This is a genomic window from Deinococcus depolymerans, from assembly GCF_039522025.1.
Classification (GTDB): Bacteria; Deinococcota; Deinococci; order Deinococcales; family Deinococcaceae; genus Deinococcus; species Deinococcus depolymerans.
In genome coordinates, this window is sequence record NZ_BAAADB010000003.1 from 56,618 (window position 1) to 166,727 (window position 110,110).

Annotated in this window: 105 protein-coding genes, 1 tRNA gene and 1 riboswitch (2 of these 107 cut by a window edge); of the genes, 62 read left to right on the forward strand and 44 right to left on the reverse strand. The window is 71.2% G+C overall.

The window, feature by feature from the left end:
• Positions 1-101, forward strand: partial view of a hypothetical protein gene (locus ABDZ66_RS00680; protein ID WP_343754969.1) — the 3' portion only. It extends 1,198 nt beyond the left edge of the window; only the last 101 of its 1,299 coding nucleotides appear in the window; the start codon falls outside the window, past its left edge; it ends in the stop codon at positions 99-101.
• Positions 102-162: 61 nt separating this feature from the next.
• Here the strand turns inward: ABDZ66_RS00680 and ABDZ66_RS00685 are convergent, their stop codons facing one another.
• Positions 163-1,335 carry an MFS transporter gene (locus ABDZ66_RS00685; protein ID WP_343754971.1) on the reverse strand — a complete coding sequence of 391 codons (1,173 nt, stop codon included), beginning with the start codon at positions 1,333-1,335 and terminating at the stop codon, positions 163-165.
• Positions 1,336-1,376: 41 nt separating this feature from the next.
• Positions 1,377-1,802: a cobalamin B12-binding domain-containing protein gene (locus ABDZ66_RS00690; RefSeq protein WP_343754973.1), complete on the reverse strand. Its 426-nt coding sequence runs from the start codon at positions 1,800-1,802 to the stop codon at positions 1,377-1,379.
• A gap of 201 nt (positions 1,803-2,003) precedes the next feature.
• Here ABDZ66_RS00690 and ABDZ66_RS00695 point away from each other — a divergent pair, with 201 nt between their 5' ends.
• On the forward strand, positions 2,004-3,227 hold the full coding sequence (locus tag ABDZ66_RS00695; protein WP_343754975.1) for an META domain-containing protein: 1,224 nt from the start codon (positions 2,004-2,006) through the stop codon (positions 3,225-3,227).
• A gap of 26 nt (positions 3,228-3,253) precedes the next feature.
• On the opposite strand, the gene gltX is transcribed toward ABDZ66_RS00695, so the two are convergent.
• A complete protein-coding gene (gene gltX / locus ABDZ66_RS00700) occupies positions 3,254-4,675 on the reverse strand; it encodes a glutamate--tRNA ligase (RefSeq protein ID WP_343754977.1) in 1,422 nt (473 codons plus the stop codon).
• A gap of 108 nt (positions 4,676-4,783) precedes the next feature.
• On the opposite strand from gltX, the gene ABDZ66_RS00705 reads away from it, so the two are divergent.
• Both ABDZ66_RS00705 and ABDZ66_RS00710 read left to right on the forward strand, forming a co-directional pair.
• Complete coding sequence (locus ABDZ66_RS00705; RefSeq protein WP_343754979.1) at positions 4,784-5,377, forward strand: flavin reductase family protein; 594 nt, start codon at positions 4,784-4,786, stop codon at positions 5,375-5,377.
• Positions 5,378-5,431: 54 nt separating this feature from the next.
• The gene (locus ABDZ66_RS00710) at positions 5,432-6,082 is read left to right on the forward strand and encodes a hypothetical protein (RefSeq protein WP_343754981.1); all 651 of its coding nucleotides are present in this window, start codon (positions 5,432-5,434) and stop codon (positions 6,080-6,082) included.
• Positions 6,083-6,099: 17 nt separating this feature from the next.
• Here the strand turns inward: ABDZ66_RS00710 and mutL are convergent, their stop codons facing one another.
• Together mutL and mutS are read right to left on the reverse strand one after the other, a co-directional pair.
• Complete coding sequence (gene mutL, locus ABDZ66_RS00715) at positions 6,100-7,752, reverse strand: DNA mismatch repair endonuclease MutL (RefSeq protein WP_343755812.1); 1,653 nt, start codon at positions 7,750-7,752, stop codon at positions 6,100-6,102.
• Positions 7,753-7,797: 45 nt separating this feature from the next.
• Entirely contained in the window at positions 7,798-10,341 is a 2,544-nt protein-coding gene (gene mutS, locus ABDZ66_RS00720) for a DNA mismatch repair protein MutS (protein WP_343754983.1), read from the reverse strand.
• Positions 10,342-10,768: 427 nt separating this feature from the next.
• On the opposite strand from mutS, the gene ABDZ66_RS00725 reads away from it, so the two are divergent.
• Both ABDZ66_RS00725 and ABDZ66_RS00730 read left to right on the forward strand, forming a co-directional pair.
• Complete coding sequence (locus ABDZ66_RS00725) at positions 10,769-11,101, forward strand: 4a-hydroxytetrahydrobiopterin dehydratase (protein ID WP_343754985.1); 333 nt, start codon at positions 10,769-10,771, stop codon at positions 11,099-11,101.
• Entirely contained in the window at positions 11,098-11,586 is a 489-nt protein-coding gene (locus ABDZ66_RS00730; protein WP_343754987.1) for an acyl-CoA thioesterase, read from the forward strand. Before ABDZ66_RS00725 ends, ABDZ66_RS00730 begins: the two co-directional genes overlap by 4 nt.
• Before the next feature lie 196 nt (positions 11,587-11,782).
• Here the strand turns inward: ABDZ66_RS00730 and ABDZ66_RS00735 are convergent, their stop codons facing one another.
• Positions 11,783-12,442 (reverse strand): cyclase family protein, encoded by a 660-nt coding sequence (locus ABDZ66_RS00735; protein WP_343754989.1) that lies wholly within the window; start codon positions 12,440-12,442, stop codon positions 11,783-11,785.
• A 75-nt stretch (positions 12,443-12,517) separates the two neighbouring features.
• Between ABDZ66_RS00735 and ABDZ66_RS00740 the strand changes: the two genes are divergently transcribed.
• The 4 genes from ABDZ66_RS00740 to ABDZ66_RS00755 all read left to right on the forward strand — a co-directional run bounded on the left by ABDZ66_RS00740 (position 12,518) and on the right by ABDZ66_RS00755 (position 21,110).
• Positions 12,518-14,920: a tetratricopeptide repeat protein gene (locus ABDZ66_RS00740; RefSeq protein WP_343754991.1), complete on the forward strand. Its 2,403-nt coding sequence runs from the start codon at positions 12,518-12,520 to the stop codon at positions 14,918-14,920.
• 59 nt (positions 14,921-14,979) lie between these two features.
• Complete coding sequence (locus tag ABDZ66_RS00745; RefSeq protein WP_343754993.1) at positions 14,980-16,647, forward strand: S8 family serine peptidase; 1,668 nt, start codon at positions 14,980-14,982, stop codon at positions 16,645-16,647.
• 85 nt (positions 16,648-16,732) lie between these two features.
• Positions 16,733-19,102: an AfsR/SARP family transcriptional regulator gene (locus tag ABDZ66_RS00750; RefSeq protein ID WP_343754995.1), complete on the forward strand. Its 2,370-nt coding sequence runs from the start codon at positions 16,733-16,735 to the stop codon at positions 19,100-19,102.
• Positions 19,103-19,454: 352 nt separating this feature from the next.
• Positions 19,455-21,110 carry a S8 family serine peptidase gene (locus ABDZ66_RS00755; protein WP_343754997.1) on the forward strand — a complete coding sequence of 552 codons (1,656 nt, stop codon included), beginning with the start codon at positions 19,455-19,457 and terminating at the stop codon, positions 21,108-21,110.
• A gap of 57 nt (positions 21,111-21,167) precedes the next feature.
• On the opposite strand, the gene ABDZ66_RS00760 is transcribed toward ABDZ66_RS00755, so the two are convergent.
• Positions 21,168-23,186, reverse strand: a complete 2,019-nt coding sequence (locus tag ABDZ66_RS00760) for a DNA gyrase subunit B (protein ID WP_343754999.1) — start codon at positions 23,184-23,186, stop codon at positions 21,168-21,170.
• Positions 23,187-23,462: 276 nt separating this feature from the next.
• Here ABDZ66_RS00760 and ABDZ66_RS00765 point away from each other — a divergent pair, with 276 nt between their 5' ends.
• From ABDZ66_RS00765 to ABDZ66_RS00775, 3 genes are all read left to right on the forward strand, one after another.
• On the forward strand, positions 23,463-25,598 hold the full coding sequence (locus tag ABDZ66_RS00765) for a vWA domain-containing protein (RefSeq protein WP_343755001.1): 2,136 nt from the start codon (positions 23,463-23,465) through the stop codon (positions 25,596-25,598).
• 223 nt (positions 25,599-25,821) lie between these two features.
• Complete coding sequence (locus tag ABDZ66_RS00770; protein WP_343755003.1) at positions 25,822-26,304, forward strand: hypothetical protein; 483 nt, start codon at positions 25,822-25,824, stop codon at positions 26,302-26,304.
• Between the two features lie 89 nt (positions 26,305-26,393).
• Positions 26,394-27,719, forward strand: coding sequence for a LysM peptidoglycan-binding domain-containing protein (locus tag ABDZ66_RS00775; protein WP_343755005.1), 1,326 nt, complete (start codon positions 26,394-26,396; stop codon positions 27,717-27,719).
• A 36-nt stretch (positions 27,720-27,755) separates the two neighbouring features.
• Here the strand turns inward: ABDZ66_RS00775 and ABDZ66_RS00780 are convergent, their stop codons facing one another.
• Complete coding sequence (locus ABDZ66_RS00780) at positions 27,756-28,136, reverse strand: hypothetical protein (RefSeq protein ID WP_343755007.1); 381 nt, start codon at positions 28,134-28,136, stop codon at positions 27,756-27,758.
• A gap of 194 nt (positions 28,137-28,330) precedes the next feature.
• On the opposite strand from ABDZ66_RS00780, the gene ABDZ66_RS00785 reads away from it, so the two are divergent.
• The 10 genes from ABDZ66_RS00785 (at position 28,331) to ABDZ66_RS00830 (ending at position 36,655) form a co-directional block, all read left to right on the forward strand.
• A complete protein-coding gene (locus tag ABDZ66_RS00785; protein WP_343755009.1) occupies positions 28,331-28,618 on the forward strand; it encodes a ribosome-binding factor A in 288 nt (95 codons plus the stop codon).
• The gene (locus ABDZ66_RS00790) at positions 28,615-29,028 is read left to right on the forward strand and encodes an acyl-CoA thioesterase (protein WP_343755011.1); all 414 of its coding nucleotides are present in this window, start codon (positions 28,615-28,617) and stop codon (positions 29,026-29,028) included. Before ABDZ66_RS00785 ends, ABDZ66_RS00790 begins: the two co-directional genes overlap by 4 nt.
• Positions 29,029-29,060: 32 nt before the next feature.
• On the forward strand, positions 29,061-29,537 hold the full coding sequence (locus tag ABDZ66_RS00795; protein ID WP_343755013.1) for an NUDIX domain-containing protein: 477 nt from the start codon (positions 29,061-29,063) through the stop codon (positions 29,535-29,537).
• 12 nt (positions 29,538-29,549) lie between these two features.
• Positions 29,550-30,989, forward strand: a complete 1,440-nt coding sequence (locus tag ABDZ66_RS00800; protein WP_343755015.1) for a M1 family metallopeptidase — start codon at positions 29,550-29,552, stop codon at positions 30,987-30,989.
• A gap of 165 nt (positions 30,990-31,154) precedes the next feature.
• A complete protein-coding gene (locus ABDZ66_RS00805) occupies positions 31,155-31,904 on the forward strand; it encodes a BON domain-containing protein (RefSeq protein WP_343755017.1) in 750 nt (249 codons plus the stop codon).
• A 205-nt stretch (positions 31,905-32,109) separates the two neighbouring features.
• Entirely contained in the window at positions 32,110-33,849 is a 1,740-nt protein-coding gene (locus ABDZ66_RS00810) for a sensor histidine kinase (RefSeq protein WP_343755019.1), read from the forward strand.
• Entirely contained in the window at positions 33,846-34,874 is a 1,029-nt protein-coding gene (locus ABDZ66_RS00815) for a DUF4097 family beta strand repeat-containing protein (protein ID WP_343755021.1), read from the forward strand. The genes ABDZ66_RS00810 and ABDZ66_RS00815 overlap by 4 nt, the downstream gene beginning before the upstream one ends.
• Positions 34,871-35,536, forward strand: coding sequence for a response regulator (locus tag ABDZ66_RS00820; RefSeq protein ID WP_343755023.1), 666 nt, complete (start codon positions 34,871-34,873; stop codon positions 35,534-35,536). Before ABDZ66_RS00815 ends, ABDZ66_RS00820 begins: the two co-directional genes overlap by 4 nt.
• Positions 35,537-35,583: 47 nt before the next feature.
• Entirely contained in the window at positions 35,584-36,141 is a 558-nt protein-coding gene (locus tag ABDZ66_RS00825; protein WP_343755025.1) for a helix-turn-helix domain-containing protein, read from the forward strand.
• A gap of 4 nt (positions 36,142-36,145) precedes the next feature.
• Positions 36,146-36,655: a GNAT family N-acetyltransferase gene (locus ABDZ66_RS00830; RefSeq protein WP_343755027.1), complete on the forward strand. Its 510-nt coding sequence runs from the start codon at positions 36,146-36,148 to the stop codon at positions 36,653-36,655.
• Positions 36,656-36,708: 53 nt separating this feature from the next.
• Here the strand turns inward: ABDZ66_RS00830 and ABDZ66_RS00835 are convergent, their stop codons facing one another.
• Both ABDZ66_RS00835 and ABDZ66_RS00840 read right to left on the reverse strand, forming a co-directional pair.
• On the reverse strand, positions 36,709-37,455 hold the full coding sequence (locus tag ABDZ66_RS00835) for a chlorite dismutase family protein (protein ID WP_343755814.1): 747 nt from the start codon (positions 37,453-37,455) through the stop codon (positions 36,709-36,711).
• Positions 37,456-37,544: 89 nt separating this feature from the next.
• Positions 37,545-38,597: an aldo/keto reductase gene (locus ABDZ66_RS00840; protein WP_343755029.1), complete on the reverse strand. Its 1,053-nt coding sequence runs from the start codon at positions 38,595-38,597 to the stop codon at positions 37,545-37,547.
• 84 nt (positions 38,598-38,681) lie between these two features.
• On the opposite strand from ABDZ66_RS00840, the gene ABDZ66_RS00845 reads away from it, so the two are divergent.
• Complete coding sequence (locus tag ABDZ66_RS00845) at positions 38,682-39,038, forward strand: VOC family protein (RefSeq protein ID WP_343755031.1); 357 nt, start codon at positions 38,682-38,684, stop codon at positions 39,036-39,038.
• 101 nt (positions 39,039-39,139) lie between these two features.
• Entirely contained in the window at positions 39,140-39,706 is a 567-nt protein-coding gene (locus tag ABDZ66_RS00850) for an RBBP9/YdeN family alpha/beta hydrolase (protein WP_343755033.1), read from the forward strand.
• A 362-nt stretch (positions 39,707-40,068) separates the two neighbouring features.
• On the opposite strand, the gene trxA is transcribed toward ABDZ66_RS00850, so the two are convergent.
• The gene (gene trxA / locus ABDZ66_RS00855; protein ID WP_343755036.1) at positions 40,069-40,419 is read right to left on the reverse strand and encodes a thioredoxin; all 351 of its coding nucleotides are present in this window, start codon (positions 40,417-40,419) and stop codon (positions 40,069-40,071) included.
• 129 nt (positions 40,420-40,548) lie between these two features.
• On the opposite strand from trxA, the gene ABDZ66_RS00860 reads away from it, so the two are divergent.
• The 4 genes from ABDZ66_RS00860 (at position 40,549) to ABDZ66_RS00875 (ending at position 43,906) form a co-directional block, all read left to right on the forward strand.
• Positions 40,549-40,932 (forward strand): DUF309 domain-containing protein, encoded by a 384-nt coding sequence (locus ABDZ66_RS00860; RefSeq protein ID WP_425544381.1) that lies wholly within the window; start codon positions 40,549-40,551, stop codon positions 40,930-40,932.
• A gap of 131 nt (positions 40,933-41,063) precedes the next feature.
• Positions 41,064-41,654, forward strand: coding sequence for a LabA-like NYN domain-containing protein (locus tag ABDZ66_RS00865; RefSeq protein WP_343755038.1), 591 nt, complete (start codon positions 41,064-41,066; stop codon positions 41,652-41,654).
• Positions 41,644-42,666, forward strand: a complete 1,023-nt coding sequence (plsX, locus tag ABDZ66_RS00870; protein WP_343755040.1) for a phosphate acyltransferase PlsX — start codon at positions 41,644-41,646, stop codon at positions 42,664-42,666. The genes ABDZ66_RS00865 and plsX overlap by 11 nt, the downstream gene beginning before the upstream one ends.
• A 46-nt stretch (positions 42,667-42,712) precedes the next feature.
• A complete protein-coding gene (locus ABDZ66_RS00875; RefSeq protein WP_343755043.1) occupies positions 42,713-43,906 on the forward strand; it encodes a mechanosensitive ion channel family protein in 1,194 nt (397 codons plus the stop codon).
• 126 nt (positions 43,907-44,032) lie between these two features.
• Here ABDZ66_RS00875 and ftsH read toward each other — a convergent pair whose 3' ends face one another.
• Entirely contained in the window at positions 44,033-45,883 is a 1,851-nt protein-coding gene (ftsH, locus tag ABDZ66_RS00880; protein ID WP_425544388.1) for an ATP-dependent zinc metalloprotease FtsH, read from the reverse strand.
• A 435-nt stretch (positions 45,884-46,318) separates the two neighbouring features.
• On the opposite strand from ftsH, the gene ABDZ66_RS00885 reads away from it, so the two are divergent.
• A complete protein-coding gene (locus tag ABDZ66_RS00885; RefSeq protein WP_343755045.1) occupies positions 46,319-46,810 on the forward strand; it encodes a DUF4384 domain-containing protein in 492 nt (163 codons plus the stop codon).
• Between the two features lie 56 nt (positions 46,811-46,866).
• On the opposite strand, the gene ABDZ66_RS00890 is transcribed toward ABDZ66_RS00885, so the two are convergent.
• Positions 46,867-47,787: a hypothetical protein gene (locus ABDZ66_RS00890; protein WP_343755047.1), complete on the reverse strand. Its 921-nt coding sequence runs from the start codon at positions 47,785-47,787 to the stop codon at positions 46,867-46,869.
• Positions 47,788-47,872: 85 nt separating this feature from the next.
• On the opposite strand from ABDZ66_RS00890, the gene ABDZ66_RS00895 reads away from it, so the two are divergent.
• Genes ABDZ66_RS00895 through ABDZ66_RS00905 form a run of 3 tightly spaced genes read left to right on the forward strand, consistent with a single transcriptional unit; the run spans position 47,873 to position 49,230 of the window.
• A complete protein-coding gene (locus tag ABDZ66_RS00895; protein WP_343755049.1) occupies positions 47,873-48,235 on the forward strand; it encodes a nucleotide pyrophosphohydrolase in 363 nt (120 codons plus the stop codon).
• Positions 48,232-48,765: a YfiT family bacillithiol transferase gene (locus tag ABDZ66_RS00900; RefSeq protein WP_343755050.1), complete on the forward strand. Its 534-nt coding sequence runs from the start codon at positions 48,232-48,234 to the stop codon at positions 48,763-48,765. The genes ABDZ66_RS00895 and ABDZ66_RS00900 overlap by 4 nt, the downstream gene beginning before the upstream one ends.
• Positions 48,766-49,230 carry a Nudix hydrolase gene (locus ABDZ66_RS00905; protein ID WP_343755051.1) on the forward strand — a complete coding sequence of 155 codons (465 nt, stop codon included), beginning with the start codon at positions 48,766-48,768 and terminating at the stop codon, positions 49,228-49,230.
• A gap of 79 nt (positions 49,231-49,309) precedes the next feature.
• Here the strand turns inward: ABDZ66_RS00905 and era are convergent, their stop codons facing one another.
• Both era and ABDZ66_RS00915 read right to left on the reverse strand, forming a co-directional pair.
• Positions 49,310-50,230, reverse strand: coding sequence for a GTPase Era (gene era / locus ABDZ66_RS00910; protein WP_343755053.1), 921 nt, complete (start codon positions 50,228-50,230; stop codon positions 49,310-49,312).
• Between the two features lie 105 nt (positions 50,231-50,335).
• A complete protein-coding gene (locus tag ABDZ66_RS00915) occupies positions 50,336-51,163 on the reverse strand; it encodes an SDR family NAD(P)-dependent oxidoreductase (RefSeq protein ID WP_343755055.1) in 828 nt (275 codons plus the stop codon).
• A 127-nt stretch (positions 51,164-51,290) separates the two neighbouring features.
• On the opposite strand from ABDZ66_RS00915, the gene ABDZ66_RS00920 reads away from it, so the two are divergent.
• A complete protein-coding gene (locus tag ABDZ66_RS00920; protein ID WP_343755058.1) occupies positions 51,291-51,893 on the forward strand; it encodes a YIP1 family protein in 603 nt (200 codons plus the stop codon).
• Positions 51,894-51,965: 72 nt separating this feature from the next.
• On the opposite strand, the gene ABDZ66_RS00925 is transcribed toward ABDZ66_RS00920, so the two are convergent.
• The 3 genes from ABDZ66_RS00925 to ABDZ66_RS00935 all read right to left on the reverse strand — a co-directional run bounded on the left by ABDZ66_RS00925 (position 51,966) and on the right by ABDZ66_RS00935 (position 55,697).
• Positions 51,966-52,790, reverse strand: a complete 825-nt coding sequence (locus ABDZ66_RS00925; RefSeq protein ID WP_343755060.1) for a transglutaminase family protein — start codon at positions 52,788-52,790, stop codon at positions 51,966-51,968.
• A gap of 334 nt (positions 52,791-53,124) precedes the next feature.
• Positions 53,125-54,090 carry an alpha-E domain-containing protein gene (locus ABDZ66_RS00930; protein ID WP_343755062.1) on the reverse strand — a complete coding sequence of 322 codons (966 nt, stop codon included), beginning with the start codon at positions 54,088-54,090 and terminating at the stop codon, positions 53,125-53,127.
• Positions 54,090-55,697 (reverse strand): circularly permuted type 2 ATP-grasp protein, encoded by a 1,608-nt coding sequence (locus ABDZ66_RS00935; protein WP_343755064.1) that lies wholly within the window; start codon positions 55,695-55,697, stop codon positions 54,090-54,092. Before ABDZ66_RS00935 ends, ABDZ66_RS00930 begins: the two co-directional genes overlap by 1 nt.
• A 168-nt stretch (positions 55,698-55,865) precedes the next feature.
• Here ABDZ66_RS00935 and ABDZ66_RS00940 point away from each other — a divergent pair, with 168 nt between their 5' ends.
• Both ABDZ66_RS00940 and ABDZ66_RS00945 read left to right on the forward strand, forming a co-directional pair.
• Positions 55,866-56,186, forward strand: coding sequence for a hypothetical protein (locus ABDZ66_RS00940; RefSeq protein ID WP_343755066.1), 321 nt, complete (start codon positions 55,866-55,868; stop codon positions 56,184-56,186).
• Between the two features lie 244 nt (positions 56,187-56,430).
• On the forward strand, positions 56,431-57,534 hold the full coding sequence (locus ABDZ66_RS00945; RefSeq protein ID WP_343755068.1) for a 3-deoxy-7-phosphoheptulonate synthase: 1,104 nt from the start codon (positions 56,431-56,433) through the stop codon (positions 57,532-57,534).
• On the opposite strand, the gene ABDZ66_RS00950 is transcribed toward ABDZ66_RS00945, so the two are convergent.
• The 3 genes from ABDZ66_RS00950 to ABDZ66_RS00960 form a co-directional block, all read right to left on the reverse strand.
• Positions 57,524-58,564, reverse strand: a complete 1,041-nt coding sequence (locus tag ABDZ66_RS00950; RefSeq protein WP_343755070.1) for a permease prefix domain 1-containing protein — start codon at positions 58,562-58,564, stop codon at positions 57,524-57,526. The genes ABDZ66_RS00945 and ABDZ66_RS00950 overlap by 11 nt on opposite strands.
• The gene (locus ABDZ66_RS00955) at positions 58,561-58,896 is read right to left on the reverse strand and encodes a PadR family transcriptional regulator (RefSeq protein ID WP_343755072.1); all 336 of its coding nucleotides are present in this window, start codon (positions 58,894-58,896) and stop codon (positions 58,561-58,563) included. Before ABDZ66_RS00955 ends, ABDZ66_RS00950 begins: the two co-directional genes overlap by 4 nt.
• A gap of 282 nt (positions 58,897-59,178) precedes the next feature.
• Complete coding sequence (locus ABDZ66_RS00960; protein WP_343755074.1) at positions 59,179-61,164, reverse strand: carbohydrate binding domain-containing protein; 1,986 nt, start codon at positions 61,162-61,164, stop codon at positions 59,179-59,181.
• A 389-nt stretch (positions 61,165-61,553) separates the two neighbouring features.
• On the opposite strand from ABDZ66_RS00960, the gene ABDZ66_RS00965 reads away from it, so the two are divergent.
• The 3 genes from ABDZ66_RS00965 to ABDZ66_RS00975 all read left to right on the forward strand — a co-directional run bounded on the left by ABDZ66_RS00965 (position 61,554) and on the right by ABDZ66_RS00975 (position 63,387).
• Positions 61,554-61,733, forward strand: a complete 180-nt coding sequence (locus tag ABDZ66_RS00965) for a DUF2256 domain-containing protein (protein WP_078300327.1) — start codon at positions 61,554-61,556, stop codon at positions 61,731-61,733.
• Positions 61,730-62,626: a UV DNA damage repair endonuclease UvsE gene (gene uvsE / locus ABDZ66_RS00970; RefSeq protein ID WP_343755079.1), complete on the forward strand. Its 897-nt coding sequence runs from the start codon at positions 61,730-61,732 to the stop codon at positions 62,624-62,626. The genes ABDZ66_RS00965 and uvsE overlap by 4 nt, the downstream gene beginning before the upstream one ends.
• Before the next feature lie 218 nt (positions 62,627-62,844).
• On the forward strand, positions 62,845-63,387 hold the full coding sequence (locus ABDZ66_RS00975) for a 3'-5' exonuclease (RefSeq protein WP_343755081.1): 543 nt from the start codon (positions 62,845-62,847) through the stop codon (positions 63,385-63,387).
• A 216-nt stretch (positions 63,388-63,603) separates the two neighbouring features.
• On the opposite strand, the gene ABDZ66_RS00980 is transcribed toward ABDZ66_RS00975, so the two are convergent.
• The gene (locus tag ABDZ66_RS00980; protein WP_343755821.1) at positions 63,604-65,478 is read right to left on the reverse strand and encodes a phosphodiester glycosidase family protein; all 1,875 of its coding nucleotides are present in this window, start codon (positions 65,476-65,478) and stop codon (positions 63,604-63,606) included.
• Between the two features lie 222 nt (positions 65,479-65,700).
• Between ABDZ66_RS00980 and mglB the strand changes: the two genes are divergently transcribed.
• Together mglB and mglA are read left to right on the forward strand one after the other, a co-directional pair.
• Positions 65,701-66,186, forward strand: a complete 486-nt coding sequence (gene mglB, locus ABDZ66_RS00985; RefSeq protein ID WP_343755083.1) for a GTPase-activating protein MglB — start codon at positions 65,701-65,703, stop codon at positions 66,184-66,186.
• Between the two features lie 76 nt (positions 66,187-66,262).
• Positions 66,263-66,853 (forward strand): GTPase MglA, encoded by a 591-nt coding sequence (gene mglA / locus ABDZ66_RS00990; protein ID WP_343755085.1) that lies wholly within the window; start codon positions 66,263-66,265, stop codon positions 66,851-66,853.
• Positions 66,854-67,076: 223 nt separating this feature from the next.
• Here mglA and ABDZ66_RS00995 read toward each other — a convergent pair whose 3' ends face one another.
• Complete coding sequence (locus tag ABDZ66_RS00995) at positions 67,077-68,183, reverse strand: FtsW/RodA/SpoVE family cell cycle protein (RefSeq protein ID WP_343755087.1); 1,107 nt, start codon at positions 68,181-68,183, stop codon at positions 67,077-67,079.
• Entirely contained in the window at positions 68,180-69,478 is a 1,299-nt protein-coding gene (murD, locus tag ABDZ66_RS01000; RefSeq protein ID WP_343755089.1) for a UDP-N-acetylmuramoyl-L-alanine--D-glutamate ligase, read from the reverse strand. The genes ABDZ66_RS00995 and murD overlap by 4 nt, the downstream gene beginning before the upstream one ends.
• Before the next feature lie 93 nt (positions 69,479-69,571).
• Here murD and ABDZ66_RS01005 point away from each other — a divergent pair, with 93 nt between their 5' ends.
• Positions 69,572-70,783 (forward strand): hypothetical protein, encoded by a 1,212-nt coding sequence (locus ABDZ66_RS01005; RefSeq protein WP_343755091.1) that lies wholly within the window; start codon positions 69,572-69,574, stop codon positions 70,781-70,783.
• A 155-nt stretch (positions 70,784-70,938) separates the two neighbouring features.
• On the opposite strand, the gene trmFO is transcribed toward ABDZ66_RS01005, so the two are convergent.
• Positions 70,939-72,351 (reverse strand): methylenetetrahydrofolate--tRNA-(uracil(54)-C(5))-methyltransferase (FADH(2)-oxidizing) TrmFO, encoded by a 1,413-nt coding sequence (gene trmFO / locus ABDZ66_RS01010; RefSeq protein ID WP_343755093.1) that lies wholly within the window; start codon positions 72,349-72,351, stop codon positions 70,939-70,941.
• Between the two features lie 102 nt (positions 72,352-72,453).
• Between trmFO and ABDZ66_RS01015 the strand changes: the two genes are divergently transcribed.
• Positions 72,454-72,603 (forward strand): hypothetical protein, encoded by a 150-nt coding sequence (locus ABDZ66_RS01015; RefSeq protein ID WP_343755095.1) that lies wholly within the window; start codon positions 72,454-72,456, stop codon positions 72,601-72,603.
• A gap of 367 nt (positions 72,604-72,970) precedes the next feature.
• On the opposite strand, the gene ABDZ66_RS01020 is transcribed toward ABDZ66_RS01015, so the two are convergent.
• Complete coding sequence (locus tag ABDZ66_RS01020) at positions 72,971-73,777, reverse strand: YdcF family protein (protein ID WP_343755097.1); 807 nt, start codon at positions 73,775-73,777, stop codon at positions 72,971-72,973.
• Between the two features lie 73 nt (positions 73,778-73,850).
• Between ABDZ66_RS01020 and ABDZ66_RS01025 the strand changes: the two genes are divergently transcribed.
• Positions 73,851-74,459 carry a DUF305 domain-containing protein gene (locus ABDZ66_RS01025; RefSeq protein WP_343755099.1) on the forward strand — a complete coding sequence of 203 codons (609 nt, stop codon included), beginning with the start codon at positions 73,851-73,853 and terminating at the stop codon, positions 74,457-74,459.
• A 166-nt stretch (positions 74,460-74,625) separates the two neighbouring features.
• On the opposite strand, the gene ABDZ66_RS01030 is transcribed toward ABDZ66_RS01025, so the two are convergent.
• Both ABDZ66_RS01030 and ABDZ66_RS01035 read right to left on the reverse strand, forming a co-directional pair.
• Positions 74,626-74,931, reverse strand: a complete 306-nt coding sequence (locus ABDZ66_RS01030) for a hypothetical protein (protein ID WP_343755101.1) — start codon at positions 74,929-74,931, stop codon at positions 74,626-74,628.
• Positions 74,932-75,102: 171 nt separating this feature from the next.
• Positions 75,103-75,963, reverse strand: a complete 861-nt coding sequence (locus ABDZ66_RS01035; protein ID WP_343755103.1) for a GNAT family N-acetyltransferase — start codon at positions 75,961-75,963, stop codon at positions 75,103-75,105.
• Between the two features lie 340 nt (positions 75,964-76,303).
• Between ABDZ66_RS01035 and ABDZ66_RS01040 the strand changes: the two genes are divergently transcribed.
• Entirely contained in the window at positions 76,304-76,957 is a 654-nt protein-coding gene (locus ABDZ66_RS01040) for a DUF4258 domain-containing protein (RefSeq protein WP_425544382.1), read from the forward strand.
• A gap of 22 nt (positions 76,958-76,979) precedes the next feature.
• Here ABDZ66_RS01040 and purH read toward each other — a convergent pair whose 3' ends face one another.
• Entirely contained in the window at positions 76,980-78,569 is a 1,590-nt protein-coding gene (gene purH / locus ABDZ66_RS01045; protein ID WP_343755105.1) for a bifunctional phosphoribosylaminoimidazolecarboxamide formyltransferase/IMP cyclohydrolase, read from the reverse strand.
• Between the two features lie 51 nt (positions 78,570-78,620).
• Positions 78,621-78,706: riboswitch (ZMP/ZTP riboswitch) on the reverse strand.
• Between the two features lie 184 nt (positions 78,707-78,890).
• Between purH and ABDZ66_RS01050 the strand changes: the two genes are divergently transcribed.
• Positions 78,891-80,177 (forward strand): hypothetical protein, encoded by a 1,287-nt coding sequence (locus ABDZ66_RS01050; RefSeq protein WP_343755108.1) that lies wholly within the window; start codon positions 78,891-78,893, stop codon positions 80,175-80,177.
• Between the two features lie 30 nt (positions 80,178-80,207).
• Here the strand turns inward: ABDZ66_RS01050 and ABDZ66_RS01055 are convergent, their stop codons facing one another.
• The 4 genes from ABDZ66_RS01055 to ABDZ66_RS01070 form a co-directional block, all read right to left on the reverse strand.
• On the reverse strand, positions 80,208-80,753 hold the full coding sequence (locus ABDZ66_RS01055) for a hypothetical protein (RefSeq protein ID WP_343755110.1): 546 nt from the start codon (positions 80,751-80,753) through the stop codon (positions 80,208-80,210).
• 42 nt (positions 80,754-80,795) lie between these two features.
• On the reverse strand, positions 80,796-81,023 hold the full coding sequence (locus ABDZ66_RS01060) for a hypothetical protein (protein WP_343755112.1): 228 nt from the start codon (positions 81,021-81,023) through the stop codon (positions 80,796-80,798).
• A 199-nt stretch (positions 81,024-81,222) separates the two neighbouring features.
• On the reverse strand, positions 81,223-81,792 hold the full coding sequence (locus tag ABDZ66_RS01065) for a GrpB family protein (protein ID WP_343755114.1): 570 nt from the start codon (positions 81,790-81,792) through the stop codon (positions 81,223-81,225).
• Positions 81,793-81,810: 18 nt separating this feature from the next.
• Positions 81,811-82,167: a winged helix-turn-helix transcriptional regulator gene (locus ABDZ66_RS01070; protein WP_343755116.1), complete on the reverse strand. Its 357-nt coding sequence runs from the start codon at positions 82,165-82,167 to the stop codon at positions 81,811-81,813.
• Between the two features lie 87 nt (positions 82,168-82,254).
• Here ABDZ66_RS01070 and ABDZ66_RS01075 point away from each other — a divergent pair, with 87 nt between their 5' ends.
• The gene (locus ABDZ66_RS01075; protein ID WP_343755118.1) at positions 82,255-82,875 is read left to right on the forward strand and encodes a nitroreductase family protein; all 621 of its coding nucleotides are present in this window, start codon (positions 82,255-82,257) and stop codon (positions 82,873-82,875) included.
• 74 nt (positions 82,876-82,949) lie between these two features.
• Here the strand turns inward: ABDZ66_RS01075 and ABDZ66_RS01080 are convergent, their stop codons facing one another.
• The 7 genes from ABDZ66_RS01080 to ABDZ66_RS01110 form a co-directional block, all read right to left on the reverse strand.
• Complete coding sequence (locus ABDZ66_RS01080) at positions 82,950-84,572, reverse strand: ABC-F family ATP-binding cassette domain-containing protein (RefSeq protein ID WP_343755120.1); 1,623 nt, start codon at positions 84,570-84,572, stop codon at positions 82,950-82,952.
• Between the two features lie 398 nt (positions 84,573-84,970).
• Positions 84,971-85,783 carry an SDR family NAD(P)-dependent oxidoreductase gene (locus ABDZ66_RS01085; RefSeq protein WP_343755122.1) on the reverse strand — a complete coding sequence of 271 codons (813 nt, stop codon included), beginning with the start codon at positions 85,781-85,783 and terminating at the stop codon, positions 84,971-84,973.
• Between the two features lie 90 nt (positions 85,784-85,873).
• On the reverse strand, positions 85,874-86,683 hold the full coding sequence (mntB, locus tag ABDZ66_RS01090; protein ID WP_343755124.1) for a manganese ABC transporter permease MntB: 810 nt from the start codon (positions 86,681-86,683) through the stop codon (positions 85,874-85,876).
• Between the two features lie 76 nt (positions 86,684-86,759).
• On the reverse strand, positions 86,760-87,482 hold the full coding sequence (gene mntA, locus ABDZ66_RS01095; protein WP_343755126.1) for a manganese ABC transporter ATP-binding protein MntA: 723 nt from the start codon (positions 87,480-87,482) through the stop codon (positions 86,760-86,762).
• A gap of 104 nt (positions 87,483-87,586) precedes the next feature.
• Positions 87,587-88,513 (reverse strand): manganese ABC transporter substrate-binding protein MntC, encoded by a 927-nt coding sequence (gene mntC, locus ABDZ66_RS01100; protein ID WP_343755128.1) that lies wholly within the window; start codon positions 88,511-88,513, stop codon positions 87,587-87,589.
• Positions 88,510-88,755, reverse strand: a complete 246-nt coding sequence (rpmB, locus tag ABDZ66_RS01105) for a 50S ribosomal protein L28 (RefSeq protein ID WP_343755130.1) — start codon at positions 88,753-88,755, stop codon at positions 88,510-88,512. The genes mntC and rpmB overlap by 4 nt, the downstream gene beginning before the upstream one ends.
• 67 nt (positions 88,756-88,822) lie before the next feature.
• The gene (locus ABDZ66_RS01110; RefSeq protein ID WP_343755132.1) at positions 88,823-89,878 is read right to left on the reverse strand and encodes a CobW family GTP-binding protein; all 1,056 of its coding nucleotides are present in this window, start codon (positions 89,876-89,878) and stop codon (positions 88,823-88,825) included.
• A gap of 31 nt (positions 89,879-89,909) precedes the next feature.
• Here ABDZ66_RS01110 and ABDZ66_RS01115 point away from each other — a divergent pair, with 31 nt between their 5' ends.
• The 3 genes from ABDZ66_RS01115 to ABDZ66_RS01125 all read left to right on the forward strand — a co-directional run bounded on the left by ABDZ66_RS01115 (position 89,910) and on the right by ABDZ66_RS01125 (position 92,053).
• Positions 89,910-90,431 (forward strand): hypothetical protein, encoded by a 522-nt coding sequence (locus ABDZ66_RS01115; protein ID WP_343755134.1) that lies wholly within the window; start codon positions 89,910-89,912, stop codon positions 90,429-90,431.
• Positions 90,432-90,488: 57 nt separating this feature from the next.
• On the forward strand, positions 90,489-91,472 hold the full coding sequence (gene trxB, locus ABDZ66_RS01120; protein ID WP_343755136.1) for a thioredoxin-disulfide reductase: 984 nt from the start codon (positions 90,489-90,491) through the stop codon (positions 91,470-91,472).
• Positions 91,473-91,537: 65 nt separating this feature from the next.
• Entirely contained in the window at positions 91,538-92,053 is a 516-nt protein-coding gene (locus tag ABDZ66_RS01125; RefSeq protein WP_343755138.1) for an HD domain-containing protein, read from the forward strand.
• A 221-nt stretch (positions 92,054-92,274) separates the two neighbouring features.
• On the opposite strand, the gene ABDZ66_RS01130 is transcribed toward ABDZ66_RS01125, so the two are convergent.
• Complete coding sequence (locus ABDZ66_RS01130; protein ID WP_343755140.1) at positions 92,275-92,754, reverse strand: FKBP-type peptidyl-prolyl cis-trans isomerase; 480 nt, start codon at positions 92,752-92,754, stop codon at positions 92,275-92,277.
• 96 nt (positions 92,755-92,850) lie between these two features.
• A complete protein-coding gene (locus ABDZ66_RS01135; protein ID WP_343755142.1) occupies positions 92,851-93,660 on the reverse strand; it encodes a CAP domain-containing protein in 810 nt (269 codons plus the stop codon).
• A gap of 422 nt (positions 93,661-94,082) precedes the next feature.
• Between ABDZ66_RS01135 and ABDZ66_RS01140 the strand changes: the two genes are divergently transcribed.
• Positions 94,083-95,279, forward strand: a complete 1,197-nt coding sequence (locus ABDZ66_RS01140; RefSeq protein WP_343755144.1) for a molybdopterin molybdotransferase MoeA — start codon at positions 94,083-94,085, stop codon at positions 95,277-95,279.
• Positions 95,280-95,336: 57 nt separating this feature from the next.
• Here ABDZ66_RS01140 and ABDZ66_RS01145 read toward each other — a convergent pair whose 3' ends face one another.
• Both ABDZ66_RS01145 and ABDZ66_RS01150 read right to left on the reverse strand, forming a co-directional pair.
• Positions 95,337-96,803 carry a glycoside hydrolase family 13 protein gene (locus ABDZ66_RS01145; RefSeq protein WP_343755146.1) on the reverse strand — a complete coding sequence of 489 codons (1,467 nt, stop codon included), beginning with the start codon at positions 96,801-96,803 and terminating at the stop codon, positions 95,337-95,339.
• A 59-nt stretch (positions 96,804-96,862) separates the two neighbouring features.
• Positions 96,863-98,170, reverse strand: coding sequence for an HD domain-containing protein (locus ABDZ66_RS01150; protein ID WP_343755148.1), 1,308 nt, complete (start codon positions 98,168-98,170; stop codon positions 96,863-96,865).
• Positions 98,171-98,264: 94 nt separating this feature from the next.
• Between ABDZ66_RS01150 and ABDZ66_RS01155 the strand changes: the two genes are divergently transcribed.
• From ABDZ66_RS01155 to ABDZ66_RS01205, 11 genes are all read left to right on the forward strand, one after another.
• Positions 98,265-98,339, forward strand: a tRNA-Ala gene (locus tag ABDZ66_RS01155).
• A gap of 149 nt (positions 98,340-98,488) precedes the next feature.
• On the forward strand, positions 98,489-100,351 hold the full coding sequence (locus ABDZ66_RS01160; protein ID WP_343755150.1) for a diguanylate cyclase domain-containing protein: 1,863 nt from the start codon (positions 98,489-98,491) through the stop codon (positions 100,349-100,351).
• A gap of 125 nt (positions 100,352-100,476) precedes the next feature.
• Positions 100,477-101,229: a sulfite exporter TauE/SafE family protein gene (locus ABDZ66_RS01165; RefSeq protein ID WP_425544389.1), complete on the forward strand. Its 753-nt coding sequence runs from the start codon at positions 100,477-100,479 to the stop codon at positions 101,227-101,229.
• A complete protein-coding gene (locus ABDZ66_RS01170) occupies positions 101,226-101,510 on the forward strand; it encodes a hypothetical protein (protein ID WP_343755152.1) in 285 nt (94 codons plus the stop codon). Before ABDZ66_RS01165 ends, ABDZ66_RS01170 begins: the two co-directional genes overlap by 4 nt.
• A 114-nt stretch (positions 101,511-101,624) precedes the next feature.
• The gene (locus tag ABDZ66_RS01175) at positions 101,625-102,335 is read left to right on the forward strand and encodes a phosphotransferase family protein (protein WP_343755154.1); all 711 of its coding nucleotides are present in this window, start codon (positions 101,625-101,627) and stop codon (positions 102,333-102,335) included.
• 27 nt (positions 102,336-102,362) lie between these two features.
• Positions 102,363-104,708 carry a 3-hydroxyacyl-CoA dehydrogenase/enoyl-CoA hydratase family protein gene (locus ABDZ66_RS01180; RefSeq protein ID WP_343755156.1) on the forward strand — a complete coding sequence of 782 codons (2,346 nt, stop codon included), beginning with the start codon at positions 102,363-102,365 and terminating at the stop codon, positions 104,706-104,708.
• 152 nt (positions 104,709-104,860) lie between these two features.
• Positions 104,861-106,042 carry an alpha/beta hydrolase family protein gene (locus ABDZ66_RS01185; protein ID WP_343755158.1) on the forward strand — a complete coding sequence of 394 codons (1,182 nt, stop codon included), beginning with the start codon at positions 104,861-104,863 and terminating at the stop codon, positions 106,040-106,042.
• A 2-nt stretch (positions 106,043-106,044) separates the two neighbouring features.
• Positions 106,045-106,533: a hypothetical protein gene (locus ABDZ66_RS01190; protein WP_343755160.1), complete on the forward strand. Its 489-nt coding sequence runs from the start codon at positions 106,045-106,047 to the stop codon at positions 106,531-106,533.
• A 12-nt stretch (positions 106,534-106,545) separates the two neighbouring features.
• The gene (locus tag ABDZ66_RS01195) at positions 106,546-107,739 is read left to right on the forward strand and encodes a thiolase family protein (RefSeq protein ID WP_343755162.1); all 1,194 of its coding nucleotides are present in this window, start codon (positions 106,546-106,548) and stop codon (positions 107,737-107,739) included.
• Positions 107,740-108,066: 327 nt separating this feature from the next.
• Positions 108,067-109,311 (forward strand): cation:proton antiporter, encoded by a 1,245-nt coding sequence (locus ABDZ66_RS01200; protein ID WP_343755165.1) that lies wholly within the window; start codon positions 108,067-108,069, stop codon positions 109,309-109,311.
• A gap of 32 nt (positions 109,312-109,343) precedes the next feature.
• Positions 109,344-110,110 carry the 5' portion of a 23S rRNA (cytosine(2499)-C(5))-methyltransferase gene (locus ABDZ66_RS01205; RefSeq protein ID WP_343755167.1) on the forward strand. It continues 439 nt past the right edge of the window, so the window shows 767 of its 1,206 coding nt (coding positions 1-767); it begins with the start codon at positions 109,344-109,346; its stop codon lies off the right edge, out of view.

Consider the following 110,110-nt stretch of genomic DNA (forward strand, 5'->3'; position numbering starts at 1 on the left):
CCGTGACCCGCATGAACAGCGGCGTGCGCTACGACCAGAGCGGCGGCCGGAGCAGCGTCACGCCCGGGGACGACACCTTCGTCAGCGCCGCCAACCCCTGACCGTTCCCGCGCGGTGACCGGTGGGGGAGGGGAGTGTGCGCGCCTCTTCCCCACACGGTGGTCAGGTGGGCCGGACCCGCCACGCGCTGATCAATGGGAGCAGCGCCAGGACGGCGCAGGTTCCGGCCAGCACGGGGAACCCGGCGCGGGCGATGATCACGCCGCCCAGCGCGGTCCCCACGCCCGCCGCGACGTACCCCAGGCCGTCCGTGACGCCCTGCGCGGCCGGGAAGCGCGTCAGGGCCTTGCTGCCCGCCACGAACGCCAGGTTCCAGCCGAGGCCCAGCCCGAACATGCTGACGGCCAGCCACGCCGCGCCGCTCTGGGGGGCGCTCAGGGCGGCGGCGGCCAGCAGGAGCGCGCCGCCCACGTACCCGAAGCGCAGGCCCAGCCGGTCGATCAGGGGGCCGGTCAGCCACCCGAAGCCGAACATGCCCAGGATGTGCCCGCTGATCAGCGCGGCGACCGCGCCGTGATCCAGGCCCATGTGGTGCGCCCGCAGCGGCGTGAGACTCATCAGGGTGACCATCAGGCCCTGCGCGGCGGCCAGGGCCAGCGCGGTGCTGCGCACGCCGGGAATGGCGAAGGCCTCCCGGACCTTCAGTTTCGCGCTGGGAGTGGTGGCCGCCTGGGCCGCCGTGACGGGCCGCCAGACCTGGATCAAGAGGGCCGCCGCGCCCAGCAGCGCCCCGCCGACCAGCCACCCGGCGACTTCCGGGGTGCTGCCCAGCGCCGCGCCCAGCGCCTCGATGGGCCGGGACGCGCCGGTCATCAGGAACGACCCGAGTACGCTCATGAGCATCAGCGCGCCCAGCGCCGCGCCGCGCCGGTCGTCCGGGACGCTCTCGGCGGCGGCGTAGCGGGCCTGCTGGTACCCGCCCTGCGCCGCGCCCATCATGCAGGCGCCCAGCAGGAACACCGGCAGCAGCGCGAAGCGGGCGCCCACGAAACCCACGCCGGCCCCCAGCGCCCCGAGTGCGAAGGCGGCGCTCAGGCCGGCGCGGCGGCCCCGGCGGAGCATCAGCGCCCCGAACGCCCCGGCCGACAGCGCCGCCGACGTGCTGATCAGCGTGCTGGGCAGGCCCACCAGCGTCTCGAAGTGCAGGCCGCTCATGATCAGGCTGGCCAGCACGGTGCTGACGGTGGTCGCGCCGGTCGCCAGTGCCTGGGCGGAGTACAGCGGGGCCAGCTGCCCCAGGTTCAGGGCGGGGCGGGGCAGCGCGGCGTCACTCATGGGCGGGTCCGGGGGCAGGCATGCCCGGCATCATGACAGGCTCACGCCTCGCCCTGCGCCTGCCAGCGGGCCTGCACCGCGCCGCGCAGGTACGTGGCGGCGTCCTCGGTGCTGGCGCCCGGCGTGAACACGCGCCCCACGCCCAGTTCCGCCAGGGTGGGCAGGTCCTGGTCCGGGATGATGCCGCCCCCGAACACGATGATGTCCGCGGCGCCCTGCTCGCGCAGCAGGGTCATGACCTCCCGGAAGTAATGCATGTGCGCGCCGGACAGGACGCTCAGGCCGATGGCGTCCACGTCCTCCTGCACGGCGGCGTTCACGATCATCTCGGCGGTCTGGCGCAGGCCGGTGTAGATGACCTCCATGCCCGCGTCACGCAGCGCGCGCGCCACGACCTTCGCGCCGCGGTCATGGCCGTCCATGCCGGGTTTGGCGATCAGTACTCGAATTCGGCGGTCCTGTGTCATGTCGTTCCTCCTGCCCCCGGCCCGGCTGAACCGGGCGTCGCACACGTGAGGTCAGTGGTCCGGTCGGCGGTGCGTGCCGCCCCACCGGACCCTAACGGGCGTTTGGCTGACATTCTACGCACCGCCGCGCCCGGCTGTCCCGTTCTGCCGTCCTGACCGGCGGTCACGTGTTCATCAGGAACGCGGTGTACAACCGTTCCCATGAGCGCCCTGCTGTCCCTGACCCTGGCCGTGCTGACCGCCCTGCCCGCCCCCGCCCCGGCCCCAACCCTGACCGGCACGACCTGGGTCCTGCAGACCCTGCAGCCGGCCACGCCGGGGCCCCCGGCGGCCGCGCCCATCACGCCCGGCGCCCGCCTGACCCGGCCCACCCTGACCCTGACCGGCCGCGACACAGAGCTGACGCTGGGCGGCAGCACCGGCTGCAGTCCCCTGAGCGGCGCGGCGCGGCTGGGCAGCGCCGGAGCGCTGCAGACCAGCGCGCTGCTGCTGCGCGGCGTGCAGGGCGGCAGCAGCCAGAACTGCCCGGACGCGGCCCTGAGCCTGCGCGAGGACTACCTGACGCTGCTGCGCGCCACCACCCGCTACGACCTGCGCGGCGACACCCTGACCCTGATCGCCGGGAAGGGCCGCCTGACCTTCACCGCCAGCCCGGCCAGCAGCGCGGTGAATGATGGAGGCGCGGTGAGCCCCCCGACCCTGAACGGCCCCTGGACCCTCACGCGCCTGACCGTCCGCGCCGGGAACGTGGAGCGCCCCGTTCCCACCAGCGGCCTGCTGAGCGTCACCTTCGACGGGCCGCAGGTCACGCTCGTCGGCTCGGTCGGCTGCAACGCGCTGCGCGGCACCGGCGCGCTGCTCGGCCGCCCGGCCCGCGTGACCTTCGGGCCGGTCAGTTCGACCCGCATGGCCTGCGCGCCCACCCAGGCCCAGGCGGAAACCGCCCTGAACGGCCTGCTGCGGGCGCCCCTGACCGTCACGCAGACCGGCCGCACCCTGACCCTGAGCGGCGCGGCCGGCACGCTCACCCTGACGCGCGGCCCGCAGCCGGCGCCCGCCCCGACCGTCACGGACCAGCCCGACCCGGCCGCCACGTACGTCCTGACCCGCGTGAACGGTGCGCCCGCCCCCGCCACCGCCCGGCCCGTCAGCCTGACCTTCCAGGGCGGCCGGGTGGGGGGCGTGGACGGCTGCAACAATGTCGGCGCGCCCTACGTCCTGCGCGGGCGGGTGCTGGGCCTGACCGGCCCGGCCTTCACGACCCGCCTGGCCTGCCCGGAACCCGGCGTGAACCTGACCGGCCTGCTTGGCGGCGGTCCCACCCTGACCCTGCAGGGGCCCGGCGGCAGCGGCCAGACCCTGATCCTGACGGTTCCCGCCACCCCCGACGCGCCCGCCGAACGCTGGGAATTCCAGGCCCGCTGAAACGGCGCCGCTTCAGCGGGCCGCGCTCACTGCAGGGCCCGTTCGAGGCGGGCGACCACGCGCTCGCGGCCCAGCGTCTCGAGCAGGTCCGGCAGGTCCGGGCTTTCCATCGTTCCGGCCACCGCCGCGCGCACCGGGGGCATGACCTTCCCGAGCTTCAGCCCCCTGGCCTCGGCGAACGCGGCGAAGGCCGCCTTCACGCCCGCCGCGTCGAAGGTCGGGACGTTCTTCAGGGCGGCGGCCAGCTCGGGCAGCAGCTCCCGCGCGCCGTCGATCGCGGCCTGCGCCTTCTCGTTCACCGGGTACTCCTCGGACCAGAAGTAGGGGGTCTTCTCCAGGAACTCGCTGAACACCTCGATGCGTGGGGTCATCAGACGCACCACCGAGCGGAAGTAGTCGTCCAGGGGGAGCGTCACCTTCTGATCGGCCAGGAAGGCGTGCAGGCGGCGGGCGACCTCATCAGCGGACAGCACCTCGCGCAGGTACTTGCCGTTGTACCAGCGCAGCTTCGCCTGATCGAACACCGGGCCGCCCAGCGTCACGTCAGAGAGGCGGAACACCCGCTCGAACTCGGCCAGATCGAAGACCTCCAGGCCGTCCGGGTGCGTCCAGCCCATCGTCGCCAGGAAGTTCAGCATCGCCTCGGGCAGGAAGCCCTGCCCCTGGTACCACTCGACGCTCGTGGGGTTCTTGCGCTTGCTGATCTTGGATCTGTCCGAGTTGCGCAGCAGCGGCATGTGCGCGAACACCGGCTCAGGCCAGGAAAAGGCGCGGTACAGCAGCACGTGAATGGGCGTGCTGGTGATCCACTCCTCGGCGCGGACGACGTGCGTGACGCCCATCAGGCGGTCATCCACCACGTTCGCGAGGTGGTACGTGGGGAACCCGTCGGCCTTGAGGAGCACCTTGTCGTCGATCTCGCGGTTCTGGAAGTGAATCGGGTCGCGCAGCAGGTCATTCACGACCGTCTCACCCTCACGCGGGACCTTCAGGCGGATCACGGCCGCCTCGCCCGCCTCCACCCGCGCCTGCGCCGCCGCCGGGTCCAGGTCACGGCTGGGCACGGCGATCACGCGGCCCTCCGCCTGCGCCGCCTCGCGCAGCGCCGTCAGTTCATCGGCCGTCTCGAAGGCGTAGTAGGCGTGACCGCCCGCCACCAGCCCACGGGCGTAATCGCCGTACAGGTCGAAGCGTTCGGACTGACGGTACGGGCCGTTCGGGCCGCCCTGAAGCGGCGACTCGTCCGGCGTCAGGCCCAGCCACTGCATCATCTGGAAGATGCGTTTCTCGCTGTCCGGCACGTAGCGGTTGCGGTCGGTGTCCTCGACGCGCAGGATGAACTTCCCGCCCGACTGGCGGGCCAGGGTGTGGTTGAACAGGCCGATGTACGCGGTGCCCACGTGGGGGTCACCCGTGGGGCTCGGAGCAATGCGGGTCACGACAGACATGACGCACAGCATACGGGCCTGCGGGGTCTTCCTGCCTTCCCGCCCGTCCCGCGGTGCCTGCTCTGCCCGCCCGGCCCCCCCCGCGGCCAGGGCCTATGCTGCCAGGGCATGTCCCCGCACCCCGACCCGTCCCCGACCGACCACCCGGCCCCCGCCACGCGGCTGACGCAGACCACCACCCGCCTCTTCGGGTACTACCCCGGCACGGTCGCGCTGGTCACGGCCGCGCACGCCGGCACGCGCAACGTCATGGCGGCCGGCTGGCACACCGCCCTGAGCGAGACGCCCCCCCTGTACGGCGTGTCGCTGGGCCGGGAACGCGCCACGTACCCGCTGATCCGCGCGTCCGGCACGTTCGGCGTGAACTTCCTGCCGCTGTCCCGCGTGGACGCCATCCACGGCAGCGGCCTGCACAGCGCCCACGACGGCACCGACAAGCACGCCCTGCTGGACCTGCCCACCCTGAGCGATCAGCCGCTGGCCCTGAGCGGCGCGTACCTGCACTACACCTGCCGGGTCACGCAGGTCATCCCGGTCGGGGATCACGACCTGATCGTCGGACACGTGCAGGAGGTCCACTTCGACCCGGACGCCTTCGACCCGCGCGGCCTGCTCGCCGCCCCGCCCGCCCTGTACCTGGGCCGCAGCGTGTACGCCACCCTGAGCGCAGACCGGCTCGACGCCCGCCCAGACGGGCTGTAACGAACCTCACACCCGCCGACACCGCCCTGACGCGCCTCCCCGATGGTCAGGGGCGTGAACCGCTCCGCTCGCCAGGCCGCCCGCTCTGCCCTCCGCCTCGCTCTGCTGCCGCTGCTGCTGACCGGCGCCGCGCACGCCGCCGCGTTCAGCGTGGGCGGCGAGATCCGCAACCCCGCCGCGACCCGCCCGCTGGGCAGCGGAGAACTGCGCGTCCTGATGACCAACCTGGGCGGCGGCTGGCTGCTGGGCATGGGCCCCCTGACCGGCACGCGCTTCAACGTCGTGGTCCCCGGCACCTTCCGGCCGCCCGTGCAGCCCCTGGACGTCTGCCCCGGCGTGAAGGTCACGCCCGCCGGTGCGCGCACGTACACCGCCGAGACCCTGCTGATCTTCAATCCCGCCACGAACGCGGTCGCCACGCTCGTGCAGGCCGACGCGCCCACCGAACCCACCGAGCGCGGCCAGTGGATCTACAGCGACCGCACCGTCACCCTGAGTGGCCGCTGCGCCGGCCTGAACACCTACTACGCCCTGACCCTGCGGCCCGGCTGGACCGGCGTGACCACCGAGAGCCGCGACGGACGCTTCGACATCCGCAACGCCCGCCGCAACCTGCCGTACTGGGTGCAGCCGGTCCTGAGCACCGCCGCCCGCCAGACCTTCCCGGCCCTGTTCGGCGGGCAGCGCAGCGCCTTCAACCGCTGACCCTGCCGCCGGCCTGATCAGCGGGCCGGGCCGGACGCCGCGTCCCGCCCGCGCGGCACGTCCCGCACGCCGCGCCGCCCGAACGAGTGCGCCAGATCACGTTCGCTCAGGCGCAGCACGGTCGGGCGGCCGTGCGGGCAGGCCCAGGGATGCTCGCAGGCCGCCAGCGCCCGCAGCACCCCCTCGCCCCGCGCGTGGTCCAGCATCCCGGCCTTCAGGGCGGGCGCGCAGGCCAGGCGTGCGAGCACGTCCCGCCGGGGGTCCGGACCGTCACCGAGCGCGGCCTCCACGATCTGCTCGTGCAGGCGCGGCACGTCCAGCGCCGCCAGCGTGGCGGGCACGGTCCGCAGCCGCGCCAGCCCCGCCCCGAAATCCTCGATGGTCAGGCCCCACCCCTGTAACTCCGGGGCGCGTTCGTGCAGGCGGGCCAGCTGCTCGGGCGTCAGGTGCAGCAGTTCCGGTTCGGGCAGCTCGGTGGGCGGCTCGGCGGTCATCTGGCGGCCAAACTGCTCGAACAGCGCACGTTCGTGCGCGGCGTGCGCGTCCACGATCCACAGGTCACCCTCGCCCTGCGCCAGCAGGTACAGCTCCTGGTACACGCCCAGCAGCGTCAGCGCGGGGAAGGAGTCGTTCGCGGCGCCGGCGCTCGCCGTTTCCGCTGGCGGGATCAGCGCCGGGACCGCCCGCGCCAGGGGATGCGAGGCCAGCGCTGCCGCCACCGCCGCCTGCACGCGCGCCGCCACGCCCGGCAGGTCCGCCAGCGCCACCACCTGCTTGGCCGGATGCACGTTCGGATTGTGATCCTCCGGCGCGACCGTCAGGTCCAGCACGCACAGCGGCGCCGCGCCCGCCGGAAGCAGCTCCGCGAAGCCGTCGATCACGGCCCGCTCCAGTTCCGGCGGGGCCAGCACGGGCCGCCCGTTCACGCTGAAATGCATCCGGTCCCGCCGCGCGCGCGTTAACTCCGGGCGGGACACCACACCCCGCACGCCGTCGGCCACGACGGTCAGCACCCGGTTCGCGCTGAGCGGCCCGTACACGCTGGCCACCGCGCCCCGGTGATCGCCCGGCGCGTGCGTCAGGCGCACGTCCCCGTCCACGCACAGCCGCCAGTACAGGCCCGGATGGTGCAGCACGTAGCGCCCGAGCAGCGCCGTCACCTCGCGCACCTCGGCGGCCGCCGGGGCCTGCGTCCTCAGCCGCGCCGGGAGCCGCGCGAACAGGTTCCGCACCGACACGGTCGTTCCCGCCGGAGCCGAGGTGCGCGACACCTCCACCTCGTCCCCGCAGGCCCGCACCTCGCACGCCCCCACCTGCGCCGCCGGGCGCGTCACCAGCTGCACCTCGCCCGCCTGAGCCGCCGCCCACAGCGCCTCACCCCGGAACCCCAGCGTCGTCACCGCGTCCACCGACGCCGCGTCCGGCGCGAGCTTGCTCGTCGCGTGCCGCCGCGCCGCCAGCCCCGCCGAGGCCGCCGGAATACCCGACCCGTTGTCCCGCACCCGCACCAGCCCCAGCCCGCCGCCCTCCAGGTCCACCTCCAGGCGGGTCGCGCCGGCGTCCAGCGCGTTCTCCACCAGTTCCCGCACCACGTCCAGCGGCCGCGACACCACCTCACCCGCCGCGATCAGCCGCGCCACATGAGGAGGCAGAACGTGAATATCAGGCAGGGTCACGCGGTCAGGGTAGCGGGTCCGGTGCGGGGCGTTGCTGCCTCAACTCTCGATTGCGACTGCCTGACCGTTCAGTTCGCGTTGCCAGCGGTGCAGGGTCTCCAGGGCCTGCATGGGCGTCAGGCGGCCGAGGTCCAGCGTGGCGAGTTCGCGCCGGAGGCGGGTGTCGTCGCCCTGCACGCTCAGGGCGCCCAGCAGGCGGGCGGCGCGGGTGGTGACCGCCCCCGGCAGTCCGGCCAGCCGCGCGACTTCCACGCCGTAGCTCTGGCGGGCCGCGCCGGGCACGACCTGATGGTAGAAGGTCAGGCCGCCGCTGCCGGCGGCATCCTCCTCGGCGGCCACGTGCAGGTTGATCAGGCCCGGCAGGTCGCTTTCCAGGCGGGTCAGTTCGAAGTAGTGCGTGGCGAACAGCGTGTGCGCCCCTGCGGCGTGCAGGTGTTCCAGCGCGGCCTGCGCGATGGCGAGGCCGTCGAGGGTACTCGTGCCGCGCCCGATCTCGTCGAGAATGACGAGGCTGCGGGCGGTGGCGCCGTGCAGGATGGCGGCCAGTTCGCTCATCTCGACCATGAATGTCGAGCGGCCCCCGGCGAGGTCGTCGCTGGCGCCGATGCGGGTGTGGATGGCGTCGTAGACCGGCAGTTCGGCCCGGTCGGCCGGCACGAACGACCCGATCTGGTGCAGCAGGGCGCACAGGGCGACGGTGCGCAGGTACGTGCTTTTCCCGGCCATGTTCGGGCCGGTCAGCAGCAGGGTGCGCTGGCCCTCGCCGAGGCGCACGTCGTTCGGCACGAAGCGGCCGCCCAGGCTGCCTTCCACGACCGGGTGCCGGGCCTGCGTCAGCTGCGTGTGGCCGGCGGTGGTGCTGGGCCGGACCCAGCCGCCCAGCGCGGCCATCTCCGCCAGGGCGGCCAGGACGTCCAGTTCACTCAGGGCGCCGGCCGCGTCGGACAGCGCCTCGGCGTGCGCGGCCAGCGAGTCGCGCAGGTCCGTGAACACCTCCAGTTCCAGGCGTTCGCTCGCGGCGTCCAGCCGGGCGATCTCGCGTTCACGTTCCCGCAGGTCCGGGCGGGTGAAGCGCGCGCGGTCCTTCAGCGTGGCGATCTGGCGGTAGTCGGCCGGGACCTTGCCCAGGTGCGCGCCCGTGACCTCCAGGTAGTAGCCGAACACGCCGTTGAATCCGACCTTGAGGCTGGGAATGCCGGTGCGGGCGCGTTCGCTGACCTCCAGTTCCGCCAGCCACGCGCGGTGCCCGATGGCCTCGCCGCGCAGGGCGTCCAGTTCGGCGTGGAAGCCGTCGCGGATCAGGCCGCCGTCGCCCGCGCGGATGGGCGGCTCGTCCACCAGGGCCGCGCGGATGCGGGTCACGACGTCCGGCAGGCCCGTCAGTCGCGTGCGGACGCTGCCCAGCAGGCCGCCCTGGCCCTCCAGCAGGGCCGCCGCCTCGGGCAGCAGGTCCAGCGTGCGGGCCAGGGACGCCACCTCGCGCGGCGTGGCCCGGCGGGTCGCCACGCGCGCCGCCAGCCGTTCCAGGTCGTGCGCGCGGTACAGCAGGGACCGGACCGCGCCGCGCAGGTCCGGCGCACGGGTCAGGGCCTCCACGCTGTCCAGCCGGGCGCGGATGCTCAGTTCGTCCAGCAGCGGGGCGCGCAGCCACGCCCGCAGTCGCCGCCGCCCCCCGGCCGTGCGGGTGTGGCCCAGCGTGTCGGTCAGGGTGCGGCCCTGCGGGGACTGCGCGGTGAACAGTTCCAGCGCCCGCACGGCCGCGTCCGGCAGTCTCATGTGCGCGCCCGGCTCGAAGCGCACCACGCGCCGCACCATGTCCAGCCGCCCCTGCTGCGTCACGCGCGCGTACCCCAGCACCGCCCCGCAGGCCCGGCGCAGCGCCGCCGACGCCAGTTCCGGCGACACCTCGCCCAGCACGGTCCGCAGTTCCGCCTGCGCGGTCTCCTCGTCGAAGGTGGCGGGCGAGAGCATCACGGGAAAGCGCGCCTGGAAGTCCGCGAGCAGCGCCGCGTTCCCCGACAGTTCCGGCGCGAGCAGCACCTCCCGCGCCCGCCAGCGCGACAGCTCGTCGTACAGGGCGAGGCGGGTGTGGAACGCCGCGCAGCGGAACTCGCCCGTACTGACGTCCAGCAGCGCCAGCGCGTACCCGTCCCCGGTGGCGACCGCCGCGAGGTAATTCTCGTCCGCACCCAGGTGCCGCTCCTCGGTCACGGTGCCCGGCGTGAGCAGCTGCGTGACCTTGCGCTCCACCAGCCCGCTGCCCGGCTCCTCGACCTGATCGGCGACGGCCACGCACACGCCGGCCGAGAGCAGCCGCTCCACGTGTCCGTCCAGGGCGCGCAGCGGGATGCCCGCCATGGGCGTGCTGAAGTCCCGGCTGCTCTTGTGCGTCAGGGCCAGGCCCAGCAGCCGGGCGGTGCGCTCGGCGTCCTCGCCGAAGGTCTCGTAGAAATCACCGACCTGAAACAGCAGCAGCGCGTGCGGCAGCTGCGCGGCCACCTCGTCGCGCATCCGCACGTACTGCTCCAGCATGGGCGGGAGTGCTCCCGACCCGGTTCCCTTCAGGACGTTCTGAGCCCGCATCCCGCGCAGCATAGCGGGGCGGGACCCGCCCGACAGCGGCAGCGGCACAAAAGGGGAGGGGCGGCGGTCCGGGCGCAGCGAAAACGCCCGGAGTGACCGGGCGCCAGTGGGGTGGCGGGGATGCTGTCTGCGGTTACTCGTCGCAGCCGAGGGCGCGCAGCAGGTCGAGTGCCGTGATGGGGCGGGGCGTCATGGCTGGCGCGGCAGGCTGAACAGGACGACGGAGGAAGAGACGGCGCAGGAATGCAGTCATGAGAGCTCCTGAAATTCAATGAATCTGATGTAATCCTGACTTTACATGAAGGCAACTTTATTTTAATGTGAAGAAACTCACCGTGCGGGCAGCCGCTCAGGCAGCAGTGGCCCGTCCCCTGAACCGTGTCCCGAAGCGCCCGGCCCACCCGTCCGGGCGGCCTACCATGCAGGCATGGCCTACGATCCCCGCATGAACTACGACCCCGCCCGCAAACTCACGGACGGGGACGTGCAGGACCTCAAACCCGACGGCTGGTACGGCGACGACGGCAAACTGTTCCGCGACTTCCCGTTCGACACCTACCAGCAGGGCGTGGACTTCGCCATGCGCGTCGCCGCGCAGGCCGAGGCGCGCGGCCACCACCCGGACCTGCACATCTACTTCCGGCACGTGCGCGTCAACTTCTTCACGCACGACGCGGGCGGCGTCACGCAGGCCGACATCGACGGCGCGCGGGCCGTGGACACCCTGCTGCCCGCCACGGCCCAGGGAGCGCAGGATTGAAACTCCGCATTCCTGACGCGGACGTGATCTGGGACACCCTGCCCACGCCGCGCCGGCACGAACGGACCCTGCAGGTCCAGCCGGCGGACCTCGACGACCTGAACCACGTGAACAACACCGTGTACCTCGCGTGGTGCGAACAGGTCGCCCGCGAGCACGCCCTGCGCCTGGACATGGGCACCGACGCCCTGAGCGCCCTGGGCGCCGTGCCGGTCGCGCGTCAGCACGTCATCACCTACCACCGCCCGGCCGTGCTGGGCGACACGGTGCGGATCCGCACGGCCCTGACCCTGCACGCCGGGGTGCGCAGCGTCCGCGCCTACGCCCTGGACCGCGTGAACCCCGGCGACCCTGAAGGCGGCGTGCGCCTCGCCGAATGCCAGACCGAGTGGGTCTGGGTGGACCCCGTCTCGGGCCGACCCAAGCGCGCCCCGGACCTGGTCACGGACCGTTTCGGCTTCAGCGACGCCGTGTTCAGCCGCTGAACCAGACGGCCGGCCGGATCATACGGACTGCCGTTTGTTTCGCCGACAATCCGGAACTTCACCGGATTGCCAGCTCCACGTCCGGAACCCGATTTGCTCCTTCTCTGCGGAGCAGCTCTACCTCTGCGGAGCAGCTCTCCGAGTCGCATCCGCTCGGATTGAACGGGCTTTGCAGCCCATTCAATCGGAGTCCGTATCAGCCGTTCAGGCCGCCCAGCGTCCCGGCGCTCAGCAGCACCGCCCGCGCGGGCGCGCCGTCCACCTCGGTCAGCGGAAGCGGCAGGCAGATCAGGTCGTACTCACCGTCCGGCACGCCGCTCAGGTTCAGGCCCTCCAGGATCAGGACGCCCGCCTCGCGGCAGGCGTGGTGCCCGTCGAGCGTCTTGCTGGTCAGCGGGTCCACGCTGGGCGCGTCCGTGCCGATCAGGGTCACGCCGCGCCGCGCGGCCTCCCGCACGAACGCCGGGGAGAGCGCGGCAAACACGGTCGGGAACTCCTGCCAGTGCGGGGGTTGACCGGTGTTCAGCAGCAGCCGGGGCGGCAGCCTGCCCGGCAGGCCCGTCAGGGCGTCTGCGCCCACCGTCAGCGGCTCGCCGCGCCCCTGCACGCGGACCACCCGGCACGGCCCGACGTACGCGGCCAGCGGCACGCCGCTCATCTTCACGCCCGCGTCGTCGTAGTGCCAGGGGGCGTCCACGTGCGTGCCGGTGTGCGTGCTGGTGGCCAGCTCGCCGGTGTTCACGCTGTCCCCCTGCGCGATGCGGGCGCCCGGCGTGACCCGGAACGGGGCGTCGCCGGGCCAGTTGGGATGACCGGGCGTGAGCTGACGGGAGATGTCCACGGGAAAACGCAGCATGCCCCACCATAACAACCGCGCCGCCCCCGCACCGCGCCCCATTGCGCCCATGACACCCAACCCGGACAATGGGGCATGAACCTGCGGACGCTGGGCGAACTGTCCGTGGAGGGCGTGACCTTCCGCCGCGAGAAGGTGCTGCTGCTGCTGGCCTTCCTGTGCGTGGAGGGACCGCAGCCACGCCGCCGCCTCGCGGACCTGTTCTGGCCGGACGCCGCCAACCCCATGAACTCCCTCGCGCAGCACCTCGTGCACCTGCGCGGCCTGGGCGGCGCGCTCGGGGAGGACAGCCCGCGCGTCGCGCCCGGCACGCAGGTCCGCTGCGACGCCTGCGACCTGCGCGAGGCCGTCCGCCAGGGCCGCCCGCAGGACGCCGCCGACCTGTACCGCGGCCCGTTCCTGGACAGCCTGACCATCCCGCTCGGCGCGGACCTCGAAGAATGGATGTTCGACACCCGCGAAGCCGTCGCCCGGGACGCCCGCACCGCCCTGACCACCCAGGCCGCGCAGGCCGCCGCGCACGGCGACACCACCCGCGCCGGGGACCTCGCCGCGCGCGCCCTGACCCTGCCCGGCGCGCCCCCCGCCGACGAACTCGAACTCCCGCGCCTGCACCACCTGCTGACCCTGGCCGCGCACCCGCTGGCCGCGCAGGTGGAACGCGAGGCGCGCACGCTGGGCCTGCACCTGGACGCCGTGCCCGTCACGCCGCCCGCCCCGTTCGCCGGGCGGGAAGGCGAACTGGCCGCGCTGGGCGCCCTGCTGCCCGGACAGGTCGCGTGGGTCAGCGGGCACGCCGGGATGGGCAAGACCGCCCTGCTCGACGCCCTGGCCCGCGCCGGCGGCTGGACGGTCCTGCCGGGCCGCGCGGACCTGCCCTACGGCACGCTGGCCCCGCTGTGCGCCGCGCCGCCCGCCAGCGCCCACGCCGCGCTGGGCGCCCTGCGCGACCCGCAGGTGCGCGTGGCCGTGGACGGCTGGGAGGGCACGGACCCCGGCACGCAGGCCACCCTGACCCTCGCCGCGCAGTCCCGGCCAGCGCCGGGACGGGACACGCCCACGCGGCCCGGCGCGGCCCTGCTGATCACGGGCCGCACCCACCCGCCCTTCGACGTGGACCTGCACCTGCAGCTGGGCCCCCTGACCCCGGCCGACCTGAACGACCCGGACCTGCACGGCCGCACGGACGGGCACCCCACCCTGGTCGGCGCGGCCCTGCGCGGCCAGCCGCTGGACCTGCAGTTCGGCGCGCGGGTCCGCGCGTACCCGGACCCGGTGCGCGACACGTTCCTGACGCTCGCCATTCAGGATCAGCCGAACCTGCGCGCCACCCGCGCCGCCATGAACCTGGGCGCGCAGGACTTCGCGCGGATCCTGTCCTTCCTGACCACCGAGGGCCTGACCACCGAGACGGGCCGCGCCTACGCCGCCGCCGCCACCCGCGAGGCCCTGGCGGAGATTCACGTGCACGCCGCCCTGATCCACCTGCAACTCGCCCGCGCCCTGCCCGACGAGGACGCCTGGCCGTTCTACGACCGCAGCCGCGACCTGTGGGAGGACACCGACGAACGCCGCGCCGCCCGCGCCGCCCGCCTGCGCGCCCACGCCCACCTGAAACGCGGCTACCCCGGCCAGGCCGCCGCGCTGCTCGACACCCTCGCGCACCTGAGCGAACTGGCCGTCCCGCACGCCTGGGCGCTGATCGGCGTGGGCCGCTACCAGGACGCCCTGACCCGCCTGAACACCCTGAGCGCCCACGACCAGCAGGTCAGTGACGCCCTGGCCGCCCGCGCCGTCACCCTGGTCCGCCTGGGCCGCGCCGCTGAAGCGGTGGTCCTGGCAGACCGGATCAGCGGCCACGGCCCCGACGCCGCCCACGCGGCCAGCGTCCGCGCGCACGCCGCCCGGATGCGTGAACAGTGGCAGGACGCCCGCCGCCACAGCCAGATCGCCGCCGACCTCTGGAACCTCCACGGGGACGACGAGGCGCACCTGACCGAACTCGGCATGGTCGCCCGCGCCCAGGTGGGCCTCGGGGCGGACCCCGCCACCGTCTTCGGGCCGCTGCTGGACCGCGCCCGCGAGATCCCCAGCGCCCGCAGCCGCCTGCTGATGAACTACGTGATGCTGCTGGGCACGCTCGGCCAGCGCCCACAGGCCGAGGCGCTGTACCCCGCCCTGATGCAGGCGCTCCAGGAGGCCGGAGACACCTTCGGACTGGCGAACGTCCACATCAACCGGGGCGTGGACGCCCACGAGAACGGCCAGCACACCGAGGCCGCCGCGCACTACCGCGCGGCCATCACCCAGCTGCGCGGCACCGGGAACACCCGCCTGCTGGGCGTCGCCCTGAGCAACCTCAGCGAGATCGACGGTGACCTCAGCGCCTTCGAGGACGCCCTGACCCTGCTGACCAGCGCCGGGCAGCAGGAACTGGTCGCGCAGATCCGCCGCAACGCCCAGCTCCAGACACCGTGAATTCCTGATCACGGCCCGGTCACGACCCACCTGACAAGCTGCCCTCCGGAGGGACACCCATGATCCGAACCGCACGCTGCATCCGTCTGCCCGCACTTCTGCTTCTGCTCCTGCTGGGGGCCGCCCGGGCCCAGTCCGGCGCGACGGCCGTCACCGCTGTCCGCACCGCCGGGGTGTACCCGGCCGCCGCCGCGCCCGGCGAGACCGCCTGGATCTTCGGCCTGAACGGCGTGGCTCCGGAAGGCAAGCTGAATGTGGGTGGACAGGCGACCGGATACCGCCTGGACCGCGCCAGCGGCTGGCTGGCCTTCCAGGTGCCGCCGGGAGCGGCCGGGGGCCCACAGCTCCTCACCCTGAGCGGCGCCCCGCAGCCCCTGCGTCTGAACGTCCTGACCGTCCCCCCCGGCACCGACGCCCTGGTGTACGTCCGCCCGGACGCGGCGAAGACCGTGCAGGCCGAGTACACCCGTCGCCTCCAGGCGGTGCAGGAAACCTGCGCCAGAAGCTGCCCGGCAGAGGTTCAGGCCGTCCTGAAACGCCTCAGCGCCCAGCCGTTCCCCGCCCTGACCCCCATCACGCCACCCGTGAAGGGCCAGGGGGTCACGCCGGGACTGGCCGCGCGGGTCACCGTGACCCCCACCCAGGCGATCCGTGCGCCCCTGATCGACCTGACCACCCTGAAAACCGCGAACCTGACCCGGCTGCTGAACCCGCCCGCGCGCCCGGCCACGGCTCCCACCGACCCGATCTGTTCGGCGCTGGCCGGCAACGTTCCGACCACCGGGCTGCCCCTCGGGCAGGTGCTGACGCTGCTGGAACTGATCTTCGCCGGAGACCTGCAGACCGATCCCACCCGCGTCGGCTGGCCCGACCAGGCGAACGAACCTCCCCTCGCGAAGACACCACCTGCCACCGTGCTTGGCCGCCTCCTGAACCTGAGGGGCGGCAGTGGCAGGGGCGTGACCATCCACGTCCTCGACACGGCCAGCGCGGCCGAGGACCCCTTCACCTACAGCGGGCAGTACTACGCCGTGACCTTCACGGACCGCCCCCACCACGGCCGGGCCATCGGGGAGATCGCGCAGACCGTCGCACCCGGCGCGGCCGTGCAGTACCGGCAGGTGTGCGACAGGGACGGCACCTGCTCCACCCTGAAAACCGTGCAGGCCCTGTGCGCCGTCGCCGACGAGGCGCGGCGCGGCGGGCGGCACGTCGTGAACCTCAGCGTGGGCGGCCCGAACCCCACGCGCGGCCTGGAACTCGCGCTGCGCGAGGTCGCCGCGCTGGGCGTGCCGACCACCGCCAGTTACGGCAACCGGGACGACTGCGCCGGGCTGGTCGCCGGGGACCGCTGCAACCACTACCCCGCCGACTGGACCCGCGCGTTCGAATTCGGCCCGTCCATCAACCTCGCCTCCCGCAGCCTGCGGCCCACCATGCTGCTCAGCGTGGCCGGGTGGGACATCGCCGGGCAGCAACTGGCCACCTACAACCGGGGCACGGGCAACCCCGGCGTGCCGACCGAGGCGCCCAGCGTGCAGGCCCCCGGTGAATTCTGGCTGGGATCGCCCATGTACCCGTACTTCGGCACCAGCTTCGCCGCGCCGGTCGTGAGCGGTGTCCTGGCGAACTGGATGAGCTGCCGGCCCGGCGTGCCGCTGCTGCCCCTGATCACCACGCCCGGGCAGGTCCCCATCGCGCCGGGCACCGTGAACGCCTGCCCCTGACCGGACCCCGCCTGAACCACCCGCCTGGAAGGCGGGTGGTCACAGCCACTTGACCCCCCCGGCGGGTGTGTCGCTACAATGCTCCATGAAACTTCTCACGTTCGGCGGGGCAAGCGTGCAAGGCACCAGCTACCGCCGCGAGAAGCCCCTGCTGCTCCTCGCCTACCTGTGCCTGGAAGGCCCGCAACCCCGCCGCCGCCTCGCCAGCCTGTTCTGGCCGGACGCCGCCAACCCCATGAACTCCCTGGCGCAGAACCTCATCCGCCTGCGCCCCCTGACCGGCGCGGTCCTCGAACAGGACAGCCGCGTCGAGGCCCTGATCCCCAGCGACACCCAGGACTTCCGCGACCACTGCCGCGCCGCCCGCCCCGCCGACGCCCTGACCCTGTACACCGGCGCGTTCCTCGAAGGCCTCACCCTCGACCTGAACCCCGACCTCGAGGAATGGCTGCTCGACACCCGCGAAACCCTCGCCCGCGAAGCCCGCGCCGCCCACCTGAGCCTCGCCGAACACCACCACGCCCGCGGCGAACACACCCCCGCACACGCGCACGCCGAACGTGCCTACCACACCCCCGGCGCCCCCCCCTGCGACCCCGCAGACCTCCACCGCCTCTGGCAGATCCTCGGCCCCACCGACCACCCCCTGACCCTCACCCTGCGCCGCGACGCCCACGACCTCGGCCTCACCCTGCCCGCCCCCGCCCCCGCCCTGCCCACCACCCCCCTGATCGGCCGCACCGCCGAACTCGCCGCCCTGAGCGCCCTGCCGCCCGGACAGATCGCCTGGATCAGCGGCCCCCCCGGCATCGGCAAGACCACCCTGCTCTCCGCCCTCACCGGGCACGGCTGGCGCGTCCTGCCCGCCCGCAGCGGCCTGCCCCTCGCCACCCTCGAACCCCTCAGCCCCCACCCGCTGGGCAGCGCCGCCGACGCCCTGAACCTCCTGCGCGACACCCGCCTGAAACTCGCCCTGGACGACTGGGAGGACATGGATGACACCACGCGCGCCGCCCTCACCCTCGCCGCCCGCCAGCACCCCGGCGCGACCATCGCCATCACCGCCCGCCAACCCCCCGCCCTGCCCACCCACCACCACCTGCCCCTGCACTCCCTGACCGAACACGACCTGCACGCCCACCCCGGCGCGCACGCCGCCACCGGCGGCCACCCCACCCTGCTCGCCGCGTACCTGAACGGCACCCCCCCCGACCGCACCCTCGACGCCCACCTGACCCTCCTCGGCCCAGACCACCGCCGCCTGTTCCTCGCCCTGGCCGCGCAGGACGCCCCCAACCTGGCCGCCACCCGCGCCGCCCTGAACCTCAGCGCCGCCACACTGGCCGCCACGCTCGACACCCTCACCCGCGAAGGCCTCACCACCCCAGGCGGCACCCTCCGCGCGGGCACCCCCGCACGGCAACTCCTCGACGCGCACCCCCTCGACACCACCCTCATCCACCTGCACCTCGCCCGGCACCACCCCACGGACACCGCCTGGCCCCACTGGCTGGCCGCCCGCGACCTCTGGGAACTGGAGGACACACCGAAATGCGCCGCCGCCGCCCACTGGCACGCCGACCAGGAAATGAAACGCGGCTACCCCGCCAGAGCCGCGAAGACCCTGGAAGTCGCGCCACAGACCGACGAAGTGAAACTGCTACGGGGATGGGCTGAACTCCGCACCGGGAACGCCACCGCCGCCCAGCGCATCGTGGACGACACACACCGCACCCCGCCCCACCGCCCCCGACCCTGGCAGACCCTGGCCGCCGCCTGCGCCCTGAAACTCGGCCACCTGAACGTCCTGCGAGACCTCCTCGACACCCTCGACCGCACCGGCAGCCCACCAGACGCCCGGACCACGCACCTGCGCGGCATGCTCGCCCTGCGCGAAGGCTGCGACCCCGAAGCCATGACCCTCTTCCGGCAGGCCAGCCTCCGCTTCCGCAGTGAGGGCCTGCCCGGCGACGCCGTCATCGCAGAATCCCTGGTCGCGATGTTGAACGTCCGACTCGGCCACGACGCCCACGACGCCTTCCGGAACGTCCTGAACGACTCACGGCCCTACCCACGCGAACGCGTTCACGTCCTCACCAACTACGTGTACTCCCTGACCGCCACGCACGCCCCAGACGCCGACGTGAACGCCGCCTACCAGGAGACCGTCACCCTGGCCGAACAGACCAACGACCTCGAAGGAGGCGCCGCCGCCTGGAACACCTGGGGCGTCCACGCCCACCTCGCCCGCGACTACGAACAGGCCGCCCACCGCTACCGCCGCGCCCTGCACCTCGTTGAAGGCACCGGCAACCTCAGACTCCACGGCCTCATCCAGAGCAACCTCAGCGAACTCATGGACGACCACGCCCAGCTCGCCGCGACGCTGGACCTCCTGAGCGGCGCAGGTCACGACACCCTCAGCCAGACCATCCAGAACAACATCCTCCGCTGAACCGGACCGCCCCCCGACCGGACAGGAGTCACGCCCCGGTCACGCCCCACATGGTGCACTGCCCCCGGAGGGAACCATGAACAAGAGACGGAATCTGGGCCTCATCCCACACCTGTGCGCGGCTCTGACCCTGCTGACCAGTCCCCAGCTGACTAGTCACGCGGCGGCGCAACAGGGCAGCCGTATACCAGTCGCGCTGCGAGGCGAATTCCTGGCTGTAGAAGTAGAAGGAGCCGGCGATGCCGTACCCAAGATCAGGGTCGGAGGACAGGCGGCCCCCTGCACACCGGTCGGGTGCCCCATTCCGAGTGACGCCGCGCTGGGACGACAGTCTCTGTCGTTTCCCGGTGCTGTGAACGTGAAAGTGGCTGGAAAGCCCGCCCCGACAGAGATCAACGTGGCACCGGACTTCTCGAAGTTGCTGACTACACCTAAGCAGCAGAGGCAACAGGTGAACGTGCAGGCGGATGCTGCTGGCATCATTGCGACGACGCCCGGAACTTTCAAACCTGCCATCAACGTCACAGAACTCAACAATTTCCTGACCGAACAGCTGGGAAGGCCCTTCAAGCTGGAAAGTCGCCTGACCCCCCAGCAATTGCAGGAGATAAGGAACCTCCCCACCAGTCCCCAGAGCCTGAGCCCCCGCCTGACTGCGCAGGAACTGGAGCGGTTGCAGGAGTTCCTTGCTGCCAGATCAGACTTTCGCGGTTTCACGGGCTTTGACCTGTCCCGGCCAACGTTTCAGGTCCTGAATCCTTTTCAGGTCAAACAACTGGACCTCCAGTTCGCCCCCGGATCACAGAACACACGGGACATAGACGATCTTCTGGACAGGTCCCTGCGCCTCACGGGGCAGACTTCGTTCACCGGTGGTGCTCGGGAGAAGCTCAAAGCCCAGTTGCTGAACGGCACGGTTCCAACCCTGACGTACACCCTGGATCCCAAACTGCTCCAGAACTTGCAGGGGGCCGCCCCACCGGACGCCTGCACGCAGGTGCAGGAAATTCAGGTGGCTGACCGGGCAAGTCAGGTGGCGTACCGGACCGCAGTGGACAACTATGGCGTCGATATTCGCCTTGACCCGACAGCAGAACCGGTCGGGGGGCAGGGGACGGCAGTTGGAAGGATTCAGACGATGACTCCGGCCGCCAGGAGCAGCAGTTGGTCGGTACTGTCGCGCCGCAATTACGGTGTTGCCGGGCAGCCGACATCTCAGGGTCTGCAAAACAATCTCAGTGTTTACTTGCTGGACTCTCTGGATGCCGAGGGGGCGGACGATCCGTTTCGCCGGACAGTCAAGCTGAAATCGAGCGAAAGCGTGGAGTTCGTCGGCCATGGTATTCATCTCAAGGAGATCATCATGGCCATTGCCAACGTCCCCAAAGAGGCATTCCGGATCGTGCCGGTCTGCGACGGGTCGGGGTGCAGCACGGCGAAGGTCATCATGGGGGTCTGTCAGGCCGCGGCCGAGAAGATCAGCTCCCCGGGCAGGCGGGTGCTGGTGAACATGAGTTTCAGTACGCCGCTGCCCGGTCAGTTTCTGCAGGAAGTCATGAAGTTCGCAGCGAGTAAGGGTGTTGTCTTCCTGGCAGCTCACGGAAATGCGCCCCGTCTGACCGAAGACGCAGAAATCACTGAAGAAAGCCCGTTCTCATGCGCGAAGTACGTCAAGGATGACCGCTGCCATCACTTCCCAGGAGACTGGGCATACTCCAGTCGGGGTGCAGGTGCAATGCAGGGGGTCTACAGTGTATCTGCTGCTTCCTGCACTGCGAATGTCTGGAGTAAGTCGAGCTACACGCGCGCCGACCTGCCTGCTGATCGCGCCCAGAGTTTGCCTCCCAGCGTCTACTTCCCGGGGTCATGGCCGTTCCCGATCAAGCTGAACGGACAGGAGACGTACGCCAACTACAACGGTACCTCGTTCGCGACGGCCGTCGCCACATCCATCATGATCCGCAATGGTGACCTGAATGCCTATGCGCGGCTGAACGGGAGGTGTTGAAAGAACGCAGGAGTGGCCGGACCTGGTACGGGTCCGGCCACTCTCAGGGGTGAATGGTTACACGCTGATTTCGGCGAATCTGGCGTTTTCTTGAATGAAGACTTTGCGGGGGGCGACTTCGGTGCCCATGAGGTTCTCGAAGACTTCGTTGGCGACGATGAGGTCTTCGATGCCGACGCGTTTGAGGACGCGGGTTTCGGGGTTCATGGTGGTGTCCCAGAGCTGGTCGGCGTTCATCTCGCCGAGGCCTTTGAAGCGTTGGATGTCGTACTTCTTGCCTTCGCGGTTGGCCTGGGCGACGGCGACTTTCAGGGCGTCGTTGTCGTAGAGGTAGGTGCCTTTCTTTTCGCGGCCGATCATGATGCGGTACAGGGGCGGCTGGGCGATGTAGAGGTAGCCGGCTTCGACGATGGGGCGCATGTAGCGGTAGAAGAAGGTCAGGAGCAGGGTGGCGATGTGGCCGCCGTCCATGTCGGCGTCGGTCATGATGATGATCTTGTGGTAGCGGAGGTTGGTGAGGTCGAAGTGCATGCGGTCGCCGGTGCCTTCGACGCCGGCGCCGATGGTGCCGATCAGGGCGCGGATCTCGGCGTTCTTGAGGATCTTGTTCAGTTCGGCTTTTTCGACGTTCAGGATCTTGCCGCGCAGGGGGAGGATCGCCTGGAAGCGGCGTTCGCGGCCGCCCTTGGCGCTGCCGCCGGCGCTGATGCCTTCGACGATGAACAGTTCGCTCTCACTGGGGTCCTGGCTGCTGCAGTCGGCGAGTTTGCCGGGCAGGTCGTCGTTTTCCAGGGGGTTGCTGCGGCGGACGATGTCGCGGGCCTTGCGGGCGGCTTCTCTGGCGCGGGCGGCCTCGGCGGCTTTCTCGACGATGGTCTTGCCGACCTTGGGGTTCTCCTCGAGGAATTCGGCGAATTTCTCGCCGACGACGGCGTTCACGGCGGTCTGCGCTTCGCTGTTCAGGAGTTTGACCTTGGCCTGCGATTCGAATTGCGGGTCGCCGAGTTTGACGCTGACGACGCAGTAGATGCCTTCGAGGAGGTCGTCGCCGCTGGGGACGGGGTTCCCGGCCTTGATCATGTTCTTGTCGCGGGCGTACTTGTTCAGGATGCGGGTGTACGCGGTCTTGAAGCCGGTCAGGGGGGTGCCGCCGTCGCGGGTGCGGATCATGTTGGCGTACGTCAGGATGTTGTCGCTGGCGTAGGTGTTGGCGTGGATGAAGGCCACCTCGACCTCGACGTCGCTGTGCTTGCCGCGCATGACGATGGGCTGGTCGTACAGGAGTTTGGTGTCGTCGGTGACGAGTGCGCGGGCGAAGTTGGCGACGCCGCCTTTTTCGTGGAAGGTTTCTTCCTTGATCTGCCCGGCGTGCAGTTCGGTGCGTTCGTCGCGGATGACGATTTTCAGGCCGGTCAGGTAGCCGAGTTCGCGCAGGCGGTTGCGGATGCGGTCGTAGTTGAACTGGTTGTCGAACTCCTTGAAGATGCTGGGGTCCGGGTGGAAGGAGACGCGGGTGGCCCAGGTGACGCCCTCGGGGGTGGGGCCCTCGTCGCGCAGGGGTTTGACGAGGATGCCCTTCTCGAAGCGGATGTTGTGCAGGTGGCCGTGTTTGTTGACGGTCACGTCGAGGTAGGTGCTCAGGGCGTTCACGACGGTGCTGCCGACGCCGTGCAGGCCGCCGCTGACCTTGTAGGCGCCCTGGCCGAATTTGCCGCCGGCGTGGAGTTCGCTGAAGATGACCTCGATGGCGGGGCGGCCCTTGCTCTGCATGATGTCGATGGGGATGCCGCGGCCGTTGTCGGTGACGGTGGCGGCGCCGTCGGCGTGGAGGATGACGTGGATCTCGTCGGCGAATCCGGCGAGGCCCTCGTCGATGCCGTTGTCGATGATTTCGGTCAGCAGCTGGTGGTAGCCGTCGATGCCGGTGCCGCCCTGGACGTACATGCCGGGGCGTTTGCGCACGGCGTCCATGCCTTCGAGGACGCTGATGTCGGCGGCGGTGTAGTCGGCGCTGGGGCCGGCGGTGGTGGTGATGTCCTGCACGGGGGTGTTGATGGGGTCGTCGATCTGGGTCATGGGGCTCCTGGGGCGCGGCTCCCGGTGGGGCCGGCGCTGGTGTGTGTGGAGGGTGGTGGGGCGCGGCTGGGGCGCGCCGTCCGGGTCTGTCCAGTATACTACTGCGGTTGAAAAGGGTCAAATATTTTACGTACATAGCGTAATACTGCCGGAAAGTCCGGCTGCCGTCCGGGTCGCAGAAACACCGTGCAGGCCGCGCTTCCCCTGCCGGCATCCCACCACCCCCACCAGACGCGCCGCTGCGCGGCCCCACAAAGGCGTCAAAATACGGCACGAATGGACCGCGCCTCCCCGACCACCGACCCGTCACCGGCCTGCCGGGCACGGCGGCCCCGGCCCCTGACCGGCCTGCTGCTGACCGGCCTGCTGCTGACCCCGGCCGCCGCGCAGACCACCCGGCCGCCCGGCCCCGTGCCCCGCGGCACCCAGACCGCCTCCCCCCAGGCCAGCTGCACCCTCCCGGACGGGCCGCTTCCCACCCGTACCCGCACCGTGATCGTGCTGGACACCAGCGGCAGCATGCGCGGCCTCGGCGACGGCCGCGCCGACATCTTCGAGCAGGTCAAGGCCAGCGTCGCCCGGTACGTCCGCACCCGCACCCCGGACGAACTGACCCTGATCACCTTCGACGGCGGCCTGCGCACCCGCCGCACCTTCAGCGACCCTGCCCGCAATGCCAGCTGGCCCGCCGCGCTGGCCGCCACCCGCGCCGACGGCAACAACACCTACCTCTACCGCAGCCTGAAAGACGCCCTGAGCCCCCTGAACCGCCAGCCGGACACGCTGACCACCGTGTTCGTCCTGACCGACGGCATCGACAACGACCGCGCCGCGCCCGCCGGGGCCGCGCGGGCCGCCCTGAACGCCTTCACCGCCCGCGGCCCCCTCGACCGGCTGCACTACGTGGCGCTGGGCACCGACATTCCCGCCGCCGCCCGCACCGCCCTGGAAGACAGCGACTACGCCAGCGGCCTGACCCTCCCGCTGCGCCAGATCCCGGACCTGACCGGACAGACGCCCGCCGGCACCGGCCTGGAAGGCGGCCTGCTGACCGTCACGGACCCCGCCACCGCCAGCGCCGCCTTCGCGCCCGGCACGCCCCTGACCCTGCACGCCGGTCCCGGCGCACGCAGCCTGCAGCTGAACGCTCCGCAGGCCGGTGCCAGTGGCCTGCCCCTCACCCTGAACGGTCCCGTCCGGGCCGGCGCGGCGGCGCTGCTGTGCGCTCCGCCCAGCGCCGCCGCCGGGCAGGTCGCGCCCCGCACACGCCGCGTGCTGCTGCGCCTGACCGGCCGCGCCCCGCTGCTCACCTGGCTGAACCCCGGCGAGGACCTCAGCCTCCGCGCCGGCGAGCACGCCACCCTGCGCTACCGCGCCGCGCCGGGCCTGCCGCTCGGCGCGGCAACCGTGCGCGGCGCCCCTGGCCTGCACGCCGAGGTGCGCGCCCTGCCCGGCAGCCGCGAACTGACCGTGCAGTTCACGGGCCTGGGCCTCCCGGCCGGGCAGCGCGTCACGCCCACCCTGGACCTTCCCGGACTGCCACCCCAGCCGCTGCCCACCCTGACCGGCGCGGCCGGCGGCCACCTGCCGCCCCGGCCCGGCCCGCCCGCCCCGGTCACGCCGCCCGCCCCGGTCACGCCGCCCACACCGGTCACGCCGCCCACACCGGTCACGCCGCCCACACCGGCCCGCCCCCCCCTGCCGCCCCTGGCCTGGGCGGTCGCGCTGGCCGTGACCGCCGCGCTGCTGCTCGGCTGGCGCGCCCGGCCCGCCGCTCCCGCCGCCCCGGGACGCGCCCCCCGCCCCGCCGCGCCCACCCCCGTGGAGGGACTGGAGTACCGCGACGACCGCACCATCGCCCTGGTCGGCGCGGACGGCGAGGTCAGCAGCGTTCCCACGCCCCTGGGCGGTCCCTTCGACCTGGGCCAGATGGCGCGCGTGCCGCACCTGAGCGGCCTGCGGGCCGAGCAGCACCGCGACGGCCTGCGCGTCCTGCGCGTTCCGCCCGACCTGGAAGTCAGCCAGGGCGCCCGGCTCCTGCAGCCCGGTGACGTCGTCCGCCCCGGCACCCTGCTGGGCGTGGCGGTCGCCCGCCGCGCCCGCGCCCCGCACCCCACCCTCGGCAGCCTCGCCGGGCTGGGCCTGCCGCTGGCCCTGCACAGCCGCGGTCCCGTCCTGCACGTCCGCGGTCCCTACGGCGAGCACGCCCTGCGCGTCCACGCGCCGGTCACGGACCTCGGCCTGACCCTGCGGTCTCCCGCGCTGGAAGGCCTGAGCGTCAGCCTCAGCGGCCGGGACCTGCTGCTGCTGCGCGCCCCGGAGACCCTGCAACTGCGCGTCGCCGGCGAGAACACCGTCCTGACCCCTGGCACGCCCCTGCCCCCGCACGCCGTCGTGGACTTCCTGGGCTGATCCGGACGGCCGTCTGTTCCGTTCACACCCCGCCCACGCTCCGGGGGGCCGACGCCACGCCCGGAACCCGTGTTGCTCCCACTCGCTTCGCTCGGATTGAACGGGCTTTGCAGCCCATTCAATCGGAATCCGTATGGGTCCATACGGGACTTCCTGGCCGGAAGGGCAGGGCCAGGGGAGGACCCACCCACTCCCCGCCCCGCCGCCGCGATACGCTGCGGGCATGGAGTTCCTTCGCCTGATTCACGGGTATCAGTTCAACAATGCGTTCGCGCTGCTGTTTCCCACCCCGTACGCGCTCGCCACGCTGGTGCTGCTGATCTGGAGTGTCGCGCCGGCGGTGAAGGGCCGTGTCGGGCCGGGCTTCCTGATGTGGCTGCGCCTGACCTGGGTGCTGACGCTGCTGCCCGGCATGACCGGCGTGATCATGGCGCTGGGCGGCGCGAAGGTCCCGAGCGCGACCGATGTCGGCGGCGGCCTGAGCAAGTACGGCTACCCGGCCGACCCCAGCCGCGACTGGGAACACTGGATGTACGCGGCGTTCTGCCTGCTGAGCCTGTACGTGCTGGAGGTGCTGGTCCGTGGACGCCTGATCGAACACCGGCTGGGGCTGCGCTTCCTGCCGGTCGTCACGCTGTTCCTGTACGGCTGCGCGTACATGGTCGGGCGGGTGGCGGTGTTCCCCGGCAGCACGCCCGGCACCTGACCCGCCTCCCGCGCCCGGCGGCCCGGCATGAACCTCACGTCAGGTGGCCTTCACACCGCGCCGACGCAACTGTGATCAGGTGGAACGTCATGCGCCGAACCTCCCTGCTTCTTCTGATCCTTCTCGGCCTGACCGGCCCGGCCGGTCCCGCGCTGGCGGCCACCACCCCGGCCGCCCGGACCGTCACCGTCCGCGCCGGGGACACCCTGTACCGCATCGCCACGCGTGCCGGCACGAGCGTGGCCGCCCTGCGCGCCGCCAACGGCCTGAAGGGAGACACCATCCGCGCCGGGCAGGTCCTGCGGCTTCCCGGCGCGGCCACCGCCCCGGCGCGGCCGGCCGGCGGGACGCGCTACACCGTGCGCCCCGGCGACTCGCTGGGCAGCGTCGCCACGCGCTACGGCGTGAGCGTCGCCGCCCTGAAGGCCGGGAACAGCCTGGGCAGCAGCGTCATCCACCCCGGTCAGGTCCTGAAGATCCCGCCCCGCACGGCCCGCCCCGCCCGGGCCACCACCGAGATCCGGGTGGTGCACCGCTACGTGCGCATGGCGACCGGGGACACGCCCGCCCGCCTCGCCGCCCGCTACCGCCTGAGTGTGGACCAGCTGCGCCGCCTGAACGGCCTGAACAGCGCCCGCCTGATCGTGCCGGGCCGGAAACTGCTCGTCCCGACCCGCGTGCCGGTGCCCATTCCGCCGCGGCCCGTGCGGTCCCCCGTGAGTTTCAAGCGCCTGTCCCCGCTGAACGTACCGGTCCGGATCGCGAACGTGGACCTGCGCTACCGCACCACCCTGATCGCGCCGGTCCTCGCCAGCCCCCGCGTCGCGTTCGGCAGCGGCGCCCGCGTCAGTCAGCTGGCGCGGGCCAGCGGCGCGAAGGTGATCATCAACGGCTCGTACTTTCACCCGCAGACGTATGCGCCGGCCGGGGACATCGTCATGCAGGGCCGCATGCTCACCTGGGGGCGCATTCCGATGGCGCTGGCCATCACGCCGGACAACCGCGCCACCATCCGGGTCAGCACCACGCCGCTGCTGGGCCGCCCGCTCGACACGACGTGGGCCGGCATGGAAACGGTCGTGGCGACCGGACCGCGCATCCTGAGCCGCGGGCAACTGCTCACGCACTACAGCGCCGCGTTCCGCGACCCGGCCCTGTTCGGCCGCGCGGCCCGCAGCGCCATCGGCCTGATCAGCAACCGCGACCTGGTGCTGGTCAGCACCCACGCGAAACTCACCACCACCGAGATGGGCCGGGTCATGGCCCGCCTGGGTGTCCGCGACGCCCTGCTGCTCGACGGCGGCAGTTCCACCGGCATCGCCTGGAACGGACAGGCGGTGCTCGACAGTGTCCGCAAGGTCAGTTACGGCATCGGGGTGTTCACGGACTACACCGGCCGCCGCTACGCCCGCTGAGCCACTTCCAGGCCGGCCTGAACGCAGGGGGCCGGGTCAATCGGCCGTGGCGCTCTGACCCAGCGCCGGACGCCCCGCGTACATCTCCAGCTGCACGGGTGACGTGCCGCTCACGAGCGCGTACTGCACCCGGCCGTCCGGGCCGGGCAGCAGGTACAGGTACCGGCGCTTCCCATCCTGGAACGACACGGCGAGCAGGCTCCAGCCGGCTTCCTCCAGCGAACTGCACACCTGCTCGTACGTGCCGGGCACGTCCAGGCGGCCGGCCATGACCGGCCCCGTGGCCGACAGGGACGCCAGGCCCTGCGCGGGCGCGCCGCACCCGGCGAACAGCGCGGCGCTGGCCAGCAGCGGCAGGAGACGGGCAGGCCGGGTCGCGGACTGCAGGGTCAGGGAACGGATCGGGGTGCGGCGCATGGGCATTCCTCCTGTCCACCCGGGAGAGGTCCGGGTTCCGGGCCGGGTGCCTGGAACCTGGGGGGGCGGCGACCCTCACCCTGCGCCGGACCCCGTGACCGGACCGTGCCCGGCCCGTGACCGGGCGGCGGCATGCTTTACCATGCGGGGATGTTGACGTTCTCCCGCCCTTCCGTTCCCGCCCCGGTGCGCGCATGAAACCCGAACAGCTCCAGTCGCAGCTGACCCGCGTGCTCAGCGAGGCCATCTCGGGCCTGCGGGACCCGCGCGTGCCCATGATCGTGACGGTCGAGCGCATCAGCGTGACCAGCGACTACGGCATCGCGCGGGTGTACGTCAGCGCCATGACCGGCGACATGGACGAACTGCTCGACGCGCTGCGCGGCGCACGCGGGCACCTGCAGCGCCAGGTGGCGGACCAGGTGAAGCTGCGCCGCACGCCCACCCTGGAATTCCACGCCGCGTCGGACGTCATCCTGTGACCGCCGCGCCGACACCCCCGACGGTCATCCGTGTCCGTTACGCCGAGACGGACGCCATGGGCGTCGTGCATCACGCCACGTACCCGGTGTGGTTCGAGGTGGCCCGCACCGACCTGATGAACGCCCTGGGCCTGCCGTACCGGGACGTCGAGGCGCGCGGCTACTACCTGATGCTCTCCGGCCTGAACGTCGAGTACCGCCGCGCCGCCCGCTACGACGACACGCTGCAGGTCCTGACCCGCGTGGCGGCCGTCCGTTCGCGCACCCTGACCTTCACCTACGAGGTGCGGCGCGGCGACGAGCTGCTCGCCACCGGCGAGACCCGCCACATCGCCACCGACCACCAGTACCGCCCCGCCCGCCTGCCGGACGACGTGCTGGCCGCCCTGGGCGCCCCCGGCACCACCTGAGACGCACCCCGGCGCGCTAGACTGCCACTCACATGAGTAACCTGTCGCGCACCCTGCCCATCAAGCGCGCCGCGCACGTGTACCTGATCCGCGACGGGCACCTGCTGCTCGTCGAGGAACGCATGGACGACGGCAGCATCTTCTACGGCCTGCCCGGCGGGAAAGCCAATGCCGGCGAGACCCTCGGGGACGCCGCCGTCCGTCAGGTGCTGTTCGAGACCGGCCTGACCGTCACGGACCTGATGTTCGTCAGCCTGCTCGAAGGCGAACTGCTGCCCGGCACCCGCAACGAGTGCTACGCCATCTTCGGGCGCTTCACCGCCACCTTCCACGGCGAACTGGACCCCACCGACCCCGAGGTCGTGGGCGTCAAGTGGGTTCCGTTCGAGCAGGTCGAGTCCCTGGTCCGCTACGGCCCGCCGCCCGAAGTCGAGGAACGCAACCCGCTGATCTGGGTGCCCACCCGCGACTTCGTGCGCGGCCAGCCCCGCGCGTACTACCCCATCTAGGCCCGGTTCCCGGTGCGCCCGGCCGCCCGCCCGTCACGCCGCGCCCGCCGGGGCCGGTGGCTGCTGGCCGGGGCGCTGCTGCTGCCGGCCGCCGCGCAGAGCCCACCCGCGGCCGAACCCGCCACCCGGGACCGGCCGGTGGGGGACACCCTGTACCCCACGCTGGGGCAGGCTGACCTGGACGCCCGTCACTACGACGTGCATCTGACCGTCACGCAGCCCGGCACCCGCGCCCTGAGCGGCGAGGTGACCGTCACCCTGCGCGCCACGCGCGACCTGCCGCTGATCAGCCTGGACTTCCTGGGGCCGCCCGTCACGTTCGCCCGCTGGGACGGACAGCCCGTCCCGTACCGGCAGGACCGCCCCGGCGGGAAGCTGCGGATCCTGCGCGCCCTGCCCGCCGGCCAGCAGGCGAGCGTGACGCTGCGCTACGCCGGCGTGGCGGGCCTGCTGCCGGACCCGGTGTTCCCGTTCACGCTGGGCTGGCAGGCCGTCCCGGACCCGCTGAAGGTCGGGGGCGGCGCGAACTTCGCCTTCGGGGAACCGGACGGGACCCGCACCTTCCTGCCGGTCAACGATCACCCATCGGACCCCGCCACCTTCACCGTCACCCTGACCGTCCCGCCCGGCACGGCCGCCGTCGCCAGCGGCGAACGCGTCCGCGTGACCGACACCCCCGGCGCACACACCGTCACCTTCGAGCAGACCCGCCCCATTCCCACCTACGCCCTGGCCGTGCACCTGGGTCCCCTCGAAGAGCAGGGCAGCCCCGCCGTTCCGGTCGGCGAGGGAGGCGCCGCGGTCGCCCGGCGCGATTACTTCCCGCCGGGCACGCCGGGCGCCGTCCGCGCCCCGTACCGCCGTACCGGCGAGATCCTGGGCGTCCTGAGTGACTGGTTCGGGCCGTTCCCGTTCGCCACGTACGGGTCGGTGGTCGTCACGGCCCACCTGCCGGCGCTGGAAACCGCGACCCTCTCGACCATGCCCGTCGCGTCCAGCAGTGACCGCGTGCTGGTGCATGAAACGGCGCACCAGTGGTTCGGGAACAGCGTGACGCTGCGCGACTGGTCCGACGTGTGGCTCAACGAGGGCTTCGCCACCTACGCCGAACTGCTGTGGCACGAACACCTGGGACAGGACCCCCGCCCGCTGGCAGAGGCGTGGTACGCGACCCTGCAGCGGCGCGGCACCCGGCCCCTGGTGGCCACGGACGCCACCGAACTGTTCGATTCCAGCGCCTACCAGCGCGGCGCGCTCGCCCTGCACGCCCTGCGCCGGCAGGTCGGCGACCCCGCCTTCCGCCGCTTCCTGCGCGCCTACGCCCAGGGGCAGGCCGGACCGGTGGTCGGCACGGACGACCTGCTGGCCTTCGTCCGCCGCACCCTGGGCGATCCCGCCGGGGACACCCTGCAGCGCTGGATCCGCCAGCCGCTCCTGCCGCCCGCGCCCTGAACTGCCCGCTCCCCGCCGCCACCGGCACGGGCCTGTCGCTTCGGTCGGCGGGGGCCGGCACGGACATGAGGGCGCTGCCGGCCTGCCGGTCATGGAACGCTGAGCGGACCTTAAGAAACGTGGGGTATTTCACGGTCGACCGGCCGGGCAGTGTACGCTGCCCCCATGTGGCCTTTTGGAAAAAGCACCGCTGACCGAGTCAAAGACGCCATCAACGAGCAGGCCCGCCTGAAGGACCTGGGCCTGCAGGTACAGGAGCGCGGCGGCACCGTGACCGTGACCGGCATGGTTCCCAACGAGCGGTACCTGGGCCTGATCAACGCCGTTGCTGGCGGCATCAACGGCGTCAAGAGCGTCGACACGAGCGGCGTGACCTTCGAGGAACAGGCCGCCGCGCCCGCGCAGCCCGCGCCGGCCGTCCCGTCGGCCACGGTGCAGGAGGCCACCCCGGAACTGCACCCCACGACCGGCAACATGAACGCCCGCGCCGAGGACACCGAGATCGAGGACAGCAGCCGCGTCGCCAAGGCGGTCCTGAAGGCCCTGCGCGGTAACGGCGAACTGGCCGACGATCCCATCGACGTGCTGCAGAGCGGCAGGAGCGTCATCCTGCGCGGCGTGGTGGACAACGACCACGAGAAACGCCTCGCTGAACAGCTCGCCCGTGACGTGCAGGGCGTGGCGTCCGTGGATGTCAGCGGCCTGAAGGTCGCCGCCGGCGCCAAGGAACTCGCCAGGGAGAAGGACACCGGCACGGGCGACACGGTCTACACCGTCAAGGCCGGCGACACCCTGAGCGGCATCGCGCAGAAGTACTACGGTGACGCCATGGAGTACAAGAAGATCGCGCACTACAACAACATCAGCAACCCGGACCTGATCCAGGTCGGGCAGAAGATCCGCATTCCCGGCTGACAGCGGCCGTCGGGGGCGTCGCGGGCCACCCGCGGCGCCTCCGACCCACTGCCGTCTCCGAAGCGAACGGACTCGCACGGGCCCCCGGGAAAGACCGCGCCCGGCCGTGCCCCTGAGGGGGGAGAGGGGAAACTGGGCGCGTCCCGCCCGCACCTCCCCCTTTGGTGGGACGAGCGGCGGGACGCACGGCGCTACGCTGCGCGGCATGATGAGGGTCATGGGCCGCGCACACACGGGAACCCCACGCCGGGCGCGTGGCGGTCCGCTGCGTGACCTGTTCGACCCGACCACCTACCGCGCGGCGGCCTACGTCCTGCTGACCCTGCCGGTCGGGGCGCTGGTCGCGGCGCTGCTGACGGTCGTCGTGACGGGCGGCCTGCTGACCCTGCCGCTCCTGATCGGGGCCCCGGCCCTGGTGGGCGCCGTGTGGCTGGTCGGGGCGCTCGGCGACCTGCAGCGCGCCGCGGCGGGCGTGCTGGGCGTCACGTTCCGGCGGCCCGTTCCGGCGTCCTACGCGGGCGTGCTGGCGTGGCTGGGCGCCCAGCTGTCGTCGCCGGTCACGTACCGCACGCTGCTGTTTCACGTGGTGCAGTTGCCGCTGGGCGCCGTGTGCTGGGTGGTGCTGGTGGCGCTGCTGGGCGCCGCGCTGCTGGGCCTGTCCGCGCCGGGCTGGGCGCTGGGGTCGGTCGTGCCGGTCGTGTGGAACGAGTGGACCGTGCAGCCCGGCCCGCTGGCCGTCGCGGGCCTGATGCTGTCCGGGCTGGGCCTGCTGGTCGTGACGGCCGGCGTCCTGAACCTGATGGGGCGCCTGTGGACGCGGCTGGTGGCGGCGCTGCTGACCCTGGACACCGGGGACGAGGCGGCGCGCCGCGAGGTGGTGGCGCTGCGCCGCGCCGCCGGCCGCGTGGCGCTCGGCGACGACCTCGACGCCACGCTGGCCGACCTGACCGCGCAGGCCCTCGCGGCCAGCTCGGCGGCGCAGGTGGCCGTGTACGCCCCGGACGGCACCCTGCGCGCCGCCAGCGACCCGGACCCCTGGGAGGACCTGCCGGGCACCCCCGATCCGTCCGGGCCGGCCCTGAACGCCGCGGGCCTGCCGGTGCCCGCGCCGGGCGAGGCGAACGTGCTGCCCCTGCCGGACGGCGGGCTGCTGGCGGTCCTGCCGGTATCGGCCGGCACGCTGGACGGCGGTACGCTGCGCGCCCGCTACCGCCCGGGCGTGCGTCCCGGCGCGGACGAACTGGCGTTCCTGCTGAGCATCGCCGATCACGCCGGCACCGCCCTGCACGCCGCCCAGCTGATCGAACGGGCCGGTGCCCGCGCCGGGGAGCAGGAACGCGCCCGGCTGGCCCGCGAACTGCACGACAGCGTCGCGCAGGCCCTGTACGGCATCACGCTGGGCGCCAAGACCGCCCGCGCCACGCTGGAACGCGACCCGGCCCGGACGCGACAGAGCCTGGACTACACCATCCGGCTGGCCGAGGGGGGCGTGTCCGAGATGAAGGCCCTGCTGTTCAGCCTGCGCCCGGACGCGCTGGAGGAGGGCGGCCTGATCGCGGCGCTCACCCAGCACGCGCACGCCCTGGAGGCCCGGCACGGCCTGCAGGTGCACGCCGAGCTGCGCCGCGAACCGGACCTCGCCCCGGACGTGCAGGCCGCCGCGTACCGCGTGGCGCAGGAAGCGCTGCACAACGTGGTCAAGCACGCCCGCGCCGCGCAGGTGTGGGTGTCGCTCACGCAGGACGGCCCGCACGTCACGCTGACCGTCCGGGACGACGGGCGCGGCTTCGACCCGCACGCGCAGGGGCGCGGCACGCTCGGGCAGCGCAGCATGCGTGAGCGTGCGGCCGGGGCGGGCGGCACCCTGCGCGTGCAGTCCGAGCCGGGGGAGGGCACCACCGTCACCCTGACCCTGCCGGTCGCCGCGCCAGGAGGACGCCCGTGACGACCGTGCCGCCCTCACGGTCCCTGCTGCCGGTTCTGGCCCGCATGGCGGGCGGGCTCCTGCTGGCCGGGGCCGGCGCCCTCCTGACCTGGCAGAACGTCACGTTGCACCCCACGCCCGGCATGAGCGTCCTCGACACGCCCCTGAGCGTCCCGCTGGACGGCCCCCTCCCGCTGGACCTCGCGCAGAACGCCACCCTGAACTTCACCGGGGACCGCGTGAACGTCTTGCTGGGCGCCCTGCCGCGCGGCAGCGCCCTGGCCGTGCAGGGCCGCGTTCACCACCGCGCCCGCAATCCCGTCCAGGCCGACGTGACCCGCCAGGGACGCACCCTGAACGCCGCGCTGTCCCTGCGCGTGCAGCCGCTGGACCGGGGGGGCGTGATCGTGGCCGGGCCGGAACCCGTGCAGCACACGGCCACGTTGCGGCTCGCGCGTAACCTGCCGCTCACGCTGGGCAGCGTCACCACCAGCGGGCACGTGACCGCCGACCTGGGCGGCCTGCGCCTGCGCGCCCTGACGCTGCGCAGCGACAGCGGCGACCAGACGCTCGACTTGCCCGCCCGGGCCGCCGGGGCGCTCAGCGTCGTGACCCGCAGCGGCCGGGTCACGGTCCGCGCCGCGCCCGGCTCGGCTCCCGACGCGCTGCGCGTGAACACCGCCAGCGGTGACCAGACCCTCGACCTGAGCGCCATGCGCACCCAGACGCTGGGTGTCGGCACCGAGAGTGGCGACGTGCGCCTCACGCTGCCCACCGTGACGGGCCGCGCCACCCTGACGAGCGCCAGCGGCAACCTGACCGTCAGCGCCACGCCCCGCACCCGTGGGAACCTCGACATCCGCACCCAGAGCGGCGACGTGACCCTGCGCCTGCCGCCCGCCCTGAAGGTCCGGGTGCGGTTCACGGACCGCGACACCCTGTCCTGGCCGCTCGGAACGCCCGCCCCGCTGGCCCCGGACCTCGACGTGTTCGTGGACGCGCCCCGAGCTCACTTCACCCTGAGTCCCCTGGAGGACACCCCATGACCAATCCCAGTTCCGAACCTTCCGTGCGCGTCCTGCTGGTCGACGATCACGCCGTCGTCCGCCAGGGCCTGCGTCTGTTCCTGGGCCTCGACCCGCTGATCGACGTGATCGGCGAGGCCGCCAACGGCGAGGAGGCGCTGGCGCAGGTGGCCGCGCTGCGTCCGGACGTGGTCATCATGGACCTGATGATGCCCGTCATGGACGGCATTACCGCCACCCGAGCCCTGAAACGCGCCCACCCGGACACCGAGGTCATCGCCCTGACCAGCACCCTGGAGGAACACAAGGTGAACGGCGCCATCGAGGCCGGCGCGATCAGTTACATGCTCAAGGACGCGAGCAGTGACACCCTGGCCGACGCCATTCACGCCGCCGCGCGCGGCGAGGTGCGCCTGCACCCGGAAGCGGCCCGCCGCCTCGTGCGGGACTTCCGGGGCGGCGAGATGCGCGAGAGCCTCACTCCCAAGGAAACCATCGTCCTGCAACTGATCGCGCACGGGTACAGCAACCGCGACATCGCCGCCGACCAGAACGTCAGCGAGGCCACCGTGAAAACCCACGTCTCGCGCCTGCTGGGCAAACTGGGCCTGGACAGCCGCACCCAGGCGGCGCTGTACGCCCTGAAGCACGGTGTCGCCACCCTGGACGGCGTAGACCTGTAACCGTCTCCAGTGTCCCTCCTGTCGCGTATAGTGGATGAGTGTCTACCATGCGCGACGAAACGACGGACGCCATCGCCCAGCGCCTGCGCCTGGAACGCGAGACGCGCGGCTGGTCCCTGGCCGACCTCGCCGCGCGCTCCGGCGTGGCCCGCGCCAGCATCAGCCGCATCGAACGCGGCGAGATGAGCCCCACGGCAGCGCTGCTCGTGCGCCTCGCCGGGGCCTTCGACCTCACGCTCGCCGGCCTGCTCGTCCGCGCCGAGGCCGCCGCCAGCCGCCTGACCCGCGCTGCCGACCAGCCCGTCTGGCGCGACCCGGCCACCGGCTACACCCGCACGCAGGTGTTCATGCGCCCCGACCACCCGGTCGAACTCGTGCAGGTCACCATGCCTCCCGGCGGGCAGGCCGCGCTGCCCGCCTCCTCGTACGCCCTGATCCGGCAGGTGATCCAGGTGCAATCCGGGCAGCTGACGGTCACCGAGGGCGGCGACACCCACCACCTGCACGCCGGGGACAGCCTGGGCTTCGGCCCGCCTGCCGACGTGGTCATCGCCAACGAGACCGCCCACCCCTGCACGTACCTCGTCGCACTCGCCCGGAGCTGACCCCATGACTGACCTCCAGATCACACCGCTGACCCACGCCGCCCTGCCCCAGCTCGGTGAACTCCTGATCGAGACCGTCGCCGCCGGAGGGTCCGTCAGCTTCATGCACCCCCTGGCGCCCGCCGACGCCCGCGCGTTCTGGCAGGCGTCCCTGAACGCCGCCGAGGCAGGCGGGCGCGTGCTGTACGGGGCGTGGCACGGCCCCGAACTGATCGGCACCGTCACGCTCCTGCTGGACTTCCCGCCCAACCAGCCGCACCGCGCCGAGATCGCCAAGATGATGACCCGCGCGGCGTGGCGCGGCCAGGGCGTCGCCACCCGCCTCCTGAGGACCGCCGAGGCCGAGGCCGCCCGCCGGGGGCGCACCCTGCTGACGCTCGACACCTCCGTGGACGGCGGCGCCAGGAAACTCTACGAGACTGCCGGCTACACCCTGGTCGGCGAGATCCCGGACTTTGCCCTCACGCCCGACGGCCGCCTGAACGGCACGCTCATCTACTACAAGCGCCTGTAGACAGCGGAGGAGGCGACGGCCCACGCGGACCGCCGCCTCCCACCTGGGTCCGTTCAGCCCAGGTCGTCCAGCACGCCCGCGAGGTCCTTCTTCACGCAGGTGAACATCGGCGTGTCCTGCAGGGTGAACATGCTCGCCTCGGTGTAACGCAGGCGGTGCACCAGATCCACGAACTCCTGCGGGTAGTCGCTGTCGAAGCTCACCACGAACTCCTGATCGTCGATGCCGTACGAGTAACTGGTGTTGATACGCACGCCCTTGAACGGCACGCTGGCGTTGATGTGCTCGTCCATCATGCCCTGGCGGGAGTGCGGCGTCAGGTCGTACCACGCGCGCGTCTTCACGAACGGGTAGATGAACAGGTACTGCCCCTGGCCGGGCAGGATCTCCAGGCCGTGCCCGCTGCCCTCCACGCGGTTCACGTACTGGCTGCGTTTGTTCATGGAGATGAAGTTGTACGGCTGCGTCAGGTAGCCCATCAGGCGCGTGCGGTTCAGGCGGGCCTGGGATTCCTGGAAGTCGCGCACGTCGAACGCGATGCGCCACAGCATGAAGTCCACGTCGCCGCGCACGCCCACCAGCGAGTACGGACGCAGGATCAGGCCCTTCTCGGCGGGTGCGTCGGCCACCCAGCCCTGCGCGGCGGCGAGGAACTCGGCCTTCAGTTCGTCCCGTTCCGCCTGCGGCAGCCGCCGGAAGGCGGGGTCCAGTTTGAAGAACGCGTAGTTCAGGAACTGCCGGTTGGCGCGGTCGGCCTCACGGCCCGTCACCTGACCGCTCGGGTCGAGGTCCACCATCATCTTCGGGCGACCCGGACGCGCGGCGGGTGCGGGCGCTCCCGTCTCGGCGGGCATCGCACCCCCGGGACCGGTGCCTTCAGGACGGCCGCTCACTGCGCGGCCCCCGCGACGACCTCGCCGCGCAGGTCGTGCGTCAGGCCGAAGTTCTCCCGGTACAGCGCCTGAATCGCCCCGAACTCCGCGTCGGTCAGGGGCGCGGCGTCGAAGGTCGCGGCGTACTCCTCGAGGTTCTGCGCCGAGTAGATGTTCGGCAGGACGCTCGCCATGACCGGGGAACGCAGCGCGAACTGAATCGCCAGCTGCCCGACCGTGCGGCCACGGCCCTCCACGAACTGCGCCTGAAGCTGCTCGACCTTCTTCAGGCCGTCCTCCATCCAGGCCTTGCGCCGGGCGTTGGTGGTCATGCGCCAGTTGCGGTGGTCACCGGGCTCGAACTCGGTGTCCAGCGTCATGTACCCCTCCAGCAGCCCGGAGGCGTGCGGCACGCGGGCCATCACGCCCACCCCCGCCGCCTCGCCCGCCGGGAGGATCGCCTCGCCCAGCATCTGCTCGAGGAGGTTGTAGATGATCTGCGTGGGCGCACGGCGGTCCCGGACGCTGGCAATCCCTTCCTCGATCTGCCGTTCGTTCAGCGCCGGCCCCAGCGCCGTGCCGTACGCGCGGATCAGACCCTCGGATTTGGCGCGGTCCAGTTCGGCCCACAGGTCGTCCGCCAGCGCCGAACCGGGCGCGATGGCGTCCATGCGCGGGTTGTGCAGCTGGTAGTAGTCGATGTAATCGGTGCCCAGGCGTTTCAGGCTGCCTTCCAGCGCCTTTCGCAGGTACGCGGGCGTCCAGTCGTGCGGACGCTCCTGCTGCCCCGGACGGTCCGGGTGGTTGTAGATGTCGTACCCGAACTTCGTGCCGATCACGATCTGATCGCGCACGCTGCCCAGCGCCTCACGCTGGAGTTCCTCGGCGCGGCCCGACGCGTACGTGTCCGCGTTGTCGAAGAACGTGACGCCCAGATCGAAGGCCCGGCGCAGCAGCCCCCTCCCCATCTCCTCGTCCTTGACGCCCCACCAGGTCGTGCCGACCGTCCACACGCCGAACCCGACCGCGCTGACGGTCAGGTCGGTGCCCTGCAACTTGCGGTATTCCATGCCCGGCACTATGTCACCGCGCGGCGGGGAGGGATGACCCCGAACGACCGGTCAGGCAGGCCGCCCAGCGTATACCCTGACCGCATGCTGAAACACGTCTCGTTCCTCACCCGCGACCTGAACGCCACGGTCGCCTTCTACGAAACCCTGGGCGCCGTCACCGAGAAGAACCTCACCACCCCCGAAGGCTACCGCCGCGCCGTCCTGCGTCTCGGCGAGGGCCGCCTGCAGTTCTTCCAGATCCCGGAACAGACCCCCGCCCCGCACCCCCACTGGGCCGAACACGTCGCCCTGCACGTCACCGGCCTGCGCGCCCTGCTGCCCACCCTGCGCGCCGGCGGCGTCACCGTCACCCGCGACCTGCAACCCAGCCCCGGCGGCCGCGACATGGCCTTCGTGCAGGACCCCGACGGAAGGCAGGTCGAACTGCTGGAGGCGTGAGGGGATTGCCGCAAGGAGGGAGTGGGTGGAGAGTCGGGCACCCCGCGCCCAGGCTGTTGACCATCACCCATCACCCATCAGCCAGGCGTTAGCCTGAGCGCATGACACCGAGCATCGTGATCGTGCCGGGCCTGGGGGACAGCGGCCCGGAGCACTGGCAGTCCCTGTGGACCGAGAAGTTCGGCGCGGCGCGCGTGCGGCAGGACGACCCGGACCACCCGACCCCGGCGGCGTGGTCGCAGCGACTTCAGGAGGTGATCGACGCGACGCCGGGCGAACTGGTGCTCGTCGGACACTCGTGCGGGGTGCTGACCATCGTGCACTGGGCGGCCCTGACGGGCGGGCACGCGCGGGTGAAGGGCGCGCTGCTGGTCGGCCCGACCGACGCGGACCGGGCGTTCGAGGAGTACCCCACCGTGGCGGGCATGGCCCCGGTGCCCACGCAGCCCCTGCCGTTCCCGGCGCTGGTGGTCGCCAGCGAGAACGACCCCTTCGCCAGCTTCGAGCGGGCGCAGGCCTTCGCGGATGCCTGGGACGCCGAGTTCATCTCCGCGGGCGAGGCGGGGCACATCAACGTCGCGAGCGGTCACGGCGACTGGCCCGACGGTGAAGTGCTGCTGGGCGAGGCCCTGCACGCCTGGACGCCACCGGACATCGTGCGGATTTGATACGGACTCCGATTGAATGGGCTGCAAAGCCCGTTCAATCCGGGCGGATGCGACTCGGAGAGCTGCCCCGCAGAGGAGGAGCTGGGCGGGTTCCGGACGTGGAGTTGACAGATCGGTGGTGTTCCGATCTGTGAACGAAACAAACGGCAGTCCGTATGAGGACAGACGGGGGGAAGCGCAAGGCGACACGCAGGGCGCGGGAAGGGGAGTGGGCGCCCACGTTGCCCGGTCGCCCTGAAGCGCCGCTGCCCGCATGACCGCCCCCCACCCGGTCGCTGCCTTCCGCGCCCCGCCCCCCCCTCCCGCTTCCCTGCATGTCAACGCGCCCCGGTCATCAGACCGGGGCGCGTCGTGATGGAGGTTCAGGCGCTGGGCTGGGCAGCGGCCTTGTCGGCCGGGGCGGCGTGCTTGTCGAGCAGGGTCTCGAAGGCGCGTTTGGGCTGGGCACCGACGACCCCCTCGATGGGCTGACCGTCCTTGAAGAGGATCAGGGTGGGGATGCTCATGACGCGGTACTGGCCCTGCGTGACGGGGTTCTCGTCGACGTTGACCTTGCCGATCTTCACGCGGCCCTCGTACTGCCCGGCGAGTTCCTCGATGACGGGCGCGATGATGCGGCACGGTCCGCACCAGGGGGCCCAGAAGTCCACCAGGGTCAGGCCGCTGGCGATCTCGTCGTTAAAGTTGCTGTCCGTGAGTTCCACAGGCTTCATGCGACCAACTATACGCCCGGGGGGCATGCCGGGGATGGGGGCGAGATGGGCAAGGTGCTCACCGCTCGTTTAACCGTCGTGACCGGACTTCCAATCCGGCCGGGCAGCGCCGCGCGCTAGGGTGGGGACGTGACCGACCCCTGGCCCGCGCACTGGAGGCCCCCGCACTGGACTGCCGCCGACGTGCAGGCCCTCCGGCTCGGCGCGGCCCTGTTCGCGCGGGGCGAGTGGTGGGAGGCGCACGAGGCCTGGGAGGTCCCCTGGCAGCGGGCGTCCGGGCCGGACCGGGCCTTCCTGCAGGGCGTGATCCTGCTGGCCGCGGCGCTGCACAAGCGCTGGCATCACGGGAGCCTCACGCACCGCAACTACCACAAGGCCGCGCGACACCTGGACACCCTGCCGCCCGCGTACGCCGGGGTGGACCTGGCCCGCCTGCGCGCCGAGGTCTGGGACGCGCTGCATGACCCGGCGCTGCGACCGGCGCTGCACCCACCGTCCTCTCCCGGCGCGTAGGCCGGGCCGCCAGCGGCGGGGCGGGGGGATTGGGGGCCGTGCGGGCGTCAGGTATCCTGACGGGCGGACGTTCCCCATCCGGGGGCGTGGCGCGGCCTGCCCACGGGCAGGCGGCACAGGAGAGACATCAGATGGAACGCATTGCACTTTTTATTGACGGCGCGAACGTGTACGCAGCGGCCAAACGACTCGGCTGGAACTTCGACCACCGCAAGATCCTGGAGCACTTCGCGGCGGGCGGCTCGCTGTACAACGCCTTCTATTACACGGCGGTTCCCACGCCCATCGACGACAAGCAGAAGCGCTTCACGGACGCGCTGACGTACATGGGGTACACCGTCCGCACCCGCCCGCTGCGCGAGGCGACCGACGAGGGCGGCGACACCTACCGCCGCGCCAGCCTGGACATCGAGATCGTCACGGACCTGCTGTCCACCAGCGACCGCTACGACACGGCCGTGCTGCTGACCGGCGACGGCGACTTCGAGCGTCCGGTCGAGGTGCTGCGCGCCCGTGGCAAGCGCGTGATCGTGGCCTGCATCGCCGAGATGACCAGTTACGAACTGCGCAACGCCGCCGACGGGTACGTGGACTTCAAGGACATCCGCGAGCAGGTCGAGCGTCCCGGTTACCGCCTGCCCAGCGAGTCGCGTGGCAACAGCGGCAGCGAGCACCGCCCGTTCTACACCTCCGCGGCGCTGCAGGAATCCGATGACCGCTGAAGCCCCGAAGTCCCTGCCGGTCGCGCTCGACGCCATGGGCGGCGACCACGGCGCCGCGCCGAACGTCGAGGGAGCCGTCTTGGCGGCCCGTGCAGGTGTCAGCGTGGTGCTGGTCGGGGACCGCGTGAAACTGCACGCGGAACTCGGGAAGCACGCCGGGAGCGCCGCGCTGCCCATCGAGGTGGTCGAGGCGACCGACGTGATCGGCATGGACGAACACGCCAGTGACGTGCGGCGCCGCACGCAGGCCAGCATCAACGTCGCCACCCGCCTCGTGAAGGAGGGCCGCGCGTCGGCGGCCGTCAGCATGGGCCACAGCGGCGCGACCATGGCGTCCGCGCTGCTGACGCTGGGCCGCATCGGCGGCGTGGAACGCCCCGCGATCCTCACGCACCTGCCGGCCCGCGGGGGGTTCACGACCCTGCTGGACGTGGGCGCCAACGCCGACGTGAAGGCCAGCTACTACGCGCAGTGGGCGCGGCTGGCCAGCGTGTACCTGCGGGTCGTGGAGGACCGCGAGAACCCCACCGTGGGCCTGCTGTCCATCGGCGAGGAGGACCACAAGGGCAGCGCGCTCGTCCTGGAGGCGCACGCACTGCTGCGCGAGCTGCACGGCCAGGGCATCAACTTCCACGGGAACGTGGAGGGCCGCGACATCTTCCGGAACACCACCGACATCGTCGTGACCGACGGCTTCACCGGGAACGTGGTCCTGAAACTCGCCGAGGGTGAAGCCAAGGTCCTGTTCGGCTGGGTGAAAGAAGCCCTGGGCAGCAGCCTGAAAACCAAACTGGGCGGCCTGCTGGTGCGCGGCGCGCTGCGCGGCCTGGCCGAACGCATGGACCCCAGCACCTACGGCGCCAGCCTGCTGATCGGCGTCCGGGGTCTGGCGTTCATCGGGCACGGCAGCGCCGACGCCCGCGCCGTCAAGAACGCGCTGCTGCGCGCCGCCCGCGCCCACGAATCCAGCCTGATTCCCCGTCTGGAGGCCGCCTTCCAGGCCCAGCACTGAAGGGTTCCCCCACACCACTCACCTGTCCGTGGGTAAGGTGGGGGACATGCTGGCTGAACTGAGTATTCAAGTCATGAAACCGCAGGTGTGGGTCGGACTGGCCCTGACAGCCCTGTTCGCGTACGCCATCTACCGCTTCGGGCGGCTGCTGATCGGGGCGCTGAGCCCGCACATTCCGCGCCGCCTGCTGGCCCCGCTCAGGTGGGTGTGGTGGCTGGTGGTCGTGACCGGCTGGCTGGCGGTCGCGACGTTCGTGGCGTACCTGCCGAGCGTGCCGGTCCTGTTCGACCTGGGCCGCGACATCAGCAGCGGCTTCCGGCACAGTGCGGGGCAGCTGGTGGTCGTGGTCGCCATGGCCCTGATCGCCTGGAACCTGATCAGCACCTTCGCGGCCCGCATCGTGGCCGAACAGGAATTCAACCGCCGCAGCGTGCGCGTGCAGACCCTCAAGGGCGTCGTGGAGAGCACGCTGCGGGTCGTGGTGGTCATCATCAGTCTCATCGCCGCCCTGCAGGCCATCGGCCTGAACGCCACCAGCCTGCTGGCCGGGGTGTCCGTGCTGGGTCTCGCGGTGGGGTTCGGGGCGCAGAGCCTGATCAAGGACGTCTTCAACGGCTTTTTCATCCTGCTTGAAGATCAGTACGGGGTGGGCGACGTGATCACCATCAACACCGGGCAGCTCTCGGGCGGCGTGGAACGCCTGAACCTGCGCGTCACGGCGCTGCGCGCCCTGGACGGCACCATGCACATCGTCCCGAACGGTCAGATCCAGACGGTCAGCGTGAGCAGCAAGGACTGGTCGCGCGTGGTGGCGGCCGTGGACGTCACGTACAACGCCAACGTGGACGAGGCCCTGAAGGTCCTGCAGGCGGTCAGCACCGAACTGTACGAATCCCCCGACTGGCGGCACTTCTTCCTGGAGGAACCCGAGATGCAGGGCGTGGTGCAGCTCGCGCCGGACGGCGTGACCCTGCGCGCGCTGTACAAGGTGCAGCCCAAGAGCCAGTGGGCGCTGGGCCGCGAGTTCAACCGCCGCATCAAGATCGCCATGGACGAGGCCGGCATCGAGATTCCCTTCCCGCAGCGCAGCCTGAACTTCAGCGGGTCTCCCATCGAGATCCGCCTGACCCGTGACGGCACACCCACGCCGCCCCCCGCGCAGGACACCAGCACCCAGAACCGACAGAACCCCCCGGTGGAACCCAGTCTGAGCCGCGATCCGGAAGAACGCGAGATCTGATCCGGACTCCGATTGAATGGCTTATAAAGCCGTTCAATCCGAGCGGGTGCGACTCGGAGAGCTGCTCCGCAGAGGAGAGAAACGCCCCTCCGGACGTGGAGCTGGCAACCCGGTTGTCCCTGGTTGTCAACCCATCAGGCCCGCCGGGGCGGGTGGCGTGACCGGCGGCAGCGGCTCGAGTTCCGCGCCACTGAGCAACGCGCTGAACTCCTCACCGCTGAGCGTCTCACGGGTCATGAGGACCTTCACGATCTCGTGCACGGATCCCAGGTGCTCGCCGACCAGTTGCGTGGCCCGCGCGTAGGCATGGTCGATCAGCGCGCGAACCTCGCGGTCCACCTCGGCGGCGGTGGCCTCGCTCATGGGGAGCAGCTGTGCGCCGCCGCCCAGGAAGCCGCTCTCGCTGCTGGCCAGCGCGACCTTCCCGATGCGGTCGCCCATGCCCCACTCGGTCACCATGCGCCGCGCGATGCCGGTCGCCTGCTGGAAGTCGTTCTGCGCGCCGGTCGTGACCTCGCCGAACACGACCTCCTCGGCCGCGCGGCCCGCGAGGGCCACGGCGATCATGTCCTCCAGCGCCGGGCGGGTGACGTGCAGGCGGTCGTCGGCGTCCGGCATCATGAACCCGGCGGCGCGGCCCCGGGGCACGACCGTCAGTTTCGCCACGCGGTTGGCGTGGGGCAGGAGCTGGGCGGCGAGGGCGTGCCCGACCTCGTGGTACGCCGTGACCTTCCGGTCCGCCTCCCGCACCACCAGCGACCGCCGCTCCGGCCCCATCAGCACCCGGTCCCGCGCCTCGTCCACGTCCCGTCCCACGATCCGCGTCCGCCCCGACCGCGCCGCCTGCAGCGCCGCCTCGTTCAGCAGGTTCTCCAGGTCCGCGCCCACCATGCCCGCCGTGCGCCGCGCCACCACCCCCAGGTCCACGCTGGCGTCCAGCGGTTTCTTCCGCGCGTGGATCCGCAGGATCTGCTCGCGGCCCCGCACGTCCGGCGCGTCCACCACCACCTGCCGGTCAAACCGCCCCGGGCGCAGCAGCGCGGCGTCCAGCACGTCCGGGCGGTTCGTGGCGGCCAGGATGATCACCTCCTGCCCGCTGGAGAAGCCGTCCATCTCGACGAGCAGCTGGTTGAGAGTCTGTTCGCGTTCGTCGTTGCCGCCCTGCATGTTCACGCCGCGTTTGCGGCCGACGGCGTCGATCTCGTCGATGAAGACGATGCAGGGGGCGGCCTTGCGGGCCTGTTCGAAGAGGTCGCGGACGCGGGCGGCGCCGACACCGACGAACATCTCGACGAAGTCGGAGCCGCTGATGCTGAAGTAGGGGACGCGGGCCTCACCGGCGACGGCCTTGGCCAGGAGGGTCTTGCCGCTGCCTGGGGGGCCGACGAGGAGCACGCCGTGGGGGATGCGGGCGCCGAGCTGGTGGTACTTCTCGGGGTGGCGGAGGAAATCGACGACTTCCTGGAGGTCCTGTTTGGCCTCGTCGCAGCCGGCGACGTCGGTGAAGTTGAGTTTGATCTGGCCCTCGCTGATGACGGCGGCTTTCGACTTCCCGAACGTGCCTGCCGCGCCCGCCCCACCCCCCTGGGCGCGCATGTTCCGCCACAGCACCACCAGGATCAGGGCCGTCAGGATCAGGGGAAGCAGCTGCCCCACCCACCCGAACGCCGACCCGGCCTGCGTCACCTGCAGGGGCACGTCCGCCGCGCGGATGCGGGTCAGGGTCGCGCCGTCGGCCGGCACGATCAGCGAGCGCGGGCGGCTGCCGTCCACGAAGCTCACGCTGGCCTGCCCGGCGCTGGACAGAACCACCCGCGCCACCCGTCCGGCCTTCAGGTCCGCGAAGAAGCGGTTGCTGGAGTACCCGCCCTCGGCGGACGCGGCCGGCGCACCTGCCGGGAGCGGGCTGCTCGGCGTGGTGCCGGGGGCGGCGCTGGCAGCGCTCAGGCCACCCAGCAGCAGCGCGCCTCCGGTCAGCGCGGTCCGGGCGAGTCGCGCGGCGCGGCCCGGCGGACGGCGGGACCCGCCCGTGGGCTGCGGCGCCCCCTCCGCGCCTGCGGCTGGGCAGCTGCGCCGCTCGGCGGGCCGCTCAGCCCGACCGGAAAGCTCCTGAACGCCTGGCGATCGCAGTCCGTATGATCCGGCTTCCGTTTGTTTCGTCAACAGACCGGAACACCACCGAGCTGTCAACGCCACGTCCGGAACCCGCCCAGCTCCTACTCGCTTCGCTCGGATTGAATGGCTTTGTAAGCCATTCAATCCGAGTCCGTATGAGGCGCGGTTCATGCCCCATGCTACGCCGTCCCGCGGGGCGGGGAACGCGCTCCCGCTGACCATCCGCCCCCCCCTGCCGGTCACCCCCGCCGGCGGGACGCTCAGGTTTCCGTCAGGCTCGGCGGGTATGCTGACCGCATGCGCACTGCACTTCTGCTCGGCACGCTGGCCCTGGGTCTCAGCGCCTGCACCGTCACCGTCCGCCCCAACCTGGGCCTGCAGGGATCGGGCAGCAACCTGATCACCAGCCTCCGCCCGGACCGCGGCGAGGGCAGCACCTACGCCGTGGGCGAGCCGCTGCGCGTGAGCGTCACCACCCGCACGGCCGGGTACGTGACCCTGATCGCCCTGCAGAGCAACGGGTACGCCAGCACCCTGATCCGCAACGCCTACGTGCCGGCCGGCACCACCACCTTCCCCCGCGCGCAGGACGGCGTGACGTACAACGTGGCCGAACCGCGCGGCCTGCAACGCGTGCGCGCCATCTTCACCCGCGTGCGCCCCACCACCGACCTCGTGCTGCGCGGCAGCTACGACGACGGCCGCTGGAACGCCACCAGTGACGCCTACCTGCAACCCTACGACGCCGCCGACCGCGACGTGCAGGAAACCTACCTGTACATCCGCTGACGCCACGCCGCTCAGCCGCAGGGGGGGAATCCGGGCCGGATTCCCCCCTCGCCCGTTCAGCCTGCCGGGCGGTGACGGGGCAGGCGGCCCCCCCGTTCCGGCAGGGGAGAGGCCGCGCCCCGCCACGCGCCGCACAGGGCGCGCACCGCCGCCACCCGCTGCCCCCCGGCGGCGTTCAGGGCGGCCGTCATGACCGCCCGCTCGTCGCGCCGCTGCCCCAGCAGGAACAGCGTGCGCGCCTGCGCCAGCGCCGCCAGCCGTTCCGGGTCACGCGCGGGCAGCCCGCCGGGAGGCGCGGCCCAGGTGTCGGCCGGAAAGCGCGGCGCGACCTTCCCGCCGTCCTCGGCCAGCCAGGACCACAGGGCCGCGCCGGTCAGGACGCTGCGGGCCTGCACGCCCCGCAATCCGGACTGCGCGTTCCAGCGCTGCGCGGCGGGCCGCGCGTACCCGCCGCGCAGCAGGCCCACCAGCCGCACCCGCCGGGTCACGCAGCGCCCACCCAGACCGTCTTCCTGCGCCCAGTCGCGCAGCGCCCGGTGCAGCTCGGCAAACGTGCCGCCCGACGCGACCACGTCCACCAGCGCCGCCCGGCGCCCCGAACGCACCAGTTCACGCGGGTGCAGGCCCGCCCCGGCCAGCAGGGGCCGCAGCGTCCGCACCTGCCCGGCGTCCAGCGTGGCGTTCAGCAGCGACACGTTCAGACCCGACACCCGCCACGGCACGCCCACGCCCCACAGCAACCCCCCCAGGTACGCCCGCAGCGGCTCGGGCGAGCGGCCCACGAACACCAGGTCCACGCCGCCCGCCGCGACCAGCACGCCCGCCAGCGCCGCGCGCAGGTCCGGCAGGAACGCCAGCGCGTCCGGACTGGCCGGGAGCGCCCCCAGCCCGGCGGCGCGGGTCACGTCCCACACGGGCGGCCCGGCACTGTGGAGCGGGTGGGGCAGAGGATGGTGCAGCGGACGCGGCGCGGTCATGCCCCATGCTGCGCCCCGCCGGGCGGCCCGCGCATCGGCCAGCTGGCGCACGGTCCCCCCGGCCATTGCCGGTATGCTGACCCGCATGAGCCTGACCTTCGAGGACGCCAGCGCCCGCGTGGACGCCTACATCAGCCAGTTCCGGGAAGGGTACTTCCCGCCGCTGCTGATGCTGGCCCGCCTGACCGAGGAGACCGGCGAGATCGCCCGCGTCATCGCCCATGAGAACGGCAAGACGCCCAAACCCGGCGAGGAAACCGGCGACCTCGAGATGGAACTCGCGGACCTGCTGTTCGTGACCATCTGCATGGCGAACGAACGCGGCCTGAACCTGGAACGCGGCTTCGAACGCATGATGGCCAAGGTCGAGAAGCGCGACGCGACCCGCTGGACCCGCAAGGACGCGGGCGAACCCGGCGAGTCCGGCAAGACCGAGGTCACCCCGTGACCGGCGACCTGCGCTACCCGCTCGGGCCGATGCCCACCCCGCAGACCCTCACGTCCGTCGAGCGCGTCGAGGCCCTCGGGCACCTGTTCGCGCTGCCCGCCGACCTGTTCGACGCCGTGCAGGGACTGACCGACGAACAACTCGGCACCCCGTACCGCGACGGCGGCTGGACGGTGCGGCAGGTCGTCCACCACGTCGCCGAGAGCCACATGAACGCCTTCATCCGCCTGAAACTCGCGCTGACCGAGGACAACCCCACCATCAAACCCTATGAGGAGGACCGCTGGGCGACCCTCCCGGACCACGAACTGGTCCCCGACGTCAGCCTGAACCTGCTGGACGCGCTGCACTCGCGCCTGGGCATGCTGTTCGCCTCGCTGGACCCCGCCGGCCCCGACTGGGCCAGGCCCTGGACGCACCCCGCGCAGGGCCGCACGTACACCGTGGACACCCTGCTCGCCATGTACGCCTGGCACGGACGGCACCACACCGCCCAGATCACCGTGCTGCGCGAACGGAACGGCTGGTAAATGCAGTTCGGCCCCGAACTCCATACCCCCGTCTCCCACCGCGCGGCGGGCGTGGTCATCCTGAACGCCGCCGGTGACCTCCTGATGGTCCGCGAGAACGGCGTGCCGGGCCAGCGGCAGAAGGCGGGCCTGTGGCACATCCCCAGCGGCACCGTCGAGGACGGCGAGAACCCCCAGGACACCGCCATGCGCGAGGCGTGGGAGGAAGCGGGCGTGCGGGTCCGCCTCCTGAAATTCCTGGCCGCGTACCTGGGTCACTTCCCGGACGGCGTGCCCGTCCTGCGGCACGCGTGGCTGGCCGAGGCCCTACCGGACTCCACCTTCCGCCCCGCCCTGCCGGACGAGGTGACCGAGGTGCGCTTCGTGCCGAAAACCGAATTCGACGCCCTGTACGACGCCCGCCTGATCCGCATGCACCACACGAAACTGTTCTACGAGGACGCGCTGCGGGAACGGGGGCGCTGACCGCCAGGGTAGCCAGAGCCGGGGCGGAACGCGCTGATCTGCGTTCCGCCCCGGCTGGTGGTCGTGCCGGTATAAACCCTTACTCGTACCCGAGTTCGCGCAGGGCTTCCTCGTCCTCGCGCCAGTTGTTGATCACGATGACTTCCAGGCCCAGGTACACCTTGCGGCTCAGGAACACTTCCAGCTGCTTGCGGGCGGCCTGACCGATCTCGCGCAGCTGCTTGCCGCCCGCGCCGATGACCATGCCCTTGTGGGCGTTCTTCTCGACGACGATCTCGCCCTCGATGCGTTGCAGGCCGTCCTGCCGCTCGGTCCAGGAGTTCACGCGGGTCGCGACGGCGTACGGCAGTTCGTCGCGCAGTTTCTTCATGGCTTCCTCGCGGATGATCTCGGCCGCCCACTGCTCGCGCGTCTGGTCGCTGGCGGCGCCCTGCGGGAAGAAGAACGGGTTCTCCGGCAGGGCGTCCAGCAGCTGCTCGCGCAGGGTGGCCACGGCGGCCGGGTTGTTCTGCGCGCTCAGCATGGTCTCGCTGATGTCGTGCTCGCGGCCCTCGAGGAGTGCGCGGTACAGTTTCATGGCCTCGTCCGGGTACTTGGCGGCGTCGGTCTTGTTGCCGACCAGGAACAGCGGCTTGGGCAGGTCGCGGACCTGGCGGGCGACCAGCTGGTCCTCGTCGGTGGGCGGGTGGCGCAGGTCCACGACCCACACGACGGCGTCCACGTCGGCCAGGGCGCTGTGCACCTCGTGGTTCATGTACTTGCCCAGGGCGTCCTTGGGTTTGTGCAGGCCCGGCGTGTCCACGAACACGATCTGGCGGTCACTGGTGGTGTGGATGCCGCGCACGCCCCGGCGGGTGGTCTGGGGGCGGGGGCTGGTGGGGGCGACCTTGGTGCCCAGGAAGCTGTTCAGCAGGGTGCTCTTGCCCACGTTGGGCTTGCCGATAATGGCAATGAAGCCCGAGTGGGTCTGCTGGTCTCCGGTGGAGGAAAAATCCGTCATCGTTTCCATTCTCTCATGCCGCGCGCTCCGCAAAGGTGCCGGGGCCGGGGCAGGCTCCTCTCCCGGTCCGGGCGGCCCTGCCAGTCCGTCGCTCCGGGACCGGGTTCAGTGGCGGCGGGCCTGCACGCGCGCGATCAGGCGGGTCATGACGGCGCGGGGCAGCAGGCGGGGCAGCAGCGTCTGCACGCGGTTCAACCGGCCTGCCACGACCACCCGCTGTCCGCGCAGCATGCCCTGCACGCCCAGGCGGGCCACCTCGTCGGCACTCAGGATGGTCAGGCGGGCCGGTCCGCTCAGCAGGTCGCTCTCGTGCAGCTGGCTGACTGCCTGGAATCCGGTCTGCACGGGGCCCGGGCACAGCGCCGTGACGGACACGCCGCTGCCCGTGACCTCCTCGGCGACGGCCTCGCTGAAGCTCAGGACGTACGCCTTGGTGGCGTAGTACACGGCCATCATCGGGCCCGGCTGGAAGGCGGCGGTGCTGGCGACGTTCAGCACGCGGCCGCGCCCGCGCGCCAGCATGTCCGGCAGGAACGCGCGGGTCAGGGCGGTCAGGGCGCTGACGTTCACGGCGATCATGCGGTCGATCTCGGCGGGCGGCTGGGTGCGGAACTCGCCGTAACTGCCCAGCCCGGCGTTGTTCACCAGGATGTCCACGTTCAGGCCGCGCGCCTGCACGGCGGCGTGCAGGTCGGCGGCCGCGCCGGGGCGGTTCAGGTCGGCGGGCAGCACGTGGACCTGAACGTGGCAGCGCCCGCGGAGTTCGGCGGCCAGGGCGCTGAGGCGGGCCTCGTTGCGGGCGACCAGGATCAGGTCCGCGCCGTGAGCGGCGAGCCGCCGCGCGAGGCTCTCGCCGATGCCGCTGCTGGCGCCGGTGATCAGGGCGGTCGAGGTGCGCACGTTCAGGGGACGGGAGGCGTCGGGATGGGTCATGCGGTCCAGCATGACCCGGCGGCCCCCACATGGTGCGCCCCCCGACCGCCCTGCATGAAGACTCGGTGAAGTGAACGGGCGGTCAGTGGCACGCAACTTCCCTGCGCCGCCCCCCGTACTGAGGAGCATGAGAAACCCCGTCACCGGACCACAGGTCAGCGTGCAGGACATGTTCGCGCAGAGCACCGCCGTCCTCACGCAGCCCAGCCCCGTCACCTTCGAGCGCTACGAACGCCGCGGCGGCCTGCAGAGCGCCCTGACCTACGTGATGCTGGCCGCCGTCGTCTCGGCTGTCATTGCCGCCGTGTTCTCGTTCCTGCACAGCGACGTCACCTTCTTCGGGCAGCTGTTCAGCCGCCTGATCGGCGTGCCGGTCGGGTTCCTGATGTTCACGGGCGCGGTGTACCTGATCGGCCGCACCCTGTTCAGGGGCACCGGCACGTACCCGGAGGTGGCGTACACCTTCGCGCTGTTCTACGTGCCGATCAGCATCGTCATGACCCTGATCGGCGTCATCCCGATTCTCGGCTGGCTGGTCAGCCTCGCCCTGAGCCTCGTGCTGGTGTACTTCGGGTTCCTGGCCGTGCAGAGCAGCATGAACCTGCGCGACCAGACCCAGGCCGCCGTCACCCTGGTCCTCGCGTGGATCGCGCAGGCGGTCGTGGGCCTGATCGTGGCGGGCGTCGTGGGCGGCCTGTTCGCGGTGGGCCGCGCCGTCACGGGCAGCTGAGCCGGACCTGACCACGGGGGCGGGGCCGGCGCACCGATGACCGGCCCCGCCCCCGTCTGCCCGCCGGACGTCCTACTGGTCGCCGTACACGTGCACCGCCACGTCCATGCGGCCCTGCCCGCCGCCGTAGTACGTGCCGCGCACCGGGGACACGTCGCTGTACTCGCGGCCGTGCCCGATCTTCACGTGCTTCTCGCGTGCCACGCAGTTGTTCGTGGGATCGAAGCCCAGCCACCCGTACCCCGGAATGAAACACTCCACCCAGGCGTGTGTGGCCTCCGCACCGACCATCTCGCCGCCACTGTACAGGTAGCCGCTCACGTACCGCGCCGGGATGCCCAGCTGCCGCGTGACGCCCAGCATGGCGTGAGTGAAGTCCTGGCACACGCCGCGCTGGTGCGTGGCGAACTCGGCCAGCGGCGTACTGACGGTCGTGGCCTGCGTGTCGTACGTGAACTGCCGGTACAGCTGCGAATTCAGGTCCGACAGGAACGACGGCAGGTCGTCCCCGCCGGCCGGGCGGGTCACGCCGAACAGTTCCGGCCACGCCCCCCCCGGCACGCGCGGACTGGCCACCAGGAACTCGGTGTGCCGCGCCCGTTCGGCCCACAGCGTTCCGAACGGCACGGGCGCCGGGTCCGGGACCGGGTGCGTGTCCACGAGTGCCTGCGCCTCGATCAGCAGGTGGGTGTGCGGGTCGTGCACATGCACGTGATGAACGATCGCCCCGAAGTAGTCCTTGTGGGACGTGATCTCGGCGTCCGGCGCGACGTGCAGGTGAAAGGACCGCACGGTCTGCCGCGCCTCCTGACTGGGGTGCAGCCGCACCTGATTGAACGAATCCCAGGCGGGTTTGGGATAGCGGTACTCGGTGGCGTGCCGGATCTCGCAGCGCATCAGTCCTGTCCTTTCGCGGGAGCCTGTCCTGTCGCGCCGGGGACGGGTGTGGTGGCGCGTGCCGAAGCGTTCATGCGGACTCCGACTGAATGGGTTGCCAAACCCGCCGGGTCCGAGCGGATGTGATACGGACTCCGATTGAATGGCTTGCAAAGCCGTTCCATTCGAGCGAAGCGAGGAGGAGCTGGGCGGGTTCCGGACGTGGCGTCGACAGCTCGGTGGTGGTCCGATCTGTGAACGAAACAAACGGCAGTCCGTATCAGGAGGGTTCCGGGCGTGGCGTCGGCAACCCGGTGTGGTTCCGGGGTGTCAACGGAACAGACGGCAGTCCGTCTCATTCCTGCCGGAAGTACGCCGCGTCGATCGCGGCGCCCACACGGTTGATCTCGACCAGCAGGTCCGGCAGCGTCGGGCCCGGCGCGCCCAGCACGTCGTCCACACGCGCGTACTGCAGGCGCGCCACCAGCCAGCGCGACAGCCGCAGGATCTCCGGGTGGGCGTCCGGGTGGCGGCGGTCGATCTGCGCCAGGGCGTCGTGAAGGTTCTCGGCGCTGTAGCGCACGCTGCGCGGAAAGAACTCGTCGAACAGCAGGAACCCCGCCACGCCGCGCGGGTCGATGCCACTGTGAACGCTCTTGCGGTACGCCTCGAAGGCACTCGCGCCCTTCAGGACGCTCACCCAGCGCTGCTCCTGCAGCGCCCGCCACGTCGGGTCCGCCGGGCCGCCCGCCGCCGCCGGGTCCTCCGGGCTGTCCAGCCGTGCCTGCAGGACCCGCACGGTGTTGTCCGCCCGTTCGAGCATCTGCCCGGACCGCAGGAACGACCAGCCCTCGTCGCGCGGCAGGGTCGCGAACGCGATCCCGAAGAAGAACTGCGACGCCTCGCGCGCCGCCACGCAGTACTCGTACAGGCCGTCGCGGTCCATCACGCCGCCCGTCTCGAAGCACAGGTTCAGGTACGAGCGGTTCAGCGCTTCCCACATCTCGCTGGGAATGCGGTCACGCAGCCCGCGTGCGTTCTGCCGGGCGCGCGCGAGGCTGCTGGCAATGCTGGACGGGTTGTCCTGATCGAACGCCAGCCACGCGGTGGCGCTGCGGGTATCCACCCGCCCGTACCGCTTGATGACCGGACCCTCGCCGCCCGTGAGTTCCAGCAGGGGCCGCCAGTGTTCCCTGACCCGACCGGCGGATTCCAGCGTGGCGTAGTAGTTGACGTTCAGCAGCCGCGCGGTGTTCTCGGCGCGTTCCATGTACCGCCCGATCCAGTACAGGTTCTCGGCCAGTCGTGACAGCAGCAGCATCAGGTCTCCTCTCCGGGCTGGCCGGTGCCCAGTTCCGTCTTCTCCAGCTGCTGGTACGAGTGCGCGCCGCCCCGCGACTGCGCCTGTGTCTGCCCCTGGCCCTGCGACTGGCCCTGTGTCTGGCCCGGCACGGGATCGCCATGCAGGTGCTGCGTCATGCCCTGCGCCGGCCCCGGCCCGTCATGATCGAGCACCCAGGTGTCCTTGCTGCCGCCTCCCTGCGAACTGTTCACGACCAGACTCCCGCGCGTCAGGGCCACCCGCGTCAGGCCGCCCGGCACGATCGTCACGTCCCGCCCGAACAGCACGTACGGCCGCAGGTCGATGTGCGCCCCCTCGAAGGTCCCGGTGTCCGGGTACAGCGTCGGGTGGCGCGACAGGCCCACCACCGGCTGCGCGATGAACTCGCGCGGATTGGCCCGCACCCGCTCCAGGTACGCGGCCGTCTCGTCGCGCGTGGCGGCCGGACCGATCAGCATGCCGTAGCCGCCCGCCTCTCCGACCGCCTTGAACACCAGGTCCCCGGCGTTCGCCAGCATGTGCTCCAGGTGATCGGCATTCCAGCCCAGGTACGTGGGGACGTTGTTCAGCAGCGGCGCCTCGCCCAGGTAGTAGCGGATCATGTCCGGCACGTAGGCGTACACGGCCTTGTCGTCCGCGACGCCCGTTCCGACCGCGTTCGCGATCGCCACGCGCCCCTGCCGGTAGACCTCCATCAGGCCCGACACGCCCAGCGAACTGTCCCGCCGGAACGCCAGCGGGTCCAGGAAGTCGTCGTCGATGCGGCGGTAGATCACGTCCACCTGCCGGCGCCCGCCCGTGGTGCGCATCCAGACCCGCCCGGCGTCCACGAACAGGTCGCGGCCCTCCACGAGTTCCACGCCCATCTGCTGCGCGAGGTACGCGTGCTCGAAGTACGCGCTGTTGTACATGCCGGGCGTGAGCACCACCACCGTCCCGCCCGGCTTGGGACTGACGGCCTGCAGGTTCGCCAGCAGCGCCGTCGCGTACTGCTGCACCGGCCGGACGCCCTGACCCTCAAACATGCCGGGGTAGATGCGGGTCATGGCCTGCCGGTTGGCCAGCAGGTACGACACGCCGCTCGGGGAACGCAGGTTGTCCTCCAGGACCAGGTACTCGCCGCGCTCGTCGCGGATCAGGTCGGTGCCCACCACGTGAATGAACACCCCGCCCGGCGGCGTGACCCCGTGCACCTCGCGCCGGAAGTGCGAGGACGTGAACACCAGTTCCGCCGGGATCACCCCGTCCGCCAGGATCTGCGCGCCGCTGTAGATGTCGGTCAGGAAGGCGTTCAGCGCCCGGACCCGCTGCGTGAGGCCCGCCTCGACGTGCGCCCACTCGGACGCCGGGATGACGCGCGGCACCGGATCGAAGGGGAAGGTCCGCTCGGTGCCCTGCGCGTCCCCGTACACCGTGAACGTGATGCCCTGATTCCGGAACGCGGCGTCCAGCAGGTGACGGCGCCGCTCGAATTCCGCCACGCCCAGCTGCTCGAGGTACGCCCGCACCCCCTCGTAATGCGGCCGGACCTGCCCGGACGCGCTGAACATCTCATCGAAGAACCTGCTGCCCGGATCGTACTTCATGCCATCCAACCCCCTGCATCCCGCGCAATGCAACAAGATACGGGTTTCGCCGACCCCGCCCCGGCAGGCCCCGCAGACAGCCAACGCCGCGGCAAGGGACGATGAAGACCCGCCTGTCCGCCCGGCGCCGCCCGCCCACGCTTCCTGCCACCGACTACACTGCCTGCCATGACCAGCAACGCCGGCACCCCCATCACCCCCGACGACCGCGCCCGCCTGGACCCGGTGTTCATGCAGGTCGTGCTTGACGCGCAGGCGCAGGCGCAGCAGACCCAGCCCGCCCAGCCCGGCACGCTGGCCGCCATGTTCCACCGCGAGACCGTCACCGACGCCCTGCAGGGCTGCGCCATGCTGATCGCCGGCTGGAACCAGGGCCGCGTGGACGAGGCCGGCCTGACCCGCGCCGCCAAGGCCCTGCGCGCCCTGAACCTCACGGACCTCGCCGGACGCCTGGAGAACCTCCGGCACATCGCCGCCCCGCAGGACTGAACGCCGCTGAGAGCCGGACGCCGGTCCTGTGCCCTCCCACGGGCCTGGACAGGTTTCTGTCACTGCCCTAGACCGCCGCGCCGCCCCCCGGTCCACGGCGGGCCTACACTTCCCCCATGACCCCGCGCGCCGCTTTCTTTTATTGGTTCGGTACCCACCGGGCCTAGCAGCGCTGCACCCCGCCGCCCGGTGAGCCCCCAGAGGCCACCGGGCCTTTTCTTTCCCCCCACCCCCGAGGACCCCCATGACGCACCCCGACCCCATCATCGAAGCCGGCCGCACCGAGAACCTGAACGTCAGCGGCTTCACGCCCCTGATCACCCCCCGCGCCCTGAAGGCCCGCTGGCCCCTGACCCCGCAGGCCGAGGCGACCGTCCTCGCCGGCCGGCAGGCCGCGCAGGACATCCTGCACGGCCGCGACGACCGCCTGCTGGTCGTGGTCGGCCCCTGCTCCATCCACGACCACGAGCAGGCACTCGAGTACGCCCGCCGCCTCGCCGCGCTGCGTGAACGCGTGAAGGACCGCCTCGAGGTGCACATGCGGGTGTACGTCGACAAACCCCGCACCACCGTCGGCTGGCGCGGCTACCTGCTCGACCCGGACATGAACGGCACGAACGACATCAACAAGGGACTCGAACTGACCCGCAAACTCATGGTGCAGGTCAGCGAACTGGGCCTGCCGGTCGCCACGGAACTCCTGGACCCCTTCGCGCCGCAGTACGTGTTCGACGCGGTCGCCTGGGCCTGCCTGGGCGCGCGCACCACCGAAAGCCAGACGCACCGGGTCATGAGCAGCGCCGTGTCCGCCCCGATGGGCTTCAAGAACGGCACGGGCGGCGGCATCAAACTCGCCGTGGACGCCATCGTGGCCGCCGCAGCCCCGCACGCCTTCTTCACCGTCGATGACGACGGGCAGGCCTGCATCGTCCACACGCTCGGCAACCCCGACGGGCACGTCATCCTGCGCGGCGGCCGCGGCGGCCCCAACTACGCCCCGCAGTTCGTGAAGGAGGCCGCCAGTCTCATGACCGCCGCGGGCCTGACCCCGGCCGTGATGGTGGACTGCTCGCACGCCAACAGCGGCAGCGACCACACCCGCCAGAGCCTCGTGTGGCGCGACGTGCTGCACCAGCGCGCCGCCGGGCAGAGTGCCGTGCGCGGCCTGATGATCGAGAGCAACCTCCGCCCCGGCAAACAGGGCATCCCCAAGGACCTGGGCACCCTGGTGCCCGGCCTGAGCGTCACGGACGCCTGCGTCGGCTGGGACGAGACCGAGGCCCTGCTGCTCGAGGCGCACGCCGCGCTGGGCCAGCAGGCGGCGGGCCGCGAGACCGTCAGCGGCTGAGGTTCAGATCCGGCCAGGGAATGTCCGGCGTGCCCTTCGTCCAGGTTGAACGCCCGTCCTGAAAGTAGGTCAGGTTGGGGGTGTTCCCGTCCCTGGCCGGGTGCCGTTGACGGTCGGCGGGCATCACCGAGTACAGGTACGCCACGTCCATCTCCTGCCCGTCCTCCCGCCAGATCACGCTCCGCTGCTTCCCTCCCGGCCGCGTGTAGTCCAGGCCGTACACGGCCAGGGGTGTCCACTCGTTCATGGGCAGCGTCCGGGCCGAGCGGTGATGGTCACTCCGGATGTCCCGGACGGTCCAGGAGGTGCGGCCCCAGCTGGCCTGCACCCAGTCGAGGTTCTGCCGGGGCGGCAGCCCTGCCAGGCAGGTGGGCGATTCGCGGGAGGGGTTCCTCTCGGCGGGCCAGCGGAGGGCCGCGAACAGCGCCAGTCCGTCGCCGTGACACAGGCTGGCGTCCCAGGGGCTGCTCCCCAGCACGGCCCGCGCGAGCCGTACCCGGTTCGGGCCGTCGCCCGGCGCGGGAACCAGCCGGTGGGCGGACAAGGAAGAGCGCCCCTGCGTCTGCGTCAGCGGCGTCAGGGCCACGTACACCCACTCGGTGCGCGGGGGGACCCGCAGCGTGGCCGCCAGCATCTGACCACGGGGGGCGTCCGGGGTGGCGAGCACGTCTCGCAGGTCGTCGCTGCTCAGTTCCTGCGACCAGTTCCAGCTGGCCTCGCGCACGCCGGGCAGCGGGAGGGGCACGTGGGTCCAGACCCACCAGCCTCCGCCCCCGATCACCAGGGTGGCCAGCACGGTCCAGCCCAGCGCGGTGGTGAACACGTGCCCCAGCAGGGCGCGGTTGGTGCGCGCCGGGTGGCCCATGGCGGTCACGGCCAGATGCTCGGCCTCCTCGCGGCTGAAGCCCTCGGCTTCCAGTTGCCGCACCCGGTCGAGGAGGTGGGTGCGGAGTTCGGCGGCGACCTCCAGGCGTTCGTGGCGGGGCAGGCCGGTGGTGGCGCGGCGGATGTAACGGGAGACGCGGCTCACGCGAGTTCCGTTCGCCGGCTGATCAGGGCGTTCACGGCTGCCTGGAGTGTCTGCCACTCGCCGCGCCGCCGTTCCAGTTCCTGACCGCCACTGTCGGTCAGGGTGTACACCTTGCGGGGACTGCCGCCGCCGGGGGTGGGGTGCCACTGGCCCTCGATGAGTCCGGCGCGACTGAGGCGCAGCAGGGCGGGGTAGAGGGTGCCCTCGCTGAGTTCAAACAGGCCGCCGCTGCGGGTGCCGATGTGCTGCGCGAGTTCCAGCCCGTAGCGGGGCTGCTCCTGAAGGGCGGCGAGGATGACGAGGTCGATGGTGCCGGATTTGAGTGGGTTCAAGGAGGACCTCCGGAGCAATGCCTTGTGATGCAAGGCTTGCTGGGCAAATCATGCGACGGGCCGCCAGCCACGGCAAGCGAGAATGACCGGCAGCGAAATCCCCCACCCTGGCAGGCGTTCAGGGTGGGGGAGAGGTTCCGTTCAGGTCATACGGATTCCGTTTGTTTCGCCTACAATCCGGAACTTCACCGGATTGCCGACTCCACGTCCGGAACCCGTTTTGTTCCCACTCGCTCCGCTCGGACCCAGCGGGCTTTGCAGCCCATTCAATCGGAGTCCGTATCAGGGGTTCTGCACGAGCCTGAAGTCGCGGAAGCTCAGGCCGTAGCTGCTGCCGGGCGTGCCGACCGCACCGAGAATCTGGAGTTGCGCGGCGGGGTTCGTGACGGTCGGGGTGAAAGTGTACGTGAAGGTCTGCTCGGTGGCGCTCAGGGCGGCGGTCCTGTCGAGGTAGCGGGCGTAGCTGCCGCCGTTCTCGCCGACCACCACGGCGACCTCGCGGGCGTCGGTGGCCCTGCCCTTGAAGGTCAGGGTGTAGGACTTCCCGGCGGTCAGGGGCACGTCGGTCTGGTTCAGCTGGACGTGCCAGTTGTTGGCGGGGTCCACGTTCTTGACGTTCAGGGTGACGGTGCCGCCGCTGACGCTGGTGTTCAGGCGGTCGGGCACGTTGCTCCAGGTGCTCCAGTACGCGGTGCCGGGCACGCCCGCGATGCCGGGGTGGTTGGGACTGTCCTGCGTGAACGCGGCGTTGTACAGCAGGTTCCCGTCGGCGGCGGGTGGTCTGGCCCCGGCGGCGTTCCCGACGCGTTTGACGACCACGTTGTCGATCCAGACGGCGCCGGTCCCGGCGTTCCCCAGGTTGAATTCCAGGCGGGTGGCGGCGTCGGTGGTGGCTTTCATGTCGAAGGTGACGGTCCTGCGTTCCTTCGTGGTGCCCAGGGTCAGGGTCTGCTCGCCGGAGTACGCGGCGTAGCCCCGGTCCGGGCCGCCGCCGACCTTCAGCATCATGGGCCGCGCGGTCTGCGCCCAGGCGTCGAAACTCACCTCGTACTTCCCGCCGCTTTCCAGGTTCAGGCCGTCCTGCCGGACCTGTACGGCGTAGTTCACGGTGCCGGGGCTGGTGATGTCCACCTTCAGGGCCTTCCCGGCGGCCGCGTCGTTGCTCAGGGTGGCCTGCCCGTCGCTGCGGAACAGCGTCCAGTACGCGCTCTGGACCACGCCGTCCAGGCGGGGGGCGTCGCTGGTGACGCGCGGATCGGTGTCGGCCCAGTCGAAGGATTCGTTGTAGACGAGGTTGCCGTCCGGCTGGGCGGGGCGGGCCACGGCGGGCGTCCAGGGGTACTTCATGGTGGGGCGGGGGCCGGCGCTGGCGGTCTCGCCGTTCAGGCCGTACACGCGCACGTAATCCACGCGCATCTCGGCCGTGCCCGGGGTGCTGGCGTTCGGGTTGCCGTCGAAGTTGCCGCCCACCGCGAGGTTCAGCAGCAGGTGGAAGGGTTTGTCGAACGGGGCGGGCCAGGGGTGCAGGTCGGCGTCGCTGGTGGGCGGCGTGCCCCTGGCGCTCCACCAGCCGGTCTTCTCGCTGGTCAGTTTGCCGTCGATGAACCACTGGATCTTGCCGGGCGTCCACTCCACGGCGTAGGTGTGCCACTGGTCCATGGTGCCGCCGTTCGGGAAGTTCACGGTGGTGCCGGAGTACACGTTGTTCGGCCACTGCCCGCCGTAGTGCAGGGTCTGCGCGAGTTCCGTGGGTTTGCTGCCCCAGCCTTCGGCGATGTCGATCTCGCCGCTGGCGGCCCAGGTGCCGTAGGGGTTCGGTTCTTCCGGAAGCAGCCAGATGGCGGGCCACAGGCCCTTGCCGGCCGGGAATCTGGCGCGGATCTCGAACTTGCCGTAGGTGCGGCTGAACTTCCCGGCGGTGCGGATGCGGGCGGAGGTCCAGTCGAAGCTGGCGGGTTTGCCGTTGGCGGCGCCGGCGTACGCCTCGCGGCGGGCGGTGATGACCAGTTCACCGTTCTCGACGCGCAGGTTGGCGGGGCGGTCGGTGTAGTACTGGAGTTCGTTGTTGCCCCAGCCGCTCACGTACTCGCTGCCGGACATGAAGCCGTTGCCGGTCTGCGGGGTCCAGCGGGCGCTGCTGAGGCCGCTGCCGCTGAATTCTTCCTGCCAGACCGGGGTGGGGTCGCTGGCACCGGAGCGGGCGCAGCCGGCCAGCAGCGCGGCGCTCACGGCGAGGGTCAGGGCGGACGGCAGGCGGAATCGGGTCATGGCGGGGCTCCTTGAGAACGTGCCGTGAGGGTCGCCCCGCTGCGCGGCAGTGGGGGACGGTGGTGGGCGGGTGGCCCGTCGGGTTGCGCTGTCCCTCCGAGCCTAAGCCATTTCTGAAAGCGCTGTCAAGATGGGTGGAGGGGAGACTGCCGCCCCGGATCGCGGGTGAAGCCCGGCCCGAAACAGGCCCTGGCAGGGGCTTTCGTCGCGTTTCACGAAAGGCGTCCCTCTGAACAGGCCGGGGGAAACGGTTCCACGCCGGAACCCGCAAGAACCCCAATCTTGAAAGGCCTTTCAGACCGGGGAGGAACCGAACCATCAGAAACCATGACGGCCCCCGGCATTCCCGCCCACACATCCCCACCCGCCCACGCGCCACACTCGGACGCATGAGCCCCACCCCTGCCAAACGCCCTGGCGGCGGTCGCCCCCCCAGCCAGCGACCCAGTAAAATCTGCGCCCACTGCGGCCTGCCCTTCACGTGGCGCAAGAAATGGGAACGCGACTGGGATCAGGTCCTGTACTGCTCGGACCGCTGCCGCGCCGCCGCCAAACGGGACCGCCCGTGACCACCCCACCCGCTCCTGCCTACGGCCTCGTGTGCCTCACCGCCGGCCCCGAGGTGCGCTTCCGGACCATCACCCTCACCCGCTACCGCGCCCTGACCCCCACCGCCCGCGAGGGCACGCTGCTCGACCTGTACGCCGACAACATCACCCGGCTGCGCGCCGCCGCCGCCTTCTGCCAGGCGCGCGGCATCCGCCTGTACCGCCTGAGTTCCAGTCTGTTCCCCATGCTCGACCTCGCCGGGGACGACACGGGCGCCGCCGTCCTCACCCACCTCGCCCCGCAGCTGACCCGCGCCGGGCAGGCCTTCGCGGACGCCGGCATCCGCGTCCTGATGCACCCCGAGCAGTTCATCGTGCTGAACAGCGACCGCCCGGAAGTCCGCGAGAGCAGCCTGCGCGCCATCCGCGCCCACGCCCGCGTCATGGACGACCTGGGCCTGGGCCGCACCCCCTGGAACCTGCTGCTGCTGCACGGCGGCAAGGGCGGCCGCGCCGCCGAACTGCGCGCCCTGATCCCCGACCTGCCCGACCCGGTCCGCCTGCGCCTGGGCCTGGAAAACGACGAACGCGCCTACAGCCCCCGCGACCTGCTGCCGGTCTGCGAGGCCACCGGCACGCCCCTCGTGTTCGACGCGCACCACCACGTCATCCACGACCGCCTGCCCGACCAGGAACACCCCAGCGTCCGCCAGTGGGTCCTGAGCGCACGCCGCACCTGGACGCCCCCCGACTGGCAGGTCGTGCACCTGAGCAACGGCATCGACGGCCCCCAGGACCGCCGCCACAGCCACCTGATCACCCACCTGCCCAGCGCCTACCACGACGTGCCCTGGATCGAGGTCGAGGCCAAGGGCAAGGAAGAGGCCCTGGCCGCCCTGACCGCTCCCACCTGATACGGATTCCGTTTGTTTCGTTGACAGATCGGAACACCACCGATCTGCCAACTCCACGTCCGGAGGGGCGTTTCTCTCCTGCTCGCTCTGCAGCGCAGCTCTACGAGTCCGCTCGGATTGAATGGGCTGCAAAGGCCATTCAATCCGAGTCCGTATGACAGGCCCCCGCCCCGCACACCCCACAGAAGCCCCGCCCCGCACGCGCTACGCTGCGGGGCGTGAATGTTGTCGTGTTCGACCTTGAAACCACGGGCCTCTCACCGGAACGGGACGGCATCGTGGAAATCGGCGCGGTGCGGATCGTGGACGGTCAGGTGCAGGAACACCTGAAGTACGAGACGCTGGTGCGCCCCACCACCCCGGACGGGCAGACCCTGATGATCCCCTGGCGGGCCGAGCAGGTCCACGGCATCAGCAACGCGATGGTCCGCGCCGCCCCCACCATCGCGGAGGTCCTGCCGGAATTCATCGAGTACGTGAACGGCTGGCCGGTCGTGGCGCACAACATCGGCTTCGACGGCGGGTTCATGCGCGCCAACGCCCAGCGGTACGGCCTGACGTGGGCGCCAGCCAGCGAGCACTGCACGGTGCAGCTCTCCCGCCGCGCCTTCCCGAAGGAACGCGCGCACAACCTGACGGTCCTGGCCGACCGCCTGGGCCTGAACTTCGCGCCCGGCGGCCGCCACCGCTCGTTCGGTGACGTGCAGGTGACCGCGCAGGCCTACCTGCGCCTGATGGAACTGATCAACGTGCGGGCGTGAAAGGAGGCAGCAGGCAGGAGGCAGTGGGAACGGCCCTCACGGCCCTCTTCCCGCTGCCGCCCTTATACGGATTCCGTTTGTTTCGTTACCCGGGACAGCACCGGGTTGCCAGCTCCACGTCCGGAACCCGTTTCTCTCCTGCTCTGCGGAGCAGCTCTCCGAGTCGCATCCGCTCGGATTGAACGGTCTTGGCAGCCCATTCAATCGGAGTCCGTATTACTTTTTAGCGGCGGTCGTGCCGGGGCGCGGGACCAGCACCAGGGCGTTGGGAACGCTGCGGCTCCAGACGGTGTTCAGGTACCCGCCCAGGTCGGCGTACCCGCCCGTGACGTACGCCGTGGCGCTGCTGCCACTGTCGAGCCGCACGGCGTCCCGCAGGCCCGCGCCGGCCAGCGCCGCCGCGAAGGTCTCGGGACTGCCGTGTTCCAGGAACGCGATGGTGGGCTTCCCGCCCAGCGTCCCGAACGCCACCTGCCGGGTGGGCCGCCAGATGCTGGCGCTGGTGTTGAACCCCTCGCGGGCCGGGTCGAGCACGACCTTGCCGCCCTGCAGCAGCAGCGGCCCGGCGCTCAGGGCGTCCACCGCGCCGTCCCAGGGGGCGTCCGCGGCGCGCCAGTTCAGGCTGACCGTCAGGGGCGACCCGGCCGAGCGTGGCAGCTGCGGGTAGCGGGCCGGATCGAAGGTGAAACTGAGCGTTCCGGGGGGCGGCGTGACCGGGCCGCTCAGGGCCCGCAGCACCGTCCCGCGTCCCGGCGCGGCGTACAGCGTGGTCAGGCCGTCCGCGCCGACGCTGCTGCGCCCGTCCCCGACGAAGGCGGTCAGCAGGTCCGGGGCGGCCTTGGCCCGCACGCTGTTCACCGTGACGCTGTACGCCGCGCCGCCCGCGTCCGCGCCGCTCAGCACGTAGCGGGGGCGGGGGTAGCCGAACAGCGTGTCGCCCTGCGCGGTGAATCCCAGCGTCGCCCGTCTCTCCAGGCTGCCGGCCGTCATCAGGCCGCCCGTGGCGACGAGATCCACCGGGAGGCTGCTGGCCGGATCAAAGTACCCGCCGTTCACGCCGGCCACGCCGCCCACCGACCGCACGAGGTCGGCCACGCCGCTCGTCCGGCCGGCCGGGGCGCTCACCACCCGCGGCTGGTACAGCGCCGGATCGAAGCTCAGCAGGTGCAGCCGCCCCTGCTGCCGGTACGTGACACCGTCCGGCAGGGCGTCCGGGTTGATGGGTGGCGGGACGCTGGTGTCGGTGTAGGTGGTCGTATCGATGACGACGCGCGCCGGGTTGTCCAGCGTGAAGAGCTCGCTGCGGCCCCCGCCGGTGCCCAGGTGAACGGCCGCGCCGGTCGCGGTGGGCTGCACCGTCAACTGATCGCCGGACTCCAGTTTCTGCGTGACCGGGCTGGCACTCACGCCGGGCAGCGTGACGAGCAACCCGGCAGCTTCCCGCGTCACCGTGAAGGGCGTGAGCCGGGCGTCCGCCACGCCGAGTTCCAGCACGACGCGCTGCACCTCGACCGTGCGGTGCAGCGTGCGGCTCACGCGGACCGTGCCGAGGGTCGCGACCGGCGTGAAGGCCGGAGTATTCGGGGCCGTGGGAGCCGGCAGGGTGGGCGTGGCGGGGGTGGTTGCGGCCGGGGTGGGCGTTCCCACGCCCCCCGCGACGGCCGGGGAGGGCGGCAGGGTCTCCGACGGGACCTGCGCCGGCAGCGCGAAGTCCAGCAGGTCCGGGGCGTCCGCCGTGACGGTCACGCCCAGCGCCGTCAGCGCCTGCAGCGGCACGAACAGGCTGCCGCCCGCCAGTTCCGGGACGGGCAGCCGGGTGCTCAGCGTGAAGCCCACCGCCCGCCACCCGGTCTGGGGCGAGAACCGCAGTTCCCGTGTCAGCTGGTTGCGGGTCAGTTGCAGGCGCAGGTCCTGCGGGTCGTTGCGGACCGCCACGCCCAGGCGCGGGAGGGTCCACACGGCGAGCGCCTCGCCGCCCGCGAACTGCCGGGAATCCAGCGCGGCGCTCTGCCGCACCCCACCAATCGCAACCGGGCGGGCCGACGCCGCCCCGCCCAGCGTGCCGCCCAGCAGGGCGCTCAGCAGCAGCAGGCGCGGACCCCGACCGGCCTGCCAGGGGAACGGCCGTGCTGAACGACGAAAAAGAACGGAACGGCGCAGACTCACGCGGGCGAGTGTAACGCCGCGGGGCGGGGCGGCGGGTGAGCGGCCCGTCAGGTTCCGGTGCGGCCGGGCCGTCCGGCGCGGAGTTTCTCACGCGGCCCCGCAGGTCCGTCAGGCTCTTGTGTGAAAGGCTTCCTATACTGACGTCCTATGATTGAACCTTCACTGGCGCTGTACGGCGACGCCTTCGAGCGCGTGGATCAACTGATTCAGGACCTGCTGGAAACCACGGGCGTCCGCTACGGCCTGCTGGTCGACCGTAAGGGTTTCGTCCTGTCGCACAAGGAGGCGCTGTGGGCGCCGCGTCCGCCCGCGCTGGACAGCGTCGCCACGCTGGTCGCCAGCAACGCCGCCGCGACCGCCGCGCTGGCGAACATGCTGGGCGAACGCACCTTCAGCGAACAGATCCACCAGGGCGAGAACGGCACCCTGTACGTCGAATCGGTCGGTACCGACTCGCTGCTCACGCTGATCTTCGACGCCAGCGTCCCGCTGGGCAAGGTGAAGGTGTACGCCAAGAAGAGCATTACGCAGATCGCCGCGATCCTCGAGGAACTCAAGGACATCCCCCCGGTGCAGCTCGGTGAGGACTTCAGTCAGGGCGCGAACGCGCTGCTCGACGATCTGCTCGGCTGACCCCCGCGTTCCTTCCACCTGAGGCTGAACCACCTGCGCCCCCCACCCTGACCCGGCGTCACAGGAGAATCCGTCCATGAGCACCATCAACTTCGCTGCCCGCGAAATCAACTGCAAGATCGTGTACTACGGCCCCGGCATGAGCGGCAAGACCACCAACCTCAAGCACGTCTTCTCCAAGGTGCCCGGCCACCTGCGCGGCGAGATGGTCTCGCTGGCCACCGAGGACGAACGCACGCTGTTCTTCGACTTCCTGCCCCTGGACCTGGGCACCGTGCAGGGCTTCAAGACCCGCTTCCACCTGTACACCGTGCCGGGGCAGGTGTTCTACAACGCCAGCCGCAAACTGATCCTGCGTGGCGTGGACGGCATCGTGTTCGTCGCCGACAGCGCCCCCAACCGCCTGCGCGCCAACGCCGAGAGCATGCGTAACCTGCGCGAGAACCTCCAGGAGCACGGCATTGACGTGCGGGACGTGCCGATCGTGCTGCAGGTGAACAAGCGCGACCTGCCCGACGCGCTGCCCACCGACATGATCCGCTCCGTGATCGACCCCAAGGGCGAACTGCAGATGTTCGAGGCGATGTCCGACAAGGGCGTCGGCGTGTTCGAGACCCTCAAGACCGTCAGCCGCCTCGTGCTGGAACGCCTCTCCCAGAACAAGTAGTTCCCTCAACGGAACAATCGGAGTCCGTATCATACGGACTCCGATTGAATGGGCTGCAAAGCCCGTTCAATCCGAGCGAAGCGAGTGGGAGCTTGGCGGGTTCCGGACGTGGAGTCGGCAATCCGGTGAAGTTCCGGATTGTAGGCGAAACAAACGGAATCCGTATCAGGGGGCGGGCAGCGGAGGGAACTCCCCGCTGCCCGCCCTCTGAGCCACGCCCCCTTCAGTCGGCGCTGAGGGGCAGGGCGTCCGGACTGTCTTCCGGCAGGTGGCGGCGCACCTCACGCATGGCGGAGTGAATGACTGCCAGGGCCAGACTCATGGTGAGCATGCTGGAAAAGCCGTAACTGACGAGCGGCAGGGGCACGCCGGTGACCGGGAACACGCCGGCGGCCACGCACAGGTTCACGAAGGCCTGCCCGACGATCATGAACATCGCGCCGATGGCGAGGATGCTGGCGCCGTGAATTTCGGGGGTCATGGGACGCACGCGGCTGGCGAGGTGCGCGACTTCCAGTGCGGTCGCCACGATCAGCCAGTACGCGAACATCAGCATGGCGACGCCCAGCAGCCCGGACGTGAACCCGACCGACGCGACGATCATGTCGGTGTACTCCGCGAAGTACTGGTAACGCGGGCCGTCCGGCCCCAGGCCCCACAGGCCCCCGAAGTTCAGGTCCCGGTGCGCCAGCCCGATCTGGTCCAGGCCGATGCTGGGCGTGTCGCCGCGCGAGGCGTGTCCCGTCCAGCGTTCCATGATGTACGGATGCTGTTCCAGGTACAGGCCGCCCACCGGGATGGCCAGCAGGCCCAGCGCCAGCAGGAAGCCGCTGATGTTGCTGATCCGCACCCCGGCGGCGTACATCAGGATGATGCCCAGCCCGAACATCAGGACGCTGGTGCCCAGGTCCGGTTCGATGAACACCAGTCCGGTCGTCACGACGATCATCAGGGTCGCGCTGATCAGTTTGTTCTGCACGCCCCGCCGCGCGAAGAACGACGCGAGCATCAGCACCAGCCCCAGCTTGCCCAGCTCGGACGGCTGGAAGCGCAGCGGGCCGAAATCCAGCCAGCGTTTCGTTCCCGCACTCTCGGCGGTGCCCACCCCGATGAACGGCACGAGGGCCAGCAGCAGCAGCGTGAACCCCCAGAACCACGGACCCAGTTTCAGGAACGCGCGCGGCCGCAGGCGGGCCAGCAGCACCGTGAGCAGCAGCGCGATGACGGCCTTGCCACCGTGATCCACGATCTTCTCGGGTTCGGCGGCCGCGATGCCCAGCAGGCCCAGGCTCATCAGCATGATCTGCGCGATCAGCAGTTGCACGCTCACGCGCGTTCCTCCGCCAGGGCCTGCGCGGCGCGGCGGAAGCTGTCACCCCGCTCGCGGTAATCCCGGAACTGGTCGAAGCTCGTGCCGACCGGGGCGAGCAGCACCGTCCCGCAGGCAGCCGCGCCCTGCTCCGTCAGGGCCTCCAGGCCCGCCCGCGCGGCGTGACGCATGGACTCGTCACCGGTCGCGCCCGGCACGACCCGGTAGGGGAGCCCCAGTTCGCGGGCCAGGGTCTCGCCGTCCTCCCCGAACGCGATGACCTGCGCGACCCGCCCGGCCGCCGCCGCGCGCAGCGGCGCGAGGTCCGCGCCCTTGTCGCGGCCGCCCACCAGCCACGCGACCGGCGGCGCGGCCCGCTCCAGCGCCGCCTGCACCGCCAGGGTGCGCGTGGCGATGGAGTCCTCGATGAAGCGCACGCCGCCCACGCGGGCGACCGTCTCGAAACGGCCCTTCACGGGTGCGGCCGTCGCCAGTGCGCCGGCCAGCGCCGCCGCGTCCACCGGGCGGCCCAGGTGCCGCAGCAGCGCCTCGGCCGCCAGGATGGCCGCCGCCGCGTTCGCCGGGTGAATGCCCTCGGGCAGCGCGGCGGCGTCCAGCACGGGCGTCCCGTCGGCCAGCGCCAGCCGCGCGGGCGTGAACGTGACCACCTGCGCCCGCGTGGGCACCGTCAGGTCTGCCGGGACGATCAGCACGTCCCCGGCCTGCTGCGCCGCCGTGATGTTCAACTTGGCCGCGTGGTACGCCCCGACCGTGCCGTGCCGGTCGATGTGATCCACGCCCAGGTTCGTGATGACCGCCACCGGCAGCCGCAGGCCCGGCACCCGCTCCAGCTGGAAGGAACTGAGTTCCACGACCGCCACCTCCGCCGAGTCCACCACGTCCAGCAGCGGCGGGTCGATGTTCCCGCCCTCGCGGGCGTTCAGGCCGCACGCACGCAGCAGGTGCGCGACCAGGACCGTCGTGCTGCCCTTGCCGGCCGTGCCGGTCACGCCCACCATCGGCAGGGCGGGCCGCCGCCGCGCCGCCAGGGACACCTCCCCGATCACCTCGGCCCCCGCCGCCCGCAGCGCCGTCAGGTCCGGGTGGTCGATGGGCACGCCCGGCGCGGCCACCACCGTCCGGTAGGGGCGGGTCACGTCGCCCTGCGCCCAGCCGAGTTCCTGCATCAGGGCGAGGTCCTCTGCCGCGGGGCGTGCGTCCAGCCACTCGCCGCGCACGCCCTCCCGCGCCAGGAACCGCGCCGCGCCGCGCCCACTCCGTCCCAACCCGTACACCAGCACCCCGTCAAGCTTCACGCCACCCACCATAGAACAGGGCCGCGCCCTTGTGTTCTGCGGTGACCGCGGGGGACAATCACAGGGACCCGCCCCGCCCGGAGGTACGTCCCGATGCCGATCCGACCCGCCCTGCGACCTGCCCTGCTGTCCGCCCTGCTGCCCGGCGCCGCGCTGGCCGGAGGAACCGCCCCGCCGCCCGCCGCGTGGACGCCCCCCACCCTGACCACCCCGGTACGGGAGGTCGCGGTGGCCGCCGCGCCCGACGGCACGGTCTTCCTGGCCGCCCTGAGCGACAGCGGCCGGTTCAGCAGCGGCCGGGGCACCTTCACCGCCCGCACGCTGCGCGCCTGGCAGGCCGCGCCCGGCGCGCCCTGGACGGCGCTGCCCCGCCAGGACGGCGCGGCGGTGGGCGGCCCGCTCGGCCTGAACGACCGCCATCCCCGCGCCGCCGCGAACCTGAACCTCAGCGCCGACCGGCACGGCCGCGCCGTCCTGGTCTGGAACGAGAACTACGGCGATAACGACATCGTGCAGCTGCGCGCCCTGCGGCCCGGCGGCTGGACCGACTGGCCCGAGCGTTACCTCGGCGACGACCTGCCCTACGCCGCCCGCACCCGCGCCGTCGCCGCCTGGCAGGGCGAGGTGATCCTCGCCTGGGGGGAATTCCTGCGCAGGCCCGACGGCAGCCGGCTCACCGTGCGCCGCTGGAACGACGCGGCCCGCAGCTGGGTGCGCGGGCCCGCCTTCAACGACCCGCGTGCCTACGCCCGCACGCCCGCGCTGGCCCTCACCCGCGCCGGGCAGCCGGTCGTCGCGTGGCTGCAGGGCGACGTGACCGCCAGCCGCGTCCTCGCCGCCCGCTGGGACGGCCGGGCGTGGCAGCCGCTCGGCGGGCCGTTGAACCGCCACCCGCCCGGTTACCTGGCCGCCACCCGCCTCGTCCTGGACGGCCAGGACCGGCCCATCGCCGCGTGGCTTGAGGACCACGCCGGCCAGGACACCCTGTACGCCGCCCGCTGGGACCGACACCGCTGGCAGGCTATGGGCGGCCCGGTCAGCGCCGCCTTCGCCTCGGCCCCCACCCTGAGCACCGACCCCGCCGGGCACGCCGTCCTCGCCTGGGTGCAGGAACGCGGCGGCCGGGGGCAGGTGCACGCCGCCCGCTGGACCGGCAGGCACTGGCAGGCGCTGGGCATGCAGAACCGCGATCCGCGCCGCGACGCCCGCAGCCCCAGCGTCACCACCGACAACGCCGGACGCACCACCCTCGCCTGGAGGGAAGACGTGTCCGGCGTCTATCAGATTCAGCTGCGGCAGTTCTGATACGGACTCCGATTGAATGGGCTGCAAAGCCCGCTGGGTCCGAGCGAAGCGAGTGGGAGCAACACGGGTTCCGGACGTGGAGCCGGCAATCCGGTGAAGGTGCGGATTGTTGGCGAAACAAACGGAATCCGTATGACCCTGGGCTGCCCAGCGCCTTACGCTCCGGCGGCCTCTGCGGCTTCCGGCTGGGCTGCCACTTCCGGTTCGCGTGCGGGGGGCGGCGTGACTGTCAGGCCCGCCTCGGTCTGCGCCCACGCCATGAAGGCATTCAGGCCCCGGCGGAACATCACCGGGCGTTTCTCGCGCTTGCCCAGCTTGCGGGGCTTGCCGGTCTTCTCGTTGATCTGCGCCGGCAGTTCCGGCACCAGCGCCCAGTTCACGTTCATGGGCTGGAACCCCTTCGGGTTTGCGCTCGCGAGGTAACGGGTCAGGCCGCCCAGCATGCTCTCGGCGGGCGGCGTGAGGGGTTCGAGGCCCAGCGCGAGGCGCGCCGCGTTCGTCCCGGCCAGCCAGCCGGTCGCCGCCGATTCCAGGTAGCCTTCCGTGCCCGCCAGGACGCCCGCCACCAGCTTGGTGGGGTCGGCCTTCAGCTGCAGCGTGGATTCCAGCACCAGCGGCGCGTTCAGGTACGTGTTGCGGTGCATCACGCCGTACCGGACGATCTCCGCGTTCCCCAGGCCCGGAATCAGGTTCACGACCGCCTTCTGATCCCCCCACTTCAGGCCCGTCTGGAAGCCCACCAGCGACCACATGCGGCCCTCGCGGTCCTCCTGACGCAGCTGCGCCACCGCGTACGGCCAGCGCCCGGTCCTCGGATCGTCCAGACCCTTGGGCGACATCGGCCCGAAGCGCGGCGTGTCGATCCCGCGCCGGGCGATCTCCTCGATGGGCATGCAGCCCTCGAAGAACTCCAGCTTCTCCCAGTCGTGCGGCGTGTGACTGCGTGCCTGCTCGAGCGCCCCGAAGAACGCCAGGTACTCGTCCTTCGTGAACGGGCAGTTGATGTAATCCGCGCTCTGGTCGTAGCGCCCCGCCCGCCACGCCACGTCCATATCGATGGAGTCGAACGCGATCACGGGCGCCGCCGCGTCATAGAAGCTCAGGCGCTCGCTGCCGGTCACCCTGGCCATGTCCGCCGCCAGCGCGTCCGACGTCAGCGGCCCCGACGCGATCACCGCGATGCCCTCCGGCACGGCCGTGACCTCCTCGCCGCGCACCTCGATCAGCGGATGCTCCCGCACCGCGCGCGTCACCCGCTCGCTGAACTCGTCGCGCTCGACCGCCAGCGCGTTCCCGGCGGGCAGTTTGGAGGCGTCCGCCGCGCCCACGATCGCGCCCCCCACGCTGCGCAGCTCGGCCTGAAGCAGGCCCTTGCTCTGCAGCTCACCCTCGCCGCCCAGCGAGTTGCTGCACACCAGTTCCGCGAAATTCCCGCTGCGGTGCGCCGGGGTCATCTTCACGGGCCGCATCTCATAGAGGCGCACCCGCACGCCCAGCCGCGCCGCCGCCAGGGCCGCCTCGGACCCCGCCAGTCCCGCACCAATCACCGTGATCATTCGCTCGCTCATCAACCGGGCAGTGTACGGGAAGCGCCCACGGGGAAGTGTGGCCCCGAGCGGGGCATCATGGAAGCTGTGCGTGAGTTTGAACAGGTGGGTGCCGCGCCTGACATGACAGGGGCTGTCCTCGACGAGCTGATCGCTCAGGAGGTCAGCGACCGCCACGGGCCTCCGGAACTGTCTGTCATCTGGTTGCAGGTGTCCGGACGGTGGTGGCGGGTGTTCACCGAAGGTCCGACGCTTCACGGGCACGCCGCCTGACCTGACCCTTTTCAACCCTGGGAGACAGAGGAACTTCGATTCACCTTCCGCGACCTGGGAACCGAGCTGGATGTCAGGGGCCAGAGACTCGCAGGATGCGTGCGTGGGTGTGATACGGACTCCGATTGAATGGGCTGTAAAGCCCGCTGGGTCCGAGCGAAGCGAGTGGAAGAAAAACGGGTTCCGGACGTGGAGCCGGCAATCCGGTGAAGTTCCGGATTGTTGGCGAAACAAACGGAATCCGCATGACCGGGAGTCGCCACTGGTATCCATTCAACTGCAGGATGGGCGCACCATGACGTTCCTCCGCAATGGCCGAGCGGCGGATTCCATCGAAATGGTGCGCTGGGTAGAATTGTTCTGAGCTTCAGCGTTCCGGCGTGCCGCCCAGCGCGGCCTTCACGCGCGACAGGCCCTCGTAGACCAGAATCCGCACGGCCCACAGGCGGTCGCTGGGCTGGCCGAGCGTCTGATCGAAGCGCCATTCCTGCGCAGGTACGCTGACCACGTTCACGCCATACGAGCGGAACAGGGCGGCGGCGCGGCGGCTGTGACTGGGGCTGGTGACCAGCAGCACGGTCGTCCAGCCGCGCGTGCGGGCCAGGTCACGCACGCGGGCGGCCTCGTCGCGGGTGGTGGTGACGCTGGGCAGCGTGACCAGGGTGGGGCCGCCCGGTCCGTACAGCGCGCGGGTCAGTTCGGTTTCCAGCACGCTCATCTTCGGGCAGTCGCGCGGCCCGATCAGGCCGGACTGCTCGGAGACGGTCACGACCGGCGCGTACCCGGCCTGCCAGAGGGTCAGGGCGCCGGTCAGGCGGGCGACGGCGCTGGCTTCCAGTTCGCGGCTGCCGCAGTGGACGCCCGCGCCGAGCGCCACGATCGCGTCCGCCTTCACGGGCGGCTGATCCAGCGTCAGGGCGCCCAGCGGGCCGCGCAGGACGGGGGTCAGCAGGCAGGCGGCCAGCGTCAGGGCCAGCGCACCCGCTCCCACATTCAGCGTCCAGCGGGCCGCGCGGAAGGCGCCGGCCACCCCGCCCACCGCGATCAGGGTCAGCAGCAGGCCAGCCGGGGCGCGGACGTCGCCCAGGAACGCCGCCAGCACGGCCAGCGCCGCGCCCACCGCCGCGCCCCCCGCCACGCCCCTGATCTGTTCATTGCGTTCCAGTGCCGTCATTGCCCGGCAGTGTACCCGGCGCAGGACACTTCCCCCTGCCGTTCCAGGCGCGGCGCTGCCTATACTCGCGGGCATGGTGCGCCGCCTTGTCCTGCCCCTGCTGGTCGTTCTCGCTGCCGTGCTGGGCGGCCTGCTGCTGTGGCCGCGCCTGGGCGGCCCGGCCGAGGGCAGCACCGAGGTGCGCTTCGTGCGTGAGATGATCCAGCACCACGCGCAGGCCGTGGACATGGCCACCCGCGTCCGCGAGCGCAGCAGCGACCCGGACGTGCGGCTGCTGGCGCTGGACATCATGCTCTCGCAGCAGGAGCAGATCGGGCAGATGCGCGGCTGGCTGACCCTCTGGCAGCGCCCGTGGGCCGGGGCGGGCATGAGCGCCGAGCACGCCCGCAGGATGGGCATGGCCACGCAGGCGCAGGTCGAGAACCTCAGTGTCCTGAAGGGCCGCGCCGCCGACGTGGGATTCCTGCAGCTCATGATCCGCCACCACCAGGGTGCGCTGAGCATGGTCACCCCGGCCCTGAAGTCCGGCGTGCGCCCGGAAGTGCAGGCCCTGGCCCGTCAGATTCAGGCCACCCAGTCGGCCGAGGTGAAGCTCATGACCGACCTTCTCCGGGACAGGGGGGCCCGGCCGCTGCCGGCCCCGACCGGCCATCATGGCGGCATGGACGGCATGGATCACTGATACGGACTCCGGTTGAATGGCTTGCAAAGCCGTTCAATCCGAGCGGATGCGACTCGGAGAGCTGCTCCGCAGAGAAGGAGCTGGGCGCCCCTCCGGACGTGGAATTGACAGATCGGTGGTGTTCCGATCTGTGAACGAAACAAACGGCAGTCCGTATGACCCGGCGTTACCAGCTGTCCTCGTCCCAGGTGTCGGCCCTGGCGTCGCGGCGGGCCTTGCGGCGGGCGTCCTTGCCGGTCTTCTTCTTCGGGCGGGGCGGCAGGGTCAGTTCATAGGGCCGCTCCGGATTGCAGGGGGCCGGGTGTTCGCCCAGCGACTCGCCGGGGTCGCTGCGGATGTTCCCGGCGACGTGCAGGTGCCGCTCGCCGCAGTACGGACAGGCGTCCACCACCCAGAACATCACGCGGGTGCCGGGCATGTCGCGCAGGGTCACGAAGGCCTGCTGGGGGGTGCGTCGGTCCTTCTTGGCCATGCGGCGCAGCCTACCGCCCACCCCGGCGGCAGTCTGTGGCGGGCATGGCGTTCCGGGTGCGGGGTCATACGGACTGCCGTCTGTTTCGTTGGCAACCCGGTGCTGTCCCGGGTGGTGAACGCCACGCCCGTCAGGCCGTCCCGCTCCTGCTCTGCGGGGCCCGGGTCCGTATCAGACTTCCTCGTCCCCGTCTTTCATGTACGTGACGACGCTGCGGCAGTGTTTCAGGCCGGCGCGGGCGTACAGGGCGCGGGCGGGTTTCATGTGGTCGTGCGCACGGACGCGCAGGGTGCGGATTTCCGGGTGGGTGTCGGCCTCGGCGGCGGCGAGGGCCAGCAGGGTCAGGCCCAGGCCCTGGCCGCGCTCGGCCGGGTGGACAGCCACGTAGGTCACGTCGGCGCGGGCCTCCTCGGCGCAGAATTCCAGTTCCGCGAAGCCCAGGGGTTGCTCGCCGCGCAGCAGGGCGATCAGGCGCACGTCGCCGTGCGAGAAGTGATCGTCGAACTGTTCGGGGGTCCAGTCGAGCCGGCCGGCCCAGGCGTCCTCGCTGCTGCGGTACAGCTCGCGGTACGTCTCGAAGGGCAGGCGGCGCGTGATGCGCGTCCCGGCCGGCGCGCAGGCGTGCGGGGTCAGCAGGGACAGCGGGCCGCTGTAGAAGTCCGTGGTGTGCATCGCCGCGAACCCCGCCGCTTCCAGCGCGTCCCGGACGGGCGTGTTGTCGCGCGCACTGAAGGCGTACACGGGCAGACCGTCAGCGTGCGCCAGGGCGCGGCGCAGCAGGGCCGGCAGGTGCCCGCCGTCACTGACCGGTCCTTCCAGCACCAGTCCGTCCCGGAAGGGGGACAGCGCGCAGTAGGCGCGCACGCCCTCGTCGTCGGTATCCACGAGGCAGGTGCTGTCCTCGCACTCCAGTTGCAGTTCACGGGGGTCGCGGGCGTCCGGGGAGAACACCTCGCGTTCCGGGGCGTCGTCCATCCAGTTCAGGAGCGCGAGGACGTCCGGGACATCGGTGGGCAGCATGGGTCGGATCATGGGAACCTCCGGAAACGGTGGCTGGGCGCTCGTCCGGCAGGAGGGGACGTGCTCAGCGGGGAAACGGCAGGACCAGGGCGACGGAGTTGACGGAACGCTGACCTTCAGCCTAGTCAGCGGCGCGGCCCGCTGTCTGCCGTGCGCTTCACCCCGCGCCCCGGCCCCCCCGTGCTATGCTCGGCGTATGCCCTGAACAGGGTACGCCGCCTGCCTCCCCACAGACACGAAGCCGTGTTTGAGGGGCGTTTTCCTTTTGAGCCGGGGCGCACCGCGAGCGCACCGCCCCGGCCCCGCCGGGGAAGCGACCGGGCAGCCCGGCATCATCCCGGAGGTGTTCGCCGTGACGAAACAGTCCAGCAGACCGGGCGGGAACCCCCCGCCCCGCGCCGCCCGCCCCGCCCCGACCAACGGCCCGCAGACGGGCATGGACCTGCTGGTCCTGCGGGCGCAGCTGGCCCGCGCCGAGAAGGCCGCCCGGCGCGCGCAGCACGCGCCGCCCCCGGTGCGGGCCGCGCCGCAGGCGCCGGTCAAGCCGCAGCGCGAGGCGGACCTGGCGGGCGTCAGTACCGACGAGTTCAGCCTGAGCCGCGCGCACGCCCGGTTGCGTGAAGCCGTGTACGACGGCCGTTACCACCTGTGCGACCACGCCATCGGGCACGCCCGCGCCGAGGGGTTCCTGGAGCACGACGTCATGAACGTCCTCCTGACCGGCCGGGTGCGGGCCGTGTACACCGAGGACCGCCGCTGGCTGGTCTGCGGGTACTTCGAGGCGTGCGGCGTGAAACTCCCGCTGCACGTGGTCGCCGAGCACGCCCGCGACGGGTTCGTGGACATCGTGACGGCGTTCGTGCCCAAGCAGCCGCACCACATCATCAGTCGGGCGCGGCTGGCCGTGATGCTCCGCTACGACGATCAGACCATCCGCGCCCGCACCGCGCACGCCGGGAACCGCGTCGGGCACCGCGGCAAGGGCCGCTGGAAGAAGAGCGCCTGACGGCCCGGCCTGTCTGCGGCCCTCAGTGGCGGAAGTGGCGGCTGCCCGTGAACACCATGCTGATGCCCAGTTCGTTGCACGCGGCGATCACTTCGGGGTCGCGTTTGGCGCCGCCGGGTTGCAGGATGGCCGTCACGCCCACGCTCGCGGCGAGGCGCACCACGTCGTCGAAGGGGAAGAACGCCTCGCTGGTCAGCACGGCGCCCTGTGCGCGCTCGCCGGCGTTCGCCACGGCCCGCTCGGCCGCCCAGATGCGGCTGACCGCCCCGGCGCCCAGGCCGACCGTCACGCCGCCGCGTGCCAGGACCACGGCGTTGCTGCGGGCGTTCTTCACGACCGCCCACGCGAAGCGCAGGTCGTGCCACTCCTGATCGGTGGGCTGCCGGGCCGTGACGACTTCCGGGCACAGGTCGTCCCAGGGGCGGGCGTCGCGTTCCTGCACGGCGAACCCGCCGGTCAGGGGGCGCACGTCCAGCACGCTCACGCCCTGCGGCGCGGCGGCCACCAGCACCCGCAGGTCCGGTTTCTTCTCCGCGAACCACGCGGCGGCCTCGGGCGTCACCTCGGGGGCGATCAGCACTTCCAGGAAGGTGCCGCGCGTCGCCTGCGCCGCCTCCAGCGTCACGGGCGCACTGACGGCGACCACGCCGCCGAACACGCTGAGGGTGTCAGCGTCACGGGCGCGTTCCCAGGCGGTCTTCACGTCGTCCGCGACGGCCACGCCGCAGGGGTTGGCGTGCTTGACGGCCACGCACACCGCCACCGGGTCGCCGTGCTGCGCCTGCGTCTCCTGCGCCGCGAGTTCCTGGCACAGTGCCCACGCGGCGTCCGCGTCGGCGTAGTTGTTGAAGCTCATGGGTTTGCCCGCCACGACCTGCGCGTCGATGACCGGCCCGACCGCGCCGCCCAGACGGTAGATCGCGCCCGGCTGGTGCGGGTTCTCGCCGTAGCGGACCTCGGCGGCCCGGCTGAGGTTCAGCGTCAGCGTGCCGGGCAGCGCGGTGGGCAGCTCGTCGCTGCGGCCTTCCAGGTACGCGGTGATGGCGGCGTCGTACTCGCTGGTGTGCCGGTACGCCTTGGCGGCCAGCCGCTGCCGGTCGGCGGCGCTCACGTCGTCCTGAAGCGCCACGGTGTAATCGGCGGGGTCCACGAGGACGAGCACGTCCGCGTGGTTCTTCGCGGCCGAGCGGATCATGGCCGGCCCGCCGATGTCGATGTTCTCGACGGCCTCGTCGAACGCCGCGCCGCGCGCCACCGTCTCCCGGAAGGGGTACAGGTTCACGCACACCAGATCGATGGTGCCGATCCCGTGCGCGTCCAGCTGCCCCAGGTGACCGGGTTCACGCCGCGCCAGAATCCCGCCGTGCACGGCCGGGTGCAGCGTCTTCACGCGGCCGTCCAGCATCTCCGGGAAGCCCGTCACGTCACTCACCTGCCGCGCCGTGACGCCCGCCGCGACGATGCTGGCGTAGGTGCCGCCGGTACTCAGGATCTCCCAGCCGCGCGCCTCGAGCTGCCGCGCGAACTCCACCACGCCCGTCTTGTCACTGACCGAGATCAGCGCCCGTTTCCGGCCCTGCGCACCGCCCTGCCCGCCTTCTTGTTGCGTCATGTTCCTTCCTCCCAGAACCAGAAAACGCGAACGGTTCCCACCGACAGGGAGCCGTTCGACCCAGGCGCGCGATCCCTGAAACTTCCGGAGGCTCCCCCGTGGTCAGCCCACGTTCAGCGCCAGTCGCCCCCGCACTCGCCGCAGCATACCGGGTTCACCCCCGGCGGGGTCCGGCAGACGCAGACAGGGCGCGCCGGGTGGGGTTGCGTCTCGCGTCCGGCGCGGCGCGGCTACACTGAAGATGCTGGCCGCCCCGCCGTGAATGGCCCTCCCGGACGCCCTCTCCTCCCCGGCCTGTCGGCTGCCTGACCGGAGACTCTCTTGCCTCACGCCCCCGTTTCCCCTGCCGCGCCCGCCGGGATTCCGGCGCTGCTGACGCTGTTCCAGCCCCTGGCCCGCACGGGATTCCTGCCGCCCACCGCGCCCCTGCTGGACCTGCCCGGTCCCTTCCAGCGGCTGCTGGACGCCATTGCGGCCCTGGCCCCGGCGTACCAGGGGAGCGGGGTGCGCGCGGCCCTGCTGGACCTCGACGCGGCCCTGGGCGACCGCCGGGACGACGCCCGGCAGCTGAGCCCCGCGCAGCAGGAGGCGCTGCTCTCGGCCACGGCGATCCTGATGCACCTGTTCCGCTGGAACGCCGTGCCGGTCCCGCCCGTCCGGTTTCAGGAACGGCCGGCCTTCCCGCCGCACCTGCGCGCCCTGTTCCGTGACCTGAGCGCCGCGCACGACCTGCCGGCCTGCGGCACCATGCACACCCTGAAGTACCTGAACTGGCGCTCGGACGCCCTGACCCCCGGCGAGCCGTACCACGCCGGGCAGGTGCAGGCCGGTCAGGTGCGGATCGCGCACAACTGGCACGTCACGCCTGCCGGGGACGACCGGGACCTGGCGGGGCAGCTGGACCTGTGGATCCAGACCTTCGTGCTGACCGAGGCGCGCGGGCAGGCGGTCCTGACGGCCGCCGCGCAGGCCCTGGCCGCCGCGCACCACCACGACCGCCCCGCGCTGGAAGCGGCCCTGGAGGCGCTGCACGCCGCCGTGCAGGCCATGACCCGCCAGATCAACGCCCTGATGCGGTTCCGGGTGGTGCGCAGCGACCTGTGGCGGGTGTTCATCCAGCCGACCTTCGGGTGGGGCCTGCCCGTGGACGGCGTGCCGGGCGGCCCGGTCCTGGAGGGCGCCAGTGGGCTGCAACTGGGCGGCACGCAGGTCGCGGACCTGGCGCTGGGCGTGGGGTTCGACTCGAACCTGGGGCGCGCCCTCCGGCACTCGCGGGCCTCCATGACGCCCCCGCAGCGGGCGCTGCTGAACGCCTGGGAACCGCAGCGGAACGTGATCCGCGCGGCGGTACTGGACTGGGGCGGCAGCCGGGCGCGGGACGCATTCGAGGCCAGCCTGGACGACCTGCGGCTGTGGCGGGTCAGTCACCGCGAGCGCGGCGCGGTATACCTGCGCGGCGACGGCCGCGAGCACGTCATGGCGTCCACCGGCACCCAGCTGGACCCCGGCACCCCGCACGAGCAGGCCTTCCGCGACCTGATGAACGAGCGCATCGGGGAGACGCAGGCCCGGACCCTCAGGGGACCGGACCGGCCGGCAGACCTGTAGGTGACTGCCCGGCCCCGTCCGGGGCGGCGTTCAGCCGCTGTTGCCGCTGCCGTCCGGGGAGGGCTCGCCCGGGGTGGGGGCAGCGTCCCCGAGGTTCAGGACGCGGCGCAGGTCGTCCAGCACCGCGCGTTCCCGGTCGTTCACGAGTTCCCCGCCGAAGCCCAGGAACCCGCCTTCCTTCGCGGCGTTCGCGGTGCGTTCGGCCACGCTGAGCAGCATCTGGCGGTACGCGGCGCTGTCCTCGGGGCTGGCCTTGGCGCTGACCAGCCACGCGGCCTGACGGACGTTCTCGAGGCTCTGTTCGAGCGCTTCTTGCATGTTGCGGGCGCGTTCCTGGTGCGGCATGACGGCCGGGTCCGGGGCGGTGCCCAGCAGGTCGGCCGCGATGGCCTCCAGCAGGGGCGTGCGGGTGTCGGCGCTGACGGCCGCACGGAGCGCGTCACTGAGGGCTCTGGCCTCGGCGACCAGTCCGGTCAGGCCGCTGGGGCTGGCCGCCACGACGGCCGCGCCGGCCCGGCCGGGGCCGGTCATGACCTTGAACCACTCGTCGGGCGTGAAGTTGTCCTTGATGCTCATGCTTCCAGCGTAAGGGCCGCGCCGGGCAGTCAGGTTAGGGGTTCATTCACGGTCGGGCAGCCCGCTCAGGTCGAAGCGGACCGGGTCGGTGTCCTCGGGGACGCTGCGCGCGTCTGCCGGAAGGCCGTGCCCGCCGAACAGCCCGGTGGCCGCCAGCCCGCCGCCCAGGGCGTCGTGCGGGGACTCGCCGGGCGGCACGACCGGTTTCATGCGGAACGACAGGACGATCAGCGCGGTGGGCAGCAGGATGAACAGCAGGAAGGCGGTCATGGGTGACTCCGGGGTGCGGGGGCTGATACGGACTCCGATTGAAGAGGCTGCAAAGCTCCTTCAATCAGAGCGGATGCGACTCGGAGCGCTGCTCCGCAGAGGAGGAGAAAAACGGGTCCCGGACGTGGAGCTGGCAATCCGGTGAACTTCCGGATTGTCGGCGAAACAAACGGCAGTCCGTATGAGGGGTGCGGGCGCTTCAGGCGTCGGAGGGCGGGACCGTCCAGCCGCTGCGGGCCGCCCAGGCCTGCGCCCCGGCGATGATCAGGTCCATCACGGGATCCTTGACAGCGTAGTAGGCGTCCGGGTCGTGCGGGTGAAGGCGGGCCAGCTGGGTCTTCACCTCGCCGTACGCGGCGGCCGCGGCGGGCGTGGCGCGCAGGAAGTCGCGCATCAGCAGGGGGTAGCGGTGGTTGAAGCGCCCCACCTCGCGCACATGCACGTGCACCTGCCCGGCGCGGCTGGCGTAGGCCTTGCGCAGCTCGGCGGGGTCCAGACTCAGGCCGGGCGGGAGGTGGTCCTGCGTGACGGCGGGGCGCGGCTCGTAGCCCAGGCTGGCCAGCAGGTCCAGCACGCGGGGCGCGTCGCTCAGGTCGTTCAGGCCGATCTGGAGGTCGGTGATGTCCTTGGCGCTCAGGCCGGGTACGGCGGTCGAGCCGATGTGGTGCAGCGCCACGTCGGGCAGCGCGGCGCGGAGGGGCGCCGCCAGGACATGAAACCGTGCCGCCCAGCTGGTGTCGGGCGGCACGACGGTGATGACCTTGGACATGGCGCTGAGCGTAGCGGATCAGCAGGGGGAGGGTTCGGGCAGGGGAGGGGTGGGGGCGCTGAGGTGCGCCTTGGCCCAGCCGTCGATGGCGTCGATGACGCTCTGGAGTTCCAGGCCGGCGGGGGAGAGGGCGTAGACGCTGCGGGCGAGTTTGCCGTGGCTGTCCTCGGTGCGTTTGCTGATCAGGTCGAGTTGCTCGAGGTGTTCGAGGCGCTGCGTGAGGGTGGCGCTGTTGCATCCGCCGACGGCGCGTGCGAGTTCGTTAAACCCTTTTTCACCGTCGAGGAGGGCGCGGACAATGTGCAGCACCCATTTTTCCTGCAACACCCCGATGGCCCGGTAGACCGGGCAGAATCCAGTGTGTTCAGTGCTCATGACCAGAGTTTACACTGCGGGGCTGATCAGATCATGACGAAAGACACATCACTTGACTTTACAAAGCAGTGGGGATAACCTCTCGATATGACCGCCACGACCCCCAGAGTGCTCGACGTGAAAGAAGCCATCGAAACCCGCCGCAGCATCCGCAAGTACGTCCAGGAACCCATGAACCAGGACGACCTGCACGAGATCCTGCGCCTCGCCAGCCTCGCCCCCAGCGCCTGGAACGCCCAGACCTGGCGCTTCGCCGTCGTGCAGGACGCCGCCATCAAGGAACAGCTGCAGGCCGCCGCCTACGGCCAGGGCCAGGTCACGAACGCCCCCGCCGTCATCGTCGTGTACAGCGACATGGAAGACACCCTCGCCACCGTCGAGGAAACCGCGCACCCCGGCATGGGCGAGGCCGGCCGTGAAGGCCAGCGCAAGACCTTCGACGGCGCCTTCGGCGGCCAGGACGTCGCCCAGCGCGGCCAGTGGGGCCTCAGCCAGGCGAACATCGCCTTCGGCTTCGTGATGCTCGCCGCCCGCGGCCTCGGCTACGACACCGTCCCCATGCTCGGCTTCCAGCCCGACAAGGTCAAGGAAATCCTCGGCCTGCCCGAGCACGTCCAGTTCGCCGGTCTGCTGCCCGTCGGCAAGCGCGCCGAGGACGGCTTCCCCCACCACCGCCACAGCGTCGAGCGCATCACCAAATTCTACTGATCCACCGAAACCGGTGTCGGGCCCGCGCGCGCGGGCACACCGGAAAGCAGACCGCCCCCACCGGGGCGGTTTTCTCATGTTTCCCGCACCCCGCCGCCCCCGACACGCCACTCGCGCGTGGCGACCCGTTCCACCAGCCGCCGGTCATGACTGGCCAGCAGGACCGTGCCCGGAAAGTCCAGCAGCAGCCCTTCGAGTGCCTCGGTGGCCCGCACGTCCAGGTGATTGGTGGGTTCGTCCAGCAGCAGCACCTGCGAGCGCGTCACCCGCAGCCGCGCGAGGCTCAGTCGGGTGCGCTGCCCGCCCGACAGCCCGGACACGGGGAAGGCCGGGCCGCCCGGCACCTCCAGCGCCGCCGCGACCTCGTGCAACTGGTGCGGCGTCAGCAGCGGATTGGCGTCCAGCAGCGCGTCCCCCACCGTGCCCAGCCCGAGCAGTTCCTCGCCGTGCTGCCCGATCAGGCTGACGGTCAGACCCGCGCCCCACGTCACCGACCCCCCGTGTGGCAGCTGCCCCAGCAGGGCGCGCAGCAGCGTGCTCTTGCCCCCACCGTTCGGGCCGGTCAGCGCCACCCGGTCGCCCCGGCGCACGTGCAGGGTCACGTTCGACAGCACCACCCCGGAGTCGCGCGTCACGCTCAGGTCGCGGACGGTCAGCACCTCCAGCGGCCCCGGCGGCACGGGCGGCAGCGTCAGCCGCAGCGTCCGCGCGTCCCGGAATGGCCTGTCCGGCGCCCCGGTGTCCATCCGCTCGATCTGCCGCTCCATGGCCCGCGCCCGGTTCGAGAACAGCACCTGCGCCCGACCCGCCTTGTGAGACGACAGGAACTTGTCGTTGTCCCGCGCCCGCGAGCGGTTCTCCTCGACGCTGCCCTTGCTGCTCAGGCGGCGCCGCTCCTCGTCCAGCGCCGCGCGTTTGCGGCGGTACGCCTCGAAATCGCGGGCCTGCGCCTCGCGGAGCGTCGCCTTCAGGGCCATCGCCTCAGCGTAATTCCCGGGGTACAAGCTCAGCGTGCCGCGTTCCAGTTCCGCCACGCCGGTCGCCACCTCATCCAGAAACGCCCGGTCATGGCTGGCCAGCACGAACGCAGCGTCCGACGCCAGAATCCAGTCGCGCAGCCACGCCGCGCCCTCTGCGTCCAGGTGGTTCGTCGGTTCGTCCAGCAGGTACACGTCCGCCGGGGCCAGCAGCAGCGCCCCCAGCAGCACCCGCCGCGCCTGCCCGCCCGACAGCCGGTCCGCCCGCGAATGGGCGTTCAGACCCAGCCCGGCCAGCACCGCCGCCGCGCGCCCCGCGAAGTCGTAGCCACCCGCGAGCCGGTAGGCTTCCTCGGCGTCCGCGAAGGCCAGCAGCGCCGCCTCCGACCCGCCCGGCAGCGCCGCCTCCGACCCGCCCGGCAGCGCCGCCGAGGCCGCCTCGAACGCGACCTGGGCCGCCGCCAGCGCCGGGGGTGTCACGGCCCCCAGCACCGACCCACCCACGGACTGCGCCTGCGCCAGCAGCGCCACGCGGCCCACCCTGTTCACCACGCCCGCATCCGGCGCGTCCAGCCCCGCCAGCACGCGCAGCAGCGTACTCTTGCCGCTGCCGTTCTCGCCGACCAGCGCCAGCCGTTCCCCGGCCCCCACGGTCAGCTCCACACCCGAAAACACCACCCGGTCCGCGAACGACCGCGCGACCCCACTTGCCATCAGCATCGATTCATCCCCCTGACGGGACAGGCCAGCCCACACGCGGCGGGCGGCAACTCGGAACACGGCAGTCAGGGGTTACAGACGCAAGGCAGGGAGGTCCTTTGAATGAGCGGAGGGCCGGAACAGCCGGGCGATCCCGGCGATCAAGACAGACCGTACCACTCGCCGGGCGGGAAACACATGCGCCGGATGGCGGAGGGTCCCCTCACCCTTCCGGCGCTGTGCGACTCCTTCTCCCCACGGGAGAGGGCTGGGGTGAGGGAATTCATACGGACTCCGATTGAATAGCCTACAAAGCCGTTCAATCCGGGCGAAGCGAGTGGGAGAAACCCGGGTTCCGGACGTGGAGTTAACAGATCGGTGGTGTTCCGATCTGTTAACGAAACAAACGGCAGTCCGTATCAGCCCTCGGCGGGCACGTCCGGGAAGTTGCTGAGGGGGAAGGTGTCCACGTTCGCGCTGCGCTGCTGCACGAGCACCCCGCCGTCCACGACCACGAACTGCCCCGTCACGTACGCCGCGTCGTCCGACGCGAGGAACGCCGCCGCGCCCGTCATGTCCTCGGCCGTGCCGTAACGGCCCAGCGGCACGGTCTTCTCCCGCTGCGCGAGATCCTCGCCCGAGAGCCCGTAGGTGTTGATGAAGCCCGGTGTGATCCCGTTCACCCGCACCCCGTACGGCGCCATGTCCAGCGCCAGCGCCCGCGTGAACGCCTCCACGCCGCCCTTCGCCGCGTCGTACGACGTGAAGCCCCGGTGCGAGCGGGTCGCGCCGCCACTCGACACGTTCAGGATCACGCCGCGCCGCCGCGCCGCCATGCCCCGCGCCGCCCGGTGGCTGCACAGGAACACACTCTTCAGGTTCACGCGCAGGAACAGGTCCCACCACGCCTCGTCCGCATCCAGGAAGTGCCGCTGGTCACTCGTCAGCGCCGCGTTGTTCACGAGCACGTCCACCGGCCCCAGTTCTGCCTCGGTCGCCGCGAAGATCGCCTCCACGCCGCCCAACACGCTCACGTCGCCCGGCACGCTCAGCGCCCGCGCGCCCGCCGCCGTCAGGGCGTCCACGACCGCCTGCGCCGCCGCCGCGTTCACGTCGTTCACCGCGACCCGCGCCCCCTCTGCGGCATACCGGTGCGCCAGGGCCGCGCCGATGCCACCCCCCGCCCCCGTGATGAGCACCGTCTTCCCCGTGAACCGCTGCAAAGTCGTCATGACGCACAGGGTACGGCAGGGGAGAGGACGTCATGAAGACCGCCCCCTGCCAGATCGGAAGGGGGCGGCGTTGTGGGCAGGAGGTGCCGGTCACTCCCGCCTGCGGAACGCCAGTGCCAGCAGGAAGATGGCGGTGTTCACGAGCACGATGGTCGCGCCGGGGGCGGTGTCCTGGTAGTAGCTGAGGTACAGCCCCGTCACGCCGCCGACGGTGCCGAGCGCGGCGGCGAGGAGCATCATCTTCCTGAGGCTGCGGGCGAGGAGGCGCGCGGCGGCGCTGGACGTGATCAGCAGGCTGACGCTGAGGGTCGTCCCGACGAGCTGCACGGTCAGGACGACGACGAGGCCGATCAGGATCAGCAGCAGGCTTTCGAGGCGGCGCACGGGGAGGCCGACGGCGCGCGCCTCGGTGGGGTCGAAGGACGCGAGCAGCAGTTCCTTCTGGATGGCGGTGAGGATGCCCCCGACGACGACGGTGACGGCCAGCGCACCCCACAGGTCGGCGGGGGTGACGCCGAGGGGGTTGCCGATCAGGAAGTTGCTGAGGTCGGTGGTGAAGGTCGGGGCGCGCGACAGCATGACGATGCCGAGGGCGAACATGCCGACGAACACGATGCCGATGGCGCTGTCCTGCTTCAGGCCGCTGCGCCGCCCGATCGCGCCGATGCCGAGTGCGGTGAGGACGGCGGCGATGAGCGCCCCGACGAGCAGGTTGCCTTTCATGAGGAACGCGCCGACGATGCCGGGGAACACGGCGTGGCTCATGGCGTCCCCGATGTAGCTCAGGCCGCGCAGCACCACCCACGCGCCGACGAGGGCGCACAGGACGCTGACGAGGACCACGGCCAGCAGGGCGCGGGTGAAGAAGTCGAATTGCAGGGGGTCGGTCAGCAGGTGCAAGGGAAGCCTCGGAGGTGCGGGAGGGTGGTCAGGCCGGGTGTGTCATCCATCATCTTTCAACCATCACCCATCGACCTCACGCCTCGGCGTGAGTATGGCCCAGGAAGCTGGTGCTGAACGTCGCCTCGATGTTCTGCGTGGTGTACACCTGCTCGGGCGTGCCGTCCGCGATCACGCGGCGGTTCACGAGCACGAGGTGGTCGCACCAGCGCCGCGCCTGTTCGAGGTCATGCGTGACCATCACGACCGCGCGGCCCCTGTCGGCCTGCCGCCGCAGGAGGGCCATCAGGGTTTCCTGCGTGGCGGCGTCCACGCCGGTCAGGGGTTCGTCCAGCAGCAGCAGGTGGCCCTGACGGGCCAGCATGCGGGCCAGCAGGACCCGTTGCCGCTGCCCGCCGGACAGCGCGCCGATGTGCCGGTGCCGCAGGTCGAACACGCCGGTTTCCTTCAGGGCGTCCTCCACGATCTGACGGTCCTGCTTGCCCGGCCAGCGCAGCCAGCCCAGGCGGCCGGTGCGGCCCATCATGGCGACGTCCCAGACGGTCACGGGAAAGGCCCAGTCGAGCGTCTGCTGCTGCGGCACGTAGCTGATGCACGAGCGGGCGCTGTGGCCCTCGTCGAAGCGCACGGCGTCCGCGTGGTCCGGCAGCAGGCCCACCAGGGTTTTCAGGAGGGTGCTCTTGCCCGCGCCGTTCGGGCCGATGATCGCGCTGAACGTTCCAGACTCGAAGCGGACGCTGGCGTTCTCCAGCGCCGTCTGCGGGCCGTATTTGACTGTCAGGTTCTCGACGCCCAGCATCAGACCAGCATACCTCCCCGCGCGGTGATGTTGCGAGTGCAGAATCAAAAGCGGGAGCGGGTGGAGGCGTCCTGCGCGTCCCCACCCGCCGCCGTCTGTGACGGTCAGCCCTTCAGTGCTTTCACCATGATGTCCACGTTCGTCCGGAACGCCTTGAGGTACGTCTCGCCGCCGCTGCCCTTGGGTCCCAGGGCGTCGGTGTACAGCGCGGGGGCGATGCGGGCGCCGGTCTCGCGGGCGAGCGTCCGGGCGAGGCGGACGTTGACGGTGTTCTCGGTGAAGATGGTGCTCACCCCGGCCTTCTTCATGGTCTGGCTCAGCACGGCGAGTTCGCGGGCGCTGGGTTCCCGTTCGGTGCTCAGGCCCGGAATGACCGCCCCGATCAGGCGCAGCCCGTACCGCTCGGCGAGGTAGTGCAGGCTGTCGTGGTTCGTCACGAGGACGCGCCGCGCGGCGGGCACCGTGGCGAACTGCTCCTTCGCGTAGGCGTCGGCGGCGCTGATGGCTTTCAGGTGGGCGGCGGCGTTGTTCGCGTACGTGGCCTTCCCGGCGGGGTCGAGGCGGGTCAGGGCCGCCTGGGCGTTCTTCACGTACCCGGCGGCCAGGGTGGCGTCCCACCACGCGTGCGGGTCGAGTGCGCCGTGGTTGTCGTGCGCGTCGTGCCCGGCTTGCGCGTGGTCCTCGCCTTCCCCGGCGGGGTGCAGCTTCAGACCCGCCGTGAGTTCCTGCACCGGCACCTTGGGTGCGCTGGCTTTCAGTCGGGGCAGCCAGGGTTCCAGGCCCGCGCCGTTCGCGAACAGGGTGCGGCTGCGGGCGAGGTCGCGGATGGCGCCGGTGCTGGGCTGGAAGGTGTGGGTGTCCCCGCCGGGCGGCACGATGACGTTCACGCTGACGCGGGTGCCGCCGACGGCCTTCACGAAGTCCGCGATGATCGTGGTGGTGGCGCTGACCTGCAGGGGCGCGGCCTGCGCCGTGGGCGCGGCGCACGCGGCGAGCAGCAGCGTGGGCAGGAGGAGGTGGGGGCGCGTCACAGCAGTTCGATGCCCCGGTACGGGCCGCGGCTGAGGGTGCGCAGGGCGTTGGCGCTGAGCCAGACGGTCTTCGTGACGCCGCCCTCGCGGATGGCGCGCTTGTGGAGGTTGGCGCGCTGCACGCGTTTGGTCACGCCGGTGACCTTGCGGCCCACGCCGCCCTGTGCGCGGGCCTTGCCGCGCCGGGTGACGCTGTTCACCACGAGGTTCTTCTTGCCGGTCAGGTAGCACTCACGACTCATATTGATTTCTCCTTATCACAACTGGGGGTGGGGGGAAGGTTCACCGGCGCACGTTCCGCCGGTCCGGTCAGGCGCGCAGCGCACGGTTCAGCAGGGCGTCCAGCGCGTCCGGGTCGAGGTCGTGCCCGATGAACACCAGCTCGCTGAACGCCTCGTCCGGGCTGAGCCACTCGCCCGCCGTTTCCAGGGCCAGCTGCCGCCCGGTGTGGTTCCAAAGGGTCGCCACGCCGCCCCCCAGGTTCACCCAGCCCTTGGAGCGGATCACGTTGCGCGGCAGGCCCAGCGTCAGCGCCTCGTTCAGGCGGTCCGGGTCGAAGGGACGTTCACTGCGGAAGATGTGGGTGCCCAGGCCGTACGTCTCGGATTCCGGGGTGTGCTCCTTGTGCAGTTCGGTCATCCAGGCGTCGAGCTGGCTGGAGTGGTCGAAGTCGAACAGGCCGGTGTTCAGCAGCTCGCTGGCGGGCAGCACGCCGCGCGTGGCTTCCAGCACGCGGGCGCGCGGGTTGGTGATGCGGATCAGGTCGCGCAGTTGCCGCACGTCGTCGGGCGCGGCCAGGTCGAGTTTGTTCAGCACGACGATGTCCGCGAATTCCAGCTGCTCGGCCAGCAGTTCCCCGAAGCCACGCCCCTCGTCGTCGCCGGGGATGGTGTCCTGGCGGTTCCAGAGCGGGAAGAACTGCGCGCTGTCCACGACGGTGATCATGGCGTCCACGTGCACGCGGCCCAGCAGGTCGGGAATGGCGGGCTGGCCCTCCTCGGGTTCGATCTCCAGTTCCTCGGGGGTCAGGCAGAAGCTCTGCGCGATGGGCAGCGGCTCGCCGATGCCGGTGGATTCGATCAGGATGGCGTCCAGCTCGCGTGTTTCCAGCAGGTCGTTCACGGCGTGCAGCAGGTCGCCGCGCAGGGTGCAGCAGATGCAGCCGTTGCTCAGTTCGACTGTCTGCTCGTCGGTCTTGACGACGAGGCTGGCGTCGATGTTCACGGCGCCGAATTCGTTCACGATCACGGCGACGCGTTGGCCGTCCGTCTGGGTCAGCAGGTGGTTCAGGAGGGTGGTCTTCCCGGCGCCGAGGAAGCCGCACAGGACGGTGATGGGGACGGAACGGGAGTCAGGAGTGGACATATCCTGATAACGATATTCTATTATCAATAATATGACAAGGTTCCACACCCTCCGACGCTGCCCGCTGACCGCCCAGTTCTGGTTCCTGGGCCTCGATGCCCGTCAGGGCGACCTGACCCTGCGCGGCTTTCGCAAGCGCCCCAGCCCGCAGGGCAGCAGCCTGTACACCCTGGAGGGCCTGACCCTGCACTCTGCTGGCCTGACCCTGCTGCTGCCCGGCGAGCCGCTGCAGTTCAACCGCCGTACCCAGACCTTCACGCGCGGTGGGCGCACCGTGCCCGCACAGCAGGGCCGCCTGCACCTGCGCGCCGCGCTGCACGCCCACGAGGCCTGGATCGCCGCCCGCCACGGCCCCGCCTACCGCGAGGCACTGGTACGCCTGCACCGCCCGCCACGCCCGGTGATGGGCGCGCTGGAGCCCTGGCGGGCCTACCTGTGCGGCGGCCCTGTGGACGGGGCGGAGCTGAATCCCGCGCTGCCGCGACTGACGGGCAGCCGGGTGGCTGGTCCCGCCGCCCATCTCCCCCCCAGATCGGCCCACCCGATGCTTTAAAAAGTAAAGTGTGCGTGGCTGACCATCCGCAAAGGTGCCCGGTGGTACGCTTCACCCATGACGGGCAACACTCCCAGCACCCAGCACTACGACGTGGTCATCGTCGGCGGCGGCCCCGCCGGACTGACCGCCGCCATCTACACGGGCCGCGCCAGCCTCAGCACCCTGATCCTCGAAAAGGGCCTGCCCGGCGGCCAGATCGCCCAGACGGAAGAAGTCGAGAACTACCCCGGCTTCCCCGAACCCATCAGCGGCATGGAACTCGCCAGCCGCATGCAGCAGCAGGCCGAGAAGTTCGGCGGCAAGATCGAGATGGACGAGGTCCAGAGCATCGTCCGCGCAGGCGACGACCGTGAACACGCCTACCCCTTCACCGTCACCGGCTACAGCGGCACCTACCACGCCAAGGCCGTGATCCTCGCCACCGGCGCCAACCCCAAACGCCTGGGCGTCCCCGGCGAGCAGGACTTCTGGGGCCGCGGCGTCAGCACCTGCGCCACCTGCGACGGGTTCTTCTACCGCGGCAAGAAGGTCGTCGTGATCGGCGGAGGCGACGCCGCCGTCGAGGAAGGCCTGTTCCTGACCAAATTCGCGGACGAGGTCACGCTGATCCACCGGCGCGACACGCTGCGGGCGAACAAGGTCGCGCAGGCCCGCGCGTTCGCGAACCCCAAGATGAAATTCATCTGGGACACCGCGGTCGAGGAAATCAAGGGCGAGGACACCGTGACCGGCGTGAAACTCAGGAACCTCAAGACCGGCGAGGAGAGCGACATGAGCACCGACGGCGTGTTCATCTTCATCGGGCACACGCCGAACACCGAGTTCGTGAAGGACACGGTCAAGCTGCGCCCCGACGGGTACGTGGACGTCACGGACGAGATCTACACCAGCGTGCCGATGCTGTTCGCCGCCGGGGACGTCAGCGACTACATCTACCGCCAGCTGGGCACGTCGGTCGGCGCGGGGACGCGCGCCGCCATGAGCGCCGAACGCGCCCTGGCCGCCCTGGAACTCGAAACCGAAACCGCAGCGGATTAAGAACGCCTCAGCCCAGCGGGACGCCCGGCCACCACCGGAGCGTCCCGCTCGCTTATGCTCGGCACATGCCTCACCGCACCTTCATGAGCCGCCTGCGCCGCAAGGCCAACGGGTACGCGGCCAAGGTGCGCCGCCTCCTGCGCAGCCTGCGCGCCAGCGACGCCCACCCCGACGACCCCTGGGCCCAGACCCACCTGACCCCCGAGGAGGCGCGCATCTACCGCGCCATGGACCCCCGCGACCGCGAACACGCCTGCCGCGTCACCCGCCACCTGCTGCGCGACCACCCCCAGGTGCCCGCCGAACTGATCGCTGCGGCGCTCCTGCACGACTGCGGCAAGAGCCTGCGTCCCTACTGGCTGTGGGAGCGGGTGCTGGTCGGCCTGATCCCGAACCGCCTGTCCCGGATCCTGCCGCCCGTCGGGGCCATCGGGATCCGCGCGCACCACCCGGAACTCGGGGCCCGCCTGCTGGCCCACGCCGGCGCCCGGCCCCGCGTGGCGCGACTCGTCGCCCGCCACCACCATCCGGGCGGCGATCCGGACGCCGCGCTGCTGCACCTCTACGACGATCAGGAATAGGCCGCCCGGGGCACACGGACAGCGCCGCCTCTCCCAGGTGGGGAAGGCGGCGCCGGTTCAGGAAGTCAGGCTCCCCGGTGCGGATTATATGGACTGCCGTTTGTTTCGTTCACAGATCGGTGGTGTTCCGATCTGTGAACTCCACGTCCGGAGGGGCGGTTTGCTCCTCCTCGCTTCGCTCGGATTGAACGGCTTACAAAGCCATTCAATCGGAGTCCGTATTACTCGTGGTCGTGCTGGCCGTCGGCGTGCGCGTGACCGTGCTCGAGTTCCTCGGGCGTGGCGTCACGGACAGCCAGGACGGTCACGTCGAAGTCCAGGACCATGCCGGCCAGCGGCGGGTTGAAATCAACCTTCACGTTGTCGCCGTCCACGTCCATCACGGTGAAAGGAATGACGCTGCCGTCCTCGGCCTGCGCGTAGTACGTTTCGCCGACCTCGATGTCATCCTCGAAGTCCTCGCGCGAGAGGCTCTCGACGTTCTCCTCGTCACGCGGGCCGTAGCCGTCCTCGGGCTGCACCGTCACCTGCAGGCTCTCGCCGGCCCCCTTGCCTTCCAGCGCCGCTTCCAGCCCCGGGATGATGTTGCTGTGCCCGTGCAGGTACACCAGCGGCTCACCGGGTTCGCTCTGATCGACGATCTCGCCGTTCACCGTGAGTTTGTAATCGAGTTCAACAACCTTGTCCTGGGTAATGTTCATGCGGTCTCCATTTCCCCGTCCGTCCCTGGAGGTCAGGGAACGCCGGACAGGTTCTGCTGCCCAAGGAGTGTACCCTCTCGGCGCGGCCGGCAACCGTTACCGCACCCGGAAAGCCCACCCGACCCGCCCGGCGGACGTGTCGAAATCCACCTGCACCCGGTCCCCCGCCCGCAGCGGCGCGTGGGGCAGCAGCACCCCCGCCCCCTGCGCCGCGAGGACACCCCGCCCGGCCCGCGTGTCCCCCTCCGACGCCCCCCGGAAGGACCCGGCGCTCAGCAGGCAGGCGGGCGCGGCCCGCCCGTTGACCTGCAGGGCCGCGCCGCGCACCGTGACGCCCGGCCCCATCAGGAGCGCGATGGGAGCGCCCGCCTCCTTCAGGCCGCAGTGCACCAGCGGGTCCGGCCACTCGGACGCCGACGCGCCCGCCGGGTCCACCGTCAGGTCCAGGCCCGCCTCCGGGCCGGGGTGGCGCACGGGGTACGGGCCGGCTCCCTGAGCCTGTGCCTGCCGCGCCTCCAGTCCCCGCCGGACATCCAGCACGGCCGCCGACCGGAACGCCCCGCCCGCATCGTGCGCCTCCCCGAACGCCACGCGGGTCAGGCGCGGGTCCAGCAGCTGCGGCAGGTGAAACGCGCCCCCCACCCAGTACGACAGCGCCCGCCGCAGGTCACTGTCCGGCTGTGACGACACGAAGTAATGTCCCGGCGCGCAGGTCTCGCCCGCCGACGAGCGGTGGGGACTGGCGGGGTCCTCGCGGTGCTCGGCGCGGTCGGCCCGCACCAGGTAGCGCGCGTGCGCCGCGCAACCCGCCTCCCAGTCCGGTTCGGCCTGCACCGCGCCCACGCCCGCCCCGGCCCGCAGGCGGTTCAGCAGGGCCAGCGTCCCGGCGGCCGGCGTCCCCGCCACGGGTGTTCCTGCAACGGGTGTGGGGGCCGCTGGTTCCGGCGCACGCCCGGGCGGGGCCGGGTCGGGGCGGACAGAAGCGGGTGGCACCGGGGCAGGCAGGCGGGCAGGGGCAGGTGAGGGTGCCGTCGGCAGGGGTGCCGCCAGCGGGGCAGATGGGGCCGCGCCGGCCGGTGGGGCCCCAGCGGGCGTGGCTGATCCGGGCGCGGGTGGGCCCGCGCTGGGCTGCTGTCCAGGCATCCGCTGTCCGGGCAGCCACCCGGCCGCCCGCAGGCCCGCCCACGCCAGCGCCAGCAGCGCCAGCAGCCAGATCAGCGCCCACGCGGCCCGCCGCGCCGCCCACCGCCAGGAAAAACCGTCCATGAATGCCTCATGGTACGGACGCCCGCACGCCCGCAGGCCCGCCCGACCCCTATCCTGCCTTCATGACTGCGCCGCTCCCCCCGTTCCCCATGCACGTCAGCGTGCAGGAGGCCCGCACCCTGCTGGCCGCGCTGCTTCCCGACCGCCGCACCGAGACCCTGCCGCTCGCGCAGGCCGCCGGGCGGACCCTGGCCGGCGACCTGCGCGCCCTGGTCAGCCACCCCAGCGCCACCGAGAGCGCCCTGGACGGCATCGCCGCCCGCGAGGCCGACACGCTGGGCGCTGCGCCGCATACCCCGGTGCGCCTGCACGTGACCGGCGAGAGCCGCGCCGGGGTGCCCTTTACCGGCATGGTCGGCGCGGGCGAGTGCGTGCGCATCTACACGGGCGCGCCCCTGCCGCCCGGCGCGGACGCCATCTGCCCGGTCGAACAGCTGCTCGACGACGGCCCGGACGGCGTGCTGCTGCGCCGCCCCGCCAGTCCCGGCGACGTGCGCCACGAGGGCGGCGACTTCCGCACCGGCGAGGTCGTCATGACCGCCGGACTGCCCCTGACCGCTCCCCGGCTGGCGCTGGCCGCCGCGCTCGGGCACCCGCAGGTGCCGGTCCTCGCGCCGCTGCGCGTGGCGCTGCTGTCCACCGGCGACGAGGTCGTCCCGCCCGGTCAGCCCCTCACGGCCGGGCAGGTGTACGACAGCAACTCCGTGGGCCTGCGCGCCATGCTGATCGAGGCCGGGTGCGAGGTCATTCCCCTCGGGCACGCCCCGGACAGCCCCGAGGCCCTCCAGGCCGCCATCGACCGCGCGGGCGGCGCGGACGTCCTGCTGACCAGCGGCGGCGTCAGCATGGGCCGGTACGACTTCATGCGCGACCTGCTGATCGAGCAGGGCCGCGTGAGCTTCTGGAAGGTCCGCATGCGCCCCGGCGGTCCCGCCATCCTGGGCGGCTGGAACGGCCTGCCCGTCTTCGGCCTGCCCGGCAACCCGGTCAGCAGCCTCGTGGTGTTCCACGTGATCGTCCGGCCCGCCCTGACCGGCCAGCCCCCGCAGACGCTGCGCCTGCGCGCCGCCACGCCCTTCCGCGCCCTGCCCGACAAGACCGCCTTCTGGCGCGCGTCCATTCAGGACGGCCGGGTCAGCGATTACGGCCAGCAGGGCAGCGGCATCCTGCGCTCTCTCAGCGAGGCCGGGGCGCTCGTCATTGTGCCCGAAGGCCAGCCCGTCGCGGCGGGCGATGACGTGGACGTGATCCTGCTGTAATGGAGGCGGGGCGGGCGAGGCAGGGCGCAGTGAACCGCCTCCCACGCTCCGCGTCCCTTACTCCAGCGGCACCAGCACCAGCGCGCCGCGTGCCGGGACGCTCAGGGGCGTGTCGGCGGTCAGGGTCAGGGTGCGCCCCGTCAGGACGTCGCGGTACTGGCCGGGCGTGACCCCCGTGACCGGCAGGTGCGCCTCTTGCTGCGCGGCGTTCAGGGCGATGTGCGCGTTGCCGGCCTCGTGGCGGCGCACGAAGACCACGCCCTCGCCCTGGGCGTGCGTGACCTCGAAGGTGCCGCGCGTCAGGGCCGGCACGCTGCGGCGCGCGGCGATCAGGGTGCGGGTCAGGGTCAGGGTGTCCCCATCCCAGTCCTGCTCGTCCCAGGGGAACGCGCGGCGGCAGTCGGGGTCGGGACCGCCGGGCAGGCCGATCTCGTCACCGTAGTAGATGCAGGGCGCGCCCACGTACGTCATCTGGAACACGGTCGCCAGCCGGTACGCGGTCGCGTCGCCGCCCACGGCCGTCAGGAAGCGGGCCGTGTCGTGCGAGTCGAGCAGGTTCAGCTGCGCCCGCACGATCTCCGGGTGGTACATGTTCTTCACCTCGGTCATGCGGGCCGCGAACACCTCGGCGGTCATGGGGTCCACGCGGCCCGTGCCGCTGCGTTCGTTCATGGGGTGGTCCAGCGTGCGCGCCCCGAAGAACGCCAGACACGGGCGCGTGAAGTGGTAGTTCATGACCGCGTCGAACTGGTCGCCCTGCAACCAGCGGTGCGCGTCGCCCCAGATCTCCCCGACGATGTACGCCTCGGGATTCACGGCCTTCACGCGGCGGCGGAACTCCTGCCAGAACGAGTCGTCGTCGATCTCGTTCGGCACGTCCAGCCGCCAGCCGTCGATCCCGAACCGCATCCAGTACTCGGCCACGTCCCACAGGAAGTCCCGCACGGCCGGGTTGGCGGTATTGAACTTCGGCAGGGCGCGGTTCCCCCACCACGCGGCGTAATTGGCGGGGCGGGTGTCGTCGTACGGTTGCAGCGGCCAGCCGTCCACGTGGAACCAGTCGCGGTACGCGCTCGCCTCGCCCTGCTCCAGCAGGTCGTTGAACTGGAAGAACCCCCGGCTGGAGTGGTTGAACACGCCGTCCAGCACCACCCGGATGCCGCGCGCGTGCGCCTCGTCGATCAGGGTGCGCAGCGCGTCGTTGCCTCCCAGCATGGGGTCCACCTGGTAGTAGTCGTGCGTGTGGTAGCGGTGGTTGCTGGCCGACTGGAACACCGGGCAGAAGTAGATGGCGTTCACCCCCAGACCCTGGATGTGATCCAGCCGCTCGACGACACCCCACAGGTCGCCGCCCATGTACTTGTGGAAGTGCGGCGTGTCACCCCAGGGTTGCAGGTTCAGACCCGTCACGCGGCCCGAGCGGGCGAAGCGGTCGGGGAAGATCTGGTAGAACACCGCGTCCGCCACCCAGTCGGGCGTGATGGGATGCGTGTCGCGGGAATGGTCGGGGCGCTGCGGATTCATCTCTGCGGCAGCATAGCGGGGATTGACTGGCAGTCCCCTGACAGCGGCGTGGTCCGCGGTCAGGATGCAGGGGTCCGCTCTGCCCAGTCCCGCAGGAAGGTCCGCGCCCCGTCCGGCGTGGTCACCTCGCCCAGCGCGGCCGCCTCGGCCAGGGCGCGCGCCGCCATGCCCACGCGCGGCCCCGGCGGGACGCCCAGCAGCGCCATGATCTCCTGCCCGTCCAGCAGCGGTGGCGGGGGCGTGGGCTGCTCCTCCAGCGCCGCCAGCACCCGCTCGAAGCCCCGCGCGTACGCCCGCCGGGACGCCTCGCTGCTCGACGGGCCGCGCGCCGCCTCCCGGTCCGCCAGCATCAGGGACAGCAGGTCCGGCAGCAGCTCCCGCCGCCGGTGCACGAAGCGCCGCGCCTCCCGCTCCGTCGCCGGGAGGGGCAGCATGTGCGCCCCCACCAGCGCCGACACCCGCCGCACATCGTCCCCCGGCAGTTTCAGGCGGGTCAGGATCCCGGCACTCAGCTCGGCCCCCACCCGCTCGTGCCCGTGAAACGACACGCGGCCCGTCACGGGGTCCACGGCGCGCGTGCGGGCCTTGCCCACATCGTGCAGCAGCGCCGCCCAGCGCAGCGTCAGCGGCGCGTCCGCTTGCCGCGCCAGCAACTGATGCAGCGCCTCCAGACTGTGCCCGAACACGTCCAGGTGATGAAAGCCTCCCTGCGCCACCCCCAGCCCCTCACGCAATTCCGGGACGGTCAGGACCAGCAGGCCCAGGTCCTCCAGGCGAGCCACTCCCCGCGCCGCGTCCGGCGACCCCAGCAGCGCGTGCAACTCATCCCGCACCCGCTCCCAGGCCGGCATGGGCAGGCGGCCCGCACCCAGGTCCACGGCCACCTCCCGCACCGCCGCCTCCGTGCCCACCTCCAGCCGGAAGCCCAGCGTGCCCTCGAAGCGCGCCGCCCGCCACGCCCGCAACGGATCCGCGCGCAGGTTCTCCCGCGACACCATCCTGAGCCGCCGCGAGCGCAGGTCCGCGCGGCCACCCGCCGGGTCCAGCACCCGCCCGTCCGCCCACACGCCCAGCGCATTCACCGTGAAATCCCGCCGCAGCAGGTCCGCCGTCACATCAATCGGCAGCGGCACCAGATCATGCTGAACGCCGCCCGGCGCACTCACCCGCCAGTACCCCCGCTCCACGTCCAGCGGGAACGCCGCCCCGCCCGACACCCGCGCCAGCCCCCGCGCCGCGCCCGCCGGGTCCGGCACCGCCCAGTCGAAATCCTTCGCCGGCACCCCCCGCAACCAGTCACGCGCCGCGCCGCCCACCAGCAACGCCCCAGGCGGGAAATCAGGCAGAGGTGCGCGGCGACCGAACATCCCCCCATGCTACCCACCCGCCGCCGCCCACGCCTGCGCCATCTGGCCCACACTTGCCAAACCCCCGGCAAGCTGGTACAGTTCACGGCGCTGAGGGGGCTTAGCTCAGCGGGAGAGCATCCGCTTTGCAAGCGGAGGGTCTGGGGTTCGAATCCCCAAGCCTCCACCAAACACAGGGAAGGGCCAGGAGCGTTCTGCTTCCGGCCCTTCCCCTTTGCCGCCGGGACGCGTGCAGGCCGGCACGCCTGCCCTTCAGACTGTGCAGGTGTCAGACGGATGTGTGGTGGTATTCCCTAGGGTGCGGGTGGTTGTGACCTGATGAAGAACCGCCCCTCCCTTCCCTGGCTGTTCGCGCCGCTGCTCGTGCTGGCGGGCGTGTACACGGGGCTGCTGGCGTGGGGTGCGCTGACCGGAGTGAACCTGCACCTTGAACTGCTGTACGGGGCGGTGCCGGTGGCGGCGGTGCTGGCGGTCGGGCAGGCCTGGACGCAGGGACGCCCGCAGGGGCATGGGGGCCTGAACCTGAGCGGCGGGAATGTCAGACGGACCCCGTCTGTTTCGTTCACACGCCGGGACAGCGCCGGGTTACCAACGCCACGTCCGGCAGTCCCCTGGGCTCGCCGCCCTGCGAGTCGCGTGCGCCCGGAGGGAACGGTGCTGGCCCCGCATTCCACCGAGGTCCGTATCATACGGACTCCGATTGAATGGCTTACAAAGCCGTTCAATCCGAGCGAAGCGAGGAGGAGCTGGGCGGGTTCCGGACGTGGAGTTGACAGATCGGTGGTGTTCCGATCTGTTAACGAAACAAACGGAATCCGTATCAGTGGCCGCCTGGGCTGGGCGCTGCTGAGCCTGCTGGCCCTGGCGGCGGCCGAGGTGGCGTACGTGCTGCTGTTCGATCTGCCGGGCGTTGACGCCCCGGACGTGTCGTTCGTGGACGGCCTGTACTACCTGTACTACCTGGGGCTGCTGGGTGTGCTGTGGATGGACCGCGCGGCCGGATCGAACCCGGGGACGCGGCTGTCACGCGGGGTGCTGGGTGGGTGGCTGCTGGACAGCCTGATCACGGTGGTCGTGGTGGGCGAGGTGTCGTGGGTGCTGGCCGTGTCGCCGCTGCTGCAGGATTCGGGGGCGTCGGTGGTGTTCAAGGCGGTCAGCGCGTCGTACGTGCTGCTGGACCTGCTGCTCCTGGCGGCGGGCCTGCTGCTGCTGCGTCGTCCGCTGGAACCGGCGCGGCTGCCGCTGCTGCTGGGGCTGCTGGTGTACGTCGGGGCGGACTTCGCGTACCTGCTGCTGGGGGAACACTACCAGCCTGCGGGCCTGCTGGACGCCCTGTGGACGTGGGGAACGGTGGGGCAGGCGGCCGGTGTGACCCTGCTGTCCCGTCCGCGGCAGGCAGACCGGGCAGGGGAGGATCCGCTGCCCGGCGGGTGGTCCGACACGCTGCTGCGGGCGCTGCCATACGGGGCGGTCGCCATGGCGTGCGCGCTGCTGGTCGTGCGGGGCGGAACAGGTGACCTGACCGGGCGCGGCGTGACGTGGTTCACGGTCGCGGTGCTGCTGCTGGTGCTGCTGCGGCAGAGGCAGGCGTTCGTCGAGACGACCCGCCTGAACTGCCAGCTGACCGAGCAGGCCGCCGAACTGAGACGCAGCCGCGACGAGATGGAGCACCTGGCCACCCACGACGGTCTGACCGGACTGCTGAACCGGCACGGGTTCTACCGGCTGCTGCGTGAGGCGGCGCCCGACACGGAACTGACGATCCTGATGATCGACCTGGACGGATTCAAGCCCGTGAACGACACCTTCGGGCACGCGGCGGGTGATCTGGTGCTGCGCGAGGTGAGCGCGCGCCTGCGGGTGCTGGCGGGGCCGTCGTTCGTTCCAGCGCGGCTGGGCGGTGACGAGTTCGCGCTGGTCAGCCTCTGCCCGCAGCGCTTGGAGGCGGCGGCGCAGCGGGCGGCGAGGGTGGTGCAGCGGCTGGGGGAGCCGTACGACGTGCCGGGCGGATCGGCGCGGCTGGGCGCGTCGGTCGGGGTGGCCGCGCAGGTGGCGCAGGACGGGGAGACGCTGCTGCAGCAGGCGGACGCGGCGCTGTACCGCGCCAAGCGGGCGGGCGGGGGCCGCCTGGAGGTGGCGGCGGTCACGGCCCGCACCCCGGGATGGACACCGGCCGGCTGAGCGTGACGTCCGGCGCGGCGCGGGCGTTGAGGTGCAGGGGCGGCGCGGGCGTTGAGGTGCAGGGGCGGCCGCAGCGTGAAATACGCTAGGTTCGGGTGCATGAGGCGTTCGTGATCAGCGCGATGATGGTGGCCGTGATCGGCGTGGGCCTGCTGGCCGGGGTGCTGGGTGCCATCCTGGGACTGGGCGGCGGCGTGGTGGTCGTCCCGGCCCTGGAGTTCGTGCTGCCGCACTTCGGGCGGGACATCACGATCGCGCAGGCGGTGGCGGTCAGTCAGATCGGGGTGCTGGCGGTCGGTCTGAGCGGCGCGGCCAGTTACCTGCGGCAGGGGCTGGTGCGCGCCCGGACCGGGTACCTGCTCTCGCCGTACACGATCGTGGGTGGGGCGGCCGGGAGTTTCCTGGGCCTGATCCTGCCGGCGCGGGCGGTGGCGACGGTGTTCGCGCTGCTGCTGCTGTACTCCGCGTACAACCTGCTGAGGGGCCTGAAACGGGTGGAGGTCGAGCGCCCCCCCAGTCGCCTCGTGCCGCCCGCCATGACGTTCGCGGGGGTCATGAGCGGTCTGCTGGGCATCGGCGGGGGCACCGTGCAGGTGCCGGTGCTGAACCTGCTGGCGGGCGTGCCGATCCGGCAGGCGATTGCCACGAGTACCTTCATCATGGGCCTGACGGCCGTGGGGAACGCGCTGGTGTACCAGGCGGGCGGCCTGCTGGACATTCCGCTGGCGGCCGGGATCGCGCTGGGCGTGCTGATCGGCGCGCGGGCCGGGGCGACCCTGCAGAGCCGCATTCCGGCGGCGCAGCTGAAGTTGTTCTTCAGCCTGCTGCTGATCTTCACGGCCGGGCAGCTGCTGTGGAAGTACTGGGGGCAGGCGTGAGTGCGCCGCTGCCCCCGCAGAAGCCGGACACCGAACTGGCGGGGCTGCCCGCGTGGCTGTACCCGCTGGGCTTCTGGGTGGGCGTGGCCCTGCTGGCGGTGGGCGTGCTGCTGCCCGCGTACGCGTGGGTGGGTGTGGTGTGGATCGCGTCGGTGCCGGTCCTGGCGGCCGTGTGGGTGGCGCTGGCCGGGTGGCGCGTGGACCGCCGCCTGAGCGTGGCCGCGCTTCTGGCGCTGGCGGGGCTGGCGCTGGTGTTCGGGGTCAAGCAGTTCATCGGGTAGCCCGTGTGGCCCTGCTTGCGGGCCGTATGGTGCAATGAGCGGGTGAACTGACTGGAGCTCCCGGCCCTGAGCGCGGCGCAGGTCGCGGCACTGCTGCCGGACGCACCAGATGGCGTGGCGTGGCGCAGTGTGCAGTGGCTGGGCATGGGCAGTGATCACCACGCCTTCGCGCTGGACCGTGCGCGCGTGCTGCGCCTGCCCCGCTGGCCGGGTGAGGGAGAGGCGCTGCGCCGCGAGGCCCGGCTGCTGGCGTGGCTGGCCCCCCGGCTGGGTGGCGCGGCGCTGCCGGAGGTGCTGCACCTGGGGACCGCCTCGCCGCTGGCCCCGGAGGGCTTCAGCGTGGCGCGGCGTGTGCCGGGTCGGTCGGGTCTGGGGGGCTCGCTGACCGATCCGGCCGCCCTGGGGGGTGCGCTGGTGCGCTGGCTGGCGGATCTGCACGCCCTGAACCCGCAGGGGTCGGGGCTGGAACTGGACCTTGACCCGTCCGGGCACGACTGGCGGGACGCCGCACTGAACGATCTGGAGGCAGCGGCGGGGGCAGGGGTGCTGCCGGACCTCCGGAAGGCCGTGCCGGTGCCCATCCACGGGGATTTCGCGGCCGAGCACGTCTCCCTGGACAGGCAGGGTCGGCTCTCGGGGGTGCTGGACTGGTCGGACGCGGCGCTGGGCGATCTGGCGCGGGATCGGGCGGGCCTGATCCACTGGGGGGACGCGGCGCTGCTGGCGGCGGCCCGCGTACCTGCGGGCGGGACGGCGCGCGCTGGACGGGCTGCGGGTGTGGTGGACAAACGCCCCGACCCCGCCGTAAACTTGAACCGAGTCTAATTTTAAGTGAGCCCCTCAGGAGGTCGCATGAAGATACAGAAAGCTGCCGTTATCGGCGCGGGCGTGATGGGTGCCGCCATCGCCGCGCAACTCGCCAACGCCGGGATTCCCGTGATGCTGCTGGACATCGTCCTGCCGGACAACCCCGACCGGAACTTCCTGGCCAAGAGCGGCATCCAGCGCGCCCTCAAAGCCCGCCCCGCCGCCTTCATGGACCCCGCCCGCGCCGCCCTGATCACGCCCGGCAACCTCGAAGACAACCTCAAGGACCTCAAGGACGCCGACTGGATCCTCGAGGCGATCATCGAGAAACTCGACGCCAAACGCAGCCTCTGGGAACGCGTCGAGAAGGTCGCCAAGAAGACCGCCATCATCTCCAGCAACTCCAGCGGCATCCCCATGCACCTCCAGATCGAGGGCCGCAGCGAGGACTTCCAGCGCCGCTTCGTGGGCGCGCACTTCTTCAACCCGCCCCGCTACCTGCACCTGCTGGAAGTCATCCCCACCCCCAAGACCGACCCCAAGGTCACCGAGACCTTCAGCGCCTTCGCGCAGACCACCCTCGGCAAGGGCGTCGTCGTCGCGAACGACGTGCCGGGCTTCGTCGCCAACCGCATCGGCGTGTACGGCATCGTCCGCGCCATGGACCACATGGTCAAGGCCGGACTGACCCCCGCACAGGTCGACCAGCTGACCGGCCCCGCGCTGGGCCGCGCCTCGTCAGCCACCTTCCGCACCGCCGACCTCTCGGGCCTGGACATCATCTACCACGTCGCCAGCGACCTCGGTAAGGCCACCCCCGACGACGAGGACTTTACCCTCACGCCCGCCTTCCGCACCCTCGTCGAGGAGAAGAAGATGCTGGGCGACAAGACCGGCAGCGGCTTCTACAAGAAAACCAAAGGCGCAGACGGCAAGACCAAGATCCTGAACCTGAACCTCGACACCTTCGAGTACGAGGACCAGGGCCGCGTCAAGGTCGCCGCCGTGGACGCCATCAAGGGCCGCCCCCTGGCCGAGCGCGTGAAAGCCCTGTACGCCGCCGAAGGCAAGGAAGGCGAGTTCCTGCGCGGCGTCATGAACGACGGCTTCTGGTACGCCGCCAAGATGGCCGGCAACGTCAGCAACCGCCTCCAGGACATCGACAACGCCCTCAAGTGGGGCTTCGGCTGGGAACAGGGTCCCTTCGAGACGATGGACACCCTGGGCGTGCAGACCGTCATCGCCAACCTGGAAGCCGAGGGCCGCACCCTGCCCCCCCTGCTGGCCGCCATGAAAGAGTCCGGCCGGGACGCCTTCTACGCGGGCGACGAGACCGTCACCCCCGAAGGCCAGCCCACGAAGTACGAGGCGCCGTACTTCATCCTCACCGACCTGAAAAAAGACGCCACCAAGGTCATCAAGAAACGCGCCGGAGCCAGCGTCATCGACCTCGGCGACGGCGTGCTGCTGGCCGAATGGCACGCCAAGATGAACGCCCTCGGCGAGGACCAGCTGCGCACCGTGCAGGACGCCCACAAGCTCGTGCAGGACATGGGCTACGCAGGTCTCGTCATCGGCAACCAGGGCGAGAACTTCAGCGCCGGAGCGAACCTCCCCCTGATCCTCGCGCAGGCCCAGGCTGAAGAATGGGACGAACTGGACGACATGATCAAACAGTTCCAGCAGGTCACCACCAGTCTGCGCTTCAGCCCCCACCCCACCGTCGCCGCGCCCTTCGGCCTGACCCTCGGTGGCGGCGCAGAATTCACGCTGCACGCCGACCACGTCGTCGCCAGCGCCGAACTGTACATGGGCCTCGTCGAAGTCGGCGTCGGCCTCATCCCCGGCGGCGGCGGCACCAAGGAAATGCTCCTGCGCTTCACCGACATGCAGCAGCCCGGCCAGCGCCTCGGCGCGACCCTGCTGCCCGCCGTGCAACGCGCCTTCGAACTCATCGGCACCGCCAAGGTGAGCACCAGCGCCCTCGAAGCCCGCAACCTCGGCTTCCTGCGCGACACCGACACCGTCGCCATGAACAAGAACCACATCCTGCAGGACGCCAAACGCCAGGTCCTCGCCTTGGCCCCCGGCTACGTGCAACCCACCCCCCGCCAGGACATCCCCGTCATGGGCGACGCCGCCATCGGCGCCATCAAGAGCGCCCTGCACGGCATGCACGAAGGCGGCTACATCACCGACTACGACCTCGTCGTCAGCGAACAGCTCGCCCGCGTCCTGTCCGGCGGCACCGGCAACAACCGCGCGGCCAAAGTCAGCGAAGGGCACCTCCTCGACCTCGAACGCGAAGCCTTCCTCACCCTCCTAGGGAAGAAAGGCACCCAGCAACGCATCGAGCACATGCTCAAGACCGGCAAACCGCTCAGGAACTGAGCCCCACCTCTCCCTCCCCCTTCAGGGGGGAGGTGCCCCGCAGGGGCGGAGGGGGTGAGTCAGCAGCGCTGCGGGCCACCCCCACCCGGCCTCCCCCCTGAAAGGGGAGGAGCAAGTCACCTCCGCCCCGCGCCTTCTGCAAGGATGACCCCATGACCCGCCTGACCGACCGACTCCTGAACGTCCGTAAACGCCGCGCCCTCGGCTGGGCCGCCCTGGCCTACGCCGGGGTGGTGCTGGCGGGTGCATTCCTGGGGGCGGAGATCACGTTGCGTAGCAAGACGCGCCGCGTGAAGGGCGTGATCGTGCCGGTGGGTCGGCGGGGGAACAGTGTGTTCCTGCCGGCCAGCAGCGAGACGCTCTCGCGTGGTCCGATCGGGATCGTGCCGCTGCTCCCGAACAAGGGGCACGCGGTGCTGGGCGAGCGGCAGGTCGTGGGCACCCTCGTGCGCCGCCCGGTGCAGGAGGAACGTGGCGTGCTGCCCAACGGGGCGCTCGCGTGGGCCAGTACGTTCGTGTACAACGGCACGCCCGCGCAACTGGGCGTGGCGTTCGAGCACACGGCCGTTCACACGCCGCTGGGTGACATGCCCGCGTGGCACATTCCGCCCAGTGGGGACGTGCCGGGCCGTGCGGACACGCTGGTGATCGTCATTCACGGTCACGGGGGTCAGCGCGCCCAGGCGTTGCGGATGCTTCCGGCGCTTCAGCGCACCGGGTCCGCCAGCCTGTTCGTCACGTTCCGCAACGCGCACGGCGCTCCGGCCTCCCCGCAGGGATACCTGACGCTGGGCGACCAGGAAGCCGAGGACGTGCTGGCCGCGCTGCACTGGGCCAGAGACGCCGGGTACAAACGGGCCGTGCTGTACGGATTCTCGATGGGCGGCAACATCGCCCTGAGCGTCCTGCGGCAAAAGCACCGTCCGTACCCGCTGCCGATCCTGGGCGTCATGCTGGACTGCCCCGCGCTGGACTGGCGGGACACCATCCGCTCGCAGGGCGTCCGCTTTGGCATTCCGAACTTCATGGCGCGGCACGTGGCCCGCTTCGTCGAACGGATCGTCACGCGCCGCAGCGGTCAGGACTTCGACACCGTCGACCAGATCGCCGCCGCGCCCACCTTCGACGTGCCCATGATCCTGTGGCACGGCACCCGCGACCGCACCATCCCCGTCGAGCAGGCCGACCGTCTGGCCGCCGCCCGCCCCGACCTCATCGAATACCACCGCGTGGAAGGCGGCAAGCACATCCGCGTGTGGAACATCGACCCCGAACAGTACGACGCCCAGCTCGAAACCTTCATCGCCCGCGTGGTGCCGGAGGTAGAAGCGTGAGTATGTTCGTAGCCGTTCAGGTCATTTCCATTGAGTGGGGCAAGGCGGCCAGAGGAGGAGAGATGGCCACTCGGCGCGTTCAGGCGATAGGTCGCTTTGAGCGTTCGTTGCCTTTCCCCAAGCCGAAGACTGTTGCCATGATTCAACGTGTGGGGCTCTCAGATTGGGATGGATTTGAGAAGGCAGCTGAGCGCGTTTCCGAATACGAATCGTTAGATTCAGCCAATCCGCCGGAGCTGTACTTCGATCTTGACCATCGGGGACTTCAGGTCCAGGCTCATTCACCCCACCCGTCTGGAATGGAAAAGCCTATTCTTCTGAATCTCAATGAAACAGCCCGGTTTGAATGGAATGGGCGGATTGTATACGAGGAAACCTGGAGATACAGCCAGACCAGAGTCAATGTCGCGCTAACGGAGCGGCCTGTGCAAGCCAGTTTGTTTCAAAAGCCACCTACTTACGAAATTTCAAACCTCTCTCAGCTCTACTAAGGAGTAACCCTAATGCGTGACGCTGTTATTGTTTCTGCTGTTCGGACGCCCGTTGGGCGTGGTATCAAGGGCACCCTGGCGAACACCCGCCCTGATGATCTGGCGGCGCTGGTGCTGAACGAGGCCGTGAAGCGTGCCGGGATCGACGCGGCGCTGGTCGAGGACGTGTACTTCGGGTGCGCGATCCCCGAGGCCGAGCAGGGTCTGAACATCGCGCGTCTGGCGGCGCTGCGTGCCGGGATGCCGGACAGCGTGGGTGGTGTGACCATCAACCGTTTCTGCTCCAGTGGGTTGCAGACGATTGCGATGGCGGCGGCCGCCATTCAGACCGGTCAGGCGGACGTGATGCTGGCGGGCGGCGTGGAGAGCATGAGCATGCTGCCCATGAGCGGCCACAACCCCAGCCCGAACCTGGACCTCGTGGACGCCCGGCCCGGCGCGTACATCGGCATGGGCATGACGGCCGAGAACGTCGCCGCGAAGTACGGCATCAGCCGTGAGGATCAGGATGCGTTCGCGTTCCGCAGCCACCAGCGGGCGGCGGCGGCGCAGGACGCCGGGAAGTTCGATGCCGAGATCGTGCCTGTGCCGGTGCGCGTGGACAAACTGAAGGGCACGAAGATGAAGTCCGAGACCATCAACTTCGACAGGGACGAACTGATCCGCCGGGACGCGAACCTCGCGGACATGGCGAAGGTCCGCCCCGCGTTCAAGGCGACCGGTTCGGTCAGCGCGGCGAACAGCAGCCCGTTCAGTGACGGCGCGGCCGCCGTGCTGATCATGAGCGCCGAGAAGGCGCAGGAGCTGGGCCTGAAACCCCTGGCGAAGTTCGTGGGCTTCGCAGTGGCGGGCGTGGAGCCCGAACTGATGGGCATCGGCCCCGTGAAGGCCGTGCCGAAGGTGCTGGCGCAGACCGGCCTGACCCTGGACGACATTGACCTGATCGAACTGAACGAGGCGTTCGCCGCGCAGTCCCTGGCCGTCGCGCGGGAACTGGGCCTGAACCAGGAGATCATGAACGTCAACGGCGGCGCGATCGCCCTGGGCCACCCGCTGGGGTGCAGCGGCGCGAAGCTCGCCACGACCGCCATCTACGAACTGCAGCGCCGTGGGGGCGGGAAGGCCCTGATCACCATGTGCATCGGCGGGGGCATGGGTGCCGCCGGGATCATTGAGGTGTACGGCGCGCAGCAGGCCGCCGACTGACCGCAGCATTCAACGGCAGTGGTTGAGGGTGCAGTCGAGGGGCGCGCTGTTGGCTCCTTGATGGAACTGGAACCCTGAACGTACGTGTGGCAGGGTGCCCGCCGGGAAGGGAGCGCCCTGCTTCACGTACATATGTTCATGTGCCGTTAAGCATCCGGGCTGGAGGGCCGATCTGGCTTTAACATGTAAAGCAAGTTCGTCGCTTCCGTGCGGCGGGGTGCGGTTCCCATAAACCGCTCGGGTGGAGTCAGGTCAGGTTGGCCTGACTCCATGTCGTTTTGTTCCGCCTGTCGTGTGTTGACTGTGGGCTGTCTGGAGGTGATGGTGATGATCAAGGGAATGCGTGTGTGGTTGCCGGTGGTGACCCTGTGTTCGGGAAGTGCGCTGGCCGCGAATTCGGCGGGAACGGCGGACCTGCTGTTCGGGCTGTTCTGGGTCGTGCTGGCCGCGGCGGTGTTCGGGACGGTTGCCTCGAAACTGGGCGTGCCGGCGGTGGTGGGGCAGGTGCTGGCCGGAATCCTGATCGGGCCGAGCGTCCTGAGTCTGGTCCGACCGGACGAGTTCCTGCTCAGTCTCGCGGAACTGGGGGCGGTGTTCCTGCTGTTCATGGTGGGTCTCGAAACCCGTTTCCGTGACCTGCTGGCCGTGGGGAAGGAGGCGCTGCTGGTGGCGGTGCTGGGCATCGTGATTCCGCTGGCGCTGGGCTTCGGTTTCGGTCTGTGGCAGGGGCAGGAGAACGTCAGTGCGCTGTTCGTGGGGACGGCCCTGGTGGCCACGTCGGTGGGCATCACCGCCAAGGTCTTGCAGGAGATGGGCGTGCTGGACGCCCGGTTCGCGCAGGTGATCCTGGGCGCGGCCGTCATCGACGACATCCTGGGCCTGACCCTGCTGGCGGTCGTGAGCGGCCTGGGTGCCGGGGAGAGCATGAGTGCCGCGCAGGTGGGCCTGATCCTGGGCCTCAGCGTGGGCTTCGTGGCGCTGGTGCTGGCGGTGGGCATCCCGCTGATCCGCCGCTTCCAGCCCCGGCTGCAGAACCTGAGCCTGTCGCGCATGTTCAACGTGGCGATCGTGGTGGGCCTGGGCGTGGCCGCCCTGAGTACCGTGGCGGGCCTCGCGCCGATCATCGGGGCGTTCCTGGCGGGCATGGTGCTGGCCGAGGTGAAGGACGAGGTGGAATTCGAGTCGAAGGTACACGCCCTGGAGTCCTTCCTGGCGCCGGTGTTCTTCGTGGTCGTCGGGCTGCAGCTGGACCTGAGCGTGCTGGGCACGCCCACCGTGATCGTCGCGGGCCTGATCCTGACGGTGCTGGCCGTGATCGGTAAGGTCGCGGGCGGCCTGCTGGGTGCGCGCAGCATGGGCGGGCAGCAGGCGCTGCTGGTCGGCGTGGGCATGGTCCCGCGCGGCGAGGTCGGCCTGATCGTCGCCAGCCTGGGCCTGAGTGCCGGGATCATCAATGCGAACGTGTACGCCGAGGTCCTGCTGATGGTGCTGCTCACGACCGTCCTGGCCCCGCTGGCCCTGCGGGTCCTGGCCCGCCGGGCCGGACCGGAAGCCACAGCCGCGAAAGCCTGAGCGAAGCCCGGCCCGTGCGGTACGCTGGGGGGATGCAGGACGCCGCTCCCACCCCCCGTTCCCGCCTGAGACTGCGGGTCTCTCCGGCCGCCGAGACGCACATCCGCGCCGGGCACCCCTGGGTGTACGAATCGAGCCTGCGGGACCAGAACCGCGAGGGCGACGCCGGTGAACTGGCCGTGATCTACGACCGCCGTGACCGGTTCCTGGCGATCGGGCTGTTCGACCCGGACAGCCCGCTGCGTGTGCGGGTGCTGCACCACGGCTCCCCGGTCACGCTGGACGACGCGTGGTGGGCGGCCCGACTGGACGCCGCCCTGCTGCGCCGCGCCCCGCTGTTCGGCCCGGACACCGACGGGTACCGCGCCGTGAACGGCGAGTCGGACGGCTGGCCCGGACTGGTCGTGGACCGCTACGCGGACACGCTGGTCGTGAAGCTGTACACCGCCGCGTGGTTCCCGCACCTGGAACGCGTGCTGGACCTGTTGGAATCCCGCTTTCCCGGCAGTGGGGTCGTGCTGCGCCTGAGCCGCAACATTCAGGTGCGTGCCGCCGCCGCCGGCCTGCACGACGGTCAGGTACTGGCGGGCGCCGTCCCGGACGGCCCGGTGGTGTTCCACGAGACCGGACTGGCCTTCGAGGCGGACGTGCTGCGCGGCCAGAAGACCGGGTTCTTCCTGGATCAGCGCGAGAACCGCCGCCGGGTCGAGCGGTACGCCCGTGACCGGCGGGTGCTGAACGCCTTCTCGTTCAGTGGGGGCTTCAGCCTGTACGCCGCGCGGGGCGGCGCGGCCGAGGT

What these genes read in the sequence shown, in the direction of transcription:
- trxB (WP_343755136.1), top strand. Translation starts at nt 90,489, where the DNA reads ATGACGGGCAACACTCCCAGCACCCAGCACTACGACGTGGTCATCGTC.
- ABDZ66_RS01080 (WP_343755120.1), bottom strand. Translation starts at nt 84,572, where the DNA reads ATGCTGATGGCAAGTGGGGTCGCGCGGTCGTTCGCGGACCGGGTGGTG.
- ABDZ66_RS00885 (WP_343755045.1), top strand. Translation starts at nt 46,319, where the DNA reads ATGCGCACTGCACTTCTGCTCGGCACGCTGGCCCTGGGTCTCAGCGCC.
- ABDZ66_RS00845 (WP_343755031.1), top strand. Translation starts at nt 38,682, where the DNA reads ATGCTGAAACACGTCTCGTTCCTCACCCGCGACCTGAACGCCACGGTC.
- rpmB (WP_343755130.1), bottom strand. Translation starts at nt 88,755, where the DNA reads ATGAGTCGTGAGTGCTACCTGACCGGCAAGAAGAACCTCGTGGTGAAC.
- gltX (WP_343754977.1), bottom strand. Translation starts at nt 4,675, where the DNA reads ATGTCTGTCGTGACCCGCATTGCTCCGAGCCCCACGGGTGACCCCCAC.
- ABDZ66_RS00935 (WP_343755064.1), bottom strand. Translation starts at nt 55,697, where the DNA reads ATGAAGTACGATCCGGGCAGCAGGTTCTTCGATGAGATGTTCAGCGCG.
- ABDZ66_RS01130 (WP_343755140.1), bottom strand. Translation starts at nt 92,754, where the DNA reads ATGAACATTACCCAGGACAAGGTTGTTGAACTCGATTACAAACTCACG.
- ABDZ66_RS00705 (WP_343754979.1), top strand. Translation starts at nt 4,784, where the DNA reads ATGTCCCCGCACCCCGACCCGTCCCCGACCGACCACCCGGCCCCCGCC.
- ABDZ66_RS00920 (WP_343755058.1), top strand. Translation starts at nt 51,291, where the DNA reads ATGAGAAACCCCGTCACCGGACCACAGGTCAGCGTGCAGGACATGTTC.
- era (WP_343755053.1), bottom strand. Translation starts at nt 50,230, where the DNA reads ATGACGGATTTTTCCTCCACCGGAGACCAGCAGACCCACTCGGGCTTC.
- ABDZ66_RS00685 (WP_343754971.1), bottom strand. Translation starts at nt 1,335, where the DNA reads ATGAGTGACGCCGCGCTGCCCCGCCCCGCCCTGAACCTGGGGCAGCTG.
- mutS (WP_343754983.1), bottom strand. Translation starts at nt 10,341, where the DNA reads ATGCGGGCTCAGAACGTCCTGAAGGGAACCGGGTCGGGAGCACTCCCG.
- ABDZ66_RS01145 (WP_343755146.1), bottom strand. Translation starts at nt 96,803, where the DNA reads ATGAATCCGCAGCGCCCCGACCATTCCCGCGACACGCATCCCATCACG.
- ABDZ66_RS00940 (WP_343755066.1), top strand. Translation starts at nt 55,866, where the DNA reads ATGACCAGCAACGCCGGCACCCCCATCACCCCCGACGACCGCGCCCGC.
- ABDZ66_RS01125 (WP_343755138.1), top strand. Translation starts at nt 91,538, where the DNA reads ATGCCTCACCGCACCTTCATGAGCCGCCTGCGCCGCAAGGCCAACGGG.
- plsX (WP_343755040.1), top strand. Translation starts at nt 41,644, where the DNA reads ATGACCGCTGAAGCCCCGAAGTCCCTGCCGGTCGCGCTCGACGCCATG.
- ABDZ66_RS00765 (WP_343755001.1), top strand. Translation starts at nt 23,463, where the DNA reads ATGGACCGCGCCTCCCCGACCACCGACCCGTCACCGGCCTGCCGGGCA.
- ABDZ66_RS00945 (WP_343755068.1), top strand. Translation starts at nt 56,431, where the DNA reads ATGACGCACCCCGACCCCATCATCGAAGCCGGCCGCACCGAGAACCTG.
- ABDZ66_RS00930 (WP_343755062.1), bottom strand. Translation starts at nt 54,090, where the DNA reads ATGCTGCTGCTGTCACGACTGGCCGAGAACCTGTACTGGATCGGGCGG.
- ABDZ66_RS01150 (WP_343755148.1), bottom strand. Translation starts at nt 98,170, where the DNA reads ATGTTCGGTCGCCGCGCACCTCTGCCTGATTTCCCGCCTGGGGCGTTG.
- ABDZ66_RS01025 (WP_343755099.1), top strand. Translation starts at nt 73,851, where the DNA reads ATGGTGCGCCGCCTTGTCCTGCCCCTGCTGGTCGTTCTCGCTGCCGTG.
- ABDZ66_RS00960 (WP_343755074.1), bottom strand. Translation starts at nt 61,164, where the DNA reads ATGACCCGATTCCGCCTGCCGTCCGCCCTGACCCTCGCCGTGAGCGCC.
- ABDZ66_RS00785 (WP_343755009.1), top strand. Translation starts at nt 28,331, where the DNA reads ATGAAACCCGAACAGCTCCAGTCGCAGCTGACCCGCGTGCTCAGCGAG.
- ABDZ66_RS00775 (WP_343755005.1), top strand. Translation starts at nt 26,394, where the DNA reads ATGCGCCGAACCTCCCTGCTTCTTCTGATCCTTCTCGGCCTGACCGGC.
- ABDZ66_RS00895 (WP_343755049.1), top strand. Translation starts at nt 47,873, where the DNA reads ATGAGCCTGACCTTCGAGGACGCCAGCGCCCGCGTGGACGCCTACATC.
- ABDZ66_RS01085 (WP_343755122.1), bottom strand. Translation starts at nt 85,783, where the DNA reads ATGACGACTTTGCAGCGGTTCACGGGGAAGACGGTGCTCATCACGGGG.
- trxA (WP_343755036.1), bottom strand. Translation starts at nt 40,419, where the DNA reads ATGAAGCCTGTGGAACTCACGGACAGCAACTTTAACGACGAGATCGCC.
- ABDZ66_RS01200 (WP_343755165.1), top strand. Translation starts at nt 108,067, where the DNA reads ATGATCAAGGGAATGCGTGTGTGGTTGCCGGTGGTGACCCTGTGTTCG.
- mglB (WP_343755083.1), top strand. Translation starts at nt 65,701, where the DNA reads ATGATTGAACCTTCACTGGCGCTGTACGGCGACGCCTTCGAGCGCGTG.
- ABDZ66_RS00865 (WP_343755038.1), top strand. Translation starts at nt 41,064, where the DNA reads ATGGAACGCATTGCACTTTTTATTGACGGCGCGAACGTGTACGCAGCG.
- ABDZ66_RS00890 (WP_343755047.1), bottom strand. Translation starts at nt 47,787, where the DNA reads ATGACCGCGCCGCGTCCGCTGCACCATCCTCTGCCCCACCCGCTCCAC.
- ABDZ66_RS01070 (WP_343755116.1), bottom strand. Translation starts at nt 82,167, where the DNA reads ATGAGCACTGAACACACTGGATTCTGCCCGGTCTACCGGGCCATCGGG.
- ABDZ66_RS00695 (WP_343754975.1), top strand. Translation starts at nt 2,004, where the DNA reads ATGAGCGCCCTGCTGTCCCTGACCCTGGCCGTGCTGACCGCCCTGCCC.
- ABDZ66_RS00810 (WP_343755019.1), top strand. Translation starts at nt 32,110, where the DNA reads ATGATGAGGGTCATGGGCCGCGCACACACGGGAACCCCACGCCGGGCG.
- ABDZ66_RS00825 (WP_343755025.1), top strand. Translation starts at nt 35,584, where the DNA reads ATGCGCGACGAAACGACGGACGCCATCGCCCAGCGCCTGCGCCTGGAA.
- ABDZ66_RS01115 (WP_343755134.1), top strand. Translation starts at nt 89,910, where the DNA reads ATGACAAGGTTCCACACCCTCCGACGCTGCCCGCTGACCGCCCAGTTC.
- mntA (WP_343755126.1), bottom strand. Translation starts at nt 87,482, where the DNA reads ATGCTGGGCGTCGAGAACCTGACAGTCAAATACGGCCCGCAGACGGCG.
- ABDZ66_RS00925 (WP_343755060.1), bottom strand. Translation starts at nt 52,790, where the DNA reads ATGCGCTGCGAGATCCGGCACGCCACCGAGTACCGCTATCCCAAACCC.
- ABDZ66_RS01110 (WP_343755132.1), bottom strand. Translation starts at nt 89,878, where the DNA reads ATGTCCACTCCTGACTCCCGTTCCGTCCCCATCACCGTCCTGTGCGGC.
- ABDZ66_RS00965 (WP_078300327.1), top strand. Translation starts at nt 61,554, where the DNA reads ATGAGCCCCACCCCTGCCAAACGCCCTGGCGGCGGTCGCCCCCCCAGC.
- ABDZ66_RS00760 (WP_343754999.1), bottom strand. Translation starts at nt 23,186, where the DNA reads ATGACCCAGATCGACGACCCCATCAACACCCCCGTGCAGGACATCACC.
- ABDZ66_RS00745 (WP_343754993.1), top strand. Translation starts at nt 14,980, where the DNA reads ATGATCCGAACCGCACGCTGCATCCGTCTGCCCGCACTTCTGCTTCTG.
- ABDZ66_RS00780 (WP_343755007.1), bottom strand. Translation starts at nt 28,136, where the DNA reads ATGCGCCGCACCCCGATCCGTTCCCTGACCCTGCAGTCCGCGACCCGG.
- ABDZ66_RS00850 (WP_343755033.1), top strand. Translation starts at nt 39,140, where the DNA reads ATGACACCGAGCATCGTGATCGTGCCGGGCCTGGGGGACAGCGGCCCG.
- ABDZ66_RS00795 (WP_343755013.1), top strand. Translation starts at nt 29,061, where the DNA reads ATGAGTAACCTGTCGCGCACCCTGCCCATCAAGCGCGCCGCGCACGTG.
- ABDZ66_RS00740 (WP_343754991.1), top strand. Translation starts at nt 12,518, where the DNA reads ATGAACCTGCGGACGCTGGGCGAACTGTCCGTGGAGGGCGTGACCTTC.
- ABDZ66_RS01020 (WP_343755097.1), bottom strand. Translation starts at nt 73,777, where the DNA reads ATGACGGCACTGGAACGCAATGAACAGATCAGGGGCGTGGCGGGGGGC.
- ABDZ66_RS01160 (WP_343755150.1), top strand. Translation starts at nt 98,489, where the DNA reads ATGAAGAACCGCCCCTCCCTTCCCTGGCTGTTCGCGCCGCTGCTCGTG.
- ABDZ66_RS00690 (WP_343754973.1), bottom strand. Translation starts at nt 1,802, where the DNA reads ATGACACAGGACCGCCGAATTCGAGTACTGATCGCCAAACCCGGCATG.
- ABDZ66_RS00735 (WP_343754989.1), bottom strand. Translation starts at nt 12,442, where the DNA reads ATGCTGCGTTTTCCCGTGGACATCTCCCGTCAGCTCACGCCCGGTCAT.
- ABDZ66_RS01065 (WP_343755114.1), bottom strand. Translation starts at nt 81,792, where the DNA reads ATGTCCAAGGTCATCACCGTCGTGCCGCCCGACACCAGCTGGGCGGCA.
- ABDZ66_RS00725 (WP_343754985.1), top strand. Translation starts at nt 10,769, where the DNA reads ATGGCCTACGATCCCCGCATGAACTACGACCCCGCCCGCAAACTCACG.
- ABDZ66_RS01055 (WP_343755110.1), bottom strand. Translation starts at nt 80,753, where the DNA reads ATGAGCATCAAGGACAACTTCACGCCCGACGAGTGGTTCAAGGTCATG.
- ABDZ66_RS01190 (WP_343755160.1), top strand. Translation starts at nt 106,045, where the DNA reads ATGTTCGTAGCCGTTCAGGTCATTTCCATTGAGTGGGGCAAGGCGGCC.
- ABDZ66_RS00805 (WP_343755017.1), top strand. Translation starts at nt 31,155, where the DNA reads ATGTGGCCTTTTGGAAAAAGCACCGCTGACCGAGTCAAAGACGCCATC.
- ABDZ66_RS01060 (WP_343755112.1), bottom strand. Translation starts at nt 81,023, where the DNA reads ATGACCGCCTTCCTGCTGTTCATCCTGCTGCCCACCGCGCTGATCGTC.
- trmFO (WP_343755093.1), bottom strand. Translation starts at nt 72,351, where the DNA reads ATGAGCGAGCGAATGATCACGGTGATTGGTGCGGGACTGGCGGGGTCC.
- ABDZ66_RS00750 (WP_343754995.1), top strand. Translation starts at nt 16,733, where the DNA reads ATGAAACTTCTCACGTTCGGCGGGGCAAGCGTGCAAGGCACCAGCTAC.
- mglA (WP_343755085.1), top strand. Translation starts at nt 66,263, where the DNA reads ATGAGCACCATCAACTTCGCTGCCCGCGAAATCAACTGCAAGATCGTG.
- ABDZ66_RS00830 (WP_343755027.1), top strand. Translation starts at nt 36,146, where the DNA reads ATGACTGACCTCCAGATCACACCGCTGACCCACGCCGCCCTGCCCCAG.
- ABDZ66_RS01180 (WP_343755156.1), top strand. Translation starts at nt 102,363, where the DNA reads ATGAAGATACAGAAAGCTGCCGTTATCGGCGCGGGCGTGATGGGTGCC.
- ABDZ66_RS01075 (WP_343755118.1), top strand. Translation starts at nt 82,255, where the DNA reads ATGACCGCCACGACCCCCAGAGTGCTCGACGTGAAAGAAGCCATCGAA.
- ABDZ66_RS00915 (WP_343755055.1), bottom strand. Translation starts at nt 51,163, where the DNA reads ATGACCCATCCCGACGCCTCCCGTCCCCTGAACGTGCGCACCTCGACC.
- ABDZ66_RS00820 (WP_343755023.1), top strand. Translation starts at nt 34,871, where the DNA reads ATGACCAATCCCAGTTCCGAACCTTCCGTGCGCGTCCTGCTGGTCGAC.
- ABDZ66_RS01140 (WP_343755144.1), top strand. Translation starts at nt 94,083, where the DNA reads ATGACTGCGCCGCTCCCCCCGTTCCCCATGCACGTCAGCGTGCAGGAG.
- ABDZ66_RS00770 (WP_343755003.1), top strand. Translation starts at nt 25,822, where the DNA reads ATGGAGTTCCTTCGCCTGATTCACGGGTATCAGTTCAACAATGCGTTC.
- ABDZ66_RS00905 (WP_343755051.1), top strand. Translation starts at nt 48,766, where the DNA reads ATGCAGTTCGGCCCCGAACTCCATACCCCCGTCTCCCACCGCGCGGCG.
- purH (WP_343755105.1), bottom strand. Translation starts at nt 78,569, where the DNA reads ATGACGCAACAAGAAGGCGGGCAGGGCGGTGCGCAGGGCCGGAAACGG.
- ABDZ66_RS01015 (WP_343755095.1), top strand. Translation starts at nt 72,454, where the DNA reads ATGACAGGGGCTGTCCTCGACGAGCTGATCGCTCAGGAGGTCAGCGAC.
- ABDZ66_RS00835 (WP_343755814.1), bottom strand. Translation starts at nt 37,455, where the DNA reads ATGATGGTGGACCTCGACCCGAGCGGTCAGGTGACGGGCCGTGAGGCC.
- ABDZ66_RS01005 (WP_343755091.1), top strand. Translation starts at nt 69,572, where the DNA reads ATGCCGATCCGACCCGCCCTGCGACCTGCCCTGCTGTCCGCCCTGCTG.
- ABDZ66_RS01195 (WP_343755162.1), top strand. Translation starts at nt 106,546, where the DNA reads ATGCGTGACGCTGTTATTGTTTCTGCTGTTCGGACGCCCGTTGGGCGT.
- ABDZ66_RS01165 (WP_425544389.1), top strand. Translation starts at nt 100,477, where the DNA reads ATGGTGGCCGTGATCGGCGTGGGCCTGCTGGCCGGGGTGCTGGGTGCC.
- ABDZ66_RS01035 (WP_343755103.1), bottom strand. Translation starts at nt 75,963, where the DNA reads ATGATCCGACCCATGCTGCCCACCGATGTCCCGGACGTCCTCGCGCTC.
- ABDZ66_RS00840 (WP_343755029.1), bottom strand. Translation starts at nt 38,597, where the DNA reads ATGGAATACCGCAAGTTGCAGGGCACCGACCTGACCGTCAGCGCGGTC.
- ABDZ66_RS00875 (WP_343755043.1), top strand. Translation starts at nt 42,713, where the DNA reads ATGCTGGCTGAACTGAGTATTCAAGTCATGAAACCGCAGGTGTGGGTC.
- ABDZ66_RS01185 (WP_343755158.1), top strand. Translation starts at nt 104,861, where the DNA reads ATGACCCGCCTGACCGACCGACTCCTGAACGTCCGTAAACGCCGCGCC.
- ABDZ66_RS01030 (WP_343755101.1), bottom strand. Translation starts at nt 74,931, where the DNA reads ATGGCCAAGAAGGACCGACGCACCCCCCAGCAGGCCTTCGTGACCCTG.